This window comes from Promicromonospora sp. MEB111 (assembly GCF_030209445.1).
Classification (GTDB): Bacteria; Actinomycetota; Actinomycetes; order Actinomycetales; family Cellulomonadaceae; genus Promicromonospora.
Window position 1 is genome coordinate 1 of the sequence record NZ_JARVSD010000024.1, and the last position, 96,348, is coordinate 96,348.

Annotated in this window: 97 protein-coding genes, 2 tRNA genes, 1 other RNA gene, 1 pseudogene and 2 riboswitches; of the genes and pseudogenes, 61 read left to right on the top strand and 40 right to left on the bottom strand. The window is 73.2% G+C overall.

Annotated elements, in window-relative coordinates; genetic code table 11:
• Positions 1-141: 141 nt before the first annotated feature.
• The 4 genes from QRN56_RS24670 to QRN56_RS24685 all read left to right on the top strand — a co-directional run bounded on the left by QRN56_RS24670 (position 142) and on the right by QRN56_RS24685 (position 3,562).
• The gene (locus QRN56_RS24670; RefSeq protein ID WP_285107769.1) at positions 142-1,401 is read left to right on the top strand and encodes an AGE family epimerase/isomerase; all 1,260 of its coding nucleotides are present in this window, start codon (positions 142-144) and stop codon (positions 1,399-1,401) included.
• Positions 1,402-1,472: 71 nt separating this feature from the next.
• A complete protein-coding gene (locus QRN56_RS24675; RefSeq protein WP_285107772.1) occupies positions 1,473-1,931 on the top strand; it encodes an RrF2 family transcriptional regulator in 459 nt (152 codons plus the stop codon).
• Between the two features lie 204 nt (positions 1,932-2,135).
• A complete protein-coding gene (locus QRN56_RS24680) occupies positions 2,136-3,050 on the top strand; it encodes a sulfite exporter TauE/SafE family protein (protein WP_285107774.1) in 915 nt (304 codons plus the stop codon).
• The gene (locus QRN56_RS24685) at positions 3,047-3,562 is read left to right on the top strand and encodes a MogA/MoaB family molybdenum cofactor biosynthesis protein (protein WP_285107776.1); all 516 of its coding nucleotides are present in this window, start codon (positions 3,047-3,049) and stop codon (positions 3,560-3,562) included. The genes QRN56_RS24680 and QRN56_RS24685 overlap by 4 nt, the downstream gene beginning before the upstream one ends.
• 49 nt (positions 3,563-3,611) lie before the next feature.
• Here QRN56_RS24685 and QRN56_RS24690 read toward each other — a convergent pair whose 3' ends face one another.
• The 3 genes from QRN56_RS24690 to QRN56_RS24700 are packed head-to-tail and all read right to left on the bottom strand — an operon-like array spanning position 3,612 to position 4,620.
• On the bottom strand, positions 3,612-3,851 hold the full coding sequence (locus tag QRN56_RS24690) for a MoaD/ThiS family protein (protein ID WP_285107778.1): 240 nt from the start codon (positions 3,849-3,851) through the stop codon (positions 3,612-3,614).
• A complete protein-coding gene (gene moaC, locus QRN56_RS24695; protein ID WP_285107779.1) occupies positions 3,848-4,318 on the bottom strand; it encodes a cyclic pyranopterin monophosphate synthase MoaC in 471 nt (156 codons plus the stop codon). Before moaC ends, QRN56_RS24690 begins: the two co-directional genes overlap by 4 nt.
• A 20-nt stretch (positions 4,319-4,338) precedes the next feature.
• Positions 4,339-4,620, bottom strand: coding sequence for a DUF4235 domain-containing protein (locus QRN56_RS24700; protein ID WP_285107780.1), 282 nt, complete (start codon positions 4,618-4,620; stop codon positions 4,339-4,341).
• Positions 4,621-4,657: 37 nt separating this feature from the next.
• Positions 4,658-4,763: riboswitch (TPP riboswitch) on the top strand.
• Here QRN56_RS24700 and QRN56_RS24705 point away from each other — a divergent pair.
• From QRN56_RS24705 to QRN56_RS24715, 3 genes are all read left to right on the top strand, one after another.
• Entirely contained in the window at positions 4,759-5,832 is a 1,074-nt protein-coding gene (locus tag QRN56_RS24705) for a thiamine ABC transporter substrate-binding protein (protein ID WP_285107781.1), read from the top strand. It overlaps the preceding riboswitch by 5 nt.
• Positions 5,833-5,888: 56 nt before the next feature.
• A complete protein-coding gene (locus tag QRN56_RS24710; protein WP_285107936.1) occupies positions 5,889-7,580 on the top strand; it encodes an ABC transporter permease in 1,692 nt (563 codons plus the stop codon).
• Complete coding sequence (locus tag QRN56_RS24715) at positions 7,580-8,308, top strand: ABC transporter ATP-binding protein (RefSeq protein WP_350224610.1); 729 nt, start codon at positions 7,580-7,582, stop codon at positions 8,306-8,308. Before QRN56_RS24710 ends, QRN56_RS24715 begins: the two co-directional genes overlap by 1 nt.
• 10 nt (positions 8,309-8,318) lie before the next feature.
• Here the strand turns inward: QRN56_RS24715 and QRN56_RS24720 are convergent, their stop codons facing one another.
• Together QRN56_RS24720 and QRN56_RS24725 are read right to left on the bottom strand one after the other, a co-directional pair.
• Entirely contained in the window at positions 8,319-8,966 is a 648-nt protein-coding gene (locus tag QRN56_RS24720; protein WP_285107783.1) for a response regulator, read from the bottom strand.
• Positions 8,966-10,132: a sensor histidine kinase gene (locus QRN56_RS24725; RefSeq protein ID WP_285107785.1), complete on the bottom strand. Its 1,167-nt coding sequence runs from the start codon at positions 10,130-10,132 to the stop codon at positions 8,966-8,968. The genes QRN56_RS24720 and QRN56_RS24725 overlap by 1 nt, the downstream gene beginning before the upstream one ends.
• A gap of 165 nt (positions 10,133-10,297) precedes the next feature.
• On the opposite strand from QRN56_RS24725, the gene QRN56_RS24730 reads away from it, so the two are divergent.
• The gene (locus QRN56_RS24730) at positions 10,298-10,687 is read left to right on the top strand and encodes a DUF6069 family protein (protein ID WP_285107786.1); all 390 of its coding nucleotides are present in this window, start codon (positions 10,298-10,300) and stop codon (positions 10,685-10,687) included.
• Here QRN56_RS24730 and QRN56_RS24735 read toward each other — a convergent pair.
• On the bottom strand, positions 10,684-11,046 hold the full coding sequence (locus QRN56_RS24735) for a winged helix-turn-helix transcriptional regulator (RefSeq protein ID WP_285107788.1): 363 nt from the start codon (positions 11,044-11,046) through the stop codon (positions 10,684-10,686). The two genes, QRN56_RS24730 and QRN56_RS24735, sit on opposite strands and share 4 nt — an antisense overlap.
• Before the next feature lie 127 nt (positions 11,047-11,173).
• Here QRN56_RS24735 and QRN56_RS24740 point away from each other — a divergent pair, with 127 nt between their 5' ends.
• Together QRN56_RS24740 and QRN56_RS24745 are read left to right on the top strand one after the other, a co-directional pair.
• The gene (locus QRN56_RS24740; protein ID WP_285107789.1) at positions 11,174-11,527 is read left to right on the top strand and encodes a DoxX family protein; all 354 of its coding nucleotides are present in this window, start codon (positions 11,174-11,176) and stop codon (positions 11,525-11,527) included.
• 79 nt (positions 11,528-11,606) lie between these two features.
• Complete coding sequence (locus QRN56_RS24745; RefSeq protein WP_285107791.1) at positions 11,607-12,713, top strand: M20 family metallopeptidase; 1,107 nt, start codon at positions 11,607-11,609, stop codon at positions 12,711-12,713.
• 51 nt (positions 12,714-12,764) lie between these two features.
• Here the strand turns inward: QRN56_RS24745 and QRN56_RS24750 are convergent, their stop codons facing one another.
• Entirely contained in the window at positions 12,765-13,949 is a 1,185-nt protein-coding gene (locus QRN56_RS24750; RefSeq protein WP_285107793.1) for a PrsW family intramembrane metalloprotease, read from the bottom strand.
• Positions 13,950-14,024: 75 nt separating this feature from the next.
• Between QRN56_RS24750 and QRN56_RS24755 the strand changes: the two genes are divergently transcribed.
• The 7 genes from QRN56_RS24755 (at position 14,025) to QRN56_RS24785 (ending at position 22,244) form a co-directional block, all read left to right on the top strand.
• Positions 14,025-14,789 (top strand): copper homeostasis protein CutC, encoded by a 765-nt coding sequence (locus tag QRN56_RS24755; RefSeq protein WP_285107795.1) that lies wholly within the window; start codon positions 14,025-14,027, stop codon positions 14,787-14,789.
• Positions 14,786-16,501, top strand: coding sequence for a glucose-6-phosphate isomerase (gene pgi / locus QRN56_RS24760; protein ID WP_285107797.1), 1,716 nt, complete (start codon positions 14,786-14,788; stop codon positions 16,499-16,501). Before QRN56_RS24755 ends, pgi begins: the two co-directional genes overlap by 4 nt.
• Before the next feature lie 185 nt (positions 16,502-16,686).
• Positions 16,687-17,940 (top strand): phosphotransferase, encoded by a 1,254-nt coding sequence (locus QRN56_RS24765; protein ID WP_285107799.1) that lies wholly within the window; start codon positions 16,687-16,689, stop codon positions 17,938-17,940.
• Positions 17,937-19,415 (top strand): sensor histidine kinase, encoded by a 1,479-nt coding sequence (locus tag QRN56_RS24770; protein WP_285107801.1) that lies wholly within the window; start codon positions 17,937-17,939, stop codon positions 19,413-19,415. Before QRN56_RS24765 ends, QRN56_RS24770 begins: the two co-directional genes overlap by 4 nt.
• Positions 19,412-20,077 carry a response regulator transcription factor gene (locus tag QRN56_RS24775; protein WP_285107802.1) on the top strand — a complete coding sequence of 222 codons (666 nt, stop codon included), beginning with the start codon at positions 19,412-19,414 and terminating at the stop codon, positions 20,075-20,077. The genes QRN56_RS24770 and QRN56_RS24775 overlap by 4 nt, the downstream gene beginning before the upstream one ends.
• Positions 20,078-20,215: 138 nt before the next feature.
• Positions 20,216-20,644 carry a hypothetical protein gene (locus tag QRN56_RS24780; protein WP_285107803.1) on the top strand — a complete coding sequence of 143 codons (429 nt, stop codon included), beginning with the start codon at positions 20,216-20,218 and terminating at the stop codon, positions 20,642-20,644.
• 106 nt (positions 20,645-20,750) lie between these two features.
• Positions 20,751-22,244, top strand: coding sequence for a M81 family metallopeptidase (locus QRN56_RS24785; protein ID WP_285107804.1), 1,494 nt, complete (start codon positions 20,751-20,753; stop codon positions 22,242-22,244).
• Positions 22,245-22,282: 38 nt separating this feature from the next.
• On the opposite strand, the gene QRN56_RS24790 is transcribed toward QRN56_RS24785, so the two are convergent.
• Entirely contained in the window at positions 22,283-23,407 is a 1,125-nt protein-coding gene (locus QRN56_RS24790; RefSeq protein ID WP_285107805.1) for a GNAT family N-acetyltransferase, read from the bottom strand.
• Positions 23,408-23,509: 102 nt separating this feature from the next.
• Between QRN56_RS24790 and QRN56_RS24795 the strand changes: the two genes are divergently transcribed.
• Positions 23,510-25,858: a glycoside hydrolase family 3 C-terminal domain-containing protein gene (locus QRN56_RS24795; protein ID WP_285107807.1), complete on the top strand. Its 2,349-nt coding sequence runs from the start codon at positions 23,510-23,512 to the stop codon at positions 25,856-25,858.
• 52 nt (positions 25,859-25,910) lie between these two features.
• Here the strand turns inward: QRN56_RS24795 and QRN56_RS24800 are convergent, their stop codons facing one another.
• Together QRN56_RS24800 and QRN56_RS24805 are read right to left on the bottom strand one after the other, a co-directional pair.
• Entirely contained in the window at positions 25,911-27,056 is a 1,146-nt protein-coding gene (locus tag QRN56_RS24800) for a GNAT family N-acetyltransferase (RefSeq protein WP_285107809.1), read from the bottom strand.
• A 58-nt stretch (positions 27,057-27,114) separates the two neighbouring features.
• Positions 27,115-28,221 (bottom strand): LacI family DNA-binding transcriptional regulator, encoded by a 1,107-nt coding sequence (locus QRN56_RS24805; protein WP_285107811.1) that lies wholly within the window; start codon positions 28,219-28,221, stop codon positions 27,115-27,117.
• A 182-nt stretch (positions 28,222-28,403) separates the two neighbouring features.
• On the opposite strand from QRN56_RS24805, the gene QRN56_RS24810 reads away from it, so the two are divergent.
• The 8 genes from QRN56_RS24810 to QRN56_RS24845 all read left to right on the top strand — a co-directional run bounded on the left by QRN56_RS24810 (position 28,404) and on the right by QRN56_RS24845 (position 39,355).
• Positions 28,404-29,723: an ABC transporter substrate-binding protein gene (locus QRN56_RS24810; protein ID WP_285107813.1), complete on the top strand. Its 1,320-nt coding sequence runs from the start codon at positions 28,404-28,406 to the stop codon at positions 29,721-29,723.
• Positions 29,724-29,760: 37 nt separating this feature from the next.
• Positions 29,761-30,687: a carbohydrate ABC transporter permease gene (locus tag QRN56_RS24815; RefSeq protein ID WP_502928833.1), complete on the top strand. Its 927-nt coding sequence runs from the start codon at positions 29,761-29,763 to the stop codon at positions 30,685-30,687.
• Between the two features lie 23 nt (positions 30,688-30,710).
• Positions 30,711-31,583: a carbohydrate ABC transporter permease gene (locus tag QRN56_RS24820; protein ID WP_502928835.1), complete on the top strand. Its 873-nt coding sequence runs from the start codon at positions 30,711-30,713 to the stop codon at positions 31,581-31,583.
• Positions 31,584-31,636: 53 nt separating this feature from the next.
• On the top strand, positions 31,637-34,051 hold the full coding sequence (locus tag QRN56_RS24825) for a beta-xylosidase/alpha-l-arabinosidase (protein ID WP_285107818.1): 2,415 nt from the start codon (positions 31,637-31,639) through the stop codon (positions 34,049-34,051).
• A 98-nt stretch (positions 34,052-34,149) separates the two neighbouring features.
• Entirely contained in the window at positions 34,150-34,506 is a 357-nt protein-coding gene (locus QRN56_RS24830; protein WP_285107820.1) for an RNA-binding S4 domain-containing protein, read from the top strand.
• 156 nt (positions 34,507-34,662) lie between these two features.
• Positions 34,663-37,716, top strand: a complete 3,054-nt coding sequence (locus QRN56_RS24835) for a S8 family serine peptidase (protein WP_285107821.1) — start codon at positions 34,663-34,665, stop codon at positions 37,714-37,716.
• Between the two features lie 93 nt (positions 37,717-37,809).
• Positions 37,810-38,205 (top strand): hypothetical protein, encoded by a 396-nt coding sequence (locus QRN56_RS24840; RefSeq protein ID WP_285107823.1) that lies wholly within the window; start codon positions 37,810-37,812, stop codon positions 38,203-38,205.
• A gap of 10 nt (positions 38,206-38,215) precedes the next feature.
• Positions 38,216-39,355, top strand: coding sequence for a dipeptidase (locus QRN56_RS24845; protein WP_285107825.1), 1,140 nt, complete (start codon positions 38,216-38,218; stop codon positions 39,353-39,355).
• Position 39,356: 1 nt separating this feature from the next.
• Here the strand turns inward: QRN56_RS24845 and QRN56_RS24850 are convergent, their stop codons facing one another.
• Together QRN56_RS24850 and QRN56_RS24855 are read right to left on the bottom strand one after the other, a co-directional pair.
• Positions 39,357-39,629 (bottom strand): hypothetical protein, encoded by a 273-nt coding sequence (locus QRN56_RS24850; protein WP_026366117.1) that lies wholly within the window; start codon positions 39,627-39,629, stop codon positions 39,357-39,359.
• A gap of 220 nt (positions 39,630-39,849) precedes the next feature.
• On the bottom strand, positions 39,850-40,392 hold the full coding sequence (locus tag QRN56_RS24855; protein WP_285107827.1) for a GNAT family N-acetyltransferase: 543 nt from the start codon (positions 40,390-40,392) through the stop codon (positions 39,850-39,852).
• Positions 40,393-40,542: 150 nt separating this feature from the next.
• Here QRN56_RS24855 and dnaK point away from each other — a divergent pair, with 150 nt between their 5' ends.
• From dnaK to QRN56_RS24880, 5 genes are all read left to right on the top strand, one after another.
• Entirely contained in the window at positions 40,543-42,408 is a 1,866-nt protein-coding gene (dnaK, locus tag QRN56_RS24860) for a molecular chaperone DnaK (RefSeq protein ID WP_285107829.1), read from the top strand.
• On the top strand, positions 42,405-43,067 hold the full coding sequence (gene grpE / locus QRN56_RS24865) for a nucleotide exchange factor GrpE (protein ID WP_285107831.1): 663 nt from the start codon (positions 42,405-42,407) through the stop codon (positions 43,065-43,067). The genes dnaK and grpE overlap by 4 nt, the downstream gene beginning before the upstream one ends.
• A 76-nt stretch (positions 43,068-43,143) precedes the next feature.
• The gene (locus tag QRN56_RS24870; RefSeq protein ID WP_285107833.1) at positions 43,144-44,148 is read left to right on the top strand and encodes a DnaJ C-terminal domain-containing protein; all 1,005 of its coding nucleotides are present in this window, start codon (positions 43,144-43,146) and stop codon (positions 44,146-44,148) included.
• 89 nt (positions 44,149-44,237) lie between these two features.
• On the top strand, positions 44,238-44,690 hold the full coding sequence (locus QRN56_RS24875; protein WP_285107835.1) for a heat shock protein transcriptional repressor HspR: 453 nt from the start codon (positions 44,238-44,240) through the stop codon (positions 44,688-44,690).
• A gap of 163 nt (positions 44,691-44,853) precedes the next feature.
• Entirely contained in the window at positions 44,854-45,162 is a 309-nt protein-coding gene (locus QRN56_RS24880; RefSeq protein WP_285107837.1) for a DUF1540 domain-containing protein, read from the top strand.
• A 39-nt stretch (positions 45,163-45,201) separates the two neighbouring features.
• On the opposite strand, the gene QRN56_RS24885 is transcribed toward QRN56_RS24880, so the two are convergent.
• The gene (locus QRN56_RS24885) at positions 45,202-45,969 is read right to left on the bottom strand and encodes a nucleotidyl cyclase domain-containing protein (protein WP_285107839.1); all 768 of its coding nucleotides are present in this window, start codon (positions 45,967-45,969) and stop codon (positions 45,202-45,204) included.
• 271 nt (positions 45,970-46,240) lie between these two features.
• Between QRN56_RS24885 and QRN56_RS24890 the strand changes: the two genes are divergently transcribed.
• Positions 46,241-49,702: a sigma-70 family RNA polymerase sigma factor gene (locus tag QRN56_RS24890; protein WP_285107841.1), complete on the top strand. Its 3,462-nt coding sequence runs from the start codon at positions 46,241-46,243 to the stop codon at positions 49,700-49,702.
• Positions 49,703-49,738: 36 nt separating this feature from the next.
• On the opposite strand, the gene upp is transcribed toward QRN56_RS24890, so the two are convergent.
• A complete protein-coding gene (upp, locus tag QRN56_RS24895; protein ID WP_026366119.1) occupies positions 49,739-50,374 on the bottom strand; it encodes a uracil phosphoribosyltransferase in 636 nt (211 codons plus the stop codon).
• 139 nt (positions 50,375-50,513) lie between these two features.
• Here upp and QRN56_RS24900 point away from each other — a divergent pair, with 139 nt between their 5' ends.
• Entirely contained in the window at positions 50,514-50,948 is a 435-nt protein-coding gene (locus tag QRN56_RS24900) for a nucleoside deaminase (protein ID WP_502928836.1), read from the top strand.
• A gap of 14 nt (positions 50,949-50,962) precedes the next feature.
• Here the strand turns inward: QRN56_RS24900 and QRN56_RS24905 are convergent, their stop codons facing one another.
• Positions 50,963-51,643, bottom strand: a complete 681-nt coding sequence (locus tag QRN56_RS24905) for a hypothetical protein (protein ID WP_285107845.1) — start codon at positions 51,641-51,643, stop codon at positions 50,963-50,965.
• Complete coding sequence (locus QRN56_RS24910) at positions 51,634-52,770, bottom strand: L-histidine N(alpha)-methyltransferase (protein ID WP_285107847.1); 1,137 nt, start codon at positions 52,768-52,770, stop codon at positions 51,634-51,636. The genes QRN56_RS24905 and QRN56_RS24910 overlap by 10 nt, the downstream gene beginning before the upstream one ends.
• Positions 52,771-52,896: 126 nt before the next feature.
• Between QRN56_RS24910 and QRN56_RS24915 the strand changes: the two genes are divergently transcribed.
• Positions 52,897-53,781 (top strand): Sir2 family NAD-dependent protein deacetylase, encoded by an 885-nt coding sequence (locus QRN56_RS24915; protein ID WP_502928834.1) that lies wholly within the window; start codon positions 52,897-52,899, stop codon positions 53,779-53,781.
• Here the strand turns inward: QRN56_RS24915 and QRN56_RS24920 are convergent.
• The 4 genes from QRN56_RS24920 to QRN56_RS24935 all read right to left on the bottom strand — a co-directional run bounded on the left by QRN56_RS24920 (position 53,778) and on the right by QRN56_RS24935 (position 57,874).
• On the bottom strand, positions 53,778-54,734 hold the full coding sequence (locus QRN56_RS24920) for a transglutaminase domain-containing protein (protein WP_285107849.1): 957 nt from the start codon (positions 54,732-54,734) through the stop codon (positions 53,778-53,780). The two genes, QRN56_RS24915 and QRN56_RS24920, sit on opposite strands and share 4 nt — an antisense overlap.
• A 91-nt stretch (positions 54,735-54,825) precedes the next feature.
• Entirely contained in the window at positions 54,826-56,424 is a 1,599-nt protein-coding gene (locus QRN56_RS24925) for a carbohydrate-binding domain-containing protein (protein WP_285107851.1), read from the bottom strand.
• Positions 56,421-57,254 (bottom strand): polyphosphate polymerase domain-containing protein, encoded by an 834-nt coding sequence (locus tag QRN56_RS24930; protein WP_285107852.1) that lies wholly within the window; start codon positions 57,252-57,254, stop codon positions 56,421-56,423. The genes QRN56_RS24925 and QRN56_RS24930 overlap by 4 nt, the downstream gene beginning before the upstream one ends.
• Entirely contained in the window at positions 57,251-57,874 is a 624-nt protein-coding gene (locus QRN56_RS24935; RefSeq protein ID WP_285107854.1) for a DUF4956 domain-containing protein, read from the bottom strand. The genes QRN56_RS24930 and QRN56_RS24935 overlap by 4 nt, the downstream gene beginning before the upstream one ends.
• Before the next feature lie 222 nt (positions 57,875-58,096).
• Here QRN56_RS24935 and QRN56_RS24940 point away from each other — a divergent pair.
• Positions 58,097-58,183: transfer RNA gene (locus QRN56_RS24940), tRNA-Ser, on the top strand.
• A gap of 103 nt (positions 58,184-58,286) precedes the next feature.
• Here the strand turns inward: QRN56_RS24940 and QRN56_RS24945 are convergent.
• Positions 58,287-58,517, bottom strand: a complete 231-nt coding sequence (locus tag QRN56_RS24945; protein ID WP_285107856.1) for a hypothetical protein — start codon at positions 58,515-58,517, stop codon at positions 58,287-58,289.
• A 75-nt stretch (positions 58,518-58,592) separates the two neighbouring features.
• Between QRN56_RS24945 and QRN56_RS24950 the strand changes: the two genes are divergently transcribed.
• Entirely contained in the window at positions 58,593-59,516 is a 924-nt protein-coding gene (locus QRN56_RS24950; protein WP_285107858.1) for a S66 peptidase family protein, read from the top strand.
• Between the two features lie 13 nt (positions 59,517-59,529).
• On the opposite strand, the gene QRN56_RS24955 is transcribed toward QRN56_RS24950, so the two are convergent.
• The 3 genes from QRN56_RS24955 to QRN56_RS24965 all read right to left on the bottom strand — a co-directional run bounded on the left by QRN56_RS24955 (position 59,530) and on the right by QRN56_RS24965 (position 60,581).
• Positions 59,530-59,721, bottom strand: coding sequence for a hypothetical protein (locus tag QRN56_RS24955; protein WP_285107859.1), 192 nt, complete (start codon positions 59,719-59,721; stop codon positions 59,530-59,532).
• Positions 59,722-59,828: 107 nt separating this feature from the next.
• Entirely contained in the window at positions 59,829-60,020 is a 192-nt protein-coding gene (locus tag QRN56_RS24960; RefSeq protein WP_285107861.1) for a hypothetical protein, read from the bottom strand.
• A 9-nt stretch (positions 60,021-60,029) separates the two neighbouring features.
• On the bottom strand, positions 60,030-60,581 hold the full coding sequence (locus tag QRN56_RS24965; protein WP_285107863.1) for a P-loop NTPase family protein: 552 nt from the start codon (positions 60,579-60,581) through the stop codon (positions 60,030-60,032).
• A 250-nt stretch (positions 60,582-60,831) separates the two neighbouring features.
• Here QRN56_RS24965 and QRN56_RS24970 point away from each other — a divergent pair, with 250 nt between their 5' ends.
• A complete protein-coding gene (locus QRN56_RS24970; RefSeq protein ID WP_285107864.1) occupies positions 60,832-61,257 on the top strand; it encodes a carboxymuconolactone decarboxylase family protein in 426 nt (141 codons plus the stop codon).
• A 4-nt stretch (positions 61,258-61,261) separates the two neighbouring features.
• Here QRN56_RS24970 and QRN56_RS24975 read toward each other — a convergent pair whose 3' ends face one another.
• Positions 61,262-62,179: an oxidoreductase gene (locus tag QRN56_RS24975; RefSeq protein ID WP_285107866.1), complete on the bottom strand. Its 918-nt coding sequence runs from the start codon at positions 62,177-62,179 to the stop codon at positions 61,262-61,264.
• A 103-nt stretch (positions 62,180-62,282) separates the two neighbouring features.
• Here QRN56_RS24975 and QRN56_RS24980 point away from each other — a divergent pair, with 103 nt between their 5' ends.
• A complete protein-coding gene (locus QRN56_RS24980) occupies positions 62,283-63,137 on the top strand; it encodes a helix-turn-helix transcriptional regulator (RefSeq protein ID WP_285107868.1) in 855 nt (284 codons plus the stop codon).
• Here the strand turns inward: QRN56_RS24980 and QRN56_RS24985 are convergent.
• Positions 63,134-63,514, bottom strand: coding sequence for a winged helix-turn-helix transcriptional regulator (locus tag QRN56_RS24985; RefSeq protein ID WP_285107869.1), 381 nt, complete (start codon positions 63,512-63,514; stop codon positions 63,134-63,136). The genes QRN56_RS24980 and QRN56_RS24985 overlap by 4 nt on opposite strands.
• Before the next feature lie 125 nt (positions 63,515-63,639).
• On the opposite strand from QRN56_RS24985, the gene QRN56_RS24990 reads away from it, so the two are divergent.
• Positions 63,640-64,530 carry an NAD(P)-dependent oxidoreductase gene (locus QRN56_RS24990; protein WP_285107871.1) on the top strand — a complete coding sequence of 297 codons (891 nt, stop codon included), beginning with the start codon at positions 63,640-63,642 and terminating at the stop codon, positions 64,528-64,530.
• The gene (locus QRN56_RS24995) at positions 64,527-65,459 is read left to right on the top strand and encodes an NAD(P)-dependent oxidoreductase (RefSeq protein ID WP_285107874.1); all 933 of its coding nucleotides are present in this window, start codon (positions 64,527-64,529) and stop codon (positions 65,457-65,459) included. The genes QRN56_RS24990 and QRN56_RS24995 overlap by 4 nt, the downstream gene beginning before the upstream one ends.
• Here the strand turns inward: QRN56_RS24995 and QRN56_RS25000 are convergent.
• The 4 genes from QRN56_RS25000 to QRN56_RS25015 form a co-directional block, all read right to left on the bottom strand.
• A complete protein-coding gene (locus QRN56_RS25000; RefSeq protein ID WP_285107876.1) occupies positions 65,404-66,312 on the bottom strand; it encodes a GDSL-type esterase/lipase family protein in 909 nt (302 codons plus the stop codon). The genes QRN56_RS24995 and QRN56_RS25000 overlap by 56 nt on opposite strands.
• A gap of 1 nt (position 66,313) precedes the next feature.
• Positions 66,314-67,519 carry a glycosyltransferase gene (locus QRN56_RS25005; RefSeq protein ID WP_285107878.1) on the bottom strand — a complete coding sequence of 402 codons (1,206 nt, stop codon included), beginning with the start codon at positions 67,517-67,519 and terminating at the stop codon, positions 66,314-66,316.
• Between the two features lies 1 nt (position 67,520).
• Positions 67,521-68,666, bottom strand: coding sequence for a glycosyltransferase family 4 protein (locus tag QRN56_RS25010; RefSeq protein ID WP_285107880.1), 1,146 nt, complete (start codon positions 68,664-68,666; stop codon positions 67,521-67,523).
• A gap of 160 nt (positions 68,667-68,826) precedes the next feature.
• Positions 68,827-70,143: a glycosyltransferase 87 family protein gene (locus QRN56_RS25015; RefSeq protein ID WP_285107882.1), complete on the bottom strand. Its 1,317-nt coding sequence runs from the start codon at positions 70,141-70,143 to the stop codon at positions 68,827-68,829.
• Between the two features lie 101 nt (positions 70,144-70,244).
• Here QRN56_RS25015 and QRN56_RS25020 point away from each other — a divergent pair, with 101 nt between their 5' ends.
• Positions 70,245-71,474, top strand: a complete 1,230-nt coding sequence (locus tag QRN56_RS25020; RefSeq protein ID WP_285107884.1) for an Nramp family divalent metal transporter — start codon at positions 70,245-70,247, stop codon at positions 71,472-71,474.
• Between the two features lie 30 nt (positions 71,475-71,504).
• On the opposite strand, the gene QRN56_RS25025 is transcribed toward QRN56_RS25020, so the two are convergent.
• From QRN56_RS25025 to QRN56_RS25060, 8 genes are all read right to left on the bottom strand, one after another.
• The gene (locus QRN56_RS25025) at positions 71,505-72,419 is read right to left on the bottom strand and encodes a DUF4097 family beta strand repeat-containing protein (RefSeq protein WP_285107886.1); all 915 of its coding nucleotides are present in this window, start codon (positions 72,417-72,419) and stop codon (positions 71,505-71,507) included.
• Positions 72,419-73,078: a response regulator transcription factor gene (locus tag QRN56_RS25030; protein WP_285107888.1), complete on the bottom strand. Its 660-nt coding sequence runs from the start codon at positions 73,076-73,078 to the stop codon at positions 72,419-72,421. Before QRN56_RS25030 ends, QRN56_RS25025 begins: the two co-directional genes overlap by 1 nt.
• On the bottom strand, positions 73,066-74,490 hold the full coding sequence (locus QRN56_RS25035) for a sensor histidine kinase (RefSeq protein WP_285107890.1): 1,425 nt from the start codon (positions 74,488-74,490) through the stop codon (positions 73,066-73,068). The genes QRN56_RS25030 and QRN56_RS25035 overlap by 13 nt, the downstream gene beginning before the upstream one ends.
• Positions 74,491-74,576: 86 nt before the next feature.
• Positions 74,577-75,809, bottom strand: coding sequence for an acyl-CoA dehydrogenase family protein (locus tag QRN56_RS25040; RefSeq protein WP_285107892.1), 1,233 nt, complete (start codon positions 75,807-75,809; stop codon positions 74,577-74,579).
• Between the two features lie 50 nt (positions 75,810-75,859).
• Positions 75,860-77,011, bottom strand: a complete 1,152-nt coding sequence (locus QRN56_RS25045) for a Gfo/Idh/MocA family protein (protein ID WP_285107894.1) — start codon at positions 77,009-77,011, stop codon at positions 75,860-75,862.
• A 19-nt stretch (positions 77,012-77,030) separates the two neighbouring features.
• Positions 77,031-77,717 (bottom strand): nicotinamide riboside transporter PnuC, encoded by a 687-nt coding sequence (pnuC, locus tag QRN56_RS25050; protein WP_285107896.1) that lies wholly within the window; start codon positions 77,715-77,717, stop codon positions 77,031-77,033.
• A 113-nt stretch (positions 77,718-77,830) separates the two neighbouring features.
• Positions 77,831-77,967: riboswitch (FMN riboswitch) on the bottom strand.
• A 93-nt stretch (positions 77,968-78,060) separates the two neighbouring features.
• The gene (locus QRN56_RS25055; RefSeq protein ID WP_285107898.1) at positions 78,061-78,810 is read right to left on the bottom strand and encodes a TetR/AcrR family transcriptional regulator; all 750 of its coding nucleotides are present in this window, start codon (positions 78,808-78,810) and stop codon (positions 78,061-78,063) included.
• Between the two features lie 10 nt (positions 78,811-78,820).
• Positions 78,821-79,078 (bottom strand): hypothetical protein, encoded by a 258-nt coding sequence (locus tag QRN56_RS25060; RefSeq protein ID WP_285107900.1) that lies wholly within the window; start codon positions 79,076-79,078, stop codon positions 78,821-78,823.
• A 23-nt stretch (positions 79,079-79,101) separates the two neighbouring features.
• Between QRN56_RS25060 and QRN56_RS25065 the strand changes: the two genes are divergently transcribed.
• The 13 genes and pseudogenes from QRN56_RS25065 (at position 79,102) to QRN56_RS25120 (ending at position 89,815) form a co-directional block, all read left to right on the top strand.
• On the top strand, positions 79,102-79,719 hold the full coding sequence (locus QRN56_RS25065; RefSeq protein ID WP_285107902.1) for a mycothiol-dependent nitroreductase Rv2466c family protein: 618 nt from the start codon (positions 79,102-79,104) through the stop codon (positions 79,717-79,719).
• A 20-nt stretch (positions 79,720-79,739) separates the two neighbouring features.
• Positions 79,740-80,669 carry an LLM class F420-dependent oxidoreductase gene (locus QRN56_RS25070; protein WP_285107904.1) on the top strand — a complete coding sequence of 310 codons (930 nt, stop codon included), beginning with the start codon at positions 79,740-79,742 and terminating at the stop codon, positions 80,667-80,669.
• A 127-nt stretch (positions 80,670-80,796) separates the two neighbouring features.
• Entirely contained in the window at positions 80,797-81,657 is an 861-nt protein-coding gene (locus QRN56_RS25075; protein ID WP_285107906.1) for a poly(ethylene terephthalate) hydrolase family protein, read from the top strand.
• A gap of 66 nt (positions 81,658-81,723) precedes the next feature.
• Positions 81,724-82,986, top strand: coding sequence for a uracil-xanthine permease family protein (locus QRN56_RS25080; RefSeq protein ID WP_285107908.1), 1,263 nt, complete (start codon positions 81,724-81,726; stop codon positions 82,984-82,986).
• A 40-nt stretch (positions 82,987-83,026) separates the two neighbouring features.
• On the top strand, positions 83,027-83,722 hold the full coding sequence (locus tag QRN56_RS25085; protein ID WP_285107910.1) for a TetR/AcrR family transcriptional regulator: 696 nt from the start codon (positions 83,027-83,029) through the stop codon (positions 83,720-83,722).
• A 139-nt stretch (positions 83,723-83,861) separates the two neighbouring features.
• A pseudogene (locus tag QRN56_RS27705) lies at positions 83,862-84,212 on the top strand (ATP-binding cassette domain-containing protein); the annotation flags it as partial.
• Positions 84,213-84,227: 15 nt separating this feature from the next.
• Complete coding sequence (locus tag QRN56_RS27710) at positions 84,228-84,770, top strand: ATP-binding cassette domain-containing protein (protein ID WP_502928837.1); 543 nt, start codon at positions 84,228-84,230, stop codon at positions 84,768-84,770.
• Entirely contained in the window at positions 84,767-86,437 is a 1,671-nt protein-coding gene (locus tag QRN56_RS25095) for an ABC transporter permease (protein ID WP_285107914.1), read from the top strand. The genes QRN56_RS27710 and QRN56_RS25095 overlap by 4 nt, the downstream gene beginning before the upstream one ends.
• Before the next feature lie 136 nt (positions 86,438-86,573).
• Positions 86,574-86,870 carry a type II toxin-antitoxin system VapB family antitoxin gene (locus tag QRN56_RS25100; RefSeq protein ID WP_285107916.1) on the top strand — a complete coding sequence of 99 codons (297 nt, stop codon included), beginning with the start codon at positions 86,574-86,576 and terminating at the stop codon, positions 86,868-86,870.
• 19 nt (positions 86,871-86,889) lie between these two features.
• Positions 86,890-87,552, top strand: a complete 663-nt coding sequence (locus QRN56_RS25105) for a LytR C-terminal domain-containing protein (protein WP_285107918.1) — start codon at positions 86,890-86,892, stop codon at positions 87,550-87,552.
• Positions 87,553-87,562: 10 nt separating this feature from the next.
• Positions 87,563-88,186, top strand: coding sequence for a hypothetical protein (locus tag QRN56_RS25110; protein WP_285107920.1), 624 nt, complete (start codon positions 87,563-87,565; stop codon positions 88,184-88,186).
• Positions 88,187-88,252: 66 nt separating this feature from the next.
• A complete protein-coding gene (locus QRN56_RS25115) occupies positions 88,253-88,981 on the top strand; it encodes a YcnI family copper-binding membrane protein (RefSeq protein ID WP_285107922.1) in 729 nt (242 codons plus the stop codon).
• A gap of 84 nt (positions 88,982-89,065) precedes the next feature.
• Complete coding sequence (locus QRN56_RS25120; protein ID WP_285107923.1) at positions 89,066-89,815, top strand: TetR/AcrR family transcriptional regulator; 750 nt, start codon at positions 89,066-89,068, stop codon at positions 89,813-89,815.
• Between the two features lie 33 nt (positions 89,816-89,848).
• Here the strand turns inward: QRN56_RS25120 and QRN56_RS25125 are convergent, their stop codons facing one another.
• Positions 89,849-90,697 (bottom strand): SDR family NAD(P)-dependent oxidoreductase, encoded by an 849-nt coding sequence (locus tag QRN56_RS25125; RefSeq protein WP_285107925.1) that lies wholly within the window; start codon positions 90,695-90,697, stop codon positions 89,849-89,851.
• A gap of 75 nt (positions 90,698-90,772) precedes the next feature.
• Here QRN56_RS25125 and QRN56_RS25130 point away from each other — a divergent pair, with 75 nt between their 5' ends.
• Positions 90,773-91,219, top strand: coding sequence for a MarR family winged helix-turn-helix transcriptional regulator (locus tag QRN56_RS25130; protein ID WP_285107927.1), 447 nt, complete (start codon positions 90,773-90,775; stop codon positions 91,217-91,219).
• A gap of 47 nt (positions 91,220-91,266) precedes the next feature.
• On the opposite strand, the gene QRN56_RS25135 is transcribed toward QRN56_RS25130, so the two are convergent.
• Positions 91,267-91,351, bottom strand: a tRNA-Ser gene (locus QRN56_RS25135).
• Positions 91,352-91,526: 175 nt separating this feature from the next.
• On the opposite strand from QRN56_RS25135, the gene ffs reads away from it, so the two are divergent.
• The 6 genes from ffs to QRN56_RS25165 form a co-directional block, all read left to right on the top strand.
• An RNA gene (gene ffs, locus QRN56_RS25140) (signal recognition particle sRNA small type) lies at positions 91,527-91,623 on the top strand.
• Between the two features lie 380 nt (positions 91,624-92,003).
• Positions 92,004-92,891, top strand: coding sequence for a MetQ/NlpA family ABC transporter substrate-binding protein (locus QRN56_RS25145; protein ID WP_285107929.1), 888 nt, complete (start codon positions 92,004-92,006; stop codon positions 92,889-92,891).
• Positions 92,891-93,943 (top strand): methionine ABC transporter ATP-binding protein, encoded by a 1,053-nt coding sequence (locus QRN56_RS25150; protein WP_285107930.1) that lies wholly within the window; start codon positions 92,891-92,893, stop codon positions 93,941-93,943. Before QRN56_RS25145 ends, QRN56_RS25150 begins: the two co-directional genes overlap by 1 nt.
• Positions 93,940-94,602 carry a methionine ABC transporter permease gene (locus QRN56_RS25155; protein ID WP_285107931.1) on the top strand — a complete coding sequence of 221 codons (663 nt, stop codon included), beginning with the start codon at positions 93,940-93,942 and terminating at the stop codon, positions 94,600-94,602. Before QRN56_RS25150 ends, QRN56_RS25155 begins: the two co-directional genes overlap by 4 nt.
• 18 nt (positions 94,603-94,620) lie before the next feature.
• Positions 94,621-94,950, top strand: a complete 330-nt coding sequence (locus tag QRN56_RS25160) for a hypothetical protein (RefSeq protein WP_285107933.1) — start codon at positions 94,621-94,623, stop codon at positions 94,948-94,950.
• Positions 94,951-95,022: 72 nt separating this feature from the next.
• Positions 95,023-96,348 (top strand): DNA polymerase III subunit gamma and tau (locus QRN56_RS25165; protein ID WP_285107934.1); only part of this gene is annotated, 1,326 nt, incomplete at its 3' end.

Consider the following 96,348-nt stretch of genomic DNA (forward strand, 5'->3'; position numbering starts at 1 on the left):
GACAGGGGGTGGGAGCAGTCGCAACAGCGACCGACTCCCACCCCCTCTCGGCATTCCCGGACGACACACGACCACCGCAGCCGGCCGTCCGGCACTCAGGCAGGTTGCGGGCCGCACAGCGGCCGCGGCTATCGTGGCGGTGTGAACGCAGACACCACCCGCACTGCCGCGGGCTCCACCAGCACCCAGCCCGCAAGCAGCGCCGACGCGGCGTGGCGCCGCGACCATTTCGTCTCGCTGCTGCGTTTCGCCGAGGCCTCGATCCGCGCGGACGGCGCCGCGTGCTGGCTCGACGACGAGGGTCGCCCGGACGGCTCCCACCCTGTCGAGACGTGGATCACGGCACGTATGGCGCACACCTTCGCCGTCGGGCACCTGCTGGGCGTGACCGGAGCGGAGGAGTACGCGACGCGCGCCCTCACCGGGCTGCGCGAGGTGCTGGCCGACGCCGAGTTCGGCGGGTGGCTGGCCGCACGTGGTGAGGGTGACGAGCTCGTCGGTACCAAGGAGGCCTACGCGCACGCGTTCGTGGTGCTCGCGGCCTCGACCGGCAAGGTGGCCGGCATCGCCGGCGCGTCGGAGCTGCTCACCGAGGCCCTCGCGGTGCTCGACGCGCGGTTCTGGGAGCCCGAGCGGAACCTGCACCTGGACGAGCGGTCGCGCGACTGGCTGTCCGCGTCGGACTACCGGGGCGTGAACGCGAACATGCACTCCGTCGAGGCCCTGCTCGCGGCGCACGCCGCGACCGGGGACGGGCTGTGGCTGGAGCGGGCGTCGGCGATCGGTGACCAGGTCGTCGCCTGGGCCGAGGCCAACGACTGGCGGATCCCCGAGCACTTCGACGCGGACTGGAACCCGCTCCTCGAGTACAACGCGGACCGGCCCCGCGACCAGTTCAAGCCCTACGGCGCGACGCCGGGGCACGGGCTCGAGTGGGCCCGCCTGCTGCTGCAGATCGACGCCGAGGCGGGCACACCCGGCCGCCGGACCGCGGCCGCCGCCGCGCTCTTCGACCGTGCAGTGACGGACGGCTGGGACGGCGAGGGCGGAGGCGGGTTCGTCTACACGACGGACTGGGCCGGCACGCCCGTCGAGCCACGGCGCTTCCACTGGGTGGCGGCCGAGGGGACCGCCACGGCAAACGTGCTGGCGCGCGTCACCGGGGACGAGCGCTACGCCGAGCTCGAGCGCGAGTGGTGGGCCTGGATCCGAGAGCACCTCGTCGACGCCGAGCACGGGTCGTGGCACCACGAGCTCGACACCGAGAACCGCCCGTCCGGGCTCACCTGGGTGGGCAAGCCCGACGTCTACCACGCAGCCCAGGCGGTGATCCTGCCGGAGCTCCCGCTCACGGGGTCGTTCGCGGCGTCGGCCCAGAAGGCGGGCCGGATCCTGGCCTGACGACGGCGCACGGGCGGGGCGCGTCCAGGGCGTCGTGCGTGTCGGCGCGGCGGGCGGGAGACAATGGGGCCATGAGGATCTCCGCACGAGCCGACTACGCCGTCCGTGCCGCCGCCGAGCTGGCGGCGGCCGATCACGACGGGCCTGTCCGCGCCGAGGCCCTGGCCCGGGCGCAGGACATCCCGCACCGCTTCCTGGAGGGGATCCTGAGCGACCTGCGTCGCGACGGGCTCGTCACCAGCCACCGTGGCGCCGGCGGTGGGTACCGTCTCGCCCGGCCGGCCGACTCGATCACCATCGCCGACGTGGTGCGTGCCGTGGACGGGCCGCTGGTCTTCGTCCGCGGCAACCGGCCGTCCGACCTGGAGTTCCAGGGGGCGGCCGCGCCGCTCCTGCACGTGTGGGTGGCGCTGCGGGCCAACGTGCGCGCGGTGCTGGAGGCCGTGTCCCTCGCGGACCTCGTGAGCGGCGCGCTGCCGGACGAGGTCCGCGCGCTGACCGAGGGCGACTCGGCCTGGTCGAACTCCTGAACCTGACCGGACGTTGACGCTCGGCCGCACCCGGTCTGGCTGAACTCCGACGGACCGCGGGACTTTCACCCGACCTTCCCGTGCACGGTTATCCGATCTCTGAGATGCTTGTTGTTTCCGACCGGGTTAGGTGGTTACCTTGACGCGGGCCTGACTTTGCCATGGCCCTGTGTCGTATCCCCCCGGACCTGGAAGGTCACGACCATGAGAACCCTGATCCTGCTGGCGCTCGTCGGCCTCGGCGCGCAGCTGGTGGACGGCAGTCTGGGCATGGCCTACGGCGTCACCTCCACGACGCTTCTGCTGGCTATCGGCACCAACCCCGCCGCCGCGTCGGCGACCGTGCACCTCGCGGAGATCGGTACGACCCTTGCGTCCGGCGCCTCCCACTGGCGCTTCGGCAACGTGGACTGGAAGGTCGTCGCCAAGATCGGCATCCCCGGCGCGATCGGCGCGTTCGCCGGCGCCACGTTCCTCTCGTCGCTGTCGACGGAGGTCGCCGGACCGGTCATGTCGGTGATCCTGCTCCTGCTGGGCCTCTACGTGCTGCTGCGCTTCACGGTGCAGGGCCTCCCGACCCGCTCGGACAAGCCGCTGCGCAAGCGGTTCCTTGCTCCGCTCGGCCTGGTGGCCGGCTTCTTCGACGCCACCGGTGGCGGCGGCTGGGGCCCCGTCGGCACGCCCGCGATCCTCGCGAGCGGCCGCCTGGAGCCGCGCAAGGTGATCGGCTCGATCGACACCAGCGAGTTCCTGGTGGCGGTCGCCGCCAGCGTCGGCTTCTTCGTCGGCCTCAGCGGCGAGGGCATCGACTTCACCTGGGTGCTCGCCCTGCTCATCGGTGGCCTGATTGCGGCGCCGATCGCGGCCTGGCTGGTCCGCCTGGTGCCGCCGCGCATCCTGGGCTCGCTCGTGGGTGGCGTCATCGTGCTCACCAACTCGCGCACGCTGCTCAACAGCGACTGGATCGCCGCCTCCGACCCGGTCAAGATCCCGATCTACGTGGTGATCTGGCTGGGCTGGGCCGCCGCCGTCGTCTGGTCCGTGCGGGCGCACCGCAAGGCCCTGGCCGAGGAGGCCGCCGTGAGCGAGAAGCCGGAGGCCGATAGCGTGTCGGCATGACGTCCGACCAGGTAGCGGTGATCACCGTCTCCGACCGCTGTGCCCGCGGCGAGGCCGAGGACCGTTCCGGTCCCACGGCGGCGCGGATCCTGCGTGAGGCGGGGTTCACCGACCTGGTCACCCATCTGGTACCCGACGGCGTCGAGCCGGTCCGTGACGTGCTGCGGACCGTGCTCGACGCCGGCGCTCGTCTGGTGGTGACCACCGGGGGCACGGGGATCACGCCTCGCGACCTCACGCCCGAGGGCACGCGCGAGGTGCTGGACTACGAGGTACCGGGCGTCGCCGAGGCCGTGCGGCAGCGGGGCACCGGCGCGGGCATCCCCACCGCGGCGCTCTCGCGAGGGCTGGTGGGCGTGGCCCGGTCCGCGACCGGGGCGCGGGCGCTCGTGGTGAACCTGCCCGGGTCGTCCGGGGGCGTGCGGGACGGCCTCGACGTGGTGCTCGGCCTCTGGCCGCACGTCCGCTCCCAGCTCGACGGCGGCGACCACCCGGCTCCCGTGCCGGGGTAGCACCGCCGGAACTCGTGCCGTCAGGCGCCAGCGGCCCGCCGGCCGGGCGTCAGCCGCCCGCGAAGGGCGGGAGCACGTCGACCGTGACGCCGTCCGGGACGGTCGCCTCGTCCGCCGTGGCGCGGGCGCCCGCGACCAGCAGCGCACACTTCGGCAGCACGTCACCGAGGGCCGGGTGGGCGGCGGCGAGGGCACCGCGGAGGGCGGCGACCGACGTCGGGCCGTCGAGCTGTTCGGTGGTGCGCCCCGCGGCCTCCCGGGCGCCGGCGAAGTAGCGGACCGTGATCACTCGGCACGCACCCAGTCGCCCGACTTGCCGCCCGTCTTGCGCTCCAGCCGCACGTCCGCGAGCGAGACCGACTTGTCCAGGCCCTTCACCATGTCGATCACGGCCAGGCCGGCGACCGCGACGGCGGTGAGCGCCTCCATCTCGACGCCGGTGCGGTCGGCCGTGCGGACGGTCGCGGTGACGACGACGCCGTCGTCGGTCACCTCCAGGTCCACCGCCGCGCCGTGCACGCCGATCACGTGGGCCAGCGGCAGCAGGTCCGGCGTCTTCTTGGCCGCGGCGATGCCCGCGACGCGGGCCACGGCCAGCACGTCGCCCTTGGGCACGGCGCCTTCGCGCAGGGCCTGGACGACGGCGGGGGCGCAGCGGACGAGGCCCGAGGCCGTCGCCGAGCGGACGGTCGGCTGCTTGGCGGTGACGTCGACCATGCGGGCCTGGCCGCGGTCATCGAGGTGCGTGAAGCTCACGGCACCAGGGTGTCATGCCCTCACACGGCGCTGCGCCGTGCGGCGATCCGCACCGCGGCGCGGTGCGCGCCCTTCGCGGCGAGCCGCTTGGCGAACACCGCGGTCCCGGCGGCGACGGCCGCGAACACGGTCGCCTGCACCATGTCGAGCTCGGGGTCGTCCGGCTTGTTCGGCGCGTCGTTGCCCGTCACGCCCTTCCAGATCATGCTGACGGCCTTCTGCGCGACCCAGCCGGCCGCGAGCGTCAGGGCGAGAGTGCCGACCTTCTCGGCGAGTGTCTGTTCCGTCTCAATCTTGGCCACCTCCACACCGTAGCCCTCGCGGGCCGACTAGGCTGCATGGAAACGACAGGGGAGCGCCCCGATGGCGCTGAGAGTGCGGAGAGCCGCAGACCCTTGAACCTGATCCGGGTAACACCGGCGGAGGAAGTCGGAGGAACGATGTCGCGTCTTTCCGGTGCCCACGGGGGCACCATCCCTACCGTCGCGGTCGCGCTGTCGGCGGCACTGCTGCTCGCCGGCTGCTCCGGCGGCTCCGGCTCCGGCGACGACGCGTCCGGCGCGGGCGACCCGGGGACCGTGACGCTGGTGACCCACGACTCCTGGGCGCTCGACGAGAAGCTGATCGACCAGTTCGAGCAGGAGTCCGGCACGACGGTCGAGGTCAGCGCCGCGGGCGACGCCGGCACGCTGGTGAACCAGCTCGTGCTGACCAAGGACGCCCCGCTCGGGGACGCCGTGTTCGGCATCGACAACACGTTCGCCTCCCGCGCGCTGGAGGCGGGCGTGGTCGAGGAGTACACGCCCGCCGACCTCCCGGAGGGGGCCGAGCAGCTCGGCGGGGCGCTCACGCCCGTCGACCAGGGCGACGTCTGCGTGAACGCCGACGAGGCCTGGTTCGAGGAGTCGGGCCTCGACGTGCCGACGACGCTGGAGGACCTGGCCGACCCGCAGTACAAGGACCTGCTCGTGGTGACCAACCCGGCGACGTCGTCCCCGGGGCTCGCGTTCCTGCTGGCGACGATCGGGGCGTTCGGCGAGGACGGGTTCGAGGACTACTGGGCCTCGCTGGTGGACAACGGCGTCAAGGTCGCCGACTCGTGGGAGGACGCCTACTACGTCGACTTCTCCGGGGCGGGCGAGGGCGGCGAGCGGCCCCTCGCGCTGTCCTACGCGACGTCGCCGGCGTTCACGGTGAGCGAGGACGGCTCGGAGTCGACCACCAGTGCGCTGCTGGAGACGTGCTTCCGGCAGGTCGAGTACGCGGGCGTGCTCGCGGGGTCGGACAACCCGGAGGGCGCCCGGGCGCTGGTGGACTTCCTGCTCACGCACGACGTCCAGGCCGCCCTGCCGGAGTCGATGTACATGTACCCGGCCGACGCCGCCGTGGAGCTGCCCGCCGACTGGCAGAAGTTCGCGCCCCAGGCCGACGCCCCGTTCGAGGTGGACCCGGCCGACGTGAGCGAGCACCGCGACGAGTGGATCGAACGGTGGACCGAGACAGTCGTGGGCTGAGCCGGAGGCGCGGAGCCGCAGGCTCAGCCCACCACGGGTGGAGCCGGAGCCCGAGCCTGACCGGGAGCAGGGGGCACGGCCTCCGGCCCGCGCCCCTGCTCTGGGGGGCAGCGGTCGCCGTCCCCCTCGGCTTCCTCGCGGTCTTCTTCGCGTGGCCGGTGGCGGCGCTCGTGGTCCGCGGGTTCGTGCCCGACGGCGCGCTCGACCTCACCGGGTTCGTCGAGGTGCTCACCCGCCCGCGCACGTGGCGGCTCGTGGGGCTCACGCTCACCCAGGCCGTGCTCGGCACGGCGTTCTCGGTGCTGCTCGGCCTGCCGCTCGCCTACCTCCTGTACCGACGGTCGTTCGCCGGGCGCAGCCTGGCGCGCGGGCTGGTGACCGTGCCGTTCGTGCTGCCCGCCGTGGTGGTCGGCGTGGCGTTCCGCGCACTGTTCGCGCCGAGCGGCGCGCTCGGGTTCCTCGGGCTGGAGGAGTCGCTCGCCGGGATCGTCGTCGCGCTCGTCTTCTTCAACGTGTCCGTGGTGGTGCGCACCGTGGGCGGGCTCTGGGAGCGCCTCGATCCCCGGGCCGAGGAGGCAGCGGCCTCGCTCGGCGCCGGTCCGGCCCGCGTGTTCCGGACGGTCACGCTGCCGTCGCTCGCGCCCGCGATCACGTCGGCCGCGTCGGTCGTGTTCCTGTTCTGCGCCACGGCGTTCGGGGTGGTGCTGGTGCTCGGCGGCGTGCGGTACGGCACCATCGAGACCGAGATCTGGACCCGCACCACCCAGTTCCTCGACCTGCGGTCCGCCTCCGTGCTGTCGATCCTGCAGCTCGTCGTCATCACCGCGGCCCTGGCCGTGTCCGCGCGCGCCCGCCGGCGGCGCGAGGCCGCGCTGCACCTCGTCTCCGCGCGGCGCTCGGCACGTCCGCTGTCCTGGCGCTCGCCCGCCGACGTGGGCGCGGCCCTCGCGGGCACCGCGATCGTCGCCGGGCTCGTCGCGCTGCCGCTCGCCGGGCTGGTCGTCCGCTCGTTCCGGGAGCCGGACGGGTCCTGGGGCCCGGGCAACTACCTGGCGCTCGGCACCACCGGCGAGCGGAACGCGCTCGTCGTGACCGTGTGGGAGGCCACCGCGACCTCGCTGCGGATCGCGCTGACCGCCACCCTGATCGCCCTGGTCGTGGGCGGTCTCGTGGCGCTCGTCGTGTCCCGGCGGCCCCGATCCGTGGGCGCGCGCCGCGCCATCGGCACGCTCGACGGGCTGTTCATGCTGCCGCTGGGCGTGTCCGCGGTGACCGTCGGCTTCGGGTTCCTGATCACCATGGACCAGCCCGTGCTCGGCCTGGACCTGCGCACCTCCGGGCTGCTCGTACCCGTGGCCCAGGCCGTCGTCGCCGTACCGCTCGTCGTGCGCACCGTGCTGCCGGTGCTCCGGGCGATCGACCCCCGCCTGCGGGAGGTCGCCGCCGTGCTGGGCTCCGGCCCGGGGCGCGTGCTGCGTACCGTGGACCTGCCGATCGCCCTGCGGTCGGTCGGGCTGGCCACCGGGTTCGCGTTCGCGGTGTCGCTCGGCGAGTTCGGCGCCACGTCGTTCCTCGCGCGGCCCGACGGCGCCACCCTCCCGGTCGTGATCTACCGCCTCATCGGGCGGCCCGGGGCGGAGAACTACGGTATGGCGCTCGCGGCGTCCGTGGTGCTCGCCGCGCTGACCGCGACCGTGATGATGGTGGCGGAGCGACTGCGCGACGACCGCGCGGGAGGAGAGTTCTGATGGCGGGGCTGGAGATCCGGGACGTCTCGGTCCGGTACGAGACCGGCGCGGCCGGCGTGACGGCGGTGGACGGCGTCTCGCTGACCGTGGCGCCAGGCGAGGTGCTGGCGCTGCTCGGGCCGAGCGGGTGCGGCAAGTCCTCCCTGCTGCGCGCCGTGGCGGGGCTGGAACCGCTGGCGGGCGGGCAGGTGCTGTACGACGGCGCCGACGTCGGCCGGCTGCCGGTGCACCGGCGCCGGTTCGGGCTGATGTTCCAGGACGGCCAGCTCTTTCCGCACCGGGACGTGCGGCGCAACGTGGCCTACGGGCTGGAGACCCTGCCGCTCACCCGCCCGGAACGGGACGCGCGCGTCACGGAGCTGCTGGAGCTCGTGGGCCTCGCCGGGTACGAGCAGCGGGCGGTCCCCACGCTGTCCGGCGGGGAGCAGCAGCGGGTCGCCCTCGCGCGCGCCCTGGCGCCGCGGCCCCGGCTGCTGCTGCTCGACGAGCCGCTGTCCGCGCTCGACCGGCAGCTCCGCGAACGCCTGGCGGGCGAGGTGCGGGCGGCGCTCGTCGAGACCGGGACCACCGCCGTGTTCGTGACGCACGACCACGCCGAGGCCTCCGCGGTGGCCGACCGGGTCGGGGTCATGGACCGGGGGCGGCTGCTCCAGGTGGCCGCGCCGGAGGAGCTGCGCACCGCGCCGGCGTCGGACCGGGTGGCGGAGTTCCTGGGGCTGCGCGCCTGACCCGGCAGTCTCAGGCCGCGCCGGCCTGCTGGACGAGCAGCGCCACCTGGGTGCGGTTCTCCACGCCCAGCTTCACCAGCACGCTCGAGACGTGCGCCTTCACGGTCGGGACGCTGAGGTAGAGCCGTCGTCCGATCTCCGCATTGGACGAGCCCCGCCCGATCTCGACGGCGACGTCGCGCTCCCGGCTCGTGAGCCGGTCCAGGGCGCTCCGGGCGTCCCGCGCCTCGCCACCCCCGGCGGCGACGGTCTCCATCAGGCGGCGGGCGATGTCCGGCGCGAGCACGGGCTCGCCGTCGGCCGCCGCGCGCACCGCCGCGGCGATCCGCGCGGGCGGCATGTCCTTGAGCAGGTACCCCGCGGCCCCGGCGCGGAGCGCGCCCACCACCTCGGTGTCGGTGTCGAAGGTCGTGAGCACGACGACGGCCGGCGGCGAGGGCCGGGCCCGCACCCGGCGGGTGGCCTCGATCCCGTCGACGCCGGGCATGCGCAGGTCCATGAGCACGACGTCGGCCGGGTGGGCGTCGAGCACCTCCGCCACGTCCCCGCCGTCGGGGGCCTCGCCGACCACGCGGATGCCCTCGGCGCCGTCGAGCATGAGGCGCAGGCCCGCGCGGACCAGCGCGTCGTCGTCGACGATCACGAGGCGGGTCTCCATCAGGCCCACGGTATCCGGGCCTCCAGCGTGAAACCAGCAGGTGAGCGGCCTGCGTCGAGCGTGCCGTCGAGCAGCTCCACCCGTTCGCGCAGGCCGACCAGGCCGGTCCCGGGCGCGCCGTCGGGGGCGCGCTCCGGGCCGTCGTCCGCAACGACGACCCGGACCTCGTCCGCGCGCGTGGTCACCGTGACCCGGACGGCCGCGCCCGGCGCGTGCCGGCGGGCGTTGGTCAGGCCCTCCTGGACCACGCGGTAGGCGGCGACGGCGACCGCGGGCGAGGGCTCGGCGTCGCCGGGCGTGGTGGACGCCCGTTCGTCGGTCTGGTCGAGCGTCACGGCGGCGCCCACGGACCGGGCCGCGTCCACCAGCCCCGGGATGTCGAGGAGCGTGGGCGGCGGGGCCAGCCGGTCCGACCCGCCGCGCAGGAGCCGCACGAGCTGTCGCAGGTCCTCCAGGGCCTCCGCGGCCCCGGTGCGCACCCGCCCGGCCGCGGCGGCGAGCTGCTCCGGGGGCGCGTCCGGGCGGTACTCGACGGCGCCCGCGGTGGCGGCCAGCAGCGACAGCCGGTGCCCGAGGGCGTCGTGCATCTCGGCGGCGATCCGGTTGCGCTCCCCGGACCGGGCCGTCTCCAGCGCCTGCTCGCGGTCGGCCTCGGCGCGGCGGGCGCGGGCCCGCAGGTCGGCGAGGAGCTGGGCGCGCGCCTGCAGGTAGGCGCCCCAGCCGAGCAGCGCGGCGTGCACGGCGACGTCGCACAGGAGCCACCAGCCCAGGGGGAACGACGGCGGCCGCCACAGGCCCTGCACCGCATGCGCCGCCGTGCTCGCCGCGGCGACGAGGACCGCCGTGCGCAGCGGCGACCACCGGGCGATCAGCAGCACGCCCGACGTCGCCGCCGGCGTCGCGCCCGGCGAGAGCACCGACAGCGCCGCCAGCGTGAGCGCGACGGGGACCGACCGGCGGGCCCACATCAGCGGCAGCAGGGCCAGAGAGACAACCGCGACCGTCAGGTCCAGGAGCTCCAGGGGCAGCGCCTCGGGTCCGCCCGGACGGCGGGACAGCACCGTCGCGAGGGTCAGGGTCCCGAGCAGCAGCATGGCCCCGACCACGGAACGCCGTCGGGGGCGCACTGGGTCGTCGGGTAGGCAGTCCCGCGGTTCGCCTGTCATGGCGGTGACACTACGCACGGCGCGCGGCGCCGGACACCGACCAAGGTCGGGGGTGCCGCTACCGAAGGGTGACCCGGCTCGGTACCACGGACGGATGTCGCGACCGGCCCGGTCGAGAAGGCTGTGACCAGGCGCGACGGACGCGCCGAGGAGTGAGGAGACGTCATGGCCGAGAACCTGGTGACCCGCAGTCCCTGGCCCGCCTGGGTGGTGCCGTTCGCCGCCGCGGCGGCCGCCGTCGTGGTGTGGCTCATCGGTACGACGCTCGGCGTCGACCCCGAGGCACGGACCGGGGCGAGCGTCCAGCCCGTGACCGTCGTCGCGGCCCTGGCCGCCGCGCTGGTGGCCGGGTTCGCCGGCTGGGGCGCGCGGGCCGTCGTCGGACGCGTCGCGAAGGGCGGCGGCGAGGTGGCGTGGCTCGTGCTGTGCGGCGTGGCCCTGCTGGTGTCGCTCCTGGGCGCGGCCTCGGGCACGACGCCGGCGTCGGTGGCGCTCCTGGTGGCCGAGCACGTGGTGGTGGGCGCCGTCATCGCGCTGGGCCTGCGCAGGGCCTAGTGGTCGTCCTCCTGGTCGAGGACGGACGGGTGCCGGGCTCCCCACTCGGCGAGGGGCCGGAGCGCGGCGACGAGCTCGGCCCCCGCCGGGGTGGGCGTGTACAGGATCTGCACCGGCATGGTCGGCACCACCTCGCGCGTGATGAACCCCTGCCGTTCCAGCTCCCGCAGCCGCTGGGTCAGGACCCGGTCGGAGATGCCGCGCACGTAGCGGCGGTACTCGACGAAGCGTCGTGCGCCGGCGACCCCGGCGTAGAGGATCGCCCCCGACCAGCGTCGTCCCGCGCGTTCGAGGGTGCGCTGGAAGAGCCCGCACTCGTCCTCGGACACGTTCCGGTCGGTGGTCGTCCCAGAAGTCACTTACCAATGGTTAGTCGCTAACCCGGCCCTTGGCAAGGCCCGCCGGGTACCGGACGATGCGGGAGGCGTCCGGACGGATGCCCTGGTCGCGCCGGACACCACCCGGCCGTCGTCCCCCGGAGGACCCGTGTTCGTCGCTTCTGTCATCGTCTCGTCGCTCCTGATCCTGGCCACCGCGTTCAGCGGGTACGGCAAGCTGACGGGCAACCCGCAGGTCGTCGAGCCGCTCACCACCAAGCTCGGTGTGCCGCGGCGGCTCATCCCCGTGCTCGGCTCGCTGCTCGTCGCCGGAGCGCTCGGCACCCTCGCCGGGATCTGGTGGGCGCCGATCGGCATCGCGGCCACCGGATGCTTCGTCCTGTACTTCCTCGGCGCCGTCGTCACGCACGTCCGCGCCAAGGACTGGGCCGGCGTGGGCCCGACGGGTGCCCTGATGCTGCTCTCGGCGGCGGCCCTGGTGCTGCGGCTGCTCTCGCTCTGAGCCGGGCGCTCTGAGCCGGGCGCTCTGAGCCGCCGGGCGGCCGGGCGGCCGGATCAGGCCCGGCGGATACCGTGCCCTCATGCCCTTCCACGAGACTCCCGCCCGACCTGACACCGACGCACTGATCGAGGACCTCCGGACCCTGGTCGAGTGCGAGTCGCCGTCGGAGGACCCGGCCGCGCTGGCCCGGTCCGCCGACCTGGTGGCCCGGCTCGGCACGGCGCACCTCGGCGTCCCGCCCGAACGGCTCGGCATCCACCTGAGGTGGCGGCTCGGCGGCCCCACCCGGGTGCTGGTGCTCGCGCACCACGACACGGTGTGGCCGCTGGGCACGCTGCGCACGCACCCGTTCGGCATCGCGGACGGCGTGCTGCGCGGTCCCGGCTGCTTCGACATGAAGACCGGCCTGGCCATGGCGCTGCACGTGCTGGGGTCCCTGGAGGACCGCTCCGGCGTCACGCTGCTGGTGACGGGTGACGAGGAGCTCGGCTCGCCGTCGTCCCAGGCCCTGATCGAGGACGAGGCGCGCGGGGCGGCGGCCGCGCTCGTGCTGGAGGCCTCCGCCGACGGCGGCGCGCTCAAGCTGGAGCGCAAGGGCACCTCGATCTACCGCGTGGTGGTCAAGGGCCGGGCCGCGCACGCGGGCCTGGAGCCCGAGAAGGGCGTGAACGCCTCGGTCGAGCTGGCGCACCAGGTGCTCGCGATCGCGGCCCTGGGCGACCCGGCGCTCGGCACGACGGTGGTGCCGACGGTTGCCGCCGGGGGTACCACGCGCAACACGGTCCCGGCCGAGGCATCGGTCGCGGTGGACGTCCGCGCGCGGTCGGTCGCCGAGCAGGAGCGGGTCGACGCCGCCCTGCGGGCGCTGGAGCCCGTGCTGCCCGGCGCCGCGCTGGAGATCGAGGGCGGGATCAACCGGCCGCCGCTGGAGCGGGAGCTGTCCGCGGACCTGTTCGCCCGGGCCTCCCGCCTCGCGGAGGAGGCCGGGCTGCCCGCGCTCACCGGCGTGGCCGTGGGCGGGGCGTCCGACGGCAACTTCACCGCGGGCGTGGGCACGCCCACCCTCGACGGGCTCGGCGCCGTGGGCGGCGGAGCGCACGCCGACGACGAGCACGTGCTCGTGGACCGGATCGCCGACCGCACGGCGCTGCTGCGCGCACTGGTCGTGGACCTGGTCGGGGCCTGACCCCACGTGTCAGACGTACAGGTCACCAGAGGGACCTGTACGTCTGACACGTCACGGTTGGGCGGGCGGGCCGAAGCCCGTCGCGCCCCAGGGTGACGCCGGCGGGCGCGGCAGCCGGGCGACGAACGTGGCCCGCGCCTGCTGCATGACCCACACCAGGTACTGCCGCTGCTGCTCCAGGCCGTGCGGGTCCAGGTCGCGCTGGGCGCCCGCCCGCTGGTGCAGCAGCGCGAGCTCGGTGGCGGCCTGCTGGTAGTCGGTCATGGCGCGCTCCGCCCCGCGGCCGCCCGCCGCCCGGGCCCAGCGGCGGGCCGCCCGGCGGCCCGGCAGGCTGGACAGCATGCGCAGGTCGTCGTGGGTCACGATGCCCACCGGCCCGTACAGCGGCAGGTAGTGCTCGATGAGCTGGACGATCCGGCGCCGGTCGCGGGCCAGGATCACGACCAGCACGATCAGCACGACGAATCCGACCAGGTAGGCGAACCCGAGGCCGACCAGGCCGAACTTCGTGGAGCCGTTCCACAGGCTGTGGAGGGCGATCGCGCCGAGCAGACCCCACAGGGGCGCCGTGCGGCGCAGCCGGCCCGGTCCCGCCAGGGCCGCGACCGCGACGCCGATTCCCGTCATCGCCGTGCACAACGGGTGCAGCAGCGGCGAGACGACGGCCCGCAGCACGAACACGTAGCCGAGCTGGTCCGACTCGAGGGCGTCGATGAAGTACTGGACGTTCTCCGTCGCGGCGAAGCCGAGCCCCACCATCGCGGCATAGATGACGCCGTCGGTGGCACCGTTCAGCTCCTGCCGCCGCCACCACAGCATGCCGAACAGGACGGCGCCCTTGAGCAGCTCCTCGACCACCGGCGCGCCGAAGGTCGCGACGAGGTACCAGCCCTCCTCCTCGCCCGTGAGCTCGGTCTCGGTGAGCAGCGACAGCCCCAGCGTGTTCAGGATGCTCGCGAACAGCGCGGCAACGCCCGCGCCCCACAGGAACGCGAAGATCAGCGCGTTGGGCGGTTCCGGCTCCAGCCGGTCCAGCGCGAGCACCAGCGGCAGCCACACCGCGACCGGCAGCAGCGCCAGCAGCAGCCCCACGACGAACGACGCCCCGCCCGTGACGGCGTCGAACGCCAGGACGAGCAGCAGGCAGACCGAGGCGAAGACGATCCCGACGATCACTCCGACGGGGGCACGCCCGGGGGCGCGACCCTGGAGGATCGCACTGGGATCGATGGCCATGCCATGGGACCCTACCGACTCGGTCCCCGTCACGGCGGGCGAACGGCCGCCCCGCGCACGACTACGCTGACGCACGTGCCCCAACGTGTCGCGCTCGAGCTCGCTGTCCAGGACCCTGCCGGGGCGGTGATCGCCGCCGACGTCGGTGCCCGGCGCGTCGAGCTCTGCTCCGCGCTCGGCGCCACCGGGGGCATCACCCCCAGCGCCGCGCTGGTCGAGGCGGTGATCGACGCCGCGGCGGTGGTCCCGACGTCGGACAGCGCGCCGATCCTCGAGGTGCACGTGCTGGTCCGGCCCCGGCCCGGCGGGTTCGTCTATTCGCCCGCCGAGCACGACCTGATGCTCCGCGAGGTCGTCCTGTCGGTCGACGCCGGCGCGGACGGTGTGGTGGTGGGCGCGCTGACGCCGTCGGGCACGGTGGACGTGGCGCGCGTGCGCGACCTGGTCGCCGCCGCCGACGACGCCGAGGTGACGTTCCACCGGGCGATCGACGTGGTCGCGGACCCGCTCGCGGCGCTGGACACGCTCGCCGACCTGGGCGTCGCCCGCGTGCTCACCTCCGGCGGCGCGGCCCGCGCGGCCGACGGCCTGGACCGGCTGGCCGCCCTGGTCGAGCGCAGCGCCGAGCTCGGCATCGAGATCATGGCCGGGGGCGGCGTCACGGCGGCGGACGTCCCGGCCCTGCTCGCCGTGGGAGTGGACGCCGTCCACCTGTCCGCGAAGCGCACCGTGACCGACGCCGGCGGCCCCGGCGGCGGGGGTGACGCCGGCTACGAGGTGACGGATCAGACACTCGCCGAGGCTGCGGCCAGGGCTCTCCGCACTACGGTTGAGTCATGACCTCAGAGCCGGCCCGTGTGCCTGTCGACGCCACCACCACCAACGCCTGGGGCTCGCTCACCGAGCTCTCCAAGAACCTCCGGCCCGACCTGCGCGGCTGGTTCGCCGCGGACCCGGCTCGCGCCGCACGCCTGAGCCACCAGGCCGCCGACCTGCACGTCGACCTGTCGAAGAACCTGGTCACGGACGACGTGCTCGCCGCCCTCCTCGCCCTGGCCGAGGAGGTTGGCCTCGCGGAGCACCGGGACGCCATGTTCGCGGGGCAGCACATCAACGTCACCGAGGACCGCGCCGTGCTGCACACCGCGCTGCGCCGCCCGTCGGACGAGGACCTGACCGTCGACGGCCAGGACATCACCGCGGACGTGGCCGACGAGCTCGCGAAGGTCTACGCGTTCGCCGAGAAGGTGCGCTCCGGGGAGTGGACCGGCGTCACCGGCGAGGCCGTGCGCACCATCGTGAACATCGGCATCGGCGGCTCCGACCTCGGCCCCGTCATGGCGTACGAGGCCCTGGAGCCCTACGTCCAGGACGGCCTGGAGGTGCGGTTCGTCTCGAACATCGACCCCACCGACGTCGCGCAGAAGACCGCCGACCTGGACCCGACGACGACGCTGTTCATCGTCGCCTCCAAGACCTTCGGCACGCTGGAGACCCTCACCAACGCGCGGCTCGCGCGAGACTGGCTGTGGCGCTCGCTGGTCGCCGCGGGGGCCATCGAGGACTCCGAGGACGGGCGCGCCGACGCCGTCGCGAAGCACTTCGTCGCGGTGTCCACCGCCCTGGACAAGGTCGAGGCGTTCGGCATCGACCCCGCCAACGCGTTCGGGTTCTGGGACTGGGTGGGCGGCCGCTACTCCGTGGACTCGGCCATCGGCACCTCGCTCGCCGTGGCGATCGGGCCCGACGCGTTCGCCGACTTCCTCGGCGGCTTCCACGCGATCGACGAGCACTTCCGCACCACGCCGTTCGAGCGCAACGTGCCCGCGCTGATGGGCCTGCTGAACGTCTGGTACGTGAACTTCCGCGACGCGCACACGCACGCCGTGCTGCCGTACGCGCAGCAGCTCCACCGCTTCCCGGCGTACCTGCAGCAGCTCACCATGGAGTCCAACGGCAAGTCCGTGCGCTGGGACGGCACGCCCGTCACCTCCGAGACCGGCGAGGTGTTCTGGGGCGAGCCGGGCACGAACGGCCAGCACGCGTTCTACCAGCTCATCCACCAGGGCACGCGGCTCATCCCGGCCGACTTCATCGCCGTGGCCAACCCCGCCTACCCGCTGGCCGACGCCGTGGGCGACGGCGGCGCGGTCGCCGCCGGGGCCGACGTGCACGGCCTGTTCCTCGCGAACTTCTTCGCGCAGACCAAGGCGCTCGCGTTCGGCAAGACGGCGGACGAGGTGCGGGCCGAGGGCGTCGCGGAGGACCTGGTCTCGGCGAAGGTGTTCAGCGGCAACCGGCCCACGACGTCGATCCTGGCGCCCGCGCTGACCCCGTCGGTGCTGGGGCAGCTCGTCGCGCTCTACGAGCACATCACGTTCGTGCAGGGCGTCGTGTGGGGCATCGACTCGTTCGACCAGTGGGGTGTCGAGCTCGGCAAGAAGCTCGCGCTGGAGATCGCTCCGGCGGTCGCGGGCGACGAGGCCGCCCTGGCGGCGCAGGACCCGTCGACCGCGGCCCTGATCGCGAAGTACCGGGAGCTGCGCGCCTGACGACGTCGGCCTGACGCCCGGGGAGACGAGTACGCCTGGGGAGGGTTGACGGAGAGGTAGCAGTGCTAGCTCTCCGTCAACCCTCCCCAGGCGCATGTCTTTCCCCGGGAGAGTATCGCCGCAGGTTAGAGGATTCTCATGCGAAACCGAGCGCTTCTGCCTGCGCCGGCTGCGAGGATGACGTGGTGACCACCCACCTCGACCTGCTGACCGGCGAGTCCGCCGCGGGGCTTCTCGACGCCGCCGTGGCGACGGCCGGCGGGGAGCTCGTCGACTGGCGGGTGCGTCAGGTGGACCACCGGCCCGGCTCGACGACGACGGTGGCGTACCGCGCGACGGTGCGCTGGAACGGGGTGGAGCGCTCGGAGACGCTCGGCGCGAGCGTGGGCCGGGCCCGCGACGGGCGCAAGCCGGGCGTGGTCACGCTGTCCGACGGCGACGCGACCGTCGCCGTCTGGCGGTTCCCCGGCGACCCGGCGCTGCCCGCCCTGCCGCGCGCGTTCGACCCCGCCGCCGTCGAGGAGCTCCTGGCGGGGCTCGGCGTGGGCCCGCGGGAGCGCGCGCACCCCGAGCTCAAGGTGCGCGCCTACCGGCCCACCCGGCGGGCGGTGCTGGAGGCCACGGCGGCATCGTCCCGGGTGTTCCTCAAGGTGCTGCGGCCGCGCAAGGTCGCGGACCTGCACCAGCGGCACGCGCTGCTGTCGCGGGCCGGGCTGCCGGTCCCGCGCCCGCTCGGCTGGTCCGACGACGGCCTGCTGGTGCTGTCCCCGCTGCACGGCACCGAGATGCGCACCGCCGTCCGCGACGGGGGCCGCATCCCGTCGCCGTCCGCGATCCTGGACCTGCTCGACCGGCTGCCCGCCGAGGTGCGCGACCTGCCGCGGCGTCCGGCCTGGAGCGAGTCGGCGCAGCACTACGCGGGCGTGATCGGGGCGGCGCTGCCCGCCGAGGCCGGCCGCGCGAACGACCTGGCCGGCGCGGTCGCCGAGCGCCTCGCGGAGCGCGGCGCCGGGACCGACCCGACCCACGGCGACCTGTACGAGGCACAGATCATGCTCACCGACGGGCGGGTCACCGGCCTGCTCGACGTCGACTCCGCGGGGCCCGGCCATCGCGCCGACGACCTGGCCTGCCTGGTGGCGCACATCGACGTGCTGTCGCTCGTGGGCGGGTCGGACCCCACGCACGTGGCCCGGGCGTCCCGGATGCGCCGGCTCGCGGCGGACTACGCGGCGGGGTTCGTGACCGCGCCCGGCACCCGGGGCGCGGACCGCAGCGACCTCGCCGCCCGCGTCGCGGGCGTGCTGCTCTCCCTGGCCACCGGCCCGCACCGGGTCCAGGAGCGGCACTGGCAGGCGGCGACGTCGCGCCGCCTGGACGTCGTGGCGGCCTGGCTCGACGGGTCGCGCCTCGCGACCGCCGGCGTGGGCGGCGCATGAGCCTGCGCCGTCCGTCCGTCCGGGCCAAGGTGGTGGCCGTGGTCGTGGCGGTGACCGCCATCGGCCTCCTCGGGGCCGGCCTGCTCACGCACGCGATCCAGTCCCAGCAGATCATGGACGACATCTCCGAGGACTTCGACCAGGAGATCGGCGAGCTGCAGCGCCTCGCGGCCGACGGCGTGGACCCGGAGACGGGCGAGGACTTCCACGGCGCGGGCCGGCTCATGAGCGTGGCCATGGAGCGGAACGTCCCGGGCTCGAACGAGATGTTCGTGAGCTATCTGGACGGCGCGCACCAGCAGTCCAACCCGCCCGCGGCGAGCCGCGTGGTCGTGGAGAGCGAGCTCGTCCAGGACGTCGTGGACGGCCTGACGCCGCAGTCGTCCACGACCGTCCAGCGTGAGATCGAGACCGAGATCGGCCGGGTGTGGTTCGTCGTCGTGCCGGTGACCGTGCCGGACCGGCAGGAGGTGGGCGCCTACGTCATGGCGTCCGCGCTGGACCAGTCGCTCGAGGCCGAGACCGCCGTGATGCGCACCTACGCGATCGTCTGCAGCGTGGCGCTGGTGCTCCTGGGCCTGTTCGCCTGGCTCGTGGTCAGCCGCCTGCTGCGCCCGCTGCGCCAGCTCAGCGCCACCGCGACCCGGGTGACCGAGACGGACCTGTCGCAGCGCGTGCCCGTCGCGACCGACGACGACCTCGGCGAGCTGGCGGGCGCCTTCAACACCATGCTCGACCGCCTGTCCACGGCCATCGAGACGCAGCGCCAGTTCCTGGACGACGCCGGGCACGAGCTCCGCACGCCGCTGACGGTGCTGCGCGGGCACCTGGAGGTGCTCGACCCGGACGACCCGGCGGACGTGCGCGAGACCCGGGACCTGCTGCTGGACGAGACCTCCCGGATGGGGCAGATCGTCGAGGAGCTGGTCCTGCTCGCCAAGGCGGAACGGTCGGACTTCGTGGCCCCGGCCCCGGTGGACCTGGGCCGGTTCACGGACGACGTGCACGACAAGGCGCGGGCGCTGGGCGACCGCCGCTGGGTGGTGGACGCGCGCGCCGACGTCGAGGTCTCCGCCGACGCGCACCGGCTCACCCAGGCCGTGCTCCAGCTCGCGGACAACGCGGTGAAGTTCACCGGTGCCGACGACGAGGTGGGGATCGGCACGCAGGTGTTCGACGGCCCGTCCGGCCGCGTCGTCCGGCTCTGGGTGCGGGACACCGGACCGGGCGTGCCGCCCGAGGAGGCGGACCGCATCTTCGACCGGTTCGCGCGGGGGAGCACGACGGGCGGCGTGCCGGGCTCCGGCCTGGGCCTCGCGATCGTGCGGGCCATCGCGCAGGGGCACGGCGGGGACGTGGTGGTGGAACGGTCCGACGGCGGCGGCGCGCGGTTCGTGATGACCTGGCCCGCGGCCGGGCCAGGGCAGGGCGCACAGCCGGCGGCCCGGGGCGCGACGGCGGAGGAGGCGGCGTGAACCAGATCCTGATCGCGGAGGACGAGGAGCGCATCGCGCAGTTCGTGCGGAAGGGCCTCAAGGCGCACGGGTTCCAGCCCACCGTGGTGTCCGACGGCGCCTCGGCGCTCGGCCACGCCATGTCGGGCGGCTACGACCTGATGGTGCTGGACATCGGCCTGCCCGTGCTGGACGGGTTCACGGTGCTGCAGCGCCTGCGCGACGTCGGCTCCACGCTGCCCGTGGTCATCCTCACCGCGCGCGACTCGTTGTCGGACCGGGTGGCGGGCCTGGAGGGCGGGGCGGACGACTACATGTCCAAGCCGTTCGGGTTCGACGAGCTGCTCGCCCGCATCCGGCTGCGGCTGCGCAGGGCGGCGTCGGAGGCCGCGCCGTCGGACCGGCTGGAGCACGGCGGCGTCGGGCTGGACCTGCGCACGCGCACCGCGACCGTGGCCGGCCGGGAGGTGGAGCTGTCCGCGCGGGAGTTCGCGCTCGCGGAGGTGTTCCTCCAGCACCCGGGGCAGGTCATGTCGCGCGAACAGCTGCTGTCGCGCGTGTGGGGGTACGACTTCGACCCCGGGTCCAACGTGGTGGACGTGTACGTGCGCTACCTGCGCAGAAAGCTGGGGGCGGACCGGATCGAGACCGTGCGGGGCGCGGGCTACCGGTTCCGGGGATGACGCCCCGCGGTACCGCGCCCGCCCGCACCACATGAGAGCTGTCTCATCCGGCTCTCCTCGTCGCCTCATCCTGGCGCAGCAGACTCGTCATCAGCAGGCACCCGACGGGGGTGCCGGGAGACCCGGGAGGTCGGTCGCATGAACCCCTCGACCATGAAGAAGCGCTGGGCCGTCGTCGGGACGGCCGCCGTGATCGGCATCGCGGGCGCGAGCACGGCCGCCGCGCTCAACGACCCCGCCCCGCGGGCCGAGTCGACCGCCGCCGTCGCGCTGTCCGGCGGAACGGCGCCCGCCGGCGGGACGACCGCCGCGCCCGCCGACGACTCGCCGGAGTCGGCGGACTCGCCCAACGAGTCGGCGCGGGACACCCCCGGGTCCGCGCAGTCGGCGGACTCGCCGGGCGACGCGAACTACGACCCGTCGCCGGAGTCGGCGGACTCCCCGAACGAGTCGGCGCACGACACGGCGGGCTCCGCGCAGTCGGCGGACTCGCCGGACGACGCGAACTACCAGTCCCCGGCCGACGACACCCCGAACGACGACACGGCGGACGACGCGGACGACTGATCCGCGTTCGCCACGTGTCAGAACCTCAGGTCACCCCGGTGACCTGAGGTTCTGACATGTCAGGACATGTACTGAAGTAGTAACCCGACCCGCCTACACTGCGCGCGTGACCCGTACCCACCGTCGACCGCGGATCGCGATCTGTGGCATGGCGATCGAGTCCAGCACGTTCTCCCCGCACCGCTCGGGCTGGGAGGCGTTCACCCTGCTGCGCGGCAACGAGCTCGTGCGGCGGTACCCGTTCCTGCGGGACGGCACCGCCCTGCGCCGGGAGGCCGAGTGGGTGGGCATCCTGCGGGCCGGGGCGCTGCCGGGCGGCGCGGTCCCGGCGGACGTCTACGAGACGGTCCGCACCGAGATCGGCCTGGCGCTGGAGGCGCAGGGCCCGTTCGACGGGGTGCTGCTGGAGATCCACGGGGCCATGTCCGTGCTCGGGTACACCGACGCGGAGGCGGACCTCGCCCGGGCGGTGCGCGCCGCCGTCGGCCCGGACTGCCTGGTCTCCGCGTCCATGGACCTGCACGGCAACGTGTCCCGGGACCTCGCTGCGACCGTCGACCTCATCGCCTGCCACCGCACGGCCCCGCACGAGGACGAGGACGAGGCGCGCGAGCGCGCGGCCACCGACCTGCTGCGGCGCGTCGACGGGGCGGGGCGGCCGCGCAAGGCCTGGGTGCAGGTGCCGGTGCTGCTGGCGGGCGAGCGGGCGAGCACCCGGCAGGAGCCGGCGAAGGGCATCTACGAGGACGTCGCGCGGGTCGGGGCGCTGGACGGCGTGCTGGACGCCTCCGTCTGGGTCGGCTACGCGTGGGCGGACGAGCCGCGCTGCCGGGCCGCCGTGGTGGTCATGGGCGACGACGACGCCGTCATCTCCCGGGAGGCCGAGCGCCTGGCCCGCCGGTACTGGGACGCCCGCGCGGAGTTCGGCTTCGTGGCGCCCGCCGGGTCCTACGAGGAGTGCCTGCGGGCCGTGCTGGCGAGCGACGCGCGGCCGTTCGTCCTGTCGGACACGGGCGACAACCCCATGGCCGGCGGCGCCGGCGACGTGACCTGGACCCTCGCGCGGCTCCTGGCGGAGCCCGCCTTCGCGGCCCCGCCCGCCGACGGCGGCCGCACCGCGATCTACGCCGCCCTGCCCGACGCCGACGCCGCCCGCACGGTGGCCGCCGCCGGGGTGGGCGCCACCGTCGAGGTGGAGGCCGGGGCCCGGGTCGACGCCGGCCCGCACGGACCGGTCACGCTGCGGGGCGTCGTCGAGCACGTGCGCGCGGACGACCCCCTCGCGGGGATCGTGTGCGTCGTGGCGGTGGGCGGCCTGCGGGTGGTCCTCACCGAGCGGCGCCGGGCGTACCACCTGGAGTCGGACTTCACGGCGATCGGCCTGGACCCCCGGGGCACCGACGTGGTGGTGGTGAAGATCGGCAACCTCGAGACCGAGCTCTACGAGATGGCCGAGGACTGGATGCTCGTGCTCACGCCCGGCGGCGTGGACCAGGACCTGCGCCGCCTGCGCCACACCGGCCTGGGCGGGCCGGTGTGGCCCTTCGACGACGACGCCGCGTTCGGCGACGGCCCGGACCTCACCCCCGAGCTGCTCTGACCCGCCCCGGCACGCTCCCCGGCGTCAGGCCGGCCGGGTCAGAGCGGGCCCTGGAAGTTGGCGCAGCCGCCCGCCGGGACGAACCCGAGCGCGATGTTGATCGCGAGCATGTGCGGGTTCTCCTCGTTGTTCCAGGTGTAGATCCGCTGCGCCTCCGGGCGCAGGCGTGCGTGCTCGCGCAGGTTCACGGCCTTGACGAGCATCCCGAGCCGGTGCCCCCGGTGCGTCCTGAGCACCACGGTCGCCTGCTGGTTGGTGTGCTCGGGCTGGAGGTCGTTCCACTGGAGCATGGTCATCGCGACCAGCTCGCCCGTGGCCACGTGCTCGGCCGCCGTCACCACGTACTGGTCGCCCTTGGCGGCGATCGCCGCCTCCTCGGTGCGGATCCGCTCCACGTCCCAGACGTCGGACTCGACGTCCAGGCCGCCGCGCGGTTCGTCGTCGGACAGCGCCTGCTCCAGGGCGGCATACTGCTCGATCCACTCCTCCGGCGTGGGCGCCGTCCAGGTGTGGACGCGGTACGCGTCGCCCGCCACGGCACGGGACTCGGCCTCGAAGCGGGACACCGCCTCCGGCAGCACCGGCAGGTCGATCCGGGAGCGGCGCTCGACGAGCTGGAGCGTCAGGCCCAGCTTCTGCGCGAGCAGGACGCCAGGCAGGTCCGCGGCGACCTCGCCGCTGCCCGACGCCGGGGTCAGCGTCTCGCCCGCCGGCTTCTCCGGGCCGAAGTCGACGTACGTCATGAACGACGTCCGGCCCTCCGCCCGGGCCGTGTCGCGCGACCACTGCGCGAGGGCCGAGGCGATGCCGCGCCGCCGGTGCTCCGGGTGCACCACGATGCCGCCGATCGCCAGCTCGGGGTTGGCGCGGACCTGCAGGAACACCGTCGCCTCGCCCACCACCTGCGGTCCGGCGGGCGTGTCCACCACCGCGATCTGCCGCAGCTTGCGCACGTAGCTCTGGTTGTTCATCCCGACCAGGATCCCGATCGGCGTCGGAGCGGCGTCCGCGTTGCCGAGGTCCACGACCGCGGCCGCGGCGTGCAGCTCCGCGATGCCGCGGTACGCCCAGGCGTCGGCCTCGTCGAGCGAGGTCGCGTGGGGCGGGGTCATGAGCCGCCACGCCGACGTCGCCGGGGCGGGTGCTGCAGGGGATGTGCTCATGGACCCAGGGTGCTCCCGGCGCTCCGGGGGCGCACGACTTTATTCGGCACCGCTGGACCCGGCGCGCCTGGACCTGGCACGCCTGGCCGCTAGCGTGACCGCATGACGAAGAAGTCGCGCGCCCGGGCCGCCGGGGTCTCTGCGCCTGCCCCGGCCGCCGGTCCGGCCGACCCGGCGGCGATCGTCCGGAAGCTGACCGTCGAGCAGAAGGCCCGGCTCCTGTCCGGGGCCTCGTTCTGGTCCGCCGCCGAGGCGCCCGGCGTCCCGCCGGTCTACGTGGCCGACGGGCCGCACGGCGTGCGACGGCTCGCCCCCGACGTCGGCGACGTCGAGGGGGCTCTCCCGGCCACGTGCTTTCCGCCCGCGGTGGCGCTGGGCAGCACCTTCGACGTCGCCCTCGTGGCGCGCGTCGGGGCCGCCGTGGCAGCCGAGGCCCGGGAGCGCGACGTCGACGTGGTGCTCGGCCCGGGTATCAACATCAAGCGCAGCCCGCTGTGCGGGCGCAACTTCGAGTACGTCTCGGAGGACCCGCTGCTCGCCGGGGAGATCGGCGCGGCCCTGGTCTCCGGGATCCAGGACCACGGCGTGGCCGCGTGCGTCAAGCACTTCGCCGCGAACAACCAGGAGACCGAGCGCATGCGCGTCTCCGCCGACATCGACGAGCGCACCCTGCGCGAGATCTACCTGCGTGGCTTCCAGCGCGTGGTGACCCGGGCGCGGCCCGCCACGCTCATGTCCTCCTACAACCGCGTCAACGGCACGCACACCGGCGAGGACCGCCGGCTCACCACCGACGTGCTCCGTGGCGAGTGGGGCTTCGAGGGGCTGGTCATGTCCGACTGGGGCGCCGTCCACGACCGCCTCGCCGGCATCCGCGCGGGCCTCGACCTGGAGATGCCCGCCGCAGGCGAGGCCCGGGTCGCGGAGATCGTCGCCGCCGTCCGGTCCGGCGCGCTCGACCCGGCCGACGTCGACCGCTCGGCAGGCCGGGTGGTCGCGCTGGCGCTCGCGGCGCGAGCTGCCCGGCCCGCCGCCGGGACCGCCCTCGCGGAGCGGGGCGACGACCCCGAGACCTGGCACGACGACGTCCACCACGCCCTGGCCCGCGATGCCGCGGGCCGGGCGATCGTGCTGCTCAAGAACGACGGCGGCCTGCTGCCGCTGGCCCCGCGGACGCGCCTGGCCGTGATCGGCGAGCTCGCGCGGACGCCGCGGTTCCAGGGCGCGGGCTCGTCCCAGATCGTGCCGACCCGGGTCGACGACGCCCTCGCGGCGATCCGCGACTCGGCGACCGACGTCGTGTTCGCACCGGGGTACGGGCCGGGCGCGGGATCGGCCGACGAGCTCGCCGACGAGGCGCTCGCGGACGAGGCCGTCGCCGCGGCCCGCGACGCCGGGGTGGTGCTGTTCTTCGCTGGCCTGCCGCAGTCGGCCGAGGCCGAGGGCCGCGACCGCGAGCACATCGAGCTCCCGGCGGCCCAGCTCGAGGTGCTGGACCGGGTGCTGGCGGTCAACCCGCGCGTGGTCGTGGTGCTCTCCAACGGCTCGGTGGTGCGGCTGTCCGGGTTCGCGGACCGGGTGCCCGCGATCGTCGAGGGCTGGCTGCTGGGCCAGGCGGGCGGCGGGGCGACGGCTGACGTCCTGTTCGGTCGGGTCAACCCGTCCGGCAGGCTGGCCGAGACGGTCCCGCTCCGCATCGAGGACACCCCCGCGTGGACCAGGTTTCCCGGCACCGGGCTGCACGTCACCTACGGCGAGGGCATCTTCGTGGGCTACCGCTGGTACGACGCGCGGGACATGGCGGTGCAGTACCCCTTCGGCCACGGGCTCTCGTACACGACGTTCGCCTACGCGGACCTGACGGTCGCCGCCGGGCCGGCCGACGGCGTCGTCGGCCTCACCGCGAGACTGACCGTCACCAACACCGGCGGCGTGGCCGGGCGCGAGGTGGTCCAGTGCTACGTGTCCCTGCCGGGATCCGCGGTCCCGCGGGCCCCGCGCGCGCTGGCCGCGTTCGCCGTCGTCGACCTGGCGCCGGGGGAGTCCCGGGAGGTCGAGCTGGTCGTGGACCGTTCCGACCTCGCGTTCTGGGACGTGCGCGCCGACCGGTGGCACGTGGAGGGCGGCGCCTACCGCGTCGAGGTGGGCGCGTCGAGCCGCGACCTGCGCGTCGCGGCCGAGGCCGAGGTGCCGGGGGACGCCGTCACTCATCTGCTCACACCGGGGTCCTCGGTGGGCGAGGCGATGACGCACCCCGTCGTCGGCCCCACGGTCACCGCGCTGCTCAGGGCGGCGGGCCTGTCGGACGACGTCATGATCATGACGCAGGCCATGCCCCTGGAACGGCTCCCGTACCAGCCGGGCTCGGGCGTGACCCACCGTCGGCTCCGCCACCTGCTCGGGATCGCGAACGGCCCGCTGGCCACCCTCCTCGCCCGCCGCCGCCGTTGAGTGCTGGATATTCGCCCTCTCGAACCGTTTCGATAGGGCGAATATCCAGCACTCAACGAGTCGGGAGGCGCTTCTGGAGGGCTGCCTCCGCGCCCGACGGGCGGAAGCCCAGGGACACGTTGATGTTCAGCATGTGCGCGTTCTCCTCCGCGTTGAACGTGTGCACGCGCTCGGTGTCCGGGTACCGGGCGGCCAGCTCGCGCAGGTTCACCGCCTTGACGAGCATCCCGAGCCGGTGCCCGCGATGGGCCTTGAGCGCGATGGTCTCCTCCTGGAAGACGTACGCCGGCTTGCCGTCCTGCAGCAGGAACGAGGTGCCGGCCGCGATCTCGCCGGACGGTACGTGCTCCACCAGGGTGGTCAGCAGGCGCTGGCCGCCGCTCTCGCGCTCCTCGAGGTAGACACGGACGCGCTCGGCATCCCACGTCTCCTCGCCGAAGTCGAGCTCACCCTGCGGCACGTCCGTGGACATCCGGGTCATGAGCTGGGCGTACCCCTCGTGCCACTCCTCGGGGATGCCCTCCCACGTGTGCGTCACGTAGTCGGGGCCGGCCTTCGCGCGCGCCTCCGCCTCGAACGTCGCCAGCGTGGCAGGGTCCACCGGCAGGTCGAGCCGCGACATGCGCTCCACCTGCTCCAGGGTGTACCCGCGGCCGAGAGCGAACCGGACACCGGCCGCGTCGGACGGCAGCCGCCCGGCGCCGGTGGCCGGCACCAGCGCCTCCTCGCCGTCGGTCGCCTCCCGGGCCGAGAGCGACCAGCTGAAGAAGGTGGTCCGGCCCGCGTCGGTCGCCACCCGTTCCGCCTGTTCCGCCAGGGCGCTGCCGATCCCGCGGCGCCGGTGGTCCGGGTGGACGCCCAGGTAGAGGTCGGCGGTGTGCGTGTTGTGGTCGCGCGTCATCGAGGCGTACCCGTAACCGACGACGTCGTCGGCGGTCGGCGCGTCGCCGTCCGCGCGGTCCAGGACGGCGACGAAGCACCGCTTCTCGGAGTACTCCTGGTGCAGCATGCTGCTGACGAGCTGCTGCACGGTGCGGGCGAGGTCGTCGTACCCGAGGTTCGCGGTCTCGACGGCGCGGTCCACGGCGGCGATGCCGTGGTACGCCCAGGCGTCGGGGTGGTCGGTCACGGGGGCGGCGGCCACCTCGAGGATGCGCCACGTCGTCGGCTCGGGCGCGTAGCCGGTCGGGGAGGTCATACGACCAGGGTGCCCCGCACGCCGTCGGGCGGCGAGAGAATATCGACGGCGTGCGGGGCTATGCCGACGGGGGCGCCGTGCTCGACCGCTGCACCAGCCGCGTGGGCAGGCGGGTGTGGTGGCCGGCCGAGGGGCCGGACTCGAGCATCGCGATGACCATGCGGAGCGCCTCGGCGCCCATCTCGTGCAGGGACTGCGCCACCGTCGTCAGGGGCGGGGTGGACCCGGCGGCCTCGGGGACGTCGTCGAACCCGATGACGGACAGGTCCTCCGGGACGCGCAGGCCCAGCTCCTGGGCCACCTGGATGACGTGGATCGCGGACAGGTCGTTCGCGGCGAAGACCGCGGTGGGCCGGTCGGGGCGTTCGAGCAGGTCGTGGGTGGGCCGGTCGGACCGGTCCGGCCGGTAGCCGCCCTCCAGCACCAGGCTCGGGTCCGGGGTGAGTCCCGCGGCCTCCATCGCCTCGAAGAAGCCCAGCTCGCGCAGGCGGGCCGACTCCAGGTCACCGCGTCCGCCCAGGTAGCCGATGCGCGTGTGGCCCAGGCCGATCAGATGCTCGGTGGCGGTGCGGGCGCCGCCCAGGTTGTCGGAGTCGACGGTGGCCGGACCCGTGGGGCCGGTGTGCGGGTCGATGGCGACGATGGGCACGCCGTCGTGCTGGGGGAGGGCGAGCGTGGGCGTCACGATGACCACGCCGTCGATCAGGGTGCCCGCGAGGCGGGACAGGGAGCGCCGCTCCCAGCCCACGTGGTCCGAGCGGCCGGCGTCGCCGCAGTAGGCGAGGAGCTCGTAGCCCGTGCCCGCGATCGCGGCGGAGATGCCCTTGAGGAGCTCGGTGCTGAACGGCTCGAACTCGGCCACGAGCACGCCGATCACGTTGGTCTGCCGGCGGCGCAGGCTGCGCGCGACCAGGGACGACTCGTACCCCAGGTCGGCGACCACGCCGAGCACGCGCTCGGCGGTGGCGGCGGCCACGCCGTACCGGCCGTTGACGACCTTGGACACGGTGGCGACCGAGACCCCGGCGACGCGCGCGACGTCGGTGATGGTGGCGCGGCCGGTCGCGCGCTCCTCGGTGGCGGACGGCCCGGGGGTCCCGGGGCCGTCCGTCACGCCGTCACCCGGTCCGGCGGTGGACCCGGGTGAGTCTGTCCCACTGTGCACGGAAGAGACAGTACATCCGGGCGAGGTGGTGTGTGCGACGGGCCGATCTGTTTCGAAATCGATATCGAAACCGTTTGACGAAACCATGGCGAGACTGTCACGCTCCTGCTTGACGGACCTCGTCGTCCGTCAATCGGCAGCCATCTGCCGACCGTCGATGACGACTTACAAGGGATTCCACAATGATGAGGAAAACGCGCGGCGCGGCGCTGATCGCGCTCGGCGGCTCCGTCGCCCTGGTCCTGTCCGGCTGCATCGGCGCCGGCTCCGGTTCCGGTGGCGAGGAGACGAGCCAGAACGCCGATGCCCAGGAGATCACCTGGTGGCACAACTCCAACCAGGGTGAGGGCCAGGCCTACTACGAGCAGGTCGCCAAGGACTTCGAGGCCGACACGGGCGTCAAGGTCGACGTCCAGGCCATGCAGCACGAGGACATGCTCACCAAGCTGCAGGCGGCCTTCCAGTCCGGCGACGGGTCGCAGATCCCGGACGTCTACATGAGCCGCGGCGGCGGCGAGCTCGCCGCCGAGGTCGAGGCCGGTCTCGTGCGCGACCTCACCGAGGACTCGGCCGACACGATCAGCAACATCTCGAACTTCACCGACCAGTACACCGTGGACGACAAGGTGTACGCCCTGCCGTACTCCATCGGCCTGGTCGGCTTCTGGTACAACAAGGACCTCTTCGAGGCCGCGGGTATCACCGACGTGTCGCCGAACCCGACCATCGAGGAGTTCGAGGGCTACCTCGACAAGCTCAAGGACGCCGGCACCACGCCGCTGTCCGTGGGTGCGGGTGACAAGTGGCCGGCCGCGCACTACTGGTACTACAGCGTGGTCCGCGAGTGCCCGTACGACGTGGTCGAGGCCGCGATCGAGAGCGCCGACTACTCCGACCCCTGCTTCATCAAGGCCGGGGAGCACACCGAGGAGATCATCGGCAAGGAGCCCTTCAACAGGGGCTTCCTCACCACCCCGGCGCAGTCGGGCCCGACGTCGGCGTCCGGCCTGCTCGCGACCGGCAAGGTCGGCATGGAGCTCGCCGGTCACTGGGAGCCCGGCGTGGCCGGCGGCCTGACCGAGGACGGCGCGGTGCCCGACTTCCTCGGCTGGTTCGCCTTCCCGACGTTCGACGGCCAGGGCGGCGACCCCGCCGACCAGATGGGCGGCGGCGACGCCTGGTCCGTCTCGGCCTCCGCGCCCGACGCGGCGGTCGACTTCGCCAACTACCTGCTCTCGGACGAGGTCCAGCAGGGCTTCGCCGAGCGCGACATGGGCCTGCCGACCAACCCGACGGCCACCGGCTCGCTCGCCAACGAGACCCTCGCGCAGCTCATCCCGGTGCGCGACGGCGGCGGCGTGACGCAGCTCTACCTCGACACGCGCCTCGGCCAGTCGATCGGTGGTGCCATGAACGACGAGATCGCCCTCATGTTCGCCGGCGAGGCGGGCCCGCAGGACGTCGTCGACGCCATCCAGACAGCGGCCGAAGCGGAGCAGTGAGCAGGTGACGGCACCAGCCCGGGGCGGGCGCGGCAGAGTGAGCTCTGCGTGGCGCAAGCGTCTCGAGATCGCATTCTTCGTCACGCCCGCCCTGGCGCTGTTCGCCCTGTTCGTGGTCTGGCCCATCGTCACGGCCGTCCAGCTCTCGGTGTTCCGCTGGAAGGGCTTCGGGCCGCTGACCGACTTCGTCGGCCTGCGGAACTACGTGACCGTCCTGGGCGACGACGTCTTCGTCGACTCCGTCGTCCACAACCTGATCATCGTCGGCGGGTCGATCGCGCTCCAGCTCCCGCTGGGGCTGGCCATCGCCCTGCTGCTCAACCGCAAGATGTGGGGCCAGGGCCTGCTGCGCACGATCATCTTCGTGCCGTATGTGCTCGCCGAGGTCATCGCGGGCGTGGTCTGGTTCCAGCTGCTGCAGCCGGAGTACGGCGTGATCGACGGGCTGCTCGGCGCCGTCGGCCTCCAGGCGCCGGAGCAGGGCTGGCTCGGTGACCCCGACCTCGCGCTGCTGACCGTGCTGATCGTGCTCACGTGGAAGTACCTCGGCCTGGCCGTGATCCTCTTCCTGGCCGGCCTGCAGGGCGTCCCCGAGGAGCTGTACGAGGCGGCCCAGCTCGACGGCGCCTCGTGGTGGCAGACGCAGCGCAAGATCAGCGTGCCGCTGCTCGGCCCGACCATGCGCACCTGGGCGTTCCTGTCGATGATCGGCTCGCTCCAGCTCTTCGACATGGTGTGGATCCTGACCGGCGGCGGGCCCGCCAACTCCACGACCACCATGGCGACCTACCTCATCAACCAGGGCACCCGCAGCCAGAACTTCGGCATCGCCGGGGCGGCCTCGGTGATCCTGTTCGTCATCGCGCTCGTCATGGCGGTGCTCTACCAGCAGCTCGTCCTGAGCCGGGACACGCGCTCCGACGTGGTGACGGTGAAGCGCAGCAGGAAGAAGGTGACCCGGTGAGCGCCCCGACCACGAACGTGCTCATGAGCGCCCCGACCGCCCGGAACACCGGCCGCGAGCCGGCCCGGAGGCGGCGCTCGAACGGGGGCAGCCAGCCCCTCGTCTACGCGATCGCCCTGGTGGTCGTGGCCCTGACCCTGGGACCCGTGCTCTACGGCGTGCTGGGTGGGTTCCGCACCAACGCCCAGATCGCCCAGGACCCGTCGGGCCTGCCGGACCCGTGGGTGCTCGACAACTACGTGGGCGTGCTGACCAGCGCCAGCTTCTGGCAGTACGCCGTCAACTCGGCGGTCATCGCCGTGCTGACCACCGCGATCACGGTCGTGCTCGGCGTGATGGCCGCCTACCCCCTGGCCCGGTACCGGTTCAAGGGGCGCGAGGCGCTGTTCATGGTGTTCGTCGTCGGCCTGCTCTTCCCGGCCACGGTGGCGATCGTCCCGCTGTTCATCCTCATCACGCAGAACCTGCAGCTCGGCAACACGTGGCTCGGCGTCGCCCTGCCGCAGGCGGCGTTCGCGCTGCCCGTGACCGTGGTGATCCTGCGGCCGTTCCTGGCCGCGATCCCGCAGGAGCTCGAGGAGGCGGCCCAGCTCGACGGCACGTCCCGCATCGGGTTCTTCTGGCGCGTCCTGCTGCCGCTGTCCGGGCCGGGCATGGTCACGGTCGGCGTGCTCGCGTTCGTCGGGTCCTGGAACGCCTACCTGCTGCCGCTGCTCCTGCTCCAGTCGGACATGAAGACGCTGCCGCTCGGCGTGGCCGACTTCTCGTCGGAGCACTCCGCCGACACCGCCGGCGTCTTCGCCTTCACCACGCTAGCCATGATTCCCGCCCTGGTGTTCTTCCTCGCCATGCAGAAGCGCATCGTCAACGGGCTGCAGGGGGCGGTCAAGGGTTAGGTCCCCGCCGGGGACCCGCCTTCGACCAGCCTGATCACGAGAGGAAACGTTTGATGACCGAACTGCCGGTGGCGCTGAGGGCGATGCCCGAGGTGTCGGAGCGCGTGCGCGACCTGCACGCACGGATGACCCTCGAGGAGAAGCTGGCCCAGCTGGTCGGGTACTGGCTGGACCAGGGCGGCAACGTCGTGGCACCGATGCAGGGCGAGATGGCCGGGGGCCAGGGGTCCACCGCGCTCCCGGACATCACCAGGCACGGCCTGGGGCACTACACCCGCGTGTACGGCACGCGGCCGGTGGACCCGGCGGAGCGCGCCGCGTGGCTCTGGGCCGAGCAGCGCCGGATCAAGCGCGAGACGCGCCTCGGGATCCCCGCGCTGGTCCACGAGGAGTGCCTCACGGGCCTGGCGGCCTGGAAGGCGGCCACCTTCCCGACGCCGCTCGCGTGGGGCGCGTCGTTCGACCCGGAGCTGGTCACCGAGATGGGCCGCCTCATCGGCGAGTCCATGCGGGAGCTGGGGATCCACCAGGGCCTCGCGCCGGTGCTCGACGTCGTCCGGGACCCCCGCTGGGGCCGGGTCGACGAGTGCATCGGCGAGGACCCGTACCTCGTCGGCACGGTCGGCACCTCGTACGTCCGCGGGCTGCAGGGCGCGGGCGTGCACGCCACGCTCAAGCACTTCGTCGCCTACTCCGGGTCCAAGGCGGGGCGCAACCACGCCCCGGTGAGCGCGGGCCCGCGCGAGATCGCCGACGTCTTCCTGCCGCCCTTCGAGATGGCCGTGGTCGACGGCGGGGTGCGGTCCGTCATGGCCTCGTACAACGACGTCGACGGCGTGCCGATGCACTCGTCGGCCGAGTACCTCACGGAGCTGCTCCGCGAGCAGTGGGGGTTCGACGGCGTCGTGGTCGCCGACTACTTCGGCGTCGCGTTCCTCACCGTGATGCACGCGATCGCCGCCGACCGGGGTGCCGCGGCGGCGGCGGCCCTGCAGGCCGGCGTCGACGTCGAGCTGCCCTCCGGTGACGCCTACCTCGAGCCGCTCGCCGCGCTCGTCAAGGACGGCGAGGTGCCGGTCGAGGTCGTGGACCGGGCCGTGCTGCGCGCACTGAAGCAGAAGGAGGAGCTCGGGCTCCTCGAGCCGGACGTGTACGAGGACGAGCCGCCCGCCGTCGTGGACCTCGACTCGCCCGCGCACCGCGACGTCGCCCGGCGGCTCGCCGAGGAGTCGGTGGTGCTCCTGGCGAACGACGGCGTGCTGCCGCTCGGCTCCTGGCACGACAAGCCGGCCCGGGTGGCCGTGATCGGGCCCAACGCCGACCGCCCCGAGGCCCTGATGGGCTGCTACTCGTTCGCCAACCACGTGCTGGCGCACCACCCCGGCGTGCCCACAGGGTTCGAGATCCCGTCCCTCGCCGAGGCCCTGGCCACGGAGCTCGGCGGCACGGACGCGCCCGAGCTCACGTTCGCGCGGGGCTGCGACGTCGAGGGCGACGACACCTCCGGGTTCGCCGAGGCCGTCGCCGCCGCCGAGGCCGCCGACGTGGCGGTCGTCGTGGTGGGCGACCAGGCCGGGCTGTTCGGCCGCGGCACCGTGGGCGAGGGCAACGACAGCGAGTCGCTCGACCTGCCCGGCGTGCAGCGCGAGCTCGTCGAGGCGGTGCTCGCCACCGGCAGGCCGGTCGTGATGGTGCTGCTCACCGGCCGCCCGTACGCGATCGGCTGGGCGCTCGACGGCGACGGCTCCGGTGGCCGGACGCCGGGTGCCGTGCTCCAGGCGTTCTTCCCGGGCGAGGAGGGCGGAACGGCGCTCGCGGGCGTGCTCTCGGGCCGCGTGAACCCGTCCGGGCGCCTGCCCGTGTCGCTGCCGCGGTCGGCGGGCGCGCAGCCCTACTCGTACCTCCACCCGATCCTGGGCGGGGCGTCCGAGGTGACGTCGACCGACTCGACGCCGGTGCGTGCCTTCGGGTTCGGCCTGTCGTACACGACATTCGAGCGCGAGCTCGTGTCCGTGGACCCGTCGGTCGAGGCGGGCGGGACGTTCCGCGCCGTCGTCGCGGTGACGAACACGGGCGAGGTGGCCGGGTCCGACGTCGTGCAGCTCTACGGGCACGACGTGGTGAGCTCGGTGGCACGGCCCACGACGCAGCTGCTCGGCTACCACCGGGTGGACCTGGCGCCGGGGGAGTCGACGACCATCGCGTTCGACGTGCCGACCACGCGGTTCGCGTTCAGCGACCGCAAGATGGTCCGGATCGTCGAGCCCGGGGACGTCGAGGTGTGGGTCGGCGCGCACGCGGCTGACAACGTTGTCAGGGTGGTGGCCGAGGGCATCGCCGACCTGGACGAGCCGAACGGCGCCGAGCCCGTCCTGCCGCCGTCGGCCCGCCGGGTGGTCGCGATCACGGGCGACGTGCACGAGGTCACCCCGGCCGACGCCCGCTGGGTCCGGGTCCAGCCCGACTGACCCCGTTCGTCGAGTGCTGGGTATGTGTAGCTTCCCGGCCCTGGGAACAACACATACCCGGCACTCGACGAGGGGCGAGGGGGTGGGAGGATGGAGCGGTGCGCATCGACGTCTGGCTGTGGGCGGTGCGGCTGACCAAGAGCCGGTCGGTCGCGGCGGAGCTGTGCCGGAGCGGCCGGGTCCGGATCAACGACAAGGTGGCCAAGCCGTCGGCGTCCGTCGCCGTCGGCGACCGGGTGACGTGGCGCGACCCGCTCCGGGACCGGGACATCGAGGTCGTCGAGCTGCTGCTCAAGCGCGTGGGAGCACCCCTGGCGGTCAAGGCGTACCTGGACCACAGCCCCGCCCTGCCGACGCGGGTGGAGCGCGAGGCCGTCGGGCTGCGCGACCGCGGCACCGGGCGGCCCACCAAGCGGGAGCGGCGCGACATCGACCGGCTGCGCGGACGGCGCTGAGAGCGCTTCCCCCCGCCGGGAGCCCGAACGGGTGATTTCTGGCAATTTAAGCGGTCTGCGGGCGGTCCGGCCGCTAGTGTGCGGCTGTCTTCCCTGCCGTGGCCGGCGGGGTCTCCGCCCGTGACGGGGCACCCCTCACCCTTTCGGAGCGGCCCTATGTCTCGTCGCACGTTAGTGACCCGCGCCGTCGCCTCCGCGGCGACCGTCGCGTTCCTCGCCTCCCCGGCCGCGGCCGTCGCGGCGCCCGACCCCGCCGACGACGGCGGACCGTCGTCCCGGCCCGCCGCGGCCCCGCAGGTGGCGCGCGGCGCCGTCGACCCGGCGGACAAGATCACCACCGCGGCCACCAAGGCGTTCCGCGCCGAGGAAGAGACCGACTTCTGGCTGCGGTTCGCCGGCGAGACCGACCTGTCGGCGGCCGGCGGCATCACGAGCTGGTCCGAGCGCGGCGACTACGTGTACGAGACCCTCAAGGCGGCCGCCGAGGCGTCCCAGGAGCAGGCGATCGCCGCCCTGGAGGAGTCCGGCACCGAGTACACCTCGTACTGGGCCACCAACGCGATCCTCGTCGAGGACGGCTCGCTCGAGCTGGCGACCGACCTCGCGGCGGACGCGCAGGTCCTGGAGGTGCGCCCGACGACGCGCCACGCGCTCGAGGAGCCCGAGTCGACGGACGGCGCCGTGCCCGACGCGGCGGCCACCTCGACGTACGGCATCAAGGCGATCAACGCCGACGACATGTGGGCCGAGGGCTTCACCGGCGACGGCATCGTCGTGGCCGGCCTGGACACCGGCGTGAGCCGCACCCACCCGGCGCTGTCCGCGCAGTACCGCGGCGCGACGTCGGGCAGCAACTACAACTGGTTCGACTCCACGGGCGCCGGCGCCACCAGCCCCCGGGACGACGACGGGCACGGCACGCACACCATGGGCACCATGGTCGGCACCGACGACGGCGCGATGAACATCGGCGTCGCCCCCGGTGCGCAGTGGATCGCGGCGAACGGCTGCGCCGACGACTGCGCGGACGCCACGCTCATCGCGTCCGGTCAGTGGCTCCTGGCGCCGACCCGTCTCGACGGCACCGGCGCCGACCCGGCCAAGCGCCCGCACGTCGTGAACAACTCGTGGGGCCTGTCGCTGTCGAGCGACCCGTTCATGGAGGACGTCATCGGCGCCTGGGAGGCGGCGGGCATCTTCAGCACCTGGTCCAACGGCAACGACGGCGAGTTCGGCTGCGAGTCCTCCGGCAGCCCGGGCTCGCGGCAGGCGTCGTACTCGGTCGGCGCGTTCACGCCCACGGGCGCCATCGCCCCGTGGTCCTCGCGCGGTCCGGGGCAGAGCGGCACCGTGAAGCCCGACATCGCCGCGCCCGGAGGGTCGGTCCGTTCGGCCGTCCCCGGCGGCGGGTACGAGCAGTGGGACGGCACCTCGATGGCCGCACCGCACGTCGCGGGCGCCGTCGCGCTCCTGTGGGACGCCGTGCCGGCGCTGGTGGGCAACGTGCCCGCCACCCGCGCGCTCCTGGACGGCTCCGCCAAGGACGTGAACGACACCTCCTGTGGCGGGAACGCCGACGACAACAACGTGTGGGGCGAGGGCAAGCTCGACGTCCTCGCGGCGTACGAGGCGGCGCAGGGGCAGACGTTCGCCGCCACGCCCGCACCCGTGATCCACGCGATCGAGCCCTCTGTGGGCGGCGCGCTGGTCGTGGACCCGGACCCGGTCTGGGACCCGGTGGCCGACTTCACCTACCAGTGGCGTCGTGACGGCGCGATGATCTCCGGCGCGAACAGGTTCCTGTACCAGCCGCAGCCGGCGGACGCGGGCGCGCGCATCACCGTGACCGTCGTCGGCTCCGCCGAGGGCTACCTGCCGACCGCGGTGACCAGCGAGCCCACCGAGCCCATCGGCATCGGTGACCTCGCCTCCACCGCCCCGACGATCAGCCCGACCGCCAAGGTGGGCACCACCCTCTACGCGAAGTCGGGCGCCTGGACCTCGGGCACCACGTTCACGTACCAGTGGTTCGCGAACGGCGCGGCGATCTCCGGCGCCACCGGCTTCACCTTCGTGCCCACCAGCACGCACCGCGGCAAGCAGCTGACCGTCACGATCTCCGGCAAGCGGGCGGGCTACACGCCCGAGTCGCGCACGAGCCCGGCCGTCACGGTGGGCTACGGCGCGTTCGTGATGGCCGCGCCGCGCATCTCCGGGATGTCCTACCCGGGCGCCACCGTGTCCGCGGTCGCCCCGCCGGCCACGCCCGCGCGCACCACCACCACGTACCAGTGGAAGGTCGACGGCAAGAACATCTCCGGCGCGACGAGGTCGACGTTCAAGATCCCTGCGTCGTACGACGGGCGCAAGCTCACGGTGACCGTGACGGGCAAGCGCCCGGGCATCTCGACGAAGTCCGTGACCTCGGCCCACTCCACGGTCGACGCCAAGTTCTCGGCGTCGCCCACGCCGACCATCTCGGGCAGCGCCCGGGTAGGTGCGAAGCTCACGGTCAAGACCGGTACCTGGAAGCCGTCGCCCGCGTTCACCTACCAGTGGCTCGCCGACGGCGTCCCGATCTCGGGCGCCACCAGCTCGTCGTACACCGTCAAGGGCCCGCAGCTCGGCAAGAAGATCTCGGTGGTGGTGACCGCCCGGAAGTTCGGGTACGCGACCGTCGTCCGGACCGGTGGCCCCACCGGCGCCGTCGCCAAGCCGGCCGCGGTGATCCCCGCGAACGGCGGGTACCTCGTGGGCAGCGGCAGCGTCCCCGCGGGCACCTACGTGGCCCAGGCGGGCACGCGCTTCTGCTCCTGGCAGCGTGAGTCCCGCTCGGAGGTCCTGGGCTGGGACTACGGGTTCGGCCAGCGGATCGCCACCGTGAAGTCGACCGACTACGGCTTCTGGTCCGACGACTGCGGCGCGTGGAGCAAGTACTACTCGGGTATGGCGGCGCCGAAGACGCGCACGTTCAACAACGGCGTCTACGTGCTCGGCGACCAGCTCCAGCGCGGCACCTACGTGACCACCGGTCCGGCCGACGGGGAGGGGGGCGGCTGCTACTACGCGATCATGAAGGAGTTCACCGCCGACGCGAACCGTGACCAGCTCGTGGAGTACGCCTCGGTGACCGAGCCGACGACGGTCACGCTGCCGTCGACGGCCAAGGGGTTCGAGACGGGCAACTGCACCTGGCAGCGGGTGAGCTGACGTCGCTACCGTCAGGCCTGCAGGTCACCGAGGGGTGACCTGCAGGCCTGACCTGTTTGCCGAGACCCGTCCGCACGGAGACCTGGAGGCACGTTGGCCGACACGTGGCACCCCGGCATCCGGCGCGACGTCCTGCCCGGCAGGTCCGAGGCCGAGCTCGCAGGGCTCTCGCTCGGCGCGACGGTGGCCGGGATGACCGCCGCCGTCCTCGTGCTGGTCCTGCTCTTCCTCGATGCGGGGCTCTGGGTCTGGGCGCTGGTGCCCTCAGCGGTCGCCGTCGCCGGGATCGCAGCGGGCGGCCTGCTCGACCGGTCGGCGGCCCGGCGGCAGGTGCGGGAGGCGCGGGCCGGGTACACGACCGTCGCGACCCAGCAGACCGACCTGGAGCACGTCGACGCCCGGACGGGTCTGCTCGTGCGGCACGCGGGCGAGCTCCTCACCACCTACGAGCTCCAGGTGCGGCTCAGCAGGGTCCGGGCGGCGCGGTAGCGTCGCCCGCATGACGACCGCAGACCGCCTCGCCGCGCTCCTCGAGAAGCACCCCGTCTGGGACGGGCACAACGACCTCCCGTGGGAGCTGCGCGAGCAGTCGTCCTACGACCTCGACGCGGTCGACATCGCCCAGCGGCTCACCACCACCCACACGGACCTGCCCCGGCTGCGCGACGGCGGCGTGGGCGCCCAGTTCTGGTCCGTGTACGTGCCCTCGAAGCTCCAGGGCGGCGCCGCCGTGACGGCCACGCTCGAGCAGGTCGACTGCGTGCACCGTCTGGCCGAGAGGTACCCGGACAGCCTGCGGCTCGCCCGCACGGCCGCCGACGTCGAGCAGGCCTGGAGCGACGGCCGCATCGCGAGCCTCATGGGCGCCGAGGGCGGCCACTCGATCGACGGGTCGCTGGGCGTGCTGCGCATGCTGCACGCCCTCGGCGTGCGCTACATGACCCTCACGCACAACGACAACGTGCCGTGGGCGGACTCCGCCACCGACGAGGAGGTGCTGGGCGGCCTCTCGCCGTTCGGTGAGGACGTGGTGCGCGAGATGAACCGCATCGGCATGCTGGTGGACCTCTCGCACACCTCCGCGGGCACCATGCGGCACGCGCTGCGGGTCACGTCGGCCCCCGTGATCTTCAGCCACTCCAGCGCCCGCGCCGTCTGCGACGTCCCCCGCAACGTGCCCGACGACGTGCTCGGCACCCTCGCCGCCAACGGTGGCGTGTGCATGGTGACGTTCGTGCCGCAGTTCGTGTCGCCCGCCGTGGCGGAGTGGCGGGCCGAGGGCGCCCGGGCCGCCGTGGAGGAGGGGATCGCGAACACGGACCTCGGGGCGTTCGAGCCGTTCATGGCGCGGTGGCGCGACGAGCACCCGCAGCCGCGCAGCACCCTGTCCGACGTCGTCGCGCACGTCGAGCACGTCCGGGAGGTCGCCGGCGTCGACCACGTGGGCCTCGGCGGCGACCACGACGGCACGCCCAACCTGCCCGAGGGCCTGGAGGACGTCACGGGCTACCCGCGCCTGCTCGCGGCCCTGGCGGACAACGGCTGGTCCGACGCCGACCTCGGCAAGCTGACCAGCGGCAACACGCTGCGGGTGCTGCGTGACGCGGAGTCGGTGGCGGCCCGGACCGTGGTGGGCTGACTCAGCTCGGGAGCTGGACCACCTTGCGCTGGAAGCCCAGGGCCACCTTCTGCAGCGACTCGAGCGGTTCCTGCTCGTTGTGGTAGCTGATCTGCCGCAGCATCGACCCGGACGACGCGAGCAGCGCGACGATCACGTCGCGTGCGTCCTCGCGCGTCTCGAGCGCCTCCTGCAACAGGTCCTGGACGTGAGGTGATCTGAGACCGTCCTCCTCGGGATCGAGCAGCGCTGTCAGGAGCGCGATCGACAACGAGCTCCCGTGGATGCTTGCCATGGTGGTCTCCCCCGGTCGGGGCCCGGAGTCCCGGGCATCAGCCACCCGCGGGCAGGCCCGCGGGGTACTCGTCCGATGCCCCACCCCCTGTGGCCTCGGCCGTGCACCCTTGTGTACCGCACGTCAGGGCGTCGCGCCTGTTGACAGGGGCGAATTGCTGCGGCCCGCCGATGAGATTCCGCTGTGCGGAATCGTTCGTGCGGAGATCGGCGGTGCGCGGCTAGCCGTGCAGGATGAGCTGGAACACGACGTGGTCCTGCCACTCGCCGGCGATCTTGAGGTAGCTGGGCGCGAACCCGATCTGCTCGAAGCCGACCTGCGTCAGCACCGCCTGCGACGCCGTGTTGTGCGGCAGCGTGGCCGCCTGCAGGCGGTGCAGGCCCAGCTCGTCCCGGGCATGGGCCACGAGCGCCTCGACGGCCCGGGTCATCAGGCCGCGCCCGGTGAACCCGGCGTCCAGCCAGTAGCCGAGGTGCCCGTTCTCGAAGGCCCCGTGCACCACGTCGGTGAGGTTCAGCCGGCCCACGATCAGGCCGTCCGACTCGAGCACGGTGTACAGCGCGCGGCCGGTCGAGTTCTCCAGGACCTGGGTCCACAGGCGCTCCCGGTGCCAGTCGGCGGTGTAGAACTCCTCGGGCCGCTCGGGCTCCCACGGGGCGAGGTGCTCTCGGTTGCGGGCATAGGCGTCGGCGAGTGCGACGGCATCGTCCTTGCTGAGCTCGCGCAGCACGACGTCGGCCGTCAGGGCGGCATGGAAGGGCATGCTGCTCACGATAATCCTGCCGGGAACTTTTCAGCCACGCCCGTAGTTGAGTGAAGTGGACTCAACTTTGCGAGGGTCAGCTTGCTTCCTTGCGAGCACCGGCTTAAGTTGAGTGCAGCAGACTCAATCTGTCGAAGGAAGGCAGCAGACATGGCACGCGCAGTAGGTATCGACCTCGGTACGACGAACTCGGTGGTGGCGGTCCTCGAGGGTGGGGAGCCCACCGTCATCGCCAACGCGGAGGGCTCGCGGACCACCCCGTCGGTGGTCGCGTTCTCCAAGACGGGCGAGGTCCTGGTCGGTGAGGTCGCCAAGCGGCAGGCCGTCACCAACGTGGACCGCACCATCTCCTCGGTCAAGCGCCACATGGGCACCGACTGGACGGTGGACATCGACGACAAGAAGTACACCGCGCAGGAGATCTCGGCCCGCATCCTGGGCAAGCTCAAGCGCGACGCCGAGGAGTACCTGGGCGAGCCCGTCACGGAGGCCGTGATCACGGTCCCGGCGTACTTCAACGACGCCGAGCGCCAGGCGACCAAGGACGCCGGCCAGATCGCCGGCCTGGACGTCAAGCGCATCGTCAACGAGCCCACCGCCGCCGCGCTGGCCTACGGCCTGGAGAAGGGCAAGGAGGACGAGCTCATCCTGGTCTTCGACCTCGGTGGCGGCACGTTCGACGTCTCCCTGCTCGAGGTGGGCAAGGACGAGGACGACTTCTCGACCATCCAGGTGCGCGCCACCTCCGGCGACAACCGCCTCGGTGGTGACGACTGGGACCAGCGCGTCGTGGAGCACCTCATCAAGCAGGTGAAGAACTCCTCGGGCGTCGACCTGTCGAAGGACAAGATCGCCCTGCAGCGCCTCCGCGAGGCGGCCGAGCAGGCCAAGAAGGAGCTCTCGTCCGCGACGAGCACCAACATCTCGATGCAGTACCTCTCGATGAGCGAGAACGGCCCCATCCACCTGGACGAGAAGCTCACGCGCGCTCAGTTCCAGCAGATGACGCAGGACCTCATCGACCGCACCAAGGCGCCGTTCCACGCCGTGATCCGCGACGCCGGCATCTCCGTCTCCGACATCGACCACGTGGTGCTCGTGGGTGGTTCCACCCGCATGCCCGCCGTGACCGAGGTCGTCAAGGAGCTCACCGGTGGCCGCGAGCCCAACAAGGGCGTGAACCCGGACGAGGTCGTCGCCGTCGGCGCCGTGCTGCAGGCCGGTGTCATCTCCGGTGACCGCAAGGACGTCCTGCTGATCGACGTCACCCCGCTGTCCCTCGGCATCGAGACCAAGGGTGGCGTGATGACCAAGCTCATCGAGCGCAACACCGCGATCCCGACCAAGCGCAGCGAGGTCTTCTCCACGGCGGACGACAACCAGCCGTCGGTCGCGATCCAGGTGTTCCAGGGCGAGCGCGAGTTCACCCGCGACAACAAGCCGCTGGGCGTCTTCGAGCTCACCGGCATCGCGCCGGCCCCGCGCGGCGTGCCGCAGATCGAGGTCACCTTCGACATCGACGCGAACGGCATCGTGCACGTGTCCGCCAAGGACCGCGGTACGGGCATGGAGCAGTCGATGAAGATCACGGGCGGCTCCGCGCTCCCCAAGGACGACATCGACCGCATGGTCAAGGACGCCGAGCTGCACGCCGAGGAGGACAAGAAGCGGCGCGAGGAGGCGGACACCCGCAACCAGGCCGAGGCCTTCGCGTACTCCATGGAGAAGCAGATCGCGGACAACCGCGACAAGCTCCCGGCCGAGGTCGTCTCGGAGGTCGAGGCGGACATCGCCGCCGTGAAGTCCGCGCTCGAGGGTGAGGACGCCGACGCCGTGAAGAGCTCGTACGAGAAGCTCGGCGCGTCGTCGCAGAAGATCGGCGAGGCGCTGTACGCGGCCGAGCAGCCGGCGGCGCAGGGTGCCGAGGGCGCCCCGCAGACGGCGAACGCCCAGTCCGCCAAGGACGAGGACGTCGTGGACGCCGAGATCGTGGACGACGAGGACGAGCGCAAGTGACGGACGAGCACCAGCAGGGACCCCCCGAGCCCGAGGGCTCGGGGGAGCACCCCTTCCAGTTCACGGACAAGCGCAAGGTGAACGCCTCCGGCGACGAGGCGCAGCCGGTCGAGCCCGCTCCGGCGGACGAGACGGCCGAGCCCGAGGCCGCCGAGCCGTCCGCGCAGGACGCCAGGGACCCGCTGGCCGGGCTCGACTTCGAGCCCTCCGGTGAAGCCGCCGAGGCGTCCGAGGTCCTCAAGGCGAAGGCCGAGGCGGCGGAGCACCTGGACGCGCTGCAGCGCGAGCGGGCCAGCTTCACGAACTACCGCAACCGGGCGCTGCGCGACCAGGAGGCCGCGCGGGACCGGGGCGTGCAGGACGTGCTGGCGGCGCTGCTGCCCGTGCTCGACGACGTCGAGCGCGCGAAGCAGCATGGCGAGCTGAGCGGTCCCATGGCGGCGATCGCGGAGAAGCTCGACCAGAGCCTGCAGAAGTTCGGCGTCGAGCGGTTCGGCAAGGTGGGGGAGGAGTTCGACCCCACCCTGCACGAGGCGCTCATGCACTCGACCGACGCGGACGCGACGGCCGCCACGGTGAACCTCGTGGTGGAGCCCGGGTACAAGATCGGCGACAAGGTGGTCCGGGCGGCGCGCGTGGGCGTCGTCGGACCGGAGTAGTCCCGTTCCCGGTGGCCGGGCCCGACCCTGACAGGGCGGGCCCGGCCGCCGGGAGCACACTGCGGAAGGAGGTGCCATGACCGGTCAGGACTGGATGGAGAAGGACTTCTACGCCGTGCTGGGCGTGTCCAAGGACGCCGACGACGCGGCCATCAAGAAGGCCTACCGCAAGCTCGCGCGCCAGTACCACCCCGACCAGAACCAGGGGGACGCGGCGGCGGAGTCCAAGTTCAAGGAGATCGGCGAGGCCTACGCGGTGCTCTCCGACGCGGAGCAGCGCCGCCAGTACGACGCCGTGCGCGCCATGGCGGGCGGGGCTCGCTTCTCGGCCGGCCCCGGCGGACCCGGTGCCGGTGGCTTCGAGGACATCATGGGTGCCATGTTCGGTGGCGCCCAGGGCGGCCGGGGCGGGCCGCGCGTCCGCTACTCGCAGGGCGGGAACGGCGGCGCGGGCTTCGAGGACATCCTCGGCTCCATGTTCGGCGGAGGCCGGACGGCCTACGGCGCGGGGACCACCGGGTACGCCTCACCGACCCCGGGCGCGGACGTCGTCGCCCAGGTCACGCTGCCGTTCCGGGCGGCCGTGGAGGGCACGACGGCGGAGCTCGAGGTCAACGGCCGCACCATCACGGCCCGGATCCCCGCGGGGATCAACGACGGCAAGAAGATCCGGCTGCGCGGCAAGGGCCGGCCGGGGGTCGCCGGGGGCCCGGCGGGTGACCTCGTGGTCACGGTGCACGTCACGCCGCACCCGGTCTGGACGCTGGACGGCATGGACCTGCGCATGACCGTGCCCGTCACGTTCGTGGAGGCGGCGCTCGGCACCACGCTGGAGGTGCCGACCCTGGACGGCACCACCGTGCGGCTCAAGGTGCCCGCGGGCACGCCGTCGGGCCGGGTGCTGCGCGTCAAGGGCCGTGGCGTGGGGACGGCGAAGGCGACCGGCGACCTGCTCTTCACGGTGCAGGTGGCCGTGCCGCAGAAGCTCAGCAAGAAGGCCAGGCAGGCGCTCGAGGCGTTCGCCGCCGAGAGCGACGGCGAGGACGTGCGCGCCGGGCTGGCCGCGCGGGCGGCGGAGTGACGGCCGGTGCGGTGGGGCGGCTGCCCTGCCGCACCGGGTTCGGCTAACCTGCCCGCACCAACAGTGCAAGAGAGACTTGGGAGGTGCGCATGGTCGACGACGACACACCCGTGCTCACCGTGTCCAAGGCCGCCGAGCTCGCGGGCATGCACCCGCAGACGCTGCGGCAGTACGACCGCCTCGGCCTGGTGGTGCCCCGGCGCACGCGCGGCCGCGGCCGCCGGTACTCGCGCCGCGACGTGGCGCGCCTGCTGCAGGTGCAGCGGCTCGCCCAGGGCGAGGGCATCAACCTCGCCGGGATCAAGCGCATCCTCGACCTGGAGGCGCACGTCTCCGTGCTGGAGGAGCGCCTCGGCGACCTGCTGATGCGGGTCCAGGAGGAGGGGCGCGTGTTCGCCGCCGGACCGGCGGCGGGCGACGTCGTGGTGGTCCAGCGTGGTCAGCGCGTCCGCAGCGCGGCCGTGCGCGTGGACCTGGAGCACCGCGCCACCGGCGGGGGCGCCGTGGTGCTCTGGCGTCCGGCTCCGCGGCGCGAGGAGTAAGCGCGTCCTCGGTGCGTGGCTGATTTCAGCGATGCCATTCTTTCGTTAATCAAGAATGCTCGCAGGAGTATAGGTAAGGCATTCCTTGCTCTACGCGATCTGCCATTTCGGAATACGATCGGGATATTCCGCAGGAGTGACGCACCGAGCGAGGAGAGATGCCATGAGCACGCTGATGGAGATGCCCGAGGTCGTCGAGTGCTCGATCGACGGCTGCGGGTACAACCACGACCACGGCTGTCACGCCGGCGCCGTCACCATCGGAGGGCACATGGGCGACGCCTCCTGTGCCACGTTCATCCCGCTGAGCACCAAGGGCGGCCTGGACAAGGTGATCGCCCATGTCGGCGCCTGCCAGCGTGCGGAGTGCACCCACAACGACCACCTGGAGTGCAACGCGGCGTCGATCCGCGTGGGACCGGGCCCCGAGGACCCGGCGCACGCCGACTGCCTCACCTTCGAGCAGGGCTGAACCGGCGAGCAGGGCCGAACCGGGCTGAGGCCCGGGTGCTCAGCGCGCCAGGTGGTCCAGGAGCAGCAGGGCGTCGCCGTGCGTCCCGGGAAGCCGCTCGACCCACACCCGGGTCGGGCGGCGCACCTCTGTCGTGAGGCCGAGCACCTCGGCGTTGCGCTCCACGACGCGGCGCAGCGACTGGCCGAGCTCGGCCGTCGTCGGGCCCCGCTCGCACAGCACCACGAAGGTGCCGTCGCCCACGGCGGCCATCGGGTGGCCCTCGCCGAACACCTGGTGCAGCGTGCGGCCGATCGCGGCGGAGCGCGCCAGGCGCTGCCAGGTGTCGAGGTTCTCCAGGCCGACGTCGAGCACCAGCAGGCAGTGGGACTCGCCCGCGGTGGAGCCGGTGCGCTGGGCGACGCCGTAGGTCTCGCGCAGCCGCTCGCCCAGGTACTCGCCCGTGGGCAGGCCGGTCGAGGGGTCGTGCGTGGCGATCTGGTAGGGCACGCGCTCGCGCTCCCCGACCCAGCCGATCGCCGCGGCGCGCAGCGCGCCGACATCCGTGGGCCGCCCGAAGGCGGCGTAGAGGCAGGCGACGTCGTCCAGGGCTTCGGTGATCCCGGCGCCCACGCCGGCGCGCGCCGCACCGAGCCGCTCGGCCGGCGCGATCACGCCACGGCCCTCGGCCAGTGCCTCTGCTAGCGCTTCTGCGGCGGGGTGCTCCCAGTCGTTCGGCCGGATCCAAACCGACGCCAGACTCGTAGCTCGCCACCGCTCGCGCAGGTCGTGCACACGCACCCGCGCCTCCTGCTGTGCCTCGCTCATAATGATGGGACCCTCACGGGGATACATCATGACGCACCTTCGGCTGTGACGTGCCGGACTTCACCCGGGCGTCACCCCGGAATCTGGAATTCCACCCCCTAAATCCTCCGCCTGGCTCTATAGTCTTGGCAGGACGGCGACAGTCAACGGCAGCGCGACCACCGCGAGAGTCTGGGCAGACGTGAGGCAAGTCGAGAGCAGCACAGGGGAAACCCCGAGTGACGCGGAACTGATTCTGCAGGTCAGGGCAGGTGACCGCGACGCTTTTGGTGTGCTCTACGAGCGTCACTCAGCCGCCGCTCGAGCCCTCGCCCGCCAGTACGTCACGGCCGCTGACGCGGAGGACGTCGTCGCCGACGCCTTCAGCAAGCTGTTCGAGATGCTCCGTCGCGGGGTCGGCCCCGACGCCGGGTTCCGCCCCTACCTGTACACGATGGTCCGCCACCGGTCGTTCGACGTGTCACGTGGCGCCGCACGCACCCGCCCGAGCACCGACGACGAGATCGAGTCCGTCCTCGGCCGGGTGGCCTCGAAGGACGACCCGGCACTCCAGGGCTTCGAGCGCAGCGTGATCGCCAAGGCCTACGTCGACCTGCCGGAGCGGTGGCGCGAGGTCCTCTGGTACGTGCTCGTGGACGAGCTCAAGCCCGCCCAGGTCGCGCCCGTGCTCGGCCTCAGCCCCAACGGGGTGTCCGCGCTGCTCTACCGCGCCAAGGAGGCGCTGCGGGCCGGGTACCTCCAGCAGCACCTGACGCACGCGCCGTCCGACACCTGCCGCACCGTCAACCCGCTGCTCGGCGGGTACGTGCGCGCGAGCCTGTCGAAGCGCGAGACCACCAAGATCGACGAGCACCTCTCCACCTGCGCCACCTGCAGCGCCCTCGTGCTCGAGCTGCACGACGTGGCGCACGGCATGAAGACCGTCATCGCCCCGCTGGTGCTGGGCGCGGGCGGCCTCGCCCTCGTCGGCGCCGGCGCCCCGATCGGCGGCATGGTCGTCGCCGCCAAGGCCGGCGCGGGCGCGGCGGCCGGTGGCGCGCACTCCGCCTCCGCCGTGAGCGCGGCGTCGAGCGGCTCGTTCTCCGGCGCGGTGTCGTCGGCCGTGTCCACCACCGCGGGTGCCGTCGCCTCCGCCGCGGCCGCCGCGACGGGTGGCAGCATGGCCGCGGGCGCGCTCGCCGTCGCCGCCGTCGGCCTGGTCGCGGCGCTGCAGATCACGGCGCCGCCCGAGGCGGACCCGCTGATCGACACGGTGATCGCCACGAACGACGCCCGGGAGCTGCCGGGTGGCGGTCCCGCCGAGAGGGTCAAGGGCGGCGAGCCCGTGCTGCCCACCGACGTGGTGCCGAACGAGGACACCGCGTACATCGAGGTCGACTACGCGGACGCCGCGCAGCCGCTTGCGCCCCGCCAGAGCCAGAACCTGTCGTTCACCGTGGAGAACACGGGTGCCGCCGACGCGACGGGCGCCCAGCTCGAGGTCACGCTCCCTAGCGGGCTCACCTCGGTGAAGCCGGAGGGTTCCTTCGGCACGGGGATCGGCGGCCGTCTGGTCTCCAGCACCCGCCCGGCGGCGAGTGCGACCCCCACCGCCGAGGCCACGCCGACGCCCGGCGCGACCGGCAGCACGTCGTCGGAGGCGAAGGCCGACGCCTCGGCGGGCTCGTCCACCGGCGAGATCGCGGTGCCGACGACGCCGAGCGCGTCACCCAGCGCCCCCGCCACCGAGGGCACCGTCCCGGTCGAGACCCCGGTCGGCTGCGCGCCGACGGAGCGGACGAACGTCCTGCTCTGCTCGATCGGCGAGCTCGCGCAGGGCGCGACGCGCAGCGTCGTCGTGCCGGTGCAGGCCAACGCCGGTGGCGACTACCCGGTCAGCGCCAAGGTCTGGGCCGACGGCCTCGAGCCGATGAGCGCCGACCTGCCGAGCCGCACGGTCGCGCCGTTCGGCCAGGAGCTGTCCGCGCAGAGCAGGGACGTCTCGCTGTCCAGCCCCGGCACCGCCCCGCTGCCCGTCACCCTGGTCAGCACCGGTGACCGCACGGTGGCCCCGGGCTGGGCCGTCGCCGTGTCCCTGCCGGACGGCGTCAAGCCGGCGTCGGCGCAGTCGCAGCTCTCCTGCGCGGCCGGTGACCTGCCGAACAGCTGGCTCTGCACGCCCCTCGCCGGGATCTTCGGTTCGACGCTGCAGCTCGAGCCGGGCGCGGCCGTCGACATGTCGCTGAACGTGACCACCGCCGCGTCGTCCACGGCGCAGCCAGCCGAGCTGGGCGTCGCGAACGTCCGGCCGGTCCTCGACGGCAGCGCGCGCTCCGCCTCGGCCACGCTGGTCGCCACCTCGGCCTGGACCAACGCCGGTGCCGGCGTGGGCACCGTGACCGCGTCCTGCCTCGCCGAGGGCGGGGCCGACAAGGCCGACGCCGCCGTGATCGGCAGCTACACCAACACGACCCAGCGCGTCGTGCGCGTCGCCCTCGAGGCGGCCGGCAGCCGCGAGGCCACGGGCCAGGACGTGGCGCCCGGCGAGTCCGCGCGGGTCACCGTGCACGACGGCATGCGTGTCCCGGCCGGCCTGGCCACGTTCGTGCTGACCACCGACGTGGACGGCAGCACCTACGAGACCCGTGTCGCGGCCGGTGACCACCGCGCGGTGGACTGCTACCGGCCCACGTGGGACACCGCGACGAGCGTGCAGACCGTCAACGCCGGCGGCACCGTGGGCGTCAAGGGCACGATCACCAACAAGACCGGCGAGTCGATGTTCGCCGTCATGTCGGTGCCCGTGGGCGGTGACACGCTCAAGTCGGTCAAGGTGCCCGTCGCGGCAGACGGCACGTGGGACCTCTCCGTGGACACGGGCCGCACGCACGTGCCGGCGGGCGACGTCACGTTCCACCTCTCCCGTGAGGTCGCGGACTCGGACGGCGACCTGGCGGACGCCGTGAGCGCGCCCGCCAACAACCCGACGCAGTCCTTCGCCGCCGCCCAGATCCAGCCCGCCGCGGGCGAGCGGACCATGTCGTCGGAGTCCTGCGTCTTCGACGCGGCCCAGGACCGCTCGGTGCAGACCTTCACGGTCACCGCCGACAACACGGCCTCGACCCTGCCCGTGCCCTTCCACGTCGGGGACGTCACCCGGACCGTGCCCGCCGGGCAGACCGAGGTGATCGAGTTCCCGGTGGTCTGGGGCACCGACACCGTGCCGCTGACGGCGGCCGGCCAGACGCTCGACCAGCTCGACGTCCGGTTCAAGTCCTGTGCCGAGGTGACCTGGCCGACGGTCGAGCAGCTCACGGTCGCCACCGCGGCCGAGTGCGTCGACCAGAACGTGCAGGTCCAGGCGACGGTCGAGAACGGGACCGGCCGCGAGTGGCGCGGCGTGCTCGTCCAGGACGCCACCGGCGCGACGAGCGAGGAGCAGGCGGTCCCCGCCGGGTCGACCACGTTCGTGCTGCCCCAGCAGCCCCTGTTCACCCTCGACGGCAACGTCACCGTGCGGCTGACGCGTGAGCTGGAGGGCAACTCCTTCACGGTGGAGAAGTCGTTCGCCGTGAAGGGCGAGAACTGCGTGCTGCCCGATCCGACCTGCGAGCCGACCGGGGACCAGAGCGCCGAGCAGGCCGCGTTCGTGCCCCGGGTCGCGGCTCCGACGGACAGCCCCTGGCGACGGCTGATGGGCCTCGACGGTTGCGAGCCCGCCGACACCCCCGAGCCCGAGCAGCCGCAGGCCTAGCACCCGGGGCGCCCCATCAGGGGCGCCACGCCGGCGTCAGACGATGCCGTACAGCCGGTCCCCGGCGTCGCCCAGGCCGGGCACGATGTAGGCCTTCTCGTTGAGGCGCTCGTCCACGGCCGCGACCACGACCGACAGGTTCGCGCGGTCGCCCACGTGCTCCTCCAGGAGCGCGATGCCCTCCGGGGCGGCCAGCAGGCAGACCGCCGTGACCTCGCGCGCGCCGCGCTCCAGCACGTAGTCGATCGCCGCGACCAGCGTGCCGCCCGTGGCGAGCATCGGGTCGATGAGGAACACGTGCCGGCCGGTGAGGTCGTCGGGCAGGCGGTTCGCGTACGTGACGGCCTTGAACGTCTCCTCGTCGCGCACCAGGCCGAGGAATCCGACCTCCGCCGTCGGGAGCAGGCGGCTCATACCGTCCAGCATGCCCAGCCCCGCGCGCAGGATCGGCACCACCAGCGGCGGCGGGGACGCGAGGCGCGTGCCCGTCATGGTGGTGATCGGCGTCTTCACCTCGTGCGGCTCGGTGGCGATCTCGCGCGTGGCCTCGTAGGCCAGGAGCGTGACCAGCTCGTCGACCAGCAGGCGGAAGGTGGGCGAGTCCGTGGTCTCGTCCCGCAGGACGGTCAGCTTGTGGGCTACCAGGGGATGATCGACGACGTGAAGGCGCATGGGGCCAACGCTACCGGGCGGTCGAACGGCGAGGCGGTGCGGAGGCCCGGAAAGTCGCCAGTCCCACACTAGGGTGACCTGTGTGTCCGACACAGCAAGCCTGAGCGCCGCCGAGCGCCGCGCGCACTGGGAACGGTGGATGGGCGTCGCCCTCGACGAGGCCCGGCGTGCCCTGGACACCGGCGACGTGCCGGTCGGCGCCCTGGTGCTCGACGAGGCGGGCGACGTGATCGGCGTCGGGCACAACGAGCGCGAGGCGACGGGGGACCCGACCGCCCACGCCGAGGTGCTCGCGATGCGGGCGGCCGCGGCCGCGCGCGGCGAGTGGCGGCTGTCCGGCTGCACGCTCGTGGTCACGCTGGAGCCGTGCCCGATGTGCGCGGGCGCCCTGGTGCAGTCGAGGGTGCGGCGGCTGGTCCTCGGAGCCTGGGACCCGAAGGCCGGCGCCACGGGCTCCGTGTGGGACCTGGTGCGCGACCAGCGGGCGCTGCACGAGGTCGAGGTGCTGGGCGGCTTCCGCGAGGACGAGTGCGGGGCGCTGCTCCGGGAGTTCTTCGGGGCGCGGCGGGGCTGACGGGCGGGGCCGCGTCAGACCTGCGGCAGCGCCGCGCTGAGCTGGTCGAGCAGCGTGCGCAGGCGCAGCAGGTACAGCCGCTCGTTGGCCAGGCTGGACATGTTCGCGACGGCGTCGTCGCCGTCCTGGTACTTGACGATCATGAGCTCGAACTCCGTGAGGTCGCGGCGCCAGTTGTAACCCTGGACCCGCTCCCGCCAGCGGTGCAGCTTCTCGACCAGGGCGCTGTCGGGCGCCCGGCTCAGCACGCCCGAGGCGAGTGCGACGTCGACCGCCGACAGAGCCAGCCGGGGGCTGACCGAGAGGGCGCGGTCGCCGCCCGTCCGCAGCCCGGCGAGCCGGCGCTCGACGATGGCGCGGTTCTGGCGCAGCTCGAAGATCACCGAGGCGACCAGCTCCGAGCGGCGCTCCGTCTCGGCGTTCTGCCGCTCCACGATCAGCCCGGTGACACCCGCGAGCAGGGTCAGCGAGTTGACCCAGGGTTCCCACTCCGGGCCGACGCCGAGGATCCACAGGATGCCCAGCACGAACGCGACGCCCAGAAGGGTGTAGGTCACGACGGCGACGGTCACGCGCCGTCGTCGGGCCCAGCGGCGCCCGGACCAGGCGGTCCCGGCCCGCTGCCGCAGCAGCCTCAGCCGCGCGCGGACCGCCTCCGGCGCCCCGCGCACACCCGGGCCCCGGGTCACTTCCACACGTCGAACGTCGGCCGCTCGGCGGGAGCGTTCTCGTCGGGCGCCAGCAGCCGCAGCTCCAGCCCGAACGGGTTCTGCCGCCGGGTGTACCGGAACCGTTCCCGCTGCACGTGGGTGGTGCGCAGGCCGGCGTCGGCCACGAGCTGGTCGATCCGCTCGGTCGTGTACTTGCGCGTCGTGTACAGCCGGATGGTGTCCAGCGGCTTGAGGTGCACCGGCCGGCTGCCCGGGATCAGCATCCGCAGGGTCTCGCTGCCCACGTTCTGCCAGAACACCTTCAGGAGGATGCTCTCGTCCTCGACCGAACCGGTGAACCGGACCTGTTCGAGGTCGATCTTGAGGTCGGTGTTGTAGCGCACGGCGCTCGCCACGAACTCCACGAACCCCCGCGTCTGGCGGTACTCGGCCTCGGCGGCGTGCACGGCGTCCTGGCTCAGGCTCTCGGTCGTGGCGAACTCGACGAGCATCCGGTCCTGCGGCCGGAGCACCTTCGCGACGCCGTCGAGGAACTCCGCGTCGTCGTCGAAGTTCGCCACGGTGTTGCCGACCAGCGAGAAGAGGATCGCCTCGTCGCCCACGAGGCGGTCGAGGAACTGCTTGAGCTCCTCGAGGTTGCCGTCCAGGGAGAGGTCGATCTGCAGGCCCAGCGAGCGGTCCAGGGGGAAGTGCGCGTCCCGGACGGCGGTGCGCGACCCGGTCCGGAGCATCTCGGCGCTCATGTCCACGGGCACGTAGAGCATCGACGGGTGCGCCTGGTGCATCGTCTCCAGGAACATCCCGTCCTTGGCGCCGGTACCGACGCCGAGGCTCACCAGGTGCACGCACTCGTCCGTCACCAGCGGCGAGATGCTGCGCCACTGCCTGCGGAACATCTCGGTGCCGACCTTGATGACCATGTAGGTGGGGTCGTTCGAGGCGTTGAACCAGGCGATGGTCGGGCCGATGCCCCAGTAGGCGTAGCCGGACGGGACGCGCTTGCCGTCCCCGGACGTCGAGTGCCCGTCGTCGAGGTACTGGGCCAGGGTGGCGAGCTTGTCGGACTGGTCCTCGCCCACCAGCGTCACGGACCACGCGAAGTCGTCGCCCGCGAGGGTGCTGTCGATCCTTGAAATCGCTGAGTCGCCCACGCGGTCCCCTCGTGCTCCGATGCAGTGCTCCGACGCAAAGAGATCCCAGGCTAGCGGGACGACCCGTGGTGCGAAATGGAACACACCCCGGGTGCGCGGGGCAGTCGGCGGCATACCCTCGTAGGCGTGTTCCCTCAAGCTCGCCCCACCACGTGGCAGCCCGAGCCCGTCGAGGTCGCCCGCACCACCGTGGACGACGCCGTGGACGTGCTCTCGGGCCTCCGGATCACGGCGCTCACGGGCGCCGGGGTCTCGACGGACTCCGGCATCCCCGACTACCGCGGCCCCGACTCGCCGCCGCGCAGCCCCATGACCTACCAGCAGTTCGTCGGCGACGAGGAGTTCCGCCGGCACTACTGGGCGCGCAACCACGTGGGCTGGCAGCACGTGGACCGCACGGCGCCGAACGCCGGGCACCGCGCGCTCGTCGAGCTGGAGGAGCGCCGGATCCTCGCCGGGATCATCACGCAGAACGTGGACCTGCTGCACGAGGACGCCGGCTCCCGCAACGTCATCGACCTGCACGGACGCTACGACCGCGTGATCTGCCTCAACTGCGGCCGGGTCATCTCGCGCACGCACCTCGCGGAGCGGCTCACCGAGCTCAACCCGGGCTTCCTGGAGTCCGTGGGCGACGTCGCGGACGTGGAGATCGCGCCCGACGCCGACGCCGTCATCGAGTCGACCGCGCACTTCAAGCCCGCCCCCTGCGAGTTCTGCGGGGGCGTGCTCAAGCCGGAGATCGTCTACTTCGGCGAGAACGTGCCGCGCGAGCGGGTGGAGCGGGCGTTCGCGCTGGTCGACTCCGCCGACGCCCTGCTCGTCGCCGGCTCGTCGCTGACCGTGATGAGCGGGCTGCGGTTCGTGCGGCACGCGGCCGAGGCGGGCAAGCCCGTCGTCATCGTGAACCGCGGCATCACCCGTGGCGACAAGTACGCGACGGTGAAGATCGACGCCGGGACGAGCGACGTCCTGCGGGAGCTGGTGCTTCGCCTGCCGCAGCCCAGCTAGCGGGTGGTGAGGTCCGTGATCCCGTCATGGCCCGTCGGGGAGAGCGTGAGCACGCGGCCGCCCGGGTGCAGCCGCGAGTCCCCGTGGTACAGCTCGGCGAGCTGGTCGGCCGCCTCGCCGTCCCCGGAGTCGGCGGCCACGAGCAGGTAGGCGAGCTCGTCGGCCACGGCGTCGAACTCGGCGTCGGACATCTCGGCGCCCGGCAGGCCCGCCTCCTGGACCCAGGTCTCTGCCTGGCCGCCCGCGGCCTCACGGACGTACGACGTGCCCAGCTCGGGGCCCCACAGGTCCCAGAGCAGCAGCTCGTCGCGGTGCCGGTGCGCCACCTCGTACAGCACGTAGAAGCGCACGAAGTCCTTGCCGTGCAGGTCCGGTACCTCCGCCGTCACGCCGAAGGTCGCGGGGTCGACGGTCCCGGCACGGATCGCCAGCCATGCCTCGGCCGCCGTCACGAACGGCGACTCCGGCCCGGTGGGCATGTCGTGCACGTCGAAGTCGAAGTCCTTCTGGTCGAGCTCGGGGTCGAACCGCAGCCAGCGCCTGCCGTCCCAGCGCTCGCCCACGACGTGGTCGGCGTTCCAGCCCGGCACGAAGTAGGTGGCGAAGCCGATCCGGGACCGCGCCGGCACGTCGTGCGTGCGCAGCACACCGAGCGTCAGGAGCGTGTGGTCGCGGCAGCATCCCGCGACCTGCTGGGCCTGCGTGCGCGGCCCGTCGAGAGGCGCGCGCAGCTCCGCGGCGCCCAGGATCGAGGTGAGCCAGCGCCGGTCGGGGTCGCTCTTCTGCTCGTCGGTCAGCGTCGGGTCACCGGCCCGGTAGTGCACGACGGCGGTGCAGGCGAACCGGTGCAGCTCTTCCGGGTCGGTGCTCAGCTCGGTGAAGTATCCGGTGTGATTTCCGGGGTTCGAGTACGGGCTGTGGTCCGCGTAGTCGAAGAGTGTGGGCGCGGGCATCGGTGTCCTCCCTCGGCGGTGTCCGGAACACTACCCCGCACCCCCGGCGAAATCCCACCCCCTTTCCGGGGATTCCGCCGGGTGAGGTGTCTCAGCGCCCCGTGGTGGCCGGGACGTCGCCGGCCGTGGCCGTGGCGACCTCCGCGCCGTCGGCCTGGATCGTGTAGGTCTCGCCCGTGGTCACGTTCTCCGAGGCCAGGACCAGGGACTGGGTGTCCTTGGTCAGGGTCTCCGCCGCAACCGTGGTGCCGGACGAGTCGACCACGGTCACGTCCGTGCCCGCGGCCAGGGTGTCGAAGGTCGCGGCGACCCAGCCCTCCGAGCCGTCGCCCGGCGTCTGCAGCATGCTCGACGTGCCGACGGCGAGCAGGGTGCCGCCCTGCACCGTGAGCGCGCCGGCGCTGTCGAGGGTGCCGTTGCCGCCGTCCGTGGGGCCGAACACCGTGACGTCACCGCCCGAGATCGTCAGGGTCCCGTTCGAGTCCAGGCCGTCGCCCCCGGCGTCGACCGTGACGTCGCCGCCGGTGATCGTCAGCGAGAAGTCGCCCGCGGCCTCGCCCGGCATGCCGCCACCGCCACCGCCGCCCCCGCCGCCCTGCGGCGGCTCGCCGCCCGGCATGGTGCCCGACGCCGGCGGCTCCGCCGCGGTGTCGTCGGTCGTCGCGGCACCGTCGGTCGTCGTGCTCGTGCCGCCCGCGGCGTTGAAGCCGTCGTCGGACGAGGTGACGTCCAACACAGTGCCGCTCGCGACCAGGATGTGCGCCGCCTCCAGGCCCTCGACGGACTCGGCGACGGTGACCGTGGCGCCGTCGACGACGAGGTCGCTCTCCGCGTGGACGCCGTCGTCGCCGGACGCGACGGTGACGGTGCCACCGAGGAGCGCCGCGTAGCCGACGGTCTCGCCGGCGTCGTCGGTGCCGTCCTCGTTGTCCGCCTTGAGGCCGTCGCCCTCGGCGTCGACGTCGAGCGTGCCGTCGGTGACGACCAGGAAGTCCTTGCCGCGCACGCCGTCGTCCACCGCGGTGACGGTGATGTCGCCGCCTGCGATCACGAGGCCGTCCTTCGAGGCGATCCCGTCGTTCGCGTTGCCGGTGACGTCCAGCGAACCCGTGCCGGAGACGACCATCGAGTCGGCCGAGAACAGGGCGGCGTTGGGCGCGTCCTCGCTGGTGTCCGCGTACGTCGCGGCGTCGGTCAGACTGTTGGACGAGCCGTCCGCGAGCACCACGGACACGTCGTCGGCCTGCGTGACAGCGACGGCGGACCCGGTCGAGCTGGTGATGTCCGCGCCGTCGAGCACGAGCCGCACGAGGCCGTCGGCCTCGGAGCCCACCACGATCTGGCCGTCGTCGAGGGTGCCGCTGATCCGGTAGGTGCCGGGCGCCGAGATGGTGACGGTGGAGCCGTCGGCGATGGCGCCGTCGCCCGAGACGGTGGCGCTGTCGCCGTCGAGCGAGACGCTGGTCTCGTCCCCGGTGTCCCAGGTCTCGTCGGCGAGGGCAGCGAGGTCCGAGTAGTCCTCGTTGTCGGCCAGCGCGTCGTCGGTGGTCGTCGCCACCTCCGAGATGGTGGTCGTGTTCGTGCTGCTCGTGGTCTCGGCGGTGGCCGTGCCGCACCCGGCGAGGGCGCCGAGCACGAGGGCGCCGGAGATCGTGGCGGTCAGGACGGGGCGGGGCCGGCGGATCTTCATGCTGAGGTCCTCTCGCTGGTCAGGATGTGTCGTGCGGTGGTGGGCGTGCTCACGGTGAGCCGACGCCGCACGAGGCGCCGCCAGGGCATGTCAGGCAGGCCGGGCTCCAGCACGGCCAGTCCGGTGGCGTACTTGGAGATGCGGTCGGGACGGTGGCCCGCGCGCCACAGGAGGCGGTCCACGGACGAGGGTCCGGAGCCGGCGGCGGTCTTGGTCTCGACCACCACGAGGTCGCCGATCGTGGCGCTGCGGCGCACGTCCGGGCCGGTGTCGGTGTGGCCGGTGTCGGCGTGGCCCGGTGCGGCCGGGACCAGCAGGTCCCAGACGAGGCCGGAGTCGAGCGTGACGCGGGCGTCGTCGAGCAGCAGGGTGGTGCGGTGGTACCGCGACCGCAGGGTCGGGGTGAGCACGGGCGCCGAGGGCGCCCCGGCGTCGGCCAGGCGGTCGGCGACGAAGGTGCGGGCCAGGCCGAGGTGGTCGGCGTCGTCGTGCGGCTGCCGCTCCTTGACCGTGGTGCCGCGGCCCGCACGGGTCTTCACCTCGACGAAGCACGACCCGGTGTCCACATAGGTCCGCGTCCGGACCTTGAACCGACGGCGGCGGCGCGTCGCCGCGAGGCGGTACGCGTCCAGCTCCGGGGTGTCGAAGTAGGTGGAGTCGTAGGCGAACGTGCGGGACCCATCGATCTCCAGCACGCGGGCCGGCGGGAGGGCCGCGAGCAGGTCGTCGAGCTCGTCCGGCGTCAGCACGTACTTGCGGTCGCGCCGGGTCTGGAGCGCGGCGGCCTCGTTCAGCTCGTCGAGGGTCACGGGGGCGAGGGTGTCGATCATCGGGCCGCCGCCAGCTCGGGACGTTCGTGCAGGGCGGTGGGGGCACCCGTGCCGTCGTCGGTCACGATCGGCAGCCGGCGCGCCTCGGAGTAGCGGACGTCCACCCAGGTGGAGTCGTTCACGAGGTCCAGGCGCTGCACGGACAGGGTGTGCACGCGGGCCCCGAGCAGCTGCTCCAGGTGCGCGGTCAGCTCCGTCTGGTCGGGGATCGCACGATCGAGGATGACCAGCTCGCTGTGGTGCCTCGCGAACAGGCGGGGATGGTCGGCCAACGCCATGACCAGGAGGATCAGGCCGCTGCCCGCGAGCCCGAGCCAGCCGGCGCTCGTCCCCAGCCCGCCCAGCAGGCCGAGCGCGAGCGACGCGAAGTAGTAGGCGACCTCGTGCTGCGACAGCTCCGTGGAGCGCAGCCGGATGATCGACAGCACGCCGAACAGGCCGAGGCCGAGGCCCGCGGCGACGGCGCTCGCGGAGAGCGTCGCGGACACCGCGAGCACCCCCACGTTGACGCCGAGGTAGGCGACGACGAGGTCGCGTCGGCGGTGTCGCGGGAAGTAGAGCGCGAAGGTGAGGATGGTGACGGCGACGAGGTCGACCGCGTAGAGCATGAGCTGGTTCATCGGAACTCCGGGGTTATCGGGGTGATGAACACGAGGTAAACGCATCGACCCGGCCGGTTCCTGGGGCAGGGCTGGGGCGAGCCTGTGGCCCGCTGGGAGGCGGCTGGGAGCCGGGTTGTCCGGCGTGCCGGGGGCGCTCCAGACGCCGTCGGGGAACCGATTCGTGGAACCGGGCCCGGACCGGGTATCCTCCTACGGTCTGCTACTGAGGTAGCGGGCGAAGGTAGCGTGTCCGAGCGGCCTAAGGAGCACGCCTCGAAAGCGTGTGTGGGTGAAAGTCCACCGTGGGTTCAAATCCCACCGCTACCGCACCCGCAGTACTGATCAAGCCCCTGACCCGTGCGGTCAGGGGCTTGTTCGTCTCGGTGGGGACCCGCGGTCTGCGGGCACTGCGGCCGCGGGGCGACCGCGCTTAGCGCCGGCTCACCATGCCCACGACGGCCACCGCGGCCGCCAGCACCGTCACGACCATCGCGACGGTCAGGACCGTCGCGTCCGTTGCGAGCATCGGGCAGCCGGCAGCGGCGTCGTCGTCCGGGCAGGTGCGCCAGGGCTGCAGAAAGTAGGTGAACGACACGAGCACGCCCAGCACAGCGAGTGCCCCACCGCCGATGATCAGTGTCAGCGAGGTCCTTGTCGTCATCCGGCGAGGGTAGGGGAAGCGGCGGGTCCTTGTCGCGCATCCGAAGCCACGTGTTCACCCTGTAGCGTCGCGCGCATGTCGCGACAACCCTCGCCCCGACCTGCTGTTTCATCCCTCCGGAAGCTGGAGCCCGGCGACGCCGTCGCGCTCGTCTCCCCGGCGAGCTGGAGCGACGAGTCCTGGCTGGCGGAGAGCGTCGCGACCGTCGAGTCGTGGGGCTTCGAGGCGCGTCTGGGCAAGCACGCCGACGACCGGTTCGGCTACATGGCCGGCGGCGACCCGGAGCGCGCGTCGGACCTCAACGACGCGATCCGGGACCCGGAGGTCCGCGCCATCCTCACCCTGCGTGGGGGGAGCGGGAGCCTCCGCCTGCTGCCCGACGTCGACACCGATGCGCTCCGGGCGGACCCCAAGCCGCTCGTCGGGTTCAGCGACATCACGGCCCTGCACCAGGTCTGGCACCGGATCGGCGTCCCGTCGGTCCACGGCGCCGTTGCCGGGACTCGGGCGGAGACAGTGCTGCGCCTCCTGCGAGGTGAGTCCGGCGAGCCGGTGCGGAGGGACAACGGCCAGTACGGCGCCTACCTCACCACGACGGGCACGGCCTCGGGACCGCTGTTCGGCGGCAATCTCGAGATGCTGGCGCGCAGCGTCGGCATCGTCGACAACGATCTCGACGGTCACGTCCTGCTGCTGGAGATCAACCGGACGGTCGGGCTGGGGATGGTCGACCGGGCTCTGACCCAGCTCCTGCTTTCCGGCGCGCTCGCGGGGATCTCGGGCGTGGCGGTGGGCACGCTCGAAGGGTTCGACGACCACGCGGACCGCGGCTGGAACGTCCTCGACGTGCTCCGGGACCGGCTGAGCCCGCTCGGCGTGCCGATCCTCGCGGGGCTCCCGCTCGGGCACCTGGAGAACCCGGTCTCCGTGCCGCTCGGGGTCGAGTGCGAGCTCGACGCCGACGCCGGGACGCTGACGGTCGCGGCGCTGAGCGCCTGAACCCGGGCCGCGACTATGCCCCGCGGCGACCCGACAGCTTGTTCGCCAGCCAGCGTCCGGCCTTGCGCAGGTCGGCCGCCAGATAGCGGAACTGCCCGAGCTGCGTCCGCAGCACGTCGACCTGACGGCTCGCAAACGTTGCTCGGGGTGAGTCTCCGAGTCGACTGAGCTCTTTTCCCTCAAACTTCGCGTCGTCCGCTGGCATGGGGGGATCGTACTGGGATGCCCGGTGTGTGTCCGCCGCCCAGGGCGCGGGCTCGTACGTTCGTCTCGGCGGCCGAGTCGTCCGTCCCGGACCCGGCCCGGCGGCGGCTACGCCTCTCGGCGACCCGACAGCTTGTTCGCCAGCCACCGCACGGCCTTGCGCAGGTCGGCGGCCAGGTCGCGCAGCTCCCGGAGGTCCGCCCGCAGCGAGTCCAGGAGGCGGCTCTCCGGGGTGCCCTCGTGAGGGTCTCCCCAGCGACGGATGTGTCGCGCCTCGTGGGGCTCGTCCTCAGCGGGCATGCGCGGATCCTACTGGTGGCCGGACGGGCGGCCGTCGACCAGAAAACGCTCGACCGCCCGGCGGGACCGCAGCCGGTGGAACGTCAGGTGGGCGTTCGCGGGGTCGGTCATCGCGGCGCCGTAGCGCTCGGGGTGGCGCTTCCGCTGGTCCCACGACCACCGGACGATCGTGCCCTCCCGCCAGGGCGCGAGCGCGTCGCCCCAGGGCTGACGGTTGCCCGTGCCCGGCCACAGCTCGGCGCGGCTCACCGCGAGCGACAGCGTGCGCCAATACACCTGGGCGAGCACGATCGGCGTCGGCGGGTCGAGCCAGACCACCGTGTCGGCGCGCGCCCAGATCGCGGGCTGGAGGCTCGAGTAGTTGCCGTCGACCACCCACGCCTCGTCGGTGATCACGCGCTCCGTGTCCCGCACGAAGTCCTCCTGCGGGCGCGGGTTCCACCCCGGGCCCCAGTAGAGCGCGTCCAGCTCCACGTGCCGGACGTCGAGGCGTGCCGCCAGCCGTCGCGCGAACGTGGACTTGCCCGACCCGGCTGCGCCGACCACCGACACCCTGTGCACCGGACGACGTTAGCCCGGCCGCGCGCCCGAGCCATCCGTATTTTCGACGTGCCCGGCCTCGTCGTGCGGGGCGTCCGGCGGAATGCGACCTCGGAAAGACCAGTTGACCAGGGCATATATCACCCGCGAGGTCTTGCATCCCCGGGCCGTCATGGGCTGGACTTGGGACCGCGCCCACCGGCGCTTGCCCTCGTGGCCATCGAACGAGCCCACAACACCCCTTGCAGGCAGCCCAGAAGGAGAAAAATCGATGTCTGAGAACGAGACATTGCGTGCGGAACGGTTCGCATCCGGCAAGGCGGCCCTCGACGCGATCCACGACGACGCGGGCCACGGGGTCATCGAGTCGCTGTCCGACATCGCTCCTGAGCTCGGGCACCAGATCGTCGCGTGGGGTTACGGAGACATCCTCTCCCGGCCCGGGCTGGAGCCCCAGCAGCGCCAGCTCGTGACCCTCGGGATCCTCACCGCGATGGGGGGCAGCGAACCGCAGCTCGAGGTGCACATCGGCGCCTCGCTCAACGTGGGGCTCACCCCGCAGCAGATCATCGAGGTCTTTCTGCACAGCTCCGTCTACTGCGGGTTCCCGCGGGCCCTGAACGCCGTCGCCGCCGCGAAGCGCGTGTTCGCCGAGCGCGGCCTGATGCCGCTGGCCGACGAGACCCACGAGGCCTGAGGGCCTAGAGGTACGCCACCCCGGTCAGCTCCTCCGCGGTCGTCCACAGCCGCCGCCCGACGGCGGGATCGGTCGCCTCGGCGGAGGCCCGCACCTCCGTGACACGCCCGCGGACCTCGCGGAACCCCGCAGGGCCGAAGAACTGCCCGCCGCGCACCCCGCTCGCCGTCGCGGCGTGGAGCTGGGGGAGCGCGCCGGCCTCGACGGACTGGGTCACGAGCAGGCCGAGCCGCGCCGCCCACCGGCCGGCCCGGCCCCGGTCCTCCCAGGCGCGCGGCGTGAGGTTCGTGCCGGAGAGCCCGGGATGGGCGAGCGTGCTGAGCACCGGTGAGCCCGCGGCGCGCAAGCGGCGGTCCAGCTCGATGCCGAACACGGTGTTCGCGAGCTTCGACGCCCCGTAGGCCGGGGAGGCGCGGTAGCCGCGCTCGACCATGAGGTCGTCGAAGTCGAGGTGCGCGGTCTTGTGGGTGATCGAGCTGAGCGAGACGACGCGCGGTGCGTCCCCGCGGCCGAGCAGCGGGAGCAGCAGGCCGGTGAGCGCGAAGTGGCCCAGCAGGTTGGTGCCGAGGTGCAGCTCGAAGCCGTCGGACGTGGTCTGCCGCGGCCCCAGCAGCACGAGCCCGGCGTTGTTGACGAGCAGGTCGACCTGCCCGGTCTCCTCGGCGAGGCGGTCGGCGAACGTCCGCACCGACGCGAGCGCGGCGAGATCGAGTGCCCGTACCCGGAGCTTGGCGCCCGGTACGGCCGCGGCGATGGCGCGCGCGGCGTCGTCGCCCGCGGCGACGTTCCGGACGGCGAGGACGACGTCGGCGCCGTGCCGGGCGAGCTCGGTCGCGGTGACGAGCCCCAGGCCGGAGTTGGCCCCGGTCACCACGGCGAGCCGGCCGGTCTGGTCAGGGATGTCTGCTGCGTTCCAGGTCATGGCCGGTGACGCTAGGCCGCTCCGGCCGGGCCTCACGCGTCCTCGCCTCCCTCGGTCTGCCAGGACCACCCTGCGTCCGTCCTCCAGGCGCACACTGGTGGGCATGACGGCGGAGCAGACCTACGCGCGCGAGCTCGGCGACTTCCTGCGTGCCCGCCGGCAGCGCACCACGCCCGAGGACCTGGGGCTGGAGCCCGGCCCCCGACGCAAGGTCGACGGCCTGCGCCGCGAGGAGGTCGCGATGCTCGCGGGACTGAGCACCGACTACTACCAGCGCCTGGAGCAGGGCCGGAACGTGCGTCCGTCGGACGCCGTGCTCGACTCGCTCGCCGACGCGCTGGAGCTCGACGAGATCGAGCGGCGGCACATGCTGATGCTCGCGCGGGCGACCCGGCAGCCCGCGGCGCCGCCCGTCCGGCGTCGGCAGGAGGCGGTGCCCGCGAGCACCGCGCGCCTGCTGGCGCACATGGGGGTGCCCGCCGTCGTGCTGGGCCGCCACCTCGACCTGCTCGCGTGGAACGACCTCGCCGCCACACTGCTCGGCGACCCGGAGGCCTACCCGCCCGAACGCCGCAACTTCCTGACCGCCCTGTTCGACGAGGAAGGGATGCGGCTGCACTGCGCGGACTGGGAGACGACCGCCCTCGACTACATCGGGATGCTGCGCACCGCCGTCGCGGCCGACCCGGACCACCCGCGCGCCGTGGCCCTCGTGGGCGAGCTCAGCATCCGCAGCGCGGAGTTCCGCCGTTTGTGGGCGCGGCACGACGTGCGCGAGAGCGTGCACGGCGCCAAGCTGATCCACCACCCGCGGGTCGGCGACATCGCGATGGAGTGGGACGCGTACCCGCTGCCCGGCAGCCCGGGCCCGGTCATGGTCGTGTTCACCCCGCAGCCCGGCGCCGCCGACGACCAGCTCCGCCTGCTCGGCTCGCTCAGCGACCTGGACGCCGGCTAGGGCCGGGGGAGCGCGTCGGCGTCGCGGTGCTCGACCAGCTCCGACCGCTCCCGCCTGAGCCGGTCCACGCCCCAGGCCCCGAGCGGCGCGAGCGCGGCGTTGAGCGTGCGGCCGTGCTCCGTCAGCGTGTACTCGACGCGCGGCGGCACCTCGGCGTGCACCCGCCGGTGCACCAGGCCGTCCGCCTCCATCTCGCGCAGGTGCTGGGTCAGCATCTTCTCGCTCACCCCGGGGAGCCCGCGCCGCAGCTCGGCGAACCGGCGCACGCCGTGCTCGTCGAGCTCCCAGAGGATCAGGCCCTTCCACTTGCCGCTGACCACGTCGAGCGCGGCGTCGATGCCGCAGATGTAGGGGCCGTTGCGGGGTGCCTTCGCCATCGTGCGCTCCTCGGGTCGGGGTACGTACCAAGAGGTAAGTACCCCAGTAAATAGTGGGTACTTCCGCGATGGTACGTCGCCCGGTGAGCATGGTCAGGTCCCCACGACCTGAGGAGATCACCCGAATGACCACCCCCGGAAGCACCGGCGTCACGGTGCTCGGACTGGGCGCGATGGGCAGCGCCCTGGCCGCCGCGCTGCTCGACGCCGGCCATCCCACCGCCGTCTGGAACCGCACCCCCGCCCGCGCCGCCGACCTGGTCGCCCGCGGGGCCACGGCGCCGTCGGACATCGCCGACGCCGTGACCGCCCACCGGCTGGTCGTCGTCTGCCTGCTCGACCACGCGTCCGTGCACGAGACGCTCGACCCCGTCATCGGCACGATGCGGGGGAGCGCGCTGGTCAACCTCACGACCACCACCCCGAACGAGGCCCGCGAGCTCGCCGCCTGGGCGGAGCGGCACGGTGTCGACCACCTTGACGGCGCGATCATGGCCACGCCGCCGATGATCGGCACCGCCGAGGCATCGATCCTGTACAGCGGCTCCGCAGAGGTGTTCGACGCCGCGCGGGCCGTGCTCGACCGCTGGGCCACCAGCACGTACGACGGCGCCGACAGCGGCCTGGCCTCCCTGTACGACCTCGCCATGCTCTCGGGCATGTACACGATGTTCGCGGGGTTCCTGCACGGGGCCGCGATGGTCGGCTCCGTCGGGGTGTCCGCCACCGAGTTCGCGGCCCGAGCCACGCCGTTCCTCAGCGAGATGACGGCCGGCTTCGCCCACGACGCCGCGGTGGTCGACGGCGGCGACTACACCGTCGCGGGTCAGCAGAGCCTGGACTTCTCCGACCTCAGCCACATCGTGCGCGCCAGCGAGGAGCAGGGCGTCGACCCCGCACCCGTCGCCGCGGTCCAGGAGCTCATCAGCCGCCAGATCGCGGCCGGCCACGGCGCCGAGGGCTTCGCCCGGCTCTACGAGAGCCTCCGGGCAGGCCGGGCGGAGGTCGTGCGATGAGCGCCCCCGTCACCCTGATCGGCCTGGGCCCGATGGGCCAGGCCATGGTCCGGTCGCTGCTCGCCGCGGGCCATCCCGTCACCGTCTGGAACCGGACGCCGGGCCGTGCGGCCGACGTCGTCGCGGCCGGGGCGCGGCTCGCGGCCACACCCGCCGACGCCGTGGCCGCGAGCGACCTGGTGATCCTCAGCCTCACCGACTACCAGGCCATGTACGACATCCTCGGGCCGACGACAACGGCGCCGGCGGCGCTCGCGGGCCGCACGCTCGTGAACCTCAGCTCGGACTCGCCCGACCGGTCCCGCGAGGGCGCCGCCTGGGCGGCGGAGCACGGCGCGTGGTTCCTGACCGGCGGCGTGATGACCCCCGCGCCGATGGTGGGCACGGCGGCGGCGTACGTCTACTACAGCGGCCCGGCCGAGCTGCTGGAGACCCACCGAGCGGCGCTGGGCACGATCGGCGCGCCGCGCTACCTCGGGGCGGACCCCGGGCTGGCGCAGCTCATGTACCAGGCCAACCTCGACGTGTTCCTCACGTCGCTCGCGGCGCTGATGCACGCCACGGCGCTGCTGGAGACCGCGGGAGTGTCGCCGACGGCGGCGCTGCCGGAGCTTCTGCAGACCCTGTCCGGTACCGCCGAGATGCTGGAGGCGGGCGAGAACCCGGCCGCGCAGCTCGAGGCCGGCGAGCACCCGGGCCACCTGAGCACCGTGACGATGATGGGCGCGACCGCCGACCACATCATGGCAGCGAGCGAGGCCGTGGGGGTCGACGCCGGGCTGCCCGCCGCCGTCCGCGCGTACTACACGTGGGCCCGCGAGCACGGCCACGGCGGCGACAACTGGACCCGGATCATCGACGCGATGCGGCCGGTCAGCCCCGGCCGATCCTCCGGCGGGGGTCCAGACCCGAGTCGGCGAGGCTCGTGACCATGCTCCCGGGCTCGAACGCCCGCTCCGAGCGCAGGTCGTGCACCACGGAGCGGAGCAGGCCCGGGAGAAAGTCGCGTCCCCGCCGCACGCACCACGGCAGCCCGGCCCGCAGGAGCCAGACCAGTCGCTGGCGCGCCGACGGCGGGTCGGGCGCCCCCGGGAGCCGGGCGGCGCGGGCGGCCGCCGCGTAGGCCGGGTCGACGTCCGCCAGCGCGGTCGCGACGCCGAGCGCCAGCCGCCGGTGCCCGGCGGGCGACGGGTGCACCCGGTCGACGTGCCAGGCCTTGGCACCGGCCGGGGCGATCGCCTCCGCGGCGTCGATCACGACGACGCGTCCCCGGGCCGGGTTCGTGCCGGCGACGTCCGGGCCCTCTGCCGTGGCCGCCGCCGCGACCTCGTCGACCGCCGCGTTGATCGCCGCGACCCGGCGCCGCATCACGCGCCGGACCAGCCGGGGCGTGAGCTCGAAGAGACCGATCACGGGGAGCCGCACGAGCACGACGTCGGTCCCGGCGCGGCGCAGCTCGCCGACGCAACGGTGCAGGTCGGCGAGCGTGAACCGGGCGTCGAAGTCGCTGCGCAGCACGTCGTTCCCGCCCACCAGCACGGTGGCGAGCGCGGGGCGGAGCGCGAGCGCGGCGTCGAGCTGGGTGTCCGCGACGTCGCGGGAGCGGGCGCCGTTGGTGGCGAGGTTCGAGAACTCTGCCACGCCGAGCACGGCGGCGAGGTGCGCGGCCCAGCCGGGGCCGTGAGCGGCGTCCGGGCCGACGGTGTCGCCCACGCCCGCGGTGATCGAGTCACCGAGGGCGACCAGTCGGAAGCAGCTCTCGCGTCCCGCCGGCGCCGTCATCTCACCGTCGCCCCCCGGTGCCGACGTCCGCCAGGTCGAAGGCCTTGCGCGAGTGCAGGTCGAGCATCGCGTCGCCGGTGGCGCTCCACGGGAAGAGCTCGGCGCGGGCCCGGGCCTCCTTGCGCCGCACCTCCACGTCGCGGTCCAGCACCTCGTGCAGGGCGAGGGCGAGTGCCGACGCCTCCGGCGGGGCGGCGGCCCCGGCGGTGCCGACCACCTCGGGGAGCGCGCTCGACGAGCTGCAGACCACGGGCGTCCCGGAGGCCAGAGCCTCCAGCGCGGCGAGGCCGAACGTCTCGATCGGCCCGGGGGCGATGACCGCGTCGGCGCAGGTCAGCAGGGTTGCGAGGCGGTCGCGGTCGGGGATGAACGAGAGGAACCGGTGCGGGAGCCCGGCGGCCTCGGCGCGGCGCCGCATCTTGGGCAGCAGCGGTCCGGAGCCGGCGACGACGAGCCGCACGGGGCGCCCGTCACGCACGAGCTGGGCGGCGGCGTCGATCGCGAGGTCGGGCCGCTTCTCCGTGGACTGGCGGCTCGCGAGCACGATGAGCGCGGTGCCGGGCGGCGCGTACTCGGCGCGGGCCTCGGCCGAGTACCGGTCGGGCCGGAACCGTTCCAGATCGACACCGAGCGGCACCCGGTACAGCGGCGGCAGCGTGGTGCCCCGCACACGCTCGGCCAGGCGCTCCACCTCGCCCGCGGCGAAGTGGGTGGTGGCCACGAGCCGGTCGAACCGGGTGAGCGTGGCGAGGTTGTACCGGTCGGCGAGCGCGGGCGTCGCCGCCGCGCCGAACTCGGCCGCGTAGCCGCCCTCGGCGCCGCCGGGGAGCCAGGACCGCAGCACGCCGTCGACCCGCTCGTGCAGCATCATCAGCGACGGGATGCCGGCCTCGCGCGCCCAGTCGCCCAGGCCGGCGAGGGTGGTGCGGTCGCTCACCTCGAGGCGGTCGGGCGCCAGCGTCTCCAGCAGCCCCCGCATCTTGCCGGGCCGCACCACCGCGCGGTACCCGCCGCTGAACGGCACGCGCGGCGCCGCCAGGCTGACCACCCGCACCCCGTCCACGTGCGTCACTCCGTCCCGCCTGTCCGGCACGACGAGCACGGGTTCGTGCCCCCGGGAGAGGTACTGCCCGGCCATGGCGTGCATCGCAGTTCGGATGCCCCCGGAACGAGGGCTGTAGAAGTTCGCGACGTGGACGATTCGCAAGTTATACCTCCGCTGAGCCGGCTCTCGCGTGCACCCGGATCGCGTCGTCGTAGTGCCCCATGAGCTCGGAGCAGATGTCGTGCCACGTGCGGCCCTCGGCGCGCTCGCGCGCCGCGGTCCCGAAGGCCCGCCGCTTGCGCTCGTCGCCCACCAGGTCGACGACGCGGGCGCGGAGCGCCTCGTGGTCACCTGGAGGGTACAGCCAGCCGTCGTGGGAGTGCCGGACGATGTCCAGCGGGCCGCCCGCGGCGGGCGCGACGACGGGGACGCCGCTGGCGTGCGCCTCCTGCAGCGTCTGGCCGAAGGTCTCCAGCTCGCCCGGGTGCACGAACACGTCGAGGCTCGCCATCGCCCGGGACAGCTCGGCCCCGCGCAGCAGGCCGGTGAAGTGGGCGGCGGGCAGGACCTGCCGCAGCTCGTCCCGCTCGGGCCCGTCGCCGACGATCACGAGGCGCACGTTCGGCAGGTCCTGCACCACGCGCAGCGCCTCGACCTGCTTCTCGGCGGCCAGGCGGCCCACGTAGCCCACCAGGATCTCGTGCCCGGCACCGACCCGGCGGCGCCAGGCCTCGTCCCGGAACTGCGGGTGGAACGCGCGCGTGTCCACGCCGCGGCCCCACAGGCGCAGGTTGGGGATGCCGTGGTTCTCGAGCTGGCGCATGGTCGCGGTCGACGGCGCGAGCGTCATCGTCGCGCGCTCGTGGATGTCCTTGACCCGCTTCCAGAGCAGCGGCTCGAAGTGGCCCAGCCCGTACCGCGCCGCGTAACCGGGCACCTCGGTCTGGTAGACGGCGACGCTCGGCAGGCCCAGCCGCTCGGCGGCGAGGATGCCGCGCCAGCCGAGGATGAAGGGGGAGGCCAGGTGGACGACGTCGGGCGCGAACGTGGCCAGCGTGCGCTCGGTGCGCCACTTCTTGCCCACGACCAGGCGCACGTCCGGATACCCGGGAAAGCCGATGGAGCCGAGCTCGACCACGGGGGCACCGCTCACGAAGGGCGGGACGTGGCCGATCGACGCGTCGGCGTCGGGCGCGAGGACCATGGCCTGGTCCCCACGCTCGTGAAGGTGCTCAAGGACCCGCAGGACGGAGTTGGTGACTCCGTTCACCTGCGGGAGGAAGCTCTCCGCAACGATGGCTACTCGCACGCTACGAACCTGCCGGTCGTCGATGTCCGGACGAAGTCCTCCGTGCGGCGAGTCGGGGAACGGGTGGCGTCGAGACGGTAACCGCTACACACGATGTCACAATCCTGACCGTAGCGGAGCCACCAGGCCCCTGGCATGGGGAACACCCCTGAAGTGACCCTCAACTCGTTCTGGTCGGCACCTTGCGGGCAAAGGCGAGCTGGGACAGCCGGATGATCGCGCCGACGAGCAGGGCCACCAGCAGCACGTTGCGCAGCGCGCCGACGCTCGTCGCCAGCGGCCAGCCGCCCAGGAACTCGCCGTACCGGAGCGGGTAGATCTCCATGGTCAGCCGGGCCACGACCAGGGTGCCGACCGCGGGCACGAACCACGTGCGCCGCGTGCCCTGGCTGCGGCTGCCGAGCGCGATCGCCGCCGCGACGGGCGGACCGATCCACGCGATGAACTGCGGCGAGCCCACCTTGTTGAAGACGATCAGCGCGAGCAGCTCGGCGGCCGCGCCGACCAGCAGGATGTCGCCGACGCGCTCCGGCCGGCGCCGGGCCGCCCACCAGATCAGGGCCGCGATCAGGAGCGCGGCGACCGGGAGGGCCACGTCGAGCGCCTGCGCGACGGCGTCGGCGCCGTCGCCGAGCACCTCGTAGGTGAAGATGACGTCGTCGTACTCGACCTGGATCGAGGAGTCCCAGAGCCGGGCCACCGTGAACGGCGTGGCGGCGACGGCCTCGACCTGCAGCTGCCGGTCGCCCTGCTCGCCGAACACGTCCAGCACGTTGTCCTGGCCGCCGCCCGCGAAGGCGATGCCGATGACGACGGCGGACACCGCCGCGCCCGGCAGCACCACGTTCCTCAGGAAGGCCTTGGCGTCCGACGCCGTGGCGGCCAGCGCCAGGGCCACTGCACCCGGGGCGATCTTGATCCACGCGCCCACGGTGGCCAGGGCCATCGCGAGGGCCGGCCGCCGCGCCGCGATCAGCAGGGCGACGAGGATGATCGGCGCCAGCAGGCCGTCGAGCCGGCCGATCCAGATGGGTCCGAGCATGACGAGGAAGAACAGCCAGAACCAGACGGCGGCGCGCCCGTGGGGCTTGGCCCGGCCGAGCAGGGCGACGGCCCCGGCGTTGGCGGCGGTGACCATGCCCATCCATACCCAGTCGTACGCGGGCGTGGTGTCGGTGAACAGCGCGGGGATCGTCATCGGTCCCAGGGCGCCGAGCGGGTAGACCCAGGCGTAGGTGAACACGGGCCACGACCCGGTGTTCATGCCGTTGCGGACCCACCACTCGTACAGGTTCACGTCGCCGAGGATCTGCCCCCCGAAGACCCAGGCCTGAAAGATGATCCAGGCGTGGGTGAGGGCGAACGCGACCCACAGGGCCGGCCAGGACGAGAGCACGCGGACGGCGGACCGCAGGATGTCCTGGCCCACGGCCTTGGGCGATGTCGACAGGTCTGACGGGCTCGGCACGGGCCACATCCTTGCACTGATCGAGGGCCGCGTCGGCGATCGGCCGGGACGGGTACAAGTTCGGACATTCGCGAGTTAGAGTTCGGGGACCCGAACTTTCTGGAGCCCAGATGACTCGCACCGCCGCGCAGCCACGTACCGGCCGCGCCCGCCTCTTCGTGCTGCTCGGACCCGCCTTCGTGGCGGCCATCGCCTACGTGGATCCCGGCAACGTGGCCGCGAACCTCACCGCGGGCGCGCGGTTCGGGTACCTGCTCGTCTGGGTGCTCGTGGCGGCCAACGCGATGGCGGTGCTGGTGCAGTACCTGTCGGCCAAGCTCGGCGTGGTCACGGGCCGGTCGCTGCCCGAGGTGCTGGGGGAGCGGCTGCCCCGCCCGGCGCGGCTGGCGTACTGGGCGCAGGCGGAGGTCGTCGCCGCGGCGACCGACCTCGCCGAGGTGATCGGCGGTGCCATCGCGCTGAACCTGCTGTTCGGCGTGCCGCTCGTGCTGGGCGGCGTCATCACCGGGGTGGTGTCCCTGCTCGTGCTGGCGGTGCAGCAGCGGCGCGGCCAGCGGGCCTTCGAGGGCGTCGTCACCTCGATGCTCGCCGTGCTCACGGTCGGCTTCTGCGCCGGCCTGTTCTTCTCCCCGCCCGACCCGGCCGCCATGCTGGCCGGCCTCGTGCCCCGCCTCCAGGGCGCCGACTCCGTGCTCCTGGCCGCCTCCATGCTCGGCGCCACGGTGATGCCGCACGCGATCTACCTGCACTCCTCGCTGGCCCGCGACCACCTGCACGCACCGTCCACGTCGGTGCCGCGCATCCTGCGCGCCACGCGCGTCGACGTGGTGCTGGCCCTGATCCTGGCCGGGAGCGTGAACATCGCGATGCTGCTGCTCGCCGCCGCGAACCTCGCGGGCCGGGAGGGGACCGACACCATCGAGGGCGCGCACGCCGCCATCGCCGGCACCCTCGGGCCGGTCGTGGGCGTGCTGTTCGCGGTCGGGCTGCTGGCCTCGGGGCTGGCGTCCACGTCCGTCGGGGCCTACGCGGGGGCGGAGATCATGTCCGGCCTGCTCCGGATCCGCGTGTCGCTGCTGACCCGCCGCCTGGTCACGCTGCTGCCCGCGATCGTGCTGCTCATGACCGGGATCTCGCCCACGTGGCTGCTGGTCGTGAGCCAGGTGGTGCTGAGCTTCGGCATCCCGTTCGCGATGATCCCGCTCGTGCGGCTCACCCGGGACCGCGAGCTGCTGGGCGAGCACCGGAACGCCGTGACCACCCAGGTGCTGGCCTGGGTGGTCGCGGGCGTGATCGTGGCGCTGAACGTCACCCTGCTCTGGCTGACGTTCACCGGCTGAACGTCGCGCGGGGCGGGCCGGCGACGTCGCCTACTCGTCGAGGTAGGCGACGTCCCCGTTCGAGCTGCGCATCTCGACGGTGCGGGCGGCATCCGGGTCGACCGGGCCCTCGACGATCTCGTCGCCGTTCGACGTCCGCATCGTCAGGGCCACCGGCTCGCCGTCGCCGTGCACCGTGATCCGGCCGTTGCTGGTCTCGGCGTAGACGTTCCCGGCCACGGCCGAGATCTCCACCGACCCGTTGCTGGTCGTCGCCGAGGCGTCGCCCGTCACCGAGTCGACGGTGATCCGGCCGTTGCTGGTGTCGCCGGTGACCGTGCCGTCCACGTCGCCCACGGAGATCTCGCCGTTGGAGGTGGAGACCTCCACGTCGGCGCCCGCGTTCGCGACCGTGATGTCGCCGTTGCTGGAGCGGGCCGACAGCGGGCCGGCGATGTCGGTGGCCTCGACCCGGCCGTTGCTCGTGTGCACGGACACGTCGCCGGCCACGCCGCTCGCGACGACGTCGCCGTTCTCGGTGCGCACCACCACCTCGGTGCCGGCGGGCAGCGTCACGTCGAGCTCGCCGGAGCAGCGGGAGAAGATGACGGACGACCCGCAGCGGTGCGTGATCTCCAGCCGGTTCGCGGACTCGTCCGCCGCGTACCGCGGCTCCCGCACGCCGCTGTGGGCGACGGCGTCCACCACGACGTCGCCGTCGCCCGCGGTGACCGTCACGTCGCCGTCGGCGACCAGCTCGACGGTCTCCGCGGCCGCGTACGTGTGCCGGGTCGTGGTGGTCTCGGACACCATCAGGTCCACGAGGAACAGCGCCCCGAAGCCGACGACGACGACTCCGAGCACCACGCCGAGCGTGGTCAGCACGCGGGCGGTCGCCCCGCGCTGGGGCGGCACCGGCGGGTATCCGGCGTCCTGCACGTAGTCGTCCGGGGGAGGCTGGGTCATCAGCGTGCTCCGTTCTGGTCGAGCCAGCGCAGCACGGCGAGCACCCGGCGGTGGTCGTCGGCGGCCGGCGGGAGGCCGAGCTTGGTCAGGATGTTGGTGACGTGCTTCTCCACGGCGGCCAGCCCCACGACGAGGCGGTCCGCGATGGCGGCGTTGGAACGTCCCTCGGCCATGAGCGCGAGCACCTCGCGCTCGCGGCGGGTCAGGACGTCGAGGTCGGAGCCGGGATGGCGGGCGATGATCTGCGTGACCACCTCGGGGTCAACGACGGTGCCGCCCCCGGACACCCGGGCGACGGCGTCGAGGAACTCGTCGACGTCGGCCACGCGGTCCTTGAGCACATAGCCCAGGCCGCGCGCGCCGCGGGCGAACAGCTCGCTCGCGTAGCTCTGCTCCACGTACTGCGACAGCACGAGCACGGGCAGGTCCGGGTGCAGGCTGCGCAGGTGCACGGCGGCGCGCAGTCCCTCGTCGGTGTGCGACGGCGGCATGCGGACGTCGGTGATGAGCAGGTCGGGCAGCGGAGCCCCCGGCGTCGACAGCGCGAGGACGAGACGGTCGGCCGTGCCGTACCCGGTCACCTCGTGGCCCTCCGCCACGAGCAGGCGGGTGAGGCCGTCCAGGAGGAGCACTGAGTCCTCCGCGATCACGATGCGCACGGGACCTCCACGGTCAGGCGGGTTCCCGCGCCGGGCGGGCTGTCGAGCTCGAAGGTGCCGTCCAGGGCCGCGACCCGGCCGCGCAGGCCGGCGAGGCCGCTGCCGGGCGACAGCTCGGCGCCGCCGCGGCCGTCGTCGGACACCGCGACGCGCAGGCGCGCCGGGTGGTCGTCCGGCACCAGGCTCGCGTGCACCAGGACCATGTCCGCCGCGGCGTGCTTGGCCACGTTGGTCAGGGCCTCCGCGACCACGAAGTACGCGGCGGCTTGTGCGGCAGCGCTGGCGGGCGAGAGGTCGCCCGTGACCTCCACGCGCACCGGGACCGGGCTGCGGCCCGCGAGCGCGGACAGGGCCGCGTCGAGCCCGCGGTCGGAGAGGACGGCGGGGTGGATGCCGCGCACCAGGTCGCGCAGCTCGGCGAGGGTCTCCTTGATCTCGCGGTGCGCGAGCTCCAGGGCGGCGACGGCGTGCTCGGGGTCCTTGTCGGCCAGCCGGCGCGCGACGCCGAGCTCGACGCCGAGGGCGACCAGGCGCTGCTGGGCACCGTCGTGCAGGTCGCGTTCGATGCGGCGGCGCTCGGTGTCGGCGGCGGACACCGCCGCGGTGCGCGACTCGGTGAGCACCACGGCGCGCTCGCGGGCGGTGTGCGCGGCGGCCTCGGCCAGGCGCGTCTCCCGCTCGGCGGCGGCGGCGCGGGCATGGGCCACCTCGGCCGCGGACGGGCCGAGCAGGACCGTCGCGAGGCGCACCATGAGGTACGACCCGTACTGCGCGAGGGCGGCGGCCGCCCACCCGAGCACGACGGCCCCGACGAGCGCGCCGACCACGGTGGCCGGCCAGGACAGTGCGATCGAAACCGCCACCCGGTCGCCGGACCATTCGGCGAGGGAGCTGCCCCGGCCCAGTGCCACGAAGGCCACCGCGGCGGCCGCTCCCGCAGCCAGGCCGGTGGAGACCGCGAAGAACACGGAGGTCAGGAGCATCGCGAGGAACGCATAGAGCGTGGCTGCCCAGGCGCGGCCGTCGCGGATCGGCGCCCACAGCCTCGACCAGAAGCCGCGCGGTGCGCTGCCCAGGGGCAGTGGGGCGGGGATGGCGACCCCGGTCTGGGCGGCGATGCGGGCGCGCTCGGCCGCGCCGAACCAGCGCGCCGCGACCAGGGAGATCGCGAGGAGCGGGAGCCCGATGCCGAGCGCCGGGACGATCCCGGCCGAGACCACCACGAGGATCCACAGGATCAGGCCACCCGTGAGGTGCCAGATCCAGCCGACCGCGAGGGCGGCGAAGGCGCGTCCGGTGGCGGCGTCGTACGGGGCGCGGAAGAACGCCGGGCCCGAGACGAGCGCGGGGGCCACCTGGTCCGCGAGGGTGCGGGGCGGGGGCGCCGGCGTCGGGCCGTCATCGCTGGTCATGGACACGACACTAGGCGGACCGGCGCCCCCGGCACATTGAGTGACCCCACCGGGTGCGGGTGGGGTTTTCCCTACCTACGGAGCGCTCAGGCGAAGGCGCTGGTGCCCGTGATCTCGCGGCCGATGATGAGGGCCTGCATGCTCTCGGTGCCCTCGTAGGTGTGCAGGGCCTCGATGTCGGCGAAGTGCCGGGCCACGCGGTTCTCCAGCAGGATGCCGTTGCCGCCGAGCAGGTCGCGGGCGATCGACGCGATCTCGCGGGCGCCGCGCGTGCAGGTGTACTTCGCGAGCGAGGCCTGCGGGCCGGTGAGCTGCTCGGCCTCGTCGAGCCGTGTCATCTGCTTCACGAGGAGCTGCATCTGGGTGAGGATCGACAGCATCTTCGTCAGGCGCTCCTGCACCATCTGGCTCGCCGCGAGCGGCCGGCCGAACTGCACGCGCTGCTTGGCGTAGGCCACGGCCGTCTCGTAGCAGGCGATGGCCTGCCCCACGGCGCCCCAGGCCACGCCGAGCCGCGTGGCGAACAGCACGCGGCCGGTGTCCTTGAAGGACCGGGACTTGGGCAGCAGGCTGTCGGCCGGCACGAACACGTCGTTCAGCACGATGTGCGCCTGGTGGATGGCGCGCAGGGAGAGCTTGCCCTGGATGGTCGTGGCCTCGTAGCCCGGGGTGTCCTGCGGCACGATGTAGCCGTGGACTGCGTTGTCGCCGCCGTCCCCCACGTGTCTGGCCCACACCACCGAGATGTCGCCGATCGAGCCGAAGCCGATCCACTTCTTCTCGCCGTTGATCACGTACCCCTCGACGCCGTCACGCGTCTCCTTCACGGCGGAGGTCTCCAGACCCACGGAGTCCGAGCCGTGCGTGGGCTCCGTGAGCGCGAAGGCGCCCAGGATCTCGCCGCGGGCCATCGGGCCGGCGTACCTCTCGATCTGCTCGTCGGAGCCGAGCATCACGATCGAGCGCAGCGCGAGGCCGCCCTGCACGCCGCAGATGGTGGTCACGGAGCCGTCGCCGCGCGACATCTCCATCGCGGACAGACCCTCGGCCATCTTGGAGATCTTCGGGAAGCCGGGCACGTCCACGCCGTCGCGCAGGAAGTCCAGCTCGGCCATGCGCTTGACCAGGTCCATCGGTACCTCGTACCGCTCCCAGTAGCCGTCGATGACGGGGAGCACCTCGTCCTGCACGAACTGGCGGACGGCGAGCTGCTGGGCCCGCTCCTCCTCCGTGATGTCGGCGAACACGCCGGCGAAGTCGATGTCGAGCGGTTGCGAGACGTCGTAGGCGGGCGCCGTCACCCCGGGGGTCTGAGTCATGCCTCCCATGGTGCGCCGGTACCGGATCTCAGGTCAAGCGATACTACGTCTCACCCGATCGACGCCTCGGTGTGGCGGCAGGCGTGCCCGTGCGCCCACGGCTGCGGCCGGGTCCGCACCCGTTCGCCCGACGCCGCGGCGCGGCGCACCTCGAGCTGGAGGTACTGGTCCTGCGCCGCCTCGGCCACGGAGTACGGCGGCGTCGCCCCGTGCAGCACGTGGTCGGCCATGTCGGCCACGATGCGCGCGATCGACAGCTCGTCGTCGGGCAGGCGGGCTGGGCGGAACGCGTTGCGGTACGCCCACTCGCCGTCGAGCGTGTACCCGCGCAGGAACAGGCCCTCGTGGCTGCCGGCGCCGCCCGCGGCCACCCGCTCCAGCGTGGAGCGCAGGGGCTGTCCGTCGGTACCGATCGTGCGTACGACGTCGTCGCGCAGCTCACCCCGTTCGCCGCGGACCAGCAGGGCGGGGGAGCGGACCCAGGAGCGGTACTGGACGTCGTCGAACTCGTAGGTGCCGAGGCGGTCGCCGAAGTCCAGCCACGCGGTCGCGTGCACGGTGTCGACGAGGGTGAGGTCGTCGGGGTCGTCCGCCCGGCTGGGGCTCGGCAGCACCCGGCGGGCGTCGCGCCGGGCGGTGATCTCGACGTCCTCGAAGCCGGCGCCCAGGGCGCGGCGCAGCACGCTGATGCCATGGTAGTCGTGCGCGACGGCGACGTGCGCGTCCGTCACGGTGCCCAGCAGGCCGGACGCCGCGACCGCGAGCTGCGCCTCGATCAGCGGCTCCAGGTGGTACTGCTCGGCCACGTGCACGCAGGCGCCGTCGTCCACGAGCCGCTGCAGCGCGGCCAGCTCCTCGACCGTGCCGGCCGCCGGCGTCTCCGTGAGCACGGGTACCCCGGCGGCGGCCAGGTCGCGGATCACCGGCTGGGCCGCGCCCGCGGGGAGCGTCAGCAGCACCAGGTCCGGGGCGCCGCCGTCGAGCAGCTCCGGCACCGAGGCGAAGGCCGGGGCGGGAAGCCCCGGCAGCCCGGCGGCGGGCAGGCCGCGGCTCGCCAGCCCCTCGCGGTCCGCCGCGTTGCGGGTGGCGACCCCGGCCACCTCGAAGCGGTCCGGCAGGGCGTGCAGCACCCGCAGCATGGTGCGGGCGCGAAAGCCCGAGCCGACGATCCCGATCCTGGCCGTGCGCTCCTGTGCGTTCACGAGCGCCGACGGTACGCGATCAGGCCGTCGCGACCGCCGTGCGGTCCGGCCCGGCGTTCTCCCGGCGGCTGATGCGCCACCACGCGAAGAAGCCGAACAGCGTGAACGCCCCGTAGATCACGTACATCAGCGCGGTGGCCCAGTACCCGGCGGAGAACAGCAGCGGGACGCCCACGAGGTCGACGGCCACCCAGATCAGCCAGAACTCGACCCAGCCCTTGGCCATGCCGTAGGTGGCGAGCACGGAGCCCGTGAAGATCCAGGCGTCGGCCCAGACCGGCTCGAACGAGCCGAGGGCGCGGAAGAGGGGGGTCAGGAGCAGGGTCCCGGCGAGCATGCCGGTCACGAGGCCGATGCGGACCCGCCACGAGGCCCAGCGCGGGTGCACCGCGACGGTGCCGGCGCCGCCGGCCCGCTGGGTCTGCCGCCAGCGGTACCAGCCGTAGATCGAGACCGCGATGAACATGATCTGCCGGGCGGCCTGGCCCAGCATGTCGGCCCGCCCCGTCTCGCCGAACCAGGAGCCCATGAAGACGGTGAAGAGCAGGATGTTGCCGACGATGCCCACCGGCCACGCCCACACCTTGCGGCGCAGGCCGCCGAGCGCGGAGGTCAGGCCGAACAGGTTGCCGATGACCTCGCGCCAGTAGATCTGCTGGTCGCCGACCAGGAATGTCGCGTCATAGGCGGCGCGGAACCAGTCCATTTCTCTTCCCTCTCCAGGTCCGCACACGGGGACTCCGGGGTGAGGGCCGGCGCGCCACGAGGGCGCCGACGACGGTGCGGTACCGGGACCCCGAGGGGTCGACGGCGCGCGCCGCACGTGCTTCCTCCCATCCGGACTTTCACCGTCGGTCCTGGAGTTCCACCAGGTCAACCGGGTTCTCCCGAAGGAGCGACCCGGGTCGCGGACTGTCACCGCCGGCTCGGAATTTCACCGACCCCGGAGCACGTGTGCAACTGCTGCTGCACGATGTCTAGCGGAACACAGGATGCCACGGCGGCATTCCCGGCCGGAAGCACCGCAGGCCTCGGACGGCCGCCGGGTGTCAGACGAGCGCGTCCCGGACGGCGCGGGCCACCTCGTCGGGACCGGCCACCCCCTCGACGACGGTGACGACGACGCGGCGGGTGACCGGGGTGCCGTCGTCGGCCAGGGGGCTGGCGGCCGTGCCGAGCACGGCGGCGCGCCGCAGGTCGGCGAAGGCCTCCTCCAGCTCGGGCCGCAGCTCGAGCGACGGCGTGCGCAGCCAGCGCCGCAGGATCGCGTTGTGCACCGCGACCACCGAGGCCGCGAACGCGATCGACGCCGTGGAGGCGGAGCGCTCGGGCGGCAGGGTGTCGCGCAGGTAGTGCGTGAACGCCCGTTCGTAGCGGTGCGTGGTGATGAGCTCCCGGTCGCGCAGGGCCGGGACCTGCTGCAGCAGGGCGTACCGGGCCAGCGAGGTCTCGCGCTGGCCCACGTGGTGGTCGAACACCATGCGCGCCGCGCGGCACACCTCGAGGTACGGGTCGACGTCGGGGTCCCAGCCCCGGCCCAGGTCGTGGCCGGACTCCTCGCTCGCCCGCGCGTCGGGGCGGGTCGCGGCCAGCATGACCACCACCTCCTCGAGCAGCAGCTCGTGGTCCGCGAAGACCACGTCCTCCTTCGAGCGGAACCGGCGGAAGAACGTCGCACGACTCACCTTGGCGGCGTCGGCGATCTCCTCGACGGTGGTTCCCTCGTACCCCTGTCGGGTGAACAGGTCCACCGCGGCGTCGACTGCCTGCGCGTGCGTGTGGGTACGGACGGCGGTCATGCCAGGCAGGCTACCGCGTGTCCCCCGGGCGCCGTGAAGAGTCTTTGAGCGAAGAATGCGGTTCATGATGCGAATTTTCCCGTTTGCCGGAGATCTTCCCTGACTGCAGTCTGCGCAGGTAGCGCACCTCGCGCACGGCCATCAGCAGGCCGAGAACACCGGGTACCGCGGACCACGGATGACCGAGGATCACACCCACCAGACACACCAGAAAGATCACCCCGCCACCCACGACGGTGGCGAGACTTCCCCATCGGATCCCGGTCACGCAGTGAGCGTAGTCTGCTGCGCGTGACCGAGACCGCAGCCCGTCCCGTCGTCGACGTCTACGTCGACCCCCTCTGCCCCTTCGCCTGGATCACGTCGCGCTGGGCCCTCGAGGTGGCCCAGATCCGCGACGTCGAGCTCACCTTCAAGCTGATGAGCCTCTACCTGCTCAACAAGGACCGGGACATCCCCGACGACTACCGGGCGCGCATCGAGCGCTCCCGCGGGATCGGCCGCGTCGCGGCGGCCGTCCAGACCGACCACGGCCCCGAGGCCTTCTCGGCCTTCTACACCGCCGCCGGCACGCGCATCCACAACCAGCAGGACAAGGACTTCGACGCAGTGGCCGTCGCGGCGCTCGCCGAGGCCGGCCTGCCCGCGGAGCTCGCGCGGGCCGGGGTGTCGGAGGACTACGACGAGGAGCTCGCGGCCTCCCACGAGGCCGGCATGAAGCCCGTCGGGGACGACGTCGGCACGCCCACCCTCCACGTCGACGGCGTCGCGTTCTTCGGCCCCGTGCTCACGCGCATCCCGCGCGGCGAGGAGGCGGGCGCGCTGTTCGACGCCTCGGTGGCGCTGGCGCGCTACCCGTACTTCTACGAGATCAAGCGGTCGCGCACCACCGACCCTCAGTTCGACTGACCGACGGCACCAGAGGAAACATGACTCTCGACCTGCGCATCTTCATCGAGCCCCAGCAGGGCGCCTCCTACGACGACCAGCTCGCCGTCGCCCGGGCGACCGAGCGGCTCGGGTTCAGCGCGTTCTTCCGCTCCGACCACTACCTCGCCATGGGTGACCGCGACGGCCTGCCCGGCCCCACCGACTCCTGGATCACGCTCGCCGGGCTCGCCCGCGAGACGTCCACGGTGCGGCTCGGCACGCTCGTCTCCTCGGCGACGTTCCGGCACCCCGGCGTGCTGGCCATCCAGGTGGCGCAGGTGGACCAGATGTCCGGCGGCCGCGTGGAGCTGGGCCTCGGCACCGGCTGGTTCGCTGCCGAGCATGCCGCGTACGGGATCCCGTTCCCCGAGAAGCGGTTCGGCATCCTCGAGGAGCAGCTCGCCGTCGTCACCGGGCTGTGGGGCACGCCCGTGGGCGAGAAGTTCTCCTTCTCCGGCGAGCACTACCAGGTCACCGACTCGCCGGCGCTGCCCAAGCCCGCGCAGGCGAAGATCCCCGTGCTCGTCGGGGGCGGCGGCCCGCGCCGCACGCCCGCGCTGGCGGCGCGGTACGGCGACGAGTACAACCAGTCCTTCCCGGAGATCGACGCGATCGGCCCGCGGATCAAGGTGGTCGAGAAGGCGCTGTCCGACGCCGGGCGCGCGCCCGGCTCGATCGTCCAGTCCGTCGCGCTCGTTGCCGCGATCGGTCAGGACGAGGCCGAGTTCACCCGCCGCGCCGCCGCGATCGGGCGCGAGCCCGGCGAGCTGCGCGAGCACGGCATCGCCGGCACCGTCGCCGAGGCCGCGGACCGGCTCAAGGCCCTGGAGGCAGAGGGTGTCCAGCGGGTCTACCTGCAGGTGCTCGACCTGGCGGACCTCGACCACCTCGACCTGGTGGCGCGCGAGGTGCGCCCGCAGCTCGGCTGACGCGTCCTCGCCTGGCTCCCGGGCCGCCCCGTCACCGCGGGGCGGCCCGTTCGCTTCCGCAGGCCGTCGCGGTGAATGTTCCCTAGGGTCGTCTCAGCCGCTCCCCGCGACGCACCCAGGAGAAGTCATGCAGAGCTTTTCTCGTGTTGCCCGTGCTTCTCTGGCAGCGACGGCGCTCGTCGCCGGGACGTTCGTCGTCGGGCCGGCCGCCGCTGCCGGCGGCGGCTTCCAGCGGGGTCCGGATCCGACCGAGGCGAGCGTCGAGGCGCCGCTGGGCGCGTTCGACGTCGGCGTCGCCGTCATCTCCCGGGCCGCCGCCGTCGGGTTCGGCGGCGGCACGGTCTACTACCCGACCGACACCTCCGAGGGCACGTTCGGCGCGGTCGCCGTCTCGCCGGGCTACACGGGCACGCAGGCGAGCATCGCGTGGCTCGGCCCGCGGCTGGCCTCGCAGGGCTTCGTGGTCGTGACCATCGACACGTTCACCGGCGGCGACTCGCCCGCCAGCCGCGGCGACCAGCTCCTCGCCGCGCTGGACCAGCTGCGGGACACCGCGGTGGCGGACCGGATCGACCCCGCCCGCCTGGCGGTGATGGGCCACTCGATGGGCGGCGGCGGCAGCCTGGAGGCGGCCAAGGACCGGCCCGGGCTGCGGGCGGTCGTGCCGCTCACGCCGTGGAACGTGGACAAGACGTTTCCCGAGGTCAGCGCACCGACCCTGGTGGTCGGGGCCGAGCGTGACACGGTCGCCCGGGTGCGCCTGCACGCCGAGCCGATGTACGAGTCGCTCCCGGCCGGTGGCGACAAGGCCTACCTCGAGCTGCGCGGCGCGAGGCACGACGCGCCGAACTTCCCCGACCCGACCATCGCCAGGTACAGCATCTCGTGGCTCAAGCTTTACGTGGACGACGACGAGCGCTACGCCCGGTTCCTCTGCCCCGCGCCGGAGCCGGACGAGCAGATCAGCGAGTACCGCGGCACCTGCTGACCCGGCCGCACCTGTTGACCTATAGGATCCGCGCGACAATCCCGTTGCGAGATCAAGGACAACACAATGCGACTCGGCTGGAAGCTGCACGGTGACGGTGCCCGCATCGCACCCGGAGAGGTGGTGGCACCGCACGAGCGGCTGAGCTGGCCACGGACCATCGGGATCGGCCTGCAGCACATCGTCGCGATGTTCGGCGCCACCTTCCTGGTGCCGGTCCTCACCGACTTCGACCCGGCGACCACGCTGTTCTTCTCGGCGATCGGCACCATCACCTTCCTGCTCGTCACGGGCAACAAGCTCCCGAGCTACCTGGGGTCGAGCTTCGCGTTCATCGCGCCGATCACCGCGGCCACGGCGTCGGGCGGGCAGTCCGTGGCGATCGGCGGCATCCTCGCCACCGGCCTGCTCCTGGCCCTCGTCGGCGTGGTGGTGCACTTCGCCGGGCCGCGCTGGATCCAGATCGCCATGCCGCCGGTCGTGACCGGTGTGATCGTGGCGCTCATCGGGCTCAACCTGGCGCCGGTGGCCTGGAGCAACTTCCAGAAGTTCCCGGTCACGGCGGTGGTGACCCTCGCCTCGATCATCCTGATCCAGGTGCTGTTCCGGGGCATCGTCGGCCGCCTGGCGATCCTGCTCGGCGTGGTGATCGGCTACGCCTTCGCCGCGGCCCGCGGCGAGGTCAGCTTCGAGAAGGTCGAGGCGGCCGGCTGGCTCGGCCTGCCGCACTTCACCGCGCCGTCGTTCGACCCGAGCGTGCTCGGGCTGTTCCTCCCGGTGGTCCTGGTGCTCATCGCGGAGAACGTGGGCCACGTGAAGTCGGTGGCCGCGATGACGGGCCGGGACTACGACCGGCTCACCGGCCGCGCCCTCCTGGCCGACGGCGTGGCGACCACCCTCGCCGGCCTCGGCGGCGGCTCCGGCACCACCACGTACGCGGAGAACATCGGCGTGATGGCCGCCTCCCGCGTGTACTCCACGGCGGCGTACTGGGTGGCCGCGTTCGGCGCGCTGCTCCTCAGCCTCTCGCCGAAGTTCGGCGCGCTGATCGCCACCGTGCCGGACGGCGTGCTCGGCGGTGTGACGACGATGCTCTACGGGATGATCGGCATCCTCGGTGCCCGCATCTGGGTGCAGGCGAACGTCAACTTCTCCGACCCGGTGAACCTGACCACGGCGGCCGTGCCGCTCGTCATCGGCATCGCCGACTTCACGTGGACGGCCGGCGACCTGCAGTTCGGCGGCATCGCACTCGGCACCGCATCGGCCCTGGTCATCTACCACGTCATGCGCGCGATCGGCCGCTGGCGCGGCACCGCGGAGGGCTGACCCTGGACAGTGGGCTGAACGCGTGGTTAGCATGTTGAACATGCGTTCAGCCCACTCCGGACCAGCCGGTCCGGAGGACCTCACCGCCCGCGCCCGGATCCGCGATGCCGCGATCCGCCGGTTCGCGGTGGAGGGCTTCGGCGCGCCCGTCCGGGCCGTCGCGGCCGACGCCGGGGTGAGCGCCGGCCTGGTGATGCACCACTTCGGCTCCAAGGACAAGCTCCGCGCCGAGTGCGACGCGCAGGTGCTGGCCACGATCCGCCGGCTCAAGCAGGAGAACGTCGAGATCGTCGCGTCCGGCCAGAGCTTCTTCCACCGGTTCGCGGCCGTCGACGAGAACGCGCCGCTGGTCGGCTACATCCTGCGGTCCATGCAGGACGGCAGCCCCCTGGCCCGCGAGTTCATCGACCACATGGTCACGGACTCCGTCGGCTACATCCGGGACGGGGTCGCCGCCGGCGTGATCGTGCCCAGCCGGGACGACGCCGCCCGGGCCCGGTACCTCACGCTCTCGTCCCTCGGCGCGCTGCTGCTCGAGGTGACGCTCAGCCCGCCGTCCGACCCCGCCGACCTGGTGGGCATCGTCCGCGGCTACCTCACGAGCAGCTACCTCCCCATGATGGAGCTGTTCACCGAGGGGTTCCTCACGTCCCGCCGCATGCTCGACGAGTACCTCCTGTACGTTCCCGACCCGCCTCCGTCGGACGAGGTGGCGCCCACGCCTGCCCCAGGTTGACCGGACCGCCGGTCGAGCGCCGCCCTGCCACGTCCCCCTCCCGACGTCAGAGAGCGAACCAGCCATGACCGCAACACCCGCGATCGAGATCCACGACCTGCACAAGTCGTTCGGCGCCGTGAAGGCGCTCGACGGCCTGAACCTGATCGTCCGCCCGGGAGAGGTCGCGGGATTCCTCGGCCCCAACGGGGCGGGCAAGTCCACCACCATCCGCGTGCTGCTCGGCCTGCTCCGGCCCGACTCCGGACGGGCCAGCCTGCTCGGCGGCGACCCGTTCGCCCAGGCCGTCGACCTGCACGGGCGCCTCGCGTACGTGCCGGGCGACGTCACGCTCTGGCCCAAGCTGACCGGTGGCGAGGCGATCGACCTCCTCCTCCGGCTCCGCGGGGTCAAGGTCGACCGGGCGCGCAAGGAGCGCATGCTCCAGCGTTTCGAGCTGGACCCCACCAAGCGGGCCGGCACCTACTCGAAGGGCAACCGGCAGAAGGTCGCCCTGGTCGCGGCGCTGAGCGCCGACGCGGAGCTGCTGGTGCTCGACGAGCCCACCTCGGGTCTGGACCCCCTCATGGAGGCGGTGTTCCAGGACTCCATCCGTGAGGCGACGGCCACGGGCACCTCGGTGCTGCTCTCGAGCCACATCCTCGGCGAGGTCGAGGCGTTGTGCGACACCGTGACGATCATCCGCAACGGTAAGGACGTGCAGTCCGGCACGCTCGCCGAGCTGCGCCACCTCACGCGGTCCAAGGTCTCGGCCGTGGTCAGCGGGGACGTCACGGTGCTGGACTCGGTCGCGGGCGTGCACGACCTCGTCGTGAGCGACGGCGGCGGCGCGGCGGCGTCGGGGGCGGCGTCGTCCCGCATCGCGTTCCACGTGGACGACGACGCTCTGCCCCGGGTCACCCAGGCCCTGGCGAGCCTGGAGCCGCACGGCCTGACCATCGAGCCGCCGTCGCTGGAGGAGCTGTTCCTGCGGCAGTACGGCGACGAGCTCGAGCGGCTCGAGGACGCGCCCGCCGACGGCGGCTCCCTGAAGGCGGGCCGGCGATGAGCGCGACGACGCTGCCGGCCGTCCCGGTCCTGGAGCGTCCCGCGCTCGCGCTGCGCGGCGCGTTCGCGGGCACGGGAGACCTGCTGCGGCTCGCGCTGCGCCGCGACCGCGTGCTCCTGCCCGCGCAGATCCTCGTGTGCGTGCTGCTGTTCGTCAGCACCCTGAGCTCCGTGTCCGAGCTGTACGGGACCCAGGAGCAGCGCGACACGATCCAGGCCACCCTGGTGACCAACCCGGCGTTCCTGGTGCTGCTCGGGCCCTACGAGAACACGGGGTCGATCGCGTCGACCGTCTCGTGGCGCGTCGGCATCTTCATGGTCGCCGTCTTCGGCGTGCTCGCCGCCATGGCGGTGGTGCGGCACACCCGCAAGGAGGAGCAGCTCGGCCGGCTGGAGCTCGTGCGGGCCGCCCGGGTCGGATCGCTGGCGCCGCTCGTCACCGGCCTGGTCGTCGGCGTGCTCTTCTCGATCGTCTCGGGCGCGCTGACCACCGCGGTGGTGTGGCCGGAGGGGCCGTCCGCCGGCGCCGTGGCCCTCGGCGCGCAGGTCGCCGCGATCGGCCTGGCGGCGTCCGGCCTCGCGGCGGTGGCGGCGCAGGTCGCGTCGTCGTCCCGCGCGGCGAACGCGATCGGCGTGTGGATCGTCATCGGCGGCTACCTGCTGCGCGGCGGGGCCGATGTCGACCCGGACGAGCTGGGCTGGCTCCACTGGGTCTCCCCGGTCGGCTGGGCGCAGCAGATCGACCCCTACGGCGCGAACGACCACGGGCCGTTCCTGCTGTGCGCCGCGCTGTTCGTCGTGGGCGGGGTGGCCGCCGGCTGGCTCACGCTGCACCGCGACCTGGGCGCGGGCCTGATCGCGGAACGGCGCGGGCCGGCGCACTCCACGTCGCTCACCTCGACCGTGGCGCTCATGGCACGGCTCACCCGCTCCTCGTTCGTCATCTGGGCGGTCTCGATCGGCGTCTACATGTTCTTCGTCGGGTACCTCATGGCGACCGCCGGGAACCTGGTGACCGAGAACGAGCAGTTCGCCGAGTACGTCGCCGCCATGGGCGTCCGGGGTTCCGACATCGCCGCGGGCTTCGCCGCGCTCATCATGTCCTGGACGGCCTACGCGGGTGCCGGCTACGGCGTCACGGTGGTCCAGGACATCCGCGGGGAGGAGGCACTGGGGCGCACCGAGGCGGTGCTCGCCACCCGTACGTCCCGGTCCGGATACCTCGCTGCCTGGCTGGCCGGGGCGGTCGGCGGGGCGATCCTGCTGCTCGGCGTGGCGGGGCTCGCCCTCGGGGCGGGCAACGCCCTGGCGTCCGACACCGGGTGGGGCGAGTCGCTCGGCGACGGCCTCGGCGCGGCCGTGGTGCACGTGCCGGCCGTGCTGGTCGTGATCGGACTCACGTCGGCGCTGTTCGGCTGGTTCCCTCGGCTGGTGGGTCTGGGGTGGGCCGTCATCGCGGCGAGCTTCCTGGTGACGCTGCTCGGCAGCCTGCTCGACCTGCCGGACGCCGTCGTCGACCTGTCGCCGTTCGCACACGCCCCGGCCGTGCCGGCAGTGGCGTGGGCCGACGTGGACTGGGCTCCGCTGGGCTGGTTGCTGCTGATCGCGTTCGCCCTGCTCACGCTCGCGTTCGCCGGATTCCGGCGCCGCGACGTGCCGGTCGTCTGACCGCCGCCGGGCTGGGCGCCAACTGTTCTCGGCATCCGCGTTCCGGTAGGGTTCAGGGCGCCGTCCGGTGTCAGCAGGCAGGTTCGCACAGCCGCTCCCGGACCGTGCCCCCGCCGAGTCCAGTGAGGACGGACCGATGATCTTCAAGGCCGTAGGAGACGGCCGCCCGTACCCCGAGCACGGGCGGACGCGCACCCGTGACTGGGTCGACGTGCCGCCCCGCCAGGTGCGGCTCGACGAGCTGGTGACCACCAAGCGCACCCTCGACCTCGACCAGCTCCTCGCGGAGGACTCCACGTTCTACGGCGACCTGTTCGCCCACGTCGTGGAGTACGAGGGCACGCTCTACCTGGAGGACGGCCTGCACCGCGCCGTGCGCGCCGCCCTCCAGCAACGTCCAGTCCTGCACGCTCGCGTGCTCACCATCCGCTGACCTCAGGTAGGTTCATCGCGTGACATCCCCCGGGTACGACCAGGCGCGCGTGGAGCGCCGGCGCCGAGAGCACGAGCGCCAGGCCGTGGTCTTCGGTGTGCTCATCGCGTTCCTGGCGGTCTGCGGCATCTTTGCGCTCGCGGTCTACTCCGGCGCCATCAGCTCGCCGTTCAACCGCCCCTTCACCACGGTCGGCGTGGGGGAGCAGGAGACCTATCCCGTCCCGTGCCTGCCGCCGGTGAAGGGCCAGCCCGACGGCGCCCTGCCGACCGCCTACTCGGACGTCGAGGTCCGCCTGCTGAACGCGTCGGAGGAGATCGGCCTGGCCAGCGCGCACGAGTCGGTGCTCGCGGACCGCGGGTTCAGCATCGTGGCCAAGGGCAACGTGCCGATGCAGCTCCAGGAGTCGGAGATCCGGTTCGGCCGCAAGGGCATCGTGCAGGCGTACACGCTCGCCGCGCAGTTCCCCGAGATCCGGCTGGTCCTCGACGACCGCACCGACCGCAAGATCGACCTGCTCATCGGCGAGGAGTTCGAGGCACCCCTCGACGCCGAGGACGTCGAGCTGGCGTCCGACCAGCCGCTGCTGAACGCCGAGGGCTGCGTGCCGGCGAAGTCGATCGAGCCCGTGGAGCAGGTCAAGCGCACCAAGACCGGCGACGAGGGCCAGCCCGCCAAGTAGGGTCTGTGCCGTGCTGACGCCGTCCTCGGGAGCAGTGGGCCTCGGCCGCGCGCTCCTGTGGGCGGCGGTCGTGCTGGCGCTCTCCCTGACCGCGCACGTCGAGGCGGGCGGTCACGTCCCGCCGGCCGAGGCGATCGCCCTGCTGGGCGCCCTGCTGCTCGCGGCCGCCGCGTTCGCCGTCCGGCGGCAGATCCGCTGGCCGGGCGGCCTGGCCCTGGCGGGCCTCGGCCAGTACGCCTCGCACCAGGCGTTCTCGTACCTCGCCGGCGCCTGCCCGCCGTCCGTGCTGCCCGACGGCGGGGCCGCGCACGCGCACCTGGCCGGCGCCGTCTCCGGGGTGTACGGGTCGTGCGTCGGGGCCGCCGAGCCGGCGGCGATCGCCCCCGGGATGCTCGCGTGGCACGTGGTGGCGACCCTCGTCTCCGTCGGCCTCCTCGTGGGCGTCGAGCGTGGCGTCTGGCTGCTCGCGTCGTGGCTGGTGCGGCCGCTCGCCGCGGAGCCGCTGCGGCTCCCGGCGGTGCGGCGCGCCCCCGTGCCGGCGGTGCTCCGCACGGTACCGGGCCGGGTGGACGTGCACGTCGCGCCGGAGCGGGGGCCGCCGTCGTCGGCCCTGGTGATGCGCCTCGCGGCCTGACGGTGTCGGGCGGGAGGCGGGTCGCCGTACGCCCTCCCACCCACCCCGTACCGAAGGACCGAGCACATGACTCGCTTCAGCCTGCCCACCCGCCGCGCCCTCGCGGCCGTCCCCGCCACCGCCGTCCTCGTGCTGCTGCCCACCGTGGCGTACGCGCACGTCGGTGTGAGTCCGGACACGACCGCCGCCGAGAGCTACGCGAGCCTCACGTTCCGGGTGCCGACCGAGTCGGACAACGCGTCGACGGAGCAGCTCGTCGTCGACCTGCCCACGGACACCCCGTTCCTCAGCGTCACGCCGCGCAGCCTGCCCGGCTGGGACGTCGAGGTGGAGGTGGAGAAGCTCGACGAGCCGTTCGAGGTCGAGGGTGCGACCGTCGACGAGGCCCCCGCGCGCGTGACCTGGACGGCCCAGAAGGGCCACGAGGTGCCGCCGCACGAGTACCAGGAGTTCGCCGTGCGCGTCGGGGCGCTGCCCGCGGAGGGCACCGAGGTGGTGCTCCCCGCCCACCAGACGTACACCGACGGCAGCGTCGTCGACTGGGACGACCTGGTCGGTGACGACGGCAAGGAGCCGGAGGCCCCCGCCCCCGTGTTCACGACCACCGCCGCCGAGGGCGACGGGCACGGCGCCACGGCCGGCCACACGGACACCGCCGCGGCGGGCGCGGACGGCGCCGCTGCCGCCGCCGACGAGCCCGCCGTCGACCCCGTGGGCCGCTGGCTCGGCGCGGCCGGGATCCTGGTCGGCGCCGTGGGGATCGGCGTCGCGCTGGTCACCCGCCGCCGCGTCTGACGGCCGTCGGGGTGGCGGTCCCGCGTGCGAGACTGGAGCTCACGCGCCGGACGACGGGCACGTGAGCAGCATCGGAGGACGACCGTGACCGCCACCCCGACGCGCAGGCAGCGACTACGTGCCGAGCTGTTGCGCGACGCGCGTGCCGCCGGCCGCCGGCTCCTCGCCGAGCACGGCGTGGACGGCGTGACGATGGTCGCGGTCGCCAAGGAGGTCGGGATCGCCGGCCCGGGGATGTACCGGTACTTCGACGGGCGCCCCGGGCTGCTCGCCGCCGTCTACGACGACACGCTGGACGAGCTCATCGCCTACCTGGAGGCCGCGGTCGGGCGTCAGCCGGACGACGACCACGCCGCGCGACTCCACGCCGCGACGCACGCGCTGTTCGTGTGGTGCAGGGCCCACCGGAACGAGTTCGACCTCCTGCTCGGCGCCGACGCGCAGCACGCCGTCGGGGTCTCCGGTGCGGCCCGGCCGCACTTCGTGCACCGGCTCGGTTCCGTGTTCGTGCCGACCTTCGCCGCCCTGTGGCGGCAGGGCGCTCCCTTCCCGGCGGACGCCGACGTCGCCCCCGGCCTGGCGCCGGAGCTCGACACGTACCGGGCGGTCCTCACGCAGGACTGCCCGGGCGTGGCCGAGGAGGTCCCCGTGGGCGTGGTCCACACGATCATGGTGTTCTGGCGCCAGGTCTACGGCCTGCTGTGCATGGTGGCGTACGACCAGCTCGACTACGCGTTCGGCAACTTCGACGCGATGTTCGACGACATGATGCGCGGTCTCCTGGCGTCGCTGGGGCTCGAGCCCAGCCCCCGGGTGCGGCTCGTCGAGCCCTGAGCTCCTCGCCCCCGCGAGGCTCGTACGGCCGGGTCAGGTGAGCAGCCGCTCGGTCGCCTCCCACAGCTCGTGCTGGACGTCCGCGTCGCGGCCCGGCTCCGGGCACCGCAGCGGCCTGGCGTCCCGCACGGAGAAGTAGCCGCCCGTCCGGGTCGCGAGCTCCGGATCGGTCACCAGTCGCGTGATGATCCCGGCCCCGCGCGCGGGGTCGCCGATCCGCAGGCGGTGCAGGACCTTCTCCAGAACCCCGGCGAACGGGAGCTCGCGCCCGAGCCCGGTGGTGTTGAACCCCGGGTCGCAGCAGTTGGCCGTGACGCCCGTGCCCGCGAGCCGGCGCGCCAGCTCCTGGCTGAACATGATGTCCATCAGCTTGGTCCGTCCGTAGCGCGCGGCCGACGCGCGCCGGCCGTACGGAGCCGTGAGGGTGAGGTCATGGGCCGGATCGATGCCGCCGGAGTGCCGCGCCGCCTCGGACGCGACGGTGACCACGCGGGCCGGAGCGGACGCGACGAGCCTGTCGAGCAGCGTGTTCGTGAGGAGCCAGGGCGCGACGTAGTTCACCGCGGTCATCTCGTCGAGGCCGTCCACGGTGAGGCGCCGGCTGAACGCGTGCAGCCCGGCGTTGTTGACGAGGGCGTCGATCCGGTCGTAGCGGGCTTCGACGGCCCGGCCCAGCCGGCGCACCTCGTCCACGGAGGAGAGGTCGGCCACGAAGACGTCGACGACGGTGGCCGGGGCGACGTGCGCGATCTCGGCGCGCAGCGCGTCCGCCCGGGCGGCGCTGCGGGCGACGATCCCCAGGTCCAGGCCCTGTCGGGCGAGGTCAAGCGCGACGAGCTGGCCGAGCCCGTGCGTCGCTCCGGTGATGACGGCTGTGGTCATGAGGGATCTCCCTTATCGTGAGGTACCTCAATGATGCACGATACTGAGGTACCTCACGAAATCAAGGGAGCGAGCATGGGCGACAGCCCTGGCGCGGGGGAGATCGGCCTGCGCTACCTGACGACGTCGGCCCGGCTGCGGCGGACGGTCGACGAGCACCTGGCCCGGGGCGGCGTGTCGCTGGCGCAGACGAAGATCCTCCAGGTGCTGGCCCGCAGCGGCCCGATCAGGCAGGCGCGGCTGGCCGTGGAGCTCGGGTACGCGGCTCGCTCGATCACCCAGGCCGTCGAGGCCATGGAGCGGGACGGCCTCGTCCGGCGCGCGGCGGATCCGGCGGACCTGCGCGCGAAGGTGGTGACGGTGACCGAGGAGGGCGCCCGGGCGCTCGCCGTCGGTGAGGCCGCGGGCGACGAGATCCTGCGGCAGATCTTCGGTGACCTCGGCCCGGACCGGCTGGCGGCCCTGGGCGAGGTGCTCGCCGTCCTCGACGACGCCACGGCACGGGTCGTGGAAGGGTCGTGAAACGGCGATGACGCGAGACATCGGTGATGTCTCGCGTCATCGGACTGCGGAGGATGGGGGATTCGAACCCCCGAGGGCGTTAACCCAACACGCTTTCCAAGCGTGCGCCATAGGCCACTAGGCGAATCCTCCTCGCGCGCCGCACAACGGCGGGCGCACGACCACGGACCGGAGTCTGGCGCGGCCTGACGAGGATACCGGACGCTGCGCTCGGACAACGAATCGGAATCCAGGGCCGGCATCGTGAGGTCGCTGACAGCGGGTCCGGCGCGGTTCGGTCCGGGCGTCCGGATCGGTTAGGCTAGCGGCAGACCCCTCGTGCGGCACCATCTCGCCGAACTCCCCCAGGGCCGGAAGGCAGCAAGGGTAAGTGAGCTCTGGTGGGTGTGCGAGGGGTCCTTTCGCGCCTGCGATCCGGCCGGTCCGCCACGATGTGGACGGCCGATCGTCCGCATGATGGGATTTTCCCCGCGGAGATTGGCTTCGACGTCGTGCAGTGACGCACGATGTCCGTATGACCCGCACCTGGACCTCCACCACGACGTCGCGCACCTGTCGCGACGCCATGTGTCGCGGTCGCGTGCGTGGCGGGCGAATGCGCGAGCGCTGACAGCGCCGCACGTTCCCGCGGTCCGTCCAGGACCGCCCCGCATCGTCCTGAGCTCGCCACGTTGCTGATGGCCGTGGCCCGCCGTCGTCTCACACCCTCGGCCTGCGCCTGACGCAGGCCCCCCGCATCCTGAGCACAGGCAGACCTGCGCCCGTGCGCCCGAGAGGACCACCCATGTCTCGTTTCACCTCCGTCCTGACCACCGGCCTCGCCGTCACCGCCGTCCTCGCGCTGAGCGCCTGCGGCGGCGCCGACGAGGCCGCGCCCGCCACCGGCTCGGCCGACGACCCGGTCCGCATCGGCGTCGTCAACTCCGGCGACGACTACTGGACCACGTTCACCGACCTGGCCGAGGAGGAGGGCATCAGCGTCGAGCTGGTGAACTTCAGCGACTACCAGCTGCCCAACCAGGGCCTGACCGACGGGGACCTGGACCTGAACCAGTTCCAGCACCTGCAGTTCCTCGCCAACTACAACACCGCCACGGGGTCGGACCTCACGCCGATCGCGGCGACCGCCGTCTACCCGCTGGGTCTCTACTCGCTGAAGCACGACAGCGTCGAGGACATCCCCGACGGCGGCGAGATCGCCATCCCCAACGACGACACGAACCAGGCCCGCGCGCTGCTCGTGCTGCAGGAGGCCGGCCTGGTCGCCCTGCGTGACGGCGGCAGCGCGTTCTCCACGCCGGCCGACGTGCTGGAGGACGAGTCCAAGGTCACCGTGACCCCGGTCGACGCGGCCCAGACGGCGCTCGCGCTGCAGGACGTCGACGCCTCGATCATCAACAACGACTTCGTGGGCGACGCCGACCTGACCGCTGAGGACGCCATCTTCTCGGACGACCCGGACTCCTCCGCCGCCGAGCCGTACATCAACGTGTGGGTGGCCCGTGGTGCCGACGCCGACAACGAGGTGTTCCAGCAGCTCGTCGAGATCTACCACTCCCCGGAGGTCGAGGAGGGCGTGATCGAGGCGTCCGGCGGCACCGGCGTGATCAAGAACAACTCGGCGGCCGAGCTGCAGGAGATCCTGGCCGGCATCCAGGAGGACGCCTCCTGATGCCTGCGGCGACCAGCAGCATCATCCGGTTCGAGGGCGCCAGCAAGGTGTTCCCCGGCCGGGGGAAGGGCGCCGAGGTGCGCGCCGTCGACGACGTCACCCTCGACATCCGCGAGGGCGAGATCTTCGGCGTCATCGGGCAGTCGGGGGCCGGCAAGTCCACCCTGGTCCGGCTGATCAACGCGCTCGAGCGGACCACCGGCGGCGACGTGGTGGTCGACGGGCTCTCGCTCGGCTCGCTGAGCGAGGCCCGGCTCCGGCCGGTCCGGGCCGGGATCGGGATGGTCTTCCAGCAGTTCAACCTGCTGGCCTCCCGGACGGTAGCGGGGAACGTCGCCTACCCGCTGGAGGTCGCCGGCTGGCCGCGCACGAAGCGCGACGCGCGGGTCGCGGAGCTGCTGGAGTTCGTCGGCCTGGCGGACAAGGCGGATGTCTACCCGTCCACGCTGTCGGGCGGGCAGAAGCAGCGCGTCGGGATCGCCCGGGCGCTCGCCACGAACCCGCGCATCCTGCTGGCGGACGAGGCGACGTCGGCCCTGGACCCCGAGACCACGCGTGACGTGCTGGACCTGCTCCAGCGCGTCAACCGTGAGCTCGGGATCACCGTGGTCGTGATCACGCACGAGATGGACGTGGTCCGCTCGATCTGTCACCGCGTCGCGGTGATGGAGCGGGGGCGCGTCGTAGAGGTGGGCGAGGCCTACCAGGTGTTCAGCTCGCCCGCGCACGGCACCACGCGGCGGTTCGTCGCCACGGCGCTGCGCGACCGGCCCTCGCCGGAGGTGCTGGCACGGCTGCGGACACGCCACTCCGGGCACATCGTGACGGTGGGCGTGGACGAGGTGGCCGGCTCGTCGGCGGTGCTGACGCGCACGCTGCGCGAGCACGGCGTGGACGGGACCGTCGTGTTCGGCGGCATCACCGAGGTCGCGGAGCGGCCGTACGGGTCGCTGACGGTGGAGCTCGTCGGCGACGGGGGCGCGGTGGAGGCCGCCGTCGCGGCGCTGCGCGCCGTGACCTGGGTGGACGACCACGGGAGGGTGGACGCATGAGCGCGGACTGGGAGCGGCTGACGCCGCTGCTGTGGGAGGCCGCGGGCCAGACGGCCTACATGGTGCTGATCACCCTGCTGGTGGGTGGGTTCTTCGGGCTGGCGCTCGGGCTCGGGCTGTACCTGACCCGGCCGGGCAACCTGCTGCAGCACCGGTTCGTGTTCGCCGTGCTGAACCTGGCGGTGAACATCGTGCGGCCCATCCCGTTCATCATCTTCCTCGTGGCGCTGGGCCCGCTGACCCGGGCCGTCATCGGCTCGACGATCGGCATCGAGGCGTTCACGTTCGCGATGTGCATCATGGCGACGTTCGTCTTCGCCCGGCTCGTGGAGCAGAACCTCGTCTCGATCGACCCCGGCGTGGTCGAGGCGGCGCGGGCCATGGGCGCGTCGCCGCTGCGGATCGTGCGCACGGTGCTGGTCCCCGAGGCGCTCGCGCCGCTGGTCCTCGGGTACACCTTCCTGTTCGTCGGTGTGCTCGACATGTCCGCGATCGGCGGCTACCTGGGCGCGGGCGGTCTGGGCGACTTCGCGATCGTCCAGGGCTACCGGCAGTACGACTGGGCGGTGACCGCCGTCGTGGTGGTGATCATCGTGCTGATCGTCCAGGCGGTGCAGTGGCTCGGGAACGGCCTGGCGCGCCGCGCGCTGCGCCGCTGACGTGGGAGAGTGTGGCCCATGTCGGACCAGCAGCAAGCCCCGTACCCGGCCCAGCACCCGCCTGCACCGCGACCGGTCAGCGCCGCCTACCGGAAGTGGGCCACAGCCCTCGTCTGGATCGCGGTGATCGTGCTGGCCTTCGTGGTGGTCGCGTTCGTGGGGAGCTTCGTGCTGCTCGGCCTGGCCAACGCGAGCACCGACGCCGCCGCGTACGGGTACCTCGCGATCTTCCTCTGGTTCGCGATCGCCGCGGCCTTCCCGGTCCTCCTGGGCACCGGGATCCCCGGCCTGGTCATGCGGGCGCGCGTGCGGCGCACGCCGCAGGCCCTCGGCGGCACCGCGGTGTGACCTGACGACGTGGCCGTCCGCCTGTGGACGGCCACGTCGTCAGTGTCGGTGGTGGCGTCTATCGTTGCGGGGGTGAGCACCGCCCTCTACCGCCGCTACCGGCCCGAGACGTTCGCCGAGGTGATCGGCCAGGACCACGTCACGGGCCCCCTCATGCAGGCCCTGCGCAGCGGACGGGTGAACCACGCCTATCTGTTCAGCGGCCCGCGTGGCTGCGGCAAGACGACGTCGGCCCGGATCCTCGCGCGCACGCTGAACTGCGCCAAGAACACGCCGGAGTCCCCCGTCGACACCCCGTGCGGCGAGTGCCCCTCGTGCGTCGAGCTGGCGCGCGGCGGCCCCGGCTCGCTCGACGTGGTGGAGATCGACGCCGCGTCGCACAACGGTGTCGACGACGCGCGCGACCTGCGCGAGCGCGCCACGTTCGCCCCGGCCCGCGACCGGTACAAGATCTTCATCCTGGACGAGGCGCACATGGTGACGCCCCAGGGCTTCAACGCGCTGCTCAAGATCGTCGAGGAGCCGCCGCCGCACATCAAGTTCATCTTCGCGACCACGGAGCCGGACAAGGTGATCGGCACCATCCGCTCGCGCACGCACCACTACCCGTTCCGGCTCGTGCCGCCGGACGTGCTGTCCCCGTACCTGGAGCAGCTCTGCGGAGCCGAGGGCATCGAGGTGGGCGGGGGAGTGCTGCCGCTCGTCACGCGCGCGGGCGGGGGCTCGGTGCGCGACTCCCTCTCCGTGATGGACCAGCTCATCGCGGGTGCCACGGGCGGCGTCGTGGACTACGACCTCGCCGTCGGCCTGCTCGGCTTCACCCACGCCACCCTGCTGGACGACGTCGTGGACGCGCTCGCGGCGCGCGACGGCGGCTCGATCTTCCGGGTCGTGGACCAGATCATCGCGACGGGGCACGAGCCGCGCCGGTTCGTCGAGGACGTCCTGGAACGACTGCGCGACCTCATCGTCATCGGAGTCTCGGGCGACGCCGCGGACGCCGTGCTGCGCGGCATCCCCTCCGACCAGCTCGAGCGGATGCGCACCCAGGCGGGCCGGCTCGGGGTGGCCGAGCTCTCCCGGGCGGCCGACCTCGTGAACGTGGCCCTCACCGAGATGACCGGCGCCACCTCGCCGCGCCTGCACCTGGAGCTCCTGTGCGCGCGCCTGCTCCTGCCCGGGGCCGACGACGGCGCCGCGGGCCTCGCCGCGCGGATCGACCGCCTCGAACGGGGCGGCATCGTGGCGTCGGCGCCGGCCGGCTCGGGTGGGGCGATCGCTTCCGGCGGCGCGGCCGACGGCGGCGCGGCCGGGTCGGGCAGCCCCGTCCCGGCCCAGGACCCGGCGGCGGTCGGGCTCGCCGGCGCAGCCGCCGCGCGAGCGGTGCTCGACGCACGC

Coding starts and splice junctions, on each gene's coding strand:
- QRN56_RS24715 (WP_350224610.1), top strand. CDS start 7,580: ATGGCGGGGCTGGAGATCCGGGACGTCTCGGTCCGGTACGAGACCGGC.
- QRN56_RS24730 (WP_285107786.1), top strand. CDS start 10,298: ATGGCCGAGAACCTGGTGACCCGCAGTCCCTGGCCCGCCTGGGTGGTG.
- QRN56_RS25145 (WP_285107929.1), top strand. CDS start 92,004: ATGTCTCGTTTCACCTCCGTCCTGACCACCGGCCTCGCCGTCACCGCC.
- QRN56_RS24885 (WP_285107839.1), bottom strand. CDS start 45,969: ATGAGCGAGGCACAGCAGGAGGCGCGGGTGCGTGTGCACGACCTGCGC.
- QRN56_RS24930 (WP_285107852.1), bottom strand. CDS start 57,254: ATGATCGACACCCTCGCCCCCGTGACCCTCGACGAGCTGAACGAGGCC.
- QRN56_RS24855 (WP_285107827.1), bottom strand. CDS start 40,392: ATGCCCTTCCATGCCGCCCTGACGGCCGACGTCGTGCTGCGCGAGCTC.
- QRN56_RS24975 (WP_285107866.1), bottom strand. CDS start 62,179: ATGACCTGGAACGCAGCAGACATCCCTGACCAGACCGGCCGGCTCGCC.
- QRN56_RS25125 (WP_285107925.1), bottom strand. CDS start 90,697: ATGACCACAGCCGTCATCACCGGAGCGACGCACGGGCTCGGCCAGCTC.
- QRN56_RS24925 (WP_285107851.1), bottom strand. CDS start 56,424: ATGAAGATCCGCCGGCCCCGCCCCGTCCTGACCGCCACGATCTCCGGC.
- upp (WP_026366119.1), bottom strand. CDS start 50,374: ATGCGCCTTCACGTCGTCGATCATCCCCTGGTAGCCCACAAGCTGACC.
- QRN56_RS24990 (WP_285107871.1), top strand. CDS start 63,640: ATGACCACCCCCGGAAGCACCGGCGTCACGGTGCTCGGACTGGGCGCG.
- QRN56_RS24900 (WP_502928836.1), top strand. CDS start 50,514: ATGGGCGTCGCCCTCGACGAGGCCCGGCGTGCCCTGGACACCGGCGAC.
- dnaK (WP_285107829.1), top strand. CDS start 40,543: ATGGCACGCGCAGTAGGTATCGACCTCGGTACGACGAACTCGGTGGTG.
- QRN56_RS24795 (WP_285107807.1), top strand. CDS start 23,510: ATGACGAAGAAGTCGCGCGCCCGGGCCGCCGGGGTCTCTGCGCCTGCC.
- QRN56_RS24675 (WP_285107772.1), top strand. CDS start 1,473: ATGAGGATCTCCGCACGAGCCGACTACGCCGTCCGTGCCGCCGCCGAG.
- QRN56_RS24970 (WP_285107864.1), top strand. CDS start 60,832: ATGTCTGAGAACGAGACATTGCGTGCGGAACGGTTCGCATCCGGCAAG.
- QRN56_RS24985 (WP_285107869.1), bottom strand. CDS start 63,514: ATGGCGAAGGCACCCCGCAACGGCCCCTACATCTGCGGCATCGACGCC.
- QRN56_RS25055 (WP_285107898.1), bottom strand. CDS start 78,810: ATGACCGCCGTCCGTACCCACACGCACGCGCAGGCAGTCGACGCCGCG.
- QRN56_RS25070 (WP_285107904.1), top strand. CDS start 79,740: ATGACTCTCGACCTGCGCATCTTCATCGAGCCCCAGCAGGGCGCCTCC.
- QRN56_RS24745 (WP_285107791.1), top strand. CDS start 11,607: ATGCCCTTCCACGAGACTCCCGCCCGACCTGACACCGACGCACTGATC.
- QRN56_RS24870 (WP_285107833.1), top strand. CDS start 43,144: ATGACCGGTCAGGACTGGATGGAGAAGGACTTCTACGCCGTGCTGGGC.
- QRN56_RS24880 (WP_285107837.1), top strand. CDS start 44,854: ATGAGCACGCTGATGGAGATGCCCGAGGTCGTCGAGTGCTCGATCGAC.
- QRN56_RS24780 (WP_285107803.1), top strand. CDS start 20,216: ATGAACCCCTCGACCATGAAGAAGCGCTGGGCCGTCGTCGGGACGGCC.
- QRN56_RS24950 (WP_285107858.1), top strand. CDS start 58,593: ATGTCGCGACAACCCTCGCCCCGACCTGCTGTTTCATCCCTCCGGAAG.
- QRN56_RS24720 (WP_285107783.1), bottom strand. CDS start 8,966: ATGGAGACCCGCCTCGTGATCGTCGACGACGACGCGCTGGTCCGCGCG.
- QRN56_RS24705 (WP_285107781.1), top strand. CDS start 4,759: ATGTCGCGTCTTTCCGGTGCCCACGGGGGCACCATCCCTACCGTCGCG.
- QRN56_RS24725 (WP_285107785.1), bottom strand. CDS start 10,132: ATGACAGGCGAACCGCGGGACTGCCTACCCGACGACCCAGTGCGCCCC.
- QRN56_RS24875 (WP_285107835.1), top strand. CDS start 44,238: ATGGTCGACGACGACACACCCGTGCTCACCGTGTCCAAGGCCGCCGAG.
- QRN56_RS24750 (WP_285107793.1), bottom strand. CDS start 13,949: ATGGCCATCGATCCCAGTGCGATCCTCCAGGGTCGCGCCCCCGGGCGT.
- QRN56_RS24955 (WP_285107859.1), bottom strand. CDS start 59,721: ATGCCAGCGGACGACGCGAAGTTTGAGGGAAAAGAGCTCAGTCGACTC.
- QRN56_RS24835 (WP_285107821.1), top strand. CDS start 34,663: ATGTCTCGTCGCACGTTAGTGACCCGCGCCGTCGCCTCCGCGGCGACC.
- QRN56_RS24800 (WP_285107809.1), bottom strand. CDS start 27,056: ATGACCTCCCCGACCGGCTACGCGCCCGAGCCGACGACGTGGCGCATC.
- QRN56_RS24960 (WP_285107861.1), bottom strand. CDS start 60,020: ATGCCCGCTGAGGACGAGCCCCACGAGGCGCGACACATCCGTCGCTGG.
- QRN56_RS25015 (WP_285107882.1), bottom strand. CDS start 70,143: ATGTGGCCCGTGCCGAGCCCGTCAGACCTGTCGACATCGCCCAAGGCC.
- QRN56_RS24945 (WP_285107856.1), bottom strand. CDS start 58,517: ATGACGACAAGGACCTCGCTGACACTGATCATCGGCGGTGGGGCACTC.
- pgi (WP_285107797.1), top strand. CDS start 14,786: ATGACCTCAGAGCCGGCCCGTGTGCCTGTCGACGCCACCACCACCAAC.
- QRN56_RS25020 (WP_285107884.1), top strand. CDS start 70,245: ATGACTCGCACCGCCGCGCAGCCACGTACCGGCCGCGCCCGCCTCTTC.
- QRN56_RS25095 (WP_285107914.1), top strand. CDS start 84,767: ATGAGCGCGACGACGCTGCCGGCCGTCCCGGTCCTGGAGCGTCCCGCG.
- QRN56_RS24920 (WP_285107849.1), bottom strand. CDS start 54,734: ATGCCCGCGCCCACACTCTTCGACTACGCGGACCACAGCCCGTACTCG.
- QRN56_RS25025 (WP_285107886.1), bottom strand. CDS start 72,419: ATGACCCAGCCTCCCCCGGACGACTACGTGCAGGACGCCGGATACCCG.
- QRN56_RS25155 (WP_285107931.1), top strand. CDS start 93,940: ATGAGCGCGGACTGGGAGCGGCTGACGCCGCTGCTGTGGGAGGCCGCG.
- QRN56_RS24825 (WP_285107818.1), top strand. CDS start 31,637: ATGACCGAACTGCCGGTGGCGCTGAGGGCGATGCCCGAGGTGTCGGAG.
- QRN56_RS25085 (WP_285107910.1), top strand. CDS start 83,027: ATGCGTTCAGCCCACTCCGGACCAGCCGGTCCGGAGGACCTCACCGCC.
- pnuC (WP_285107896.1), bottom strand. CDS start 77,717: ATGGACTGGTTCCGCGCCGCCTATGACGCGACATTCCTGGTCGGCGAC.
- QRN56_RS24770 (WP_285107801.1), top strand. CDS start 17,937: ATGAGCCTGCGCCGTCCGTCCGTCCGGGCCAAGGTGGTGGCCGTGGTC.
- QRN56_RS25035 (WP_285107890.1), bottom strand. CDS start 74,490: ATGACCAGCGATGACGGCCCGACGCCGGCGCCCCCGCCCCGCACCCTC.
- QRN56_RS24980 (WP_285107868.1), top strand. CDS start 62,283: ATGACGGCGGAGCAGACCTACGCGCGCGAGCTCGGCGACTTCCTGCGT.
- QRN56_RS24995 (WP_285107874.1), top strand. CDS start 64,527: ATGAGCGCCCCCGTCACCCTGATCGGCCTGGGCCCGATGGGCCAGGCC.
- QRN56_RS25130 (WP_285107927.1), top strand. CDS start 90,773: ATGGGCGACAGCCCTGGCGCGGGGGAGATCGGCCTGCGCTACCTGACG.
- QRN56_RS24680 (WP_285107774.1), top strand. CDS start 2,136: ATGAGAACCCTGATCCTGCTGGCGCTCGTCGGCCTCGGCGCGCAGCTG.
- QRN56_RS25150 (WP_285107930.1), top strand. CDS start 92,891: ATGCCTGCGGCGACCAGCAGCATCATCCGGTTCGAGGGCGCCAGCAAG.
- QRN56_RS25000 (WP_285107876.1), bottom strand. CDS start 66,312: ATGACGGCGCCGGCGGGACGCGAGAGCTGCTTCCGACTGGTCGCCCTC.
- QRN56_RS24820 (WP_502928835.1), top strand. CDS start 30,711: ATGAGCGCCCCGACCGCCCGGAACACCGGCCGCGAGCCGGCCCGGAGG.
- QRN56_RS24810 (WP_285107813.1), top strand. CDS start 28,404: ATGATGAGGAAAACGCGCGGCGCGGCGCTGATCGCGCTCGGCGGCTCC.
- QRN56_RS25115 (WP_285107922.1), top strand. CDS start 88,253: ATGACTCGCTTCAGCCTGCCCACCCGCCGCGCCCTCGCGGCCGTCCCC.
- QRN56_RS24790 (WP_285107805.1), bottom strand. CDS start 23,407: ATGAGCACATCCCCTGCAGCACCCGCCCCGGCGACGTCGGCGTGGCGG.
- QRN56_RS25040 (WP_285107892.1), bottom strand. CDS start 75,809: ATGACTCAGACCCCCGGGGTGACGGCGCCCGCCTACGACGTCTCGCAA.
- QRN56_RS25080 (WP_285107908.1), top strand. CDS start 81,724: ATGCGACTCGGCTGGAAGCTGCACGGTGACGGTGCCCGCATCGCACCC.
- QRN56_RS25100 (WP_285107916.1), top strand. CDS start 86,574: ATGATCTTCAAGGCCGTAGGAGACGGCCGCCCGTACCCCGAGCACGGG.
- QRN56_RS25160 (WP_285107933.1), top strand. CDS start 94,621: ATGTCGGACCAGCAGCAAGCCCCGTACCCGGCCCAGCACCCGCCTGCA.
- QRN56_RS24935 (WP_285107854.1), bottom strand. CDS start 57,874: ATGAACCAGCTCATGCTCTACGCGGTCGACCTCGTCGCCGTCACCATC.
- QRN56_RS24850 (WP_026366117.1), bottom strand. CDS start 39,629: ATGGCAAGCATCCACGGGAGCTCGTTGTCGATCGCGCTCCTGACAGCG.
- QRN56_RS24845 (WP_285107825.1), top strand. CDS start 38,216: ATGACGACCGCAGACCGCCTCGCCGCGCTCCTCGAGAAGCACCCCGTC.
- QRN56_RS24685 (WP_285107776.1), top strand. CDS start 3,047: ATGACGTCCGACCAGGTAGCGGTGATCACCGTCTCCGACCGCTGTGCC.
- QRN56_RS25075 (WP_285107906.1), top strand. CDS start 80,797: ATGCAGAGCTTTTCTCGTGTTGCCCGTGCTTCTCTGGCAGCGACGGCG.